The following is a 100,290-nucleotide window of genomic DNA, read 5'->3' as shown; positions in this document are numbered from 1 at the left end:
GAACGACGGGTCGGCCGAGGGCGATCCGCGCGTTCAGGCGCGCCCGTCCTTGGGCGAGCTCATCACGATATAGGTGGTGATGGCGCTGACGTGGCGGTGGGTGCCCAGATCCTCGGTATGAAAGTGCTTGTAACTCGCGAGGTCGCGGCTCTCGACGCGCAGGAGATACTCGAACGCGCCGGTGATGTTGTGGCACTCGACCACATCCGGTGCGGCGGCCATGGCGCGTTCGAACTCCTCCTGTGCGGACTTGGTATGCGATGAAAGCCCGACGGTGACATAGGCCACGAATCCACGTCCCATGCGCGCCGGATCGGTCACGGCCCGATAGCCTCGGATCACGCCGGTGCGTTCGAGTTCCTGCACGCGGCGCAGGCAGGTGGACGGCGACAGGTTCACGCGCTCGGCCAGCTGGACGTTGCTGATTCGCCCGTCGATTTCGAGATCCTGCAATATACGCCGATCGGTTGCATCCATGATGATTTATAATTGCATTAAATGGGCCATTAAGGCATTAATTAGACCATAAATTGCGTTGAATTCGACCTATAATTGTTTTGCGACAAGGAGGTCATTCAATGGGACTTTCAGTACTGGCGGCGCTGCTCGGATTCGCTTTCGTGGCCACCGTCACGCCGGGCCCGAACAACCTGATGCTGATGGCCTCGGGAGCCAATTTCGGCTTCGGCCGGACGCTGCCGCACATGGCGGGCATCGTCGCCGGTCTGGCCGTGCTGATCCTGCTCGCAGGCGCCGGCCTGATGGCACTCTTCGAGGCCGTGCCGGTCGTGCGCACGCTGCTGCAGATCATCTGCGTCGTCTACCTGCTCTGGCTCGCCTGGAAGGTGGCCACCGCCGCGCCGCTGGCCTCGGCGTCATCGGGCAGCCGCCCGATGACCTTCATGCAGGCGGCGGCGTTTCAGTGGGTCAACCCCAAGGCCTGGGCCATCGGCCTGTCGGCGATCACGATCTATGCGCCCGATCGCTCGTTCGTGTCGGTGATCCTCGTGGCCGCCGCCTTCACGCTGGTGTCCTTTCCGGCGATCTCCGTCTGGGCCTGGCTCGGTACGGTGATCCGGCGATGGCTGTCGGATGCGAAACGCCGCCGGACGTTCAACGTGGCCATGGCCTGCCTGCTCGTCGCCTCGCTCTATCCCATTCTCGGCGCGGGCGGCTGAGACACGATCGAGTGGTCGCAGGGCGGATTCGGCCCGGTGGGTTGTCGCCCGCTTCGAGGCTGAGCGCGGGGCGTGCATGGCCGGGGTGCATCGAGCAGCGCCGGCCGGCGTCCCCTCGGGTCGGTGACCCGATGAAGCCGCACCGGCGCACTGGAGGGGCGGTGGCGTGATCGGGCGGGGCGCCGTGCAGCCGTGCCGCGGCTCGAAGGAGTGGAGGTATTTCGCGTCTCCCGCTGTGCGGCTCCATAGCGTCTCAACGCAGTGTGCGATCGCCGCGGTCGGTGCCATTCGGTCGATCGGCCGGGGCACGGCTCGGCAAGCCGTCGATCCGACACGGAAGGACGGTTGCCGGCCGGCACAACGGGACCAACCGGCCAAGGCCGGACCGGGCGAAGCCGCCGCGGTCTCTGCGTGAACGATGTTTCGGCCCGGCGCCGGTCATGGCTTCGGCCGACTCGGCCGGACGGCGCTCGTCTTGGGGGTTGATCGCCTGATGCGATGTGAGCCCCCCGATCAGCGCCCGGCGCTGCGTTGTCGGCTCGTCGCGGCAGTGGTCAGCAGCGCTGCGCCGGACGCGGCCCGCCTTGGGCTGAATCCCGGCCAAGACAGCCACCAATGGGCTCGTCGAGGCGCGGATCGAGCCGGCTCGGCGCGGGCGCGCTACGGCGGGCAGGAACGGTCACGCTCGGCCGGGGACCGAGCGGCGGGCCGCCGGTCGGCTCGAAAGACTCCCGTCACCGTCAAGTCGCGACGAGTGGCCGTCTATCGGAGGAGACAGCCTTCAGCGGCGCCGGCTAACTCTCCGTCGATATTCCCCGCCGGAGCCTCCGTCCGCCGCTACCGGAGTCGACGGTGCGCACGCCGCCGCGCGGTGCGGTCGCCATTCGGTCCGCGCCGCGCGTGCCCGTGCACGCTTCAGGCCAGCTTGCGGTGCTTGGCCTTGGCCGATCCTTCGGAAGCGTTGCCGAGCCGGCGTTTGCGGTCGGCTTCGTAGTCCTGGTAGTTGCCTTCCAGGAACACCACGCCGTCGTCCTCGAACGCCAGGATATGAGTGGCGATGCGGTCCAGGAACCAGCGGTCATGCGAGATGACCAGCACCGCGCCCGGGAACTCCAGCAACGCCTCTTCGAGGGCGCGCAGGGTTTCGACGTCCAAGTCGTTGGTCGGCTCGTCGAGCAGCAGGGTGTTGCCGCCTTTCTGCAGCAGCTTGGCCAACTGCAGCCGGTTGCGCTCGCCGCCGGACAGTTCCGACACGCGTTTCTGCTGGTCCGAGCCCTTGAAGTTGAAACGGCCCAGATAGGCGCGCGAGGGCACTTCGTAGTTGCCGATCTGGAGAATGTCCTGACCGTTGGAGACTTCCTCCCAGACCGTCTTGTCGGAATTCAGCTCGTCGCGCGACTGGGTGACATAGGCCAGATCGACCGTATCGCCGACGCGAATCTCGCCGGAATCGGGTTCCTCCTCGCCGTTGAGCATGCGGAACAGCGTGGTCTTGCCGGCGCCGTTCGGGCCGATGATGCCGACGATCGCGCCCTGCGGCACCTTGAGCGAGACGTTTTCATACAGCGTGTGGTCGCCGTAGGACTTGGTCACGTCGTTCATCTCGAACACGAGATCGCCCAGCCGCGGGCCCGGCGGGATATAGATCTCGTTGGTCTCGCTGCGCTTCTGATATTCCTTCGACTGCAGTTCCTCGAACTGCTTCAGGCGCGCCTTGGATTTGGACTGGCGGCCCTTGGCGTTGGAGCGCACCCATTCCAGCTCGGACTGGATCGCCTTCTTGTGCGCGTCCTCGGCCTTGGCCTCCTGTTCGAGGCGTTTTTCCTTCTGTTCCAGCCAGGAGGAATAGTTGCCCTGCCAGGGAATGCCGTGGCCGCGGTCGAGCTCGAGGATCCAGCCGGCGACGTTGTCCAGGAAGTAGCGATCATGGGTGACCGCGACCACAGTGCCGTCGAAGTCCTTGAGGAAACGTTCCAGCCAGGACACCGATTCGGCGTCCAGATGGTTGGTCGGCTCGTCCAGCAACAGCATGTCGGGCTTGGACAGCAGCAGACGACACAGCGCCACGCGGCGCCGCTCGCCGCCGGAGAGGTTGTCGACGTGCGCGTCCCAGGCCGGCAGGTTCAACGCCTCGCCGGCGCGGTCCAGCGTGTTGTTGATCTCCCAGCCGTCGACCGCGTCGATGGCTTCCTGCAGTTCGGCCTGTTCGGCCAGCAGGGCCTCGAAGTCGGCATCGGGATCGGCGAAGGCTTCGCTGATCTCGTTGAAGCGCGCCAGCTTGGCGGCGATATCGCCCAGGCCGTCCATGACGTTGCCGCGCACATCCTTGGACGAATCCAGTTCCGGCTCCTGCGGCAGATAGCCGATATGGATGCCGGGCATCGGCCGGGCCTCGCCCTCGTACTCCTTGTCGACCCCGGCCATGATGCGCAGCAGCGTCGATTTGCCCGCACCGTTGTAGCCGAGCACGCCGATCTTGGCGCCCGGAAAGAAGGACAGCGAGATGTCGCGCAGGATGTGCTTCTTGGGCGGCACGACCTTGCCGACGCCGTTCATCGTGTAGATGTACTGGGCCATGGGTTTCACGAGGGGTTCATGACAGCCCGCTAGTGTAGCCAACTTTGACAACCCCGGCAGCGGCGAGCCGCGCCGTCGCTCCATAAGCATATGCGTCAACGGTATAAGTCAGGCCCTTTAAAATAACGGCGCAATACTTAAAATCAGCGGTCCACAGTCAATGAACGCCCGTGTGGCCCAGCAGCGGCACGGGTACGGACGAGGACGAGTCATGCAAGTCGATATCGCGAAAGCCAACGCCGAACTCGCCGGCCAGCATCCCAAGCAGATCGTGGAATGGGCGGCCGGCCTCGACGGCAGGACCATCGTCACGACCAACTTCGGCCCGAACGAGGCCGTGATCCTGCATCTGGCCAGCCAGGTCCAGCCGGACATGCCGGTCGTGTGGATCGACTCCGGCTATGCCACACGCAAGACCTATCTCTTCGCCGAGAAGCTGATCAACGATCTGAACCTGAACATCCACGTGTTCAATCCGCTGATGTCGGCCGCGCGCCGCGACGCGCTGATGGGCATCCCGGATGTGGACGATCCCCAGCACGAGGAATTCACCCGTCAGGTCAAGCTCGAGCCCTTCGGTCGCGCGATGCAGGAGATGGCGCCGGACGTCTGGCTGACGGCCGTGCGCCGGGACCAGACCGAGTTCCGCAAGAACATGGAGATCGTGTCGCAGGACAAGCCCGGCGGTGTGGTCAAGGTCGCGCCGGTTCTGGAGTGGACCGAGGCCGACATGCAGGCCTATCTCGACAAGCACGACCTGCCGAACGAGACCAGCTACTACGATCCCACGAAGGTGCTCGGCAACCGCGAATGCGGTCTGCACAACCGTTTCACGGCCTAAACGCAGGGCGTACGTCGGTTGCTGGAAAGCCGCGTGTTCCGCACGCGGCTTTTTTAATGCCCGGAGTGTGGGGGCGTATCCGTCGGGCGGGGCGCGAAGCGGATCGAAAAGCCGGACCCGCGGGATCGAGCGGCCCGCGTCGCGGCGCCGCTCCGGGGATGATCGACGGCTGCACGCTGCGCCCGAGGCGATGCCGTCATCGCTGCTGCGCCCGGTGTCCCGCTAATCGCCCCCGGGCGGTGCCGGCCCTAGAAGGCCGGTGACTCGATTGATATCTCGGGCGATTCGTCGGCATCCGCGCCCGCGGCGCTCTCGTCCTCGCTCAGGGCCGCCGGTTTCTCGGTCCGGCGGTCGTCCGTCATCCAGACCAGGATGTCGTAGTAGGCACGGACGTTGCCGACATAGGCCCGGGCTTCCAGCCCGCGGGCGTAGCCGTAGCGGGTTTCGTCGAGATAGCGGTCCTGTGTCAGCCAGGGCAGGGCGTCGCGCAGGTTGATCCACAGGTCGGGATCGCGGTCGCGGGCCTCGAGCAGACGGCGCGCGTCCATGACGTGGCCGTAGCCGATGTTGTAGGCGGCCAGGGCAAACCAGATGCGATCGGGCCGGGTGACCGACTCCGGCATGCGCTCGATCATGCGCTTGATGTACTCGGCCCCGCCGTCGATGCTCTGCTGCGGGTCGCGGCGGTCCTCGACGTCGACCTCCTCGGCCGTGGCCTCGGTCAGCATCATGATCCCGCGCACCGTGGTCGGGCTGACCGCGTCCTCGTCCCAGTGGGATTCCTGATAGCCGATGGCCGCGAGCAGACGCCAATCCAGATCGTGTCGCCGGCCCGCGCGCTTGAAGTAGGGCCGCCAGCGGTCGAGGCGCGCCTCCACCTGGCGCGCGAACTCGCGGCCGCCGACGAATCCGAGCCGCTCGACGTGGCCGAAGTAGCGATCGCGCAGAATGCGCATCCGCCCATTCTCGCGGGTCCGCTCGAGGTAGGCGATCGCCTTGTTGAACAGGCCGTCGTCGCCGGAGATGGCGCCGCGGCGTGCGAACGCCCAGGCCGTGCGCTGACTGGCCCCGGGCACGTTGAAGGCCACGCGCAGGTCGGGATAGTAGCGCTGGTTCATCGCCACCACGTGGGCGTTGGCGATGGTCGCGGTCAGCGCGCCGTTCGCGACCCGGTCCATGAGCTCCTCGGCGTTGGCCCGGGTCGCAACATTGAACTCGAGGTCCGGATGGTCCTGCCGCAGCCGATCGGCCAGCGCGCTGTCGGCCGGCAGGGTCAGCTCGCCCGAGAGTGCGGCCAGGTCGTCGGGTTGATCGTCGTTGACGTTGTAGACCACCTCCAGCGGGGTTTCGGCGTAGGTCGGCGTGAAGCGCACGCGCTGCCGGCGCGCGTCGCTGACCGCCAGGCCGACGCCGATGTGCGCGCGGCCGCTCGTGACTGCCGTGAGCACCGCCTCGCGATCCGGCACCACCATCACGTCCAGCGCCAGACCGAGTTCGTCGGCGAAGGCGTGCGCGAGGTCGTACTCGAAACCGGCCGGGCCGTCCGCGTCCAGGTAATAGGTGGTCGCGGAATTGACCGTCGCCACGCGCAGCGTGCCGAGCGTGTCGACCTGCTCGAGCAGGCCGGGGCGCTGAACGCAGGTGCCCAGCGCGAGCGCGAGCGCGGCGATCGCGCCCACGCCCAGGAACCGGAATAACAGACGCATGCAGGCGGTTGACGCCGACTCAACCGCGCCGGCCGGCGCGGGATACGGAAACGTCTTCGCTCATCGCATCAGACCTTTTGCACGCGAGTGTTGGGAAAGTGCACCGAATCCTTTAAGATACGCGACTTCGCCAGCCGCTGACAGACAGACTGGCGCAGCCACGATGGCTCGCGGCTGAACGCGCAAGTTACAGGAGAGGTACCGAAGCGGTCATAACGGCACCGACTCGAAATCGGTTGGGGGCTGACGCCCCACGTGGGTTCGAATCCCACCCTCTCCGCCATTCTCCCGCCACCGCCCGCGATCTGCAGCCATGGCCACTGACCGTTCGTCGCAACGCCTCTATCGCGTGGCCTTCTTCAACCAGGGTCAGGTCTACGAGGTCTACGCCCGCTCGGTCGCGCAGGGCGCGCTGTTCGGCTTCGTCGAGATCGAGGAACTGGTCTTCGGCGAACGCGCCTCGGTGGTGATCGATCCGGCCGAGGAGAAGCTCGCCAGCGAGTTCGCGGACGTGCAGCGCTCCTACGTGCCCATGCACTCGATCATCCGCATCGACGAGGTCACCCGTCGGGGCACCGCGAAGGTCACGCCGGCCGACGGTGACAGCAAGGTGCGTCCGTTTCCGCTCTACACGCGCCAGGGGCCGTCCGGCGGCCACGGGGGCGGCAGCGGTTCTTCGTGAACGACGGCGCAGGGGCCATGCGGTTCGCGCTGCTGGGCAGCGGCAGCAAGGGCAACGCGCTGGTGGTCGAATACGCCGGCACCCGCGTGCTCATCGACTGCGGCTTCTCGGCCCGCGAGATCGTGCGGCGGCTCGCCCGACTCGATCTGGTGCCCGCGGACATCGATGCGGTGGTCATCACCCACGAGCACGACGACCACTGGCGCGGCGTATCGCGTTTCTCCCGCGCCCACGGCGTGCCCGTGTGGCTCACGCCCGGCACGCTCGCCGCCCGCCGCGCGAGCGAGCTCGCCGCGATCGAGCTGTACTCGCCGCACGAGCCGTTCGCCATCGGCGACATCGAGCTGTTTCCCTATCCGGTGCCGCACGACGCGCGCGAGCCGGCCCAGCTGGTGGTGGGCAACGGCGACAAGCGGCTGGGCGTGCTCGCCGACATCGGCCACGCGACCCCGCATGTGCGCGAGATGATCGACGGCTGCGACGGGCTCGTGCTCGAATGCAACCATGAACCGCAGCTGCTGGCCGCGGGGCCGTATCCGGCGTATCTCAAGGCGCGGGTCGCCGGCCGGCTGGGGCATCTGAGCAACGCCCAGGCCGCCGAGCTGCTCGCCGGCATCGACGCCAGCGCGCTGCAGCAGCTGGTCGTCGCCCATATCAGTGAATCCAACAACCGCCCGGAACTGGCCCAGGCGGCGCTCGCCGGAGCGCTGTCGTGCACGGCCGACTGGGTGCATGTCGCCAACCAAAGCGAGGGTCTGTCGTGGCGAACTCTGGTCAACCGCTGAACGATTCGTCCATGGCCGCGGTCGAGGTGATCGCCGGCGGTCCCGCACTGGCCGAGTTCGAGCTCGAGCGCCTGCGCGGCGGGCTCGGCCGGGCCGGCATCGATGTCGCCAGCCTGGTCGCGCGCGAAGTCTTCGTGGCGGCCTTCGAGCGGGCGCCGTCGGCCGAACAGCGACAGCGCCTGCACGCGCTGCTGGGCGCCGACGCCGACGAGCCGGTGCCTGCCGGCGTGATCGCCGTACCGCGGCTGGGCACGGTCTCGCCGTGGTCGACCAAGGCCGAGGACATCGCCCACAACAGCGGCCTGACGTCGCTGCGTCGACTCGAGCGCGGCGTGGTCTTCGCCTTCGGCAGCGCGCCGGATTTCGAGGCGCTGGTCGCCAGCGGCGTACTCCACGACCCCATGACCCAGTCGCTGCTGCCCGACGCCGAGCGTCTGCCGCGGCTGTTCGAGACGCTGGCCCGCCGCGGCCTGCGCCGCGTGCCGCTGGCCGCCGAGGGCGAGGCCGCGCTGGCCGCCGCCAACCGCGACTGGGGTCTGGCGCTGGCGGACGACGAGATCGCCTATCTGGCCGCGCAGTATCAGGCGCTGGGGCGCGATCCGACCGACGTCGAACTGATGATGTTCGGCCAGATCAACTCCGAGCACTGCCGGCACAAGATCTTCAACGCCGCGTTCGTCATCGACGGCGAGGCACGGGCGAAATCGCTGTTCGACATGATCCGCGACTCGCACCGCGCGGCCCCGGACGGCGTGCTCTCGGCCTATCGCGACAACGCGGCGGTGATCGCCGGGCCGACGGCCACGCGCCAGCTGGTCGACGGCGAGCGCGTGTACCGCCGGGTCGAGGAGCCGGTGCACCTGCTGATGAAGGTCGAGACCCACAACCATCCGACCGCGATCGCGCCGAATCCGGGCGCGGCCACCGGCGCCGGCGGCGAGATCCGCGACGAGGCCGCCACCGGCCGCGGCGGCCGGCCCAAGGCCGGACTCTGCGGCTTCTCCGTCTCCGATCTGCGGCTGCCCGACGATCTCCAGCCCTGGGAGGTCGACGACGGCCGCCCGGCCCGCATCGCCACGCCGCTCGAGATCATGCTCGAAGGGCCGATCGGCGCGGCGCGCTACAACAACGAGTTCGGACGGCCGAATCTGGCGGGTTATTTCCGCAGCTATCAGTATCGCGCCGAGACGACCGGCCTGCGCGGCTATCACAAGCCGATCATGATCGCCGGCGGCATGGGCAACGTGCGCGCGACGGACGTCGAGAAGCAGTCGGTGCCGGTGGACGCGGCCCTGGTGGTGCTCGGCGGCCCGGCCATGCTCATCGGTCTCGGCGGCGGGGCGGCCTCCTCGATGGCCAGCGGCGCGGCCTCGACCGAACTCGATTTCGCCTCGGTCCAGCGCGCCAACCCGGAAATGCAGCGGCGCTGCCAGGAGGTCGTCGAGGGCTGCATCGCCCGGGGCGAGGACAATCCCATCGCCTCGATCCACGACGTCGGCGCGGGCGGGCTGTCGAATGCCCTGCCGGAGATCATCGATGCCGACGACCGCGGGGGCCGCATCCGCCTGCGCGACATCGACGCCGCCGACGTCAGCCTGTCGCCGATGGAGATCTGGTGCAACGAGTCGCAGGAGCGCTACGTGCTGGCGATCGCTGCCGACCGGCTCGCCGGTTTCGAGGCGCTGGCCGCCCGCGAGCGCTGCCCCTTCGCCGTGGTCGGCACGGCCACCGCCGAGCCGCAGCTGATCGTCGAGGACGCCGAGGCCGAGACCGCCGACGCCGAGCGCCCGGTGGACATGCCCATGGCCGTACTGCTCGGGCGGACACCGAAGATGCAGCGCGACGTGGCCCGTGCGCGCACGGCGGCGCCGGCCTGGAACCACGCGGGCGTCGACATCGCCGAGGCCGTCTCGCGGGTGCTGCGCGTGCCGAGCGTGGCCAGCAAGTCGTTCCTGATCACCATCGGCGATCGCAGCGTTGGGGGCATGACCGCCCGTGACCAGATGGTCGGGCCGTGGCAGGTCCCGGTAGCCGATGTCGCCGTGACCACCACGGACTTCATTCACACCACCGGCGAGGCCATGGCGATGGGCGAGCGCGCGCCCCTGGCGCTGCTGGATGCGCCGGCCTCCGGGCGCATGGCGGTGGCCGAGGCGGTGACCAACATCGCCGCCGCCCGCATCGCGGGGCTCGGCGACATTCGCCTGTCCGCCAACTGGATGGCCGCCTGCGGCGAGCCGGGCGAGGACGCGCGCCTCTACGACACCGTGCAGGCGGTGGGCGAGCAGCTCTGCAGCGAGCTCGGTCTGGCGATCCCGGTCGGCAAGGATTCGCTGTCGATGCGCAGCGTCTGGCAGGACGACGACGGCGGCGAGCAGCGCATGAGCGCGCCGCTGTCGCTGATTGTCTCCGCCTTCGCGCCGGTCACCGACGCGCGGGCCACGCTCACGCCGCAGCTCCTGGCGCCGGGCGAGGGCGCCACCGCGCTCGTGCTGGTCGATCTCGGCAACGGCCGCAACCGCCTCGGCGGCTCCGCCTTCGCCCAGGCTTTCGGCGCGCTCGGCGACACGCCGCCGGATCTCGATTCGCCGAAGCAGCTGCGCCAGTTCTTCGAGGTCGTGCAGCGTCTCGCCGGCGAGAACCGCATCAAGGCCTATCACGATCGCAGCGACGGCGGACTGCTGGCCTGTGTCGCCGAAATGATGTTTGCCGGCCGGGTCGGGGCCGACATCGCGCTGGACGATCTGGATGCCGATCCGCACGCCGCGCTGTTCGCCGAGGAGGCGGGGGCCCTGATCCAGGTGGGCGCCGACGACGCCACCGTGGTGGTCGGTGAATTCCGCGCCGCGGGCGTGGCCGCCCATGCGATCGGTACCGCGACCGCCCGCGCCGAGCTCGTGGTCCGCCACGCCGGCGCTGAGATCTACCGGAACACGCGTACAGAAATGGAATGCCTCTGGGCGGCGACCAGCCACGCCATGGCGGCGCTGCGCGACGATCCCGACTGCGCCGACGCCGAATACGCCCGTCTGCGCGACGAGGACGACCCCGGCCTGCCGTCCGAGGTCTCGTTCGATCCCGACAACGACGTGGCCGCCCCGTTCGTGAACACCACCCGCCCGCGGGTCGCGATCCTGCGCGAACAGGGGGTCAACGGCCACAACGAGATGGCGTTCGCCTTCTCCCGCGCGGGCTTCGATGCGGTCGACGTGCACATGAGCGAGATCGCGGCCGGGCGCGATCTGGCCGATGTGCAGGGTCTGGCCGCCTGTGGCGGCTTTTCCTACGGCGACGTGCTCGGCGCCGGCCAGGGCTGGGCCCGGTCGATCCTGTTCAACGCCGACGCCCGCGCGGCGTTCGCGGCGTTCTTCGAACGCGAGACGACCTTCGCGCTCGGCGTGTGCAACGGCTGCCAGATGCTGGCTGCGCTGGCCGAGATCATTCCCGGCACCGACCACTGGCCGGCGTTCGTGGCCAATGCCTCGCGCCAGTTCGAGGCCCGCACGAGCGCGGTGGAGATCACGGATTCGCGTGCCGTGCTGCTGGACGGCATGGCGGGCACGCGGGTGCCGATCGCGGTCGCCCACGGCGAGGGCCGGGCCCGGTTCCGGGCCGACGACGATCTCGACCGGCTGAGCGCGAATGCCCAGATCGGCATGCGCTACGTCGACAACCGGGGCACAGCGACCACGGCCTATCCGGCCAACCCCAACGGCTCGCCGGCGGGCGTGACCGGACTGTGCAACGCGGACGGCCGCGTGCTCATCACCATGCCGCATCCCGAGCGCGTCACCCGCAGCGTGAATCTGTCCTGGGCGCCGGCGGGCTGGGGCGAGGCCAGCCCCTGGGCGCGGCTTTTCGCCAACGCGCGGCGCTTCGTGGGCTAGCGCCCGTAGCGCTTTCCCGTAGCGATTTTCAGGGGACGCCGCGCGGGCGGCCTTCGGGGCAAGACGCGGCGCCGGGGTGCCGCGTCGCCCGGCGACAGGAACGCGCGGCCGTGCCGGCTCGATGAAGCCCGTCGCTGCGGCTCGTCGGGCGGGTCCGATATGCGCCTGAGCGGCGGGCCCCGGCTCGCCTCTTGAATCCGAGGCTGCGCGTTGCCTCGTTGCGCATCGCGACTCCGGCGCTTCAACGCGACTGCGCCGGCGATGTCGACAGGCCTCGCCAATGGCGCGCCGCGCGTTTCCAGCGGGCCGGTATGGAGATAGCGGTTGTGCCGGCGGGGCCACGACAACCGCAGCCGCCCGTGAAATGACCCCCGTGTCGGGCCATTGATCGCAAGCGGCGGTTCGATGCCGGTTCCTCCCGTGTAGCGGTGCTGCCCGAAACGGGCGACGGCCGCATCATGAGCGGCCATGCAAGCCATGGTGCTTGGAGCACGGCGCCCCCGGCCGGCGGTGGTAGCAGGTTGGCGGGGAGCGCGCCCGATTCGCTGCCCGGAGGTGCGGGCTCAACGAGCGCTGCTCGGGCGGCTGCCCGAACGTCGGTCGCCCGGTCTGGCGCGATGGGGCCGAGGCGGCGGTCCAGTGGCGCCTCGGCTGCCATCCGGAAGCCCGCGATTCCGCTCGGAGAGCGCGTTGGAGCCGGAGGCGTGGCCGCCGTGGCGGGGGCGGCCGGCGCCGTCGGCGACGCGCGTTTCAGCCGTCGATCGCGCCGCAGTCCGCCGCGGGGGCGCCGTGTTCGCGGGCCACGTCGGGCATGTCGCGGGCGTAGGTCACGCGCACGGGATAGACCTCGCCGTTGGCGTCGTGCATGTTGCCGATGCCGCGATACTCCAGCAGCCGTTTCGTCTCGGGATCGTAGGTCAGCTTGAGCGAGTCGACGAAGAAGTTGATGAACATCATGTCGAGCTCGGCCTCGAACTGCACCGCCGGCCGGCCCTCGAAGGTGGTCTCGCCGATCTTTTGCGCGCGCAGCTCGATGACGCCCTGGCGTCCGGCCGCGGCGAACCGGAAATCGACGGTGTTGCCGTCCTGCAACGCCTCGAATTGGTTGCGCAGCAGCGGATCGAAGCCGGAGTCGGCGGCCATCGGTTCCTCGATGGTGAACGCCTTGGTCTGTTCGTCCGCCTCGCGTGATTCGCGCCGGAACATGGTCCAGCCGTCGTCCCGACGGATGCCCTCGACGTAGCCGTCGGCCGGGATCTCCATGCGATAGGTCGGCACCGTGGGGTGGGCCGAGAAATCCATCGTCTTGGTCGCGATGGTCTCGCCGTCGCGGCCGACGTAGGTCACGTCCCAGCTTGTGATGTGGCCGTCCGCGCGCTGCTGTTCGTGATGCTCGGTGTAGCGGTATTCGCCGCCGTCCAGCGTGTAGGCATAGCCGTTGAAGCAGCGCCGTTCGCCGCCGTCCGTCGACTGGGCCGCGGCGAGCGGCGGCAGCAGTAGCAGCGCGGCGGCGAGCGTCGAGATGCGCAGGGCGTGTTTCATGAGGCCTCCTCCGATACCGGTGGTGTCTGCGGGCGCGGCGTGAACAGGTAATGGCCGATGCCCCACTGGTTGCCGCGGTCGCTGCCGAACAGTTCCGCGACCGCCATGAAGAACATGCGCCAGCGCTGGAACCAGCGCTCGGCGTCGGCCCCGTAGGTGTCGCGGAACAGGTCCATGATCGGCGTGCGGGCGGCGTCCATGTTCGCCAGCCAGGCGTTGGCGGTGTCGCGGTAGTGGCTGCCCGACAGCCACCACTGGTCGGCCAGCACCAGATCCCGCTGAAAGCGGGCGAAGAGATTCTCGCTGGGCATGATGCCGCCGGTGAAGAAGTGGCGGGCCATCCAGTCGGAGGCGCCGGCGTCCTGGAACGGGTAGGCCAGCAGCTTGTGCGCGAACACGTGCACGAACAGGCGTCCGTCGGCGGCCAGCCAGCGCCGGATGCGGCCGAACAGCTCGCGATAGTTGCGCATGTGCTCGAACATCTCGATCGACACGATGCGGTCGAAGACCGCCTCGCCGGGATCGAAGTGGTTGATGTCGCAGCTCTCGACGCGGAGATTGTCCAGGCCGCGCTCGGCCGCGGTGGCCGCGATGTATTCGCGCTGGGCGTTGGAGTTCGAGACCGCGAGGACGCTCGCGCGCGGATAGCGTCCGGCCGCCCACAGCGCCAGTGAACCCCAGCCGCAGCCCAGATCGAGTATCCGCAGGCCGTCGCGCAGCCGGGCACGCTCGGCGGTCAGCGCCAGCATGGCGTGCTCGGCCTGGTCCAGGTTGTCGATGCCGGCCTCGAACAGACAGCCGCTGTACTTGCGATGCCCGCCGAGCACATGCGCGAAGAACGCCGGCGGCAGCTCGTAGTGCTGGGCGTTGGCGTCGTCGGTGTGCTGGGCGATGGGCCCGGTCGCGGCGCGCTCGACGAAGGTGCGCATGTGTTCGCTGCGGCGTTCCGGATCGCGGGCCTCGGCGCTGGTCAGGCGGGCGTTGATCAGCCGCCGCATGCCGGCCCGGGCCAGCGTGTCGGGCACCCAGCCCAGTTCGCAGAGTTCGATCGGCAGATTCTCCAAGGCGGCGTTCTCCCGGGTCATGACTTCGGCGGCCAGGGGATGAAGGCGCTGGTCCGGCGCACGTACTCGTCGTGGCCCTCGCGCTTGTCGGCCGCGGCCTTGTTCTCGATGGTGGGAATGCCGGAGACCTTCAGCAACAGCCCGGCCATGATCAGCGGGCTGGCGAGCGTGGCCCACCAGTAGGGCGCGCCGATGGCCAGCACGACGTAGGTCACCCAGTGCAGGGATTCGAAGAAATAGTTGGGATGACGCGAATAGCGCCACAGCCCTTCGGCGCAGACGCGGCCGCGGTTTTCCGGGCGCTGCTTGAACCGATGCAGCTGGGTGTCCGCCGTGCCTTCGCCGACGACCGACACGAACCAGACCGCGATCGCCGCCAGCGCGACCCCGAGCGAGGGGGCCTCGGGCATGTAGGCCACCACCAGGAACGGAATCGACAGGACGGCGGCGATCAGCGCCTGGAACAGAAAGAAGCCGAGCATGTACAGGTCGGCGCGCGCGCCCCAGGCCCGTCGTGCGGCCGCATAGCGTGAATCCTCCGGCGCCCCGCGCATGCGTTTCGCCAGGTGACCGGCCAGACGCAGCGCCCAGGTCAGCGCGAGCGCGGCCAGCAGGATGCGTGCCGCGGCGGGGGCGTCGCCCAGCAGCGCGTACGCCGCGGCGATCAACCCCACCGCGGCCGACCACACCACGTCCACGAGCCCGGCGTTGCGGGTGAACAGCTGGATGATCCAGACGACGGTCAGCAGGGCCGCCGCGATGGCGAGCCCGATGCCGAATGCGGCCAGCGGCGTCATAGTCTTCCTCGTGGACACGGGCGGCGTTGCCGCCCGTGCGGGACGTTGGGGCAGGCCCTAGTCTACGTCGACGATCGGCAGGTCGATGCGACCGGAGACATCGACATGACCGCCGATGGGCGAGAAGCTCGACAGATACTGCGGATGATAGCCGTAGACCAGCAGGCCGACGGTATCGCCGGGCTGCAGCCGGAAGGCGACGCCGTTGAGCTCGACCTCGTGCAGGCCGCTGCCGCGGATCGGGCGCACCTGCTTGTTGAGCAGCAGCGTCGCCGACACGCCGGGCCGCTGCACGCCGATGCCCAGAAAGGCGATCGGCGCGCGCACGTTGCCGCCGATGTCGATGACGGCGTGCGGCAGCCCGGCGATCGCACAGCCCTCGTCGATGTCGGTCAGCGGGATGAAGGTGCCGCCGCTGGCCAGCTCATCGAGATGATCCGAGGGCAGGGCGTTGACCAGACGGGCGAGCAGTCCGGTGTCGCGGCCGTCGGCCTGCCCGCGGCCGCGGATCAGCTGAACGATGGCACGGGTCGTGTTTGCTGCCGCCCCACGGCCCAGCGACCATAGATGCGCCAGACTCTGGCGCCGAAGCAGGCCCAGCAGCAGGTCGATGCCCCCGGTCGCGGCCGCACCCTCGAAGTCGAAGGCCGTCGTATGGCCGGAAGCCAGCGTTGGCAGCGTGTCGAAAGTCAGCGCCGTGGCGTCGTCGAGCACGACCATGCAGCGCGGAAAGGCGGGGTCGGGCGCGATGCCCTTGAGCTTCCAGTCGAGATAGGCCAGTTCCAGAGCCGCGGTCTCGACCGTCTCGCCGTGCCAGGCGAGCGTCGCGTCGGTCTGATAAGCGATGCGCTCGATGTCCTGCAGGAACGGCAGGCTGTGGCCGTACTGCATGGCGATCATGTGGACGTCGTTGCCGGCGTCGGTCAGCGCCTGGGCGTTTGCGGCCGCCTCGTTGAGATTGAACAGCGTGTCGCCGACGCCCTGCACCAGCAGTGCGTCGACCGTGGGCGTGGTGCGTTCGGCGGAGCTCACGCGCTCGCCGTCGCGGGCGACGGTGCCGTCGTAGAGCGACGCCGGGCTGCTGTTGTACAGCCAGTCGCTGATCGGTGCCGACAGGCCGCGGCCGGTCAGCGGCGACATGAGCGCCTCGATCAGGGCGCGGTAGAGCCGCGGGTCCACGCGCACGCCGGATGTGGGCACGCCGAGGGCCACGAGCGCGGCGCCCCAGGCCGTCTTGACCACATTGTCCGGGGCCAGGCTGTAGGTGAGATCGTGCCAGGCCGCGGTCGGCACGATCGCGGTGAAGCGCGGATCCACGCAGGCGCCGATGAGCTGGAAGCCGCCGCCGTAGGACAGCCCGAGCCCGCCGACCATGATCTGTCCGTCGCGCCGCGCCAGGCGCTCGCGGTGGGCCATATCGTGCTCGGCCCAGTCGAGAATGGCGCGGATGTCCTCGCCCTCGATCGTCGGGTCCATGACCTCGACTCGGCCGCCGGACTCGCCGAAGCCGCGCTGGTCGAAGCTGATCACGAAGTAGCCCGCGTCGGCCGCGCGCCGGGCGGCCTCGGTCGAGGGCAGAATGCCGCCCGAGAGCTGCTCGTAGATCGACAGTTCGTTGCGGCTCTGCAGGCGCGCGCCGCCGAAACCGTGACCCTGCAGGATCAGCGGCGCGTCCTCGCCGGGCTCGAGCGCCGGCTGCATGATGGTGATCGCGATCACCACGCCGTCGTCCGGGTTGCATACGCGAGCGTGGTAGTCGCGGGCGGGCAATTTGTTCTGGTTCATCCTCGGGATCCGCTGTTCCAGTCGTCTTCGGGGCGATGGAGGGCGGCGAGCGCATCGCGGATGCCCGGTGGTATCGGGGCGGCGCGTTGCGTGGCGCGGTCGACGAAGACGTGCACGAAATCGCCGTGCGCACAGGCCGAGTCCTCGCCGGGCCGGAAGATGCCGATGACGTAGGTCGCCGAGCGATTGCCCAGATGCCGGACCGCCAGCCCGGCCTCGAGTGCTTCGGGGAACGCCACCGGGGCGTGATACCGGCAGTGCGACTCCACCACGAAACCGATCACGGGCGCGGCGTGGATGTCGAGGCCGCCGACCTCGATCAGATAGCGGTTCACCGCGGTGTCGAAATACGAGTAATAAGTGACGTTGTTGACGTGGCCGTAGACGTCGTTGTCCATCCAGCGGGTGGGCATGTCACAGAACCAGGCATAGTCGCGGCGGAGGGGGCGTTCCCGGGGCATGAGGTGGGCTCGACGGTGGGTTGAAGCAAAAAAAAGCCGGGCCCATCGGCCCGGCTTGTCCGTGCGGCGGTGTTACGACTGCACTTTCCAGGTGCCGTCCGACTGGCGGCAGGCGGTCCCGGTGACGGTGTCCGGCTGGCCGTCGACGGTCGCGTCCATGGTGAACTCGCGACAGGGCTGATTGCCGCTTTCGTAGGTGTTGGTCGGGGTGACCGAGTAGCTGGCGTCGTTGTCGGGGTTCTGCCAGCTGCTGGTGTTGCCGGTCTGGTTGCTCTCGAGCGCGCTGCCGAACTCGCGGCGGTCGGACTGCTCGAAGTTCGAGCCGATGCGGTTGCCGAGCGCGGCGCCCGCGAGGGTGCCGACGACGGTGGCGATGGTCTTGCCGCTGCCGCTACCGACCTGGGAGCCGGCGGCGCCGCCGAGCACGCCGCCAAGGACCGTGCCGGTGTCCGAGTTCTGCCAGCCGGCGCAGCCGGTCACCAGGGTCAGACTGACGAGCAGGGCGGTGAACAGGCCGGGAATTCGGGTCATGTCGTTCTCCGTGTGCGTGGATGGGTGCTGTATGAAGCAGATGCCGTAGTTTGGCAATTATCGCGCGTCATGGCGAACCGTGGCTGAACCGCCCACGCTGGCGGCGGGGCGGGCGCGGCGTTAGGCTGCGCACATCGTCATCCGGAGCCCTCGATGCACAGCTGGCTGCTGCTTGCGCTCGCGATTCTGCTCGAAGTGGTGGGCACGACCTGCATGAAACTGTCCGACGGTCTCACGCGGTTCTGGCCCGCCATGGGCATGGGGGTGTGCTACATCGCCTCCTTCGGCTGTCTCGCCCTGGTGCTGCAGCGCATCGACATGGCCGTGGCCTACGCCGTCTGGGCGGGGCTCGGCATCGTGCTCATCACGCTGGTCGGCGTGGGCTTCTTTCACGAACCGATGACGGCCTGGCGCGCGACCTGCATCACGCTAGTGCTGCTGGGCGTGGTCGGGCTCAATCTGTCGCACCGATAGTTTCTTTCACACGACACCGACACACGACACAGAAGGAGAGAGTCATGCGGGCATGGCTGATCGAGGAACCCGGCGCCCCGGAGGCGCTGCAGCTGAGCGAACTGGACACCCCGAAACCGGGGCCGCAGGAGGTCCGGGTCGACATCCGCGCCATCGGCATCAATCGGGCGGATCTGATCCAGCGCAAGGGCGGCTACCCGCCGCCGAAGGGCTTCGACCCGCGCTGCCCGGGGCTGGAATACGCCGGTGAGGTCGTCGAGGTGGGCGACCGCGTGATCGGCCGCCGGGTCGGCGACCGCGTGATGGGCCTGATCGGGGGCGCGGCCTACGCCGAGCAGCTGGTCACCCACGAGCGCGACACGCTCGACATCCCCGCGCACTACGACTACGCCCAGGCCGCGGCCATCCCGGAGGCGTTTCTGACCGCCTATCGGGCGCTGTTCCTCGTCGGCGAGCTGGCGCCGGGGCAGTGGGCGCTGGTCCGCGGTGCGACCTCGGGCGTCGGCCAGGCCGGGCTGCAGCTCATCCGCACGCTCGGCGCGCGCAGCATCGCCACCAGCCGCAGCCAGGCCCGGCTGGACGATCTGGACGCGCGCCTGCGCGCGCTCGGCCACGACCGCGGCTTCGACCTCGGTCTGGTCGACGGCGACGACGGCGTCGCCGAGCAGGTCCACGCCGAAGCCGGCGGCGCCCACGTCATCATGGACTTCGTCGGCGGCCCCGCGCTCAAGGACAACCTCGACGCCCTGCGCGACGAGGGCCGCCAGGTCCAGGTCGGCGTCATCGGCGGCCCCCGCACCGACATCAACATGGGCAAGCTGCTCATGCGCCGGCTCAGCGTGATGGCGATGACCATGCGCAGCCTGCCGATCGAGCGCAAGATCATGCTGGCGCAGCTGTTCAACGACCGCCTGCGGCCGCTGTTCGAAGCCGGGCGCCTGCGCCCCGTGCTGGATCGCACCTTCGACTTCACCGAGGCGGTCGAGGCGCACCGGACGATGGAGGAGGGCGAGCACGCCGGCAAGCTGGTGCTGCTGCGCGAATAGCCCGCCGTCGGCCGCCGGCGGCACGGATCGTGCATTGTCTGCAGCGGAATGTTCGGGCGGCGGACGCCGCCCGATCGCGGCGCAGACGACACCGGTGGACTGACATGACGAACCCGATACAGCGGACACGCCTTACGGCGACCGGAGCGGCCTGATGGCCGAGTTCGTACCGGTCGCGCCGTTCGATCTGGTGATCTTCGGCGGTACCGGCGATCTGGCCCAGCGCAAGCTCCTGCCGGCCCTGTTTCATCGCGACAGCGACGGCCAGTTCAGCGACGACAGCCGTATCGTCGCGGTCTCGCGCGGCGAAATGGAACACGCGGCCTACGTCGACTGGGTGCGCGAGGCGCTGATCGGCCGGATCGACGGCGAGTTCGACGAGAAGGTCTGGTCGCGTTTCGCTCAGCGCCTGCACCACGTTCAGCTCGACCTGGCCGACGGCGACGACTGGTCGGCGCTGGCCGCACCGCTGGACGCCGAGGGCCGGCGCACCCGGGTGTTCTATCTCGCCACCGCGCCGTCGCTGTTCGGCACCGTCGCCGGCCGGCTCGACGCGGCGGGGCTGGTCGACGCCAACGCGCGCATCGTGCTGGAAAAGCCGGTGGGCCACGACTTCGATTCCGCGCGCGCGATCAACGACGCCGTGGGCGCGGTGTTCGACGAATCCCAGATCTACCGGATCGATCACTATCTGGGCAAGGAGACGGTGCAGAACGTGCTCGCGCTGCGCTTCGGCAACTCCCTGTTCGAGCCGCTGTGGGCGCGGGGTGCGGTCGACCACGTGCAGATCACCGTGGCCGAGGACATCGGCGTGGGCCAGCGCTTCGACTTCTACCAGCGCACCGGCGCCCTGCGCGACATGGTCCAGAACCACATGCTGCAGCTGTTGTGCATGGTCGCCATGGAGGCACCGGCCAGTATGCACCACGACGACATCCGCAACGAGAAGATCAAGGTCATGCGGGCGCTCAAGCCGATCACGGCCGAGGGCGTCGACCGGGTCAGCGTGCGCGGGCGCTACACCGCCGGCATCGTCGACCGCGAACCGGTTGCCGGCTACGCCGAGGAGGGCGGGACGCGCGACGCGCCGGCCGAGGCCGACACGGAGACGTTCGTGGCCCTCAAGGCCGAGATCGACAACTGGCGCTGGAACGGCACGCCCTTCTATCTGCGCACGGGCAAGCGCATGGCCCGAAAGCTCTCCGAGATCGTGTTTCAGTTCAAGCCGGTGCCGCACTCGATCTTCGGCGAGCAGCCGCTGGAACCCAACCGGCTGGTGCTCAGCCTGCAGCCCGAGGAAGGCGTCCAGCTCACGCTGATGACCAAGGAACCCGGGCCGGGCGGTTTCCGCATGCGCTCGCTGCCGCTGAACCTGAATTTCCCCGATGCCTTCTCGGTGACCTATCCGGACGCCTACGAGCGCTTGCTCATGGAGGTGCTGCGCGGCAACCCGGCGCTGTTCATGCGCCGCGACGAGATCGAGGCCGCCTGGCAGTGGATCGACCGCATCATCGACAGCTGGGCGAGCCGCGGGGTGCGTACCCACGAATACATGGCCGGCAGCTGGGGCCCGACGGACTCGTTCGTGCTGCTGGATCGCGACGGCCGCCGCTGGGCGCAGCCGGTATGAGCGGGTTCGCGATGCGCGTCGTACCGACGGACGTCCCGACCGCCGCGGCCCGGCGCCCGCGGGCGCGAGGCTCGACGGCGACACGCGCGGCCGTGTCGGCGGCGCCTCAGGAGGGCCGCTGCTGATGGCCGATCTCCACGCCTTCGGCCGCCGCGAGGACGCCGCGGCGGCACTGGCCGAAGCGGTGCTCCACCGGCTGGCGACGGGGCTGTCGGCACGCGGCGCGGCGACGCTGGTGGTGCCGGGCGGCACGTCGCCGGCGGCGTTGTTCGCCTGTCTTCGGTGCGCCGACCTCGACTGGTCGCGGGTGACCGTGGTGCCCAGCGACGAACGCTGGGTACCGGTGACCGATCCCGAGAGCAACGAGCGACTGCTGCGCGAGACCCTGTGCATCGATGCCGCCGCCGATGCGCGCCTGCTGGGCCTCTACCGGGATACGCCGACGCCCCGGGCGGCGCTGGACGAGGTCGCCGCCGCGCTCGACGCGCTGCCGACCGTGGTCGACGCCGTGGTGCTCGGCATGGGCGCGGACGGGCACACGGCGTCGCTGTTTCCCGACGCCCGCAACATCGCGGCCTGCCTGGAGACCAGCGCGCCCTGCGTTGCGCCCCAGCGGCCGCCGGGCGAAACCCCGCGGCTGAGCCTGTCGCTGGCGCGGCTGCGGGCGACGAAGTCGCTGAGCCTGCTGTGCTTCGGCGAGGACAAGCGCGCGGCCTACACGCGCGCCGCCGAGCCGGGCCCGAGCACGCAGTACCCCGTGCGGGGCGTGATCCACCAATCGCGCGTGCCGCTGTCCGTCTACTGGGCCGATTGACGCGGGCGACGCGCCCGCCGGAGTGACGAGTGATGAGCCTGAACCCCGTGATCGCCGCCGTGACCGAACGCATCGTCCGCCGCAGCCGCGACAGCCGGCGCGAGTATCTGGCGAAGATCGAGCACGCCAAACGCGTCGGCCCGCACCGCGGTCGCCTGTCCTGCGGCAATCTCGCCCACGGCTTCGCGGTCAAGGACCGGCCCGGCAAGGAGGCGCTGGCCGGCGACCGGCGCGCGAACATCGGCATCGTGTCGGCCTACAACGAGATGCTGTCGGCGCACGAACCGCTGGGCGCGTTCCCGCCCTTGATCAAGGAGGCCGCCTGGAACGCCGGCGGCGTCGCCCAGTTCGCCGGCGGCGTGCCGGCGATGTGCGACGGCGTGACCCAGGGCCAGCCGGGCATGGAGCTGGCGCTGTTCTCCCGCGACACCATCGCCATGGCCACCGCGATCGCGCTCACGCACAACATGTTCGACGCGGCGCTGTGTCTGGGCGTCTGCGACAAGATCGTGCCGGGGCTGATGATCGGTTCGCTGTCCTTCGGCCATCTGCCGGTGATCTTCGTGCCGGGCGGGCCGATGACCTCGGGGCTGTCGAACAAGGTCAAGTCGCAGATCCGCCAGCAATTCGCCGCCGGTGAGATCGGCCGCGACGAGCTGCTCGAGGCCGAATCGCAGTCCTATCACTCGCCGGGCACCTGCACCTTCTACGGCACCGCCAACTCCAACCAGCTGCTCATGGAGTTCATGGGCCTGCACCTGCCCGGGTCGTCGTTCGTCAATCCGGGCACGCCGCTGCGCGACGCGCTCACGCGGGCGGCGGCCGAGCGCGCGCTGCGGATCACCGAAATGGCCGACGACTACCGCCCCATCGGCCGCATCGTCGACGAGAAGACGCTGGTCAACGGCATCGTCGGCCTGCTGGCCTCCGGCGGCTCCACCAACCACACGATGCACATCGTGGCCATGGCGCGGGCGGCCGGCGTCGTCATCGACTGGAGCGACTTCGCCGAAATCTCGGCCGCGGTGCCGTTAATGGCGCGGGTCTATCCCAACGGCACGGCCGACGTGAACCACTTCGCCGCGGCCGGTGGCATCCAGTTCATGATCCGCGAACTGCTGGCGGCCGGGCTGCTGCACGACGACGTCTCCACCGTGGTCGGCGACGGGCTGCATCGCTATACCCAGGAGCCGTTTCTGGAGGACGGCGCGCTCGTCTGGCGCGAGGGCGTGGCGACGAGCCACGACACGGACGTGCTGCGCGGCGTGGCCGAGCCGTTCGCGAGCACGGGCGGTCTGCGCGTGCTCCAGGGCAACCTTGGCCGCGGCATCGTCAAGATATCGGCGGTCGAAAAGGAACACCGCACGCTGCGGGCGCCGGCGCGGGTCTTTGCCAGCCAGGAACACGTGCTCGCCGCCTATCAGGCCGGCGAGCTCGAGCGCGACACCGCCATCGTGGTCATCAATCAGGGCCCGCGGGGCAACGGCATGCCCGAACTGCACAAGCTCACGCCCTCGCTCGGCGTGCTGCAGGACAAGGGCTATCGGGTCGCGCTCATCACCGACGGGCGCATGTCCGGCGCCTCCGGCAAGATTCCGGCGGCGATCCAGATCACGCCCGAGGCGCGGCTCGGCGGGCCGATCGGGCGCATCCGCGACGGCGACATGATCGCGTTGGACGCCGAAGCCGGCGCGCTGAGCGTCGAGGTCGACGACGCCGAGCTGGCAGCCCGCGAGCCGACCGTCTTCGACGACGAACCCGAAACCGAATTTGGCTTCGGCCGTGAGTTGTTCGCGGTGTTCCGCCGCAACGTCGGCTCGGCGGAGGAGGGCGCCTGTGCGCTGCTCGACGCCCAGCCGGCCGCGGCCGACACGCGCACCACGGCACGCGAATCGGAGCCGGCCGAATGAGATACGACGCCACGCGTGAGGTGATGACGATCGCGCCGGTGATTCCGGTCGTGGTCGTGCCCGACGCGGCGTCCGGCGTGGCGATCGCGCGGGCGCTGGTGACCGGCGGCATCCGCGTCATCGAGGTCACGCTGCGTACCGCGGCCGGCCTGGCCGCGATCGAAGCGATCGCGGAACGGGTCGACGGCATCTGCGTGGGCGCGGGTACGGTCTGGACGCCGGCCCAGGCGCAGCAGGCCATCGATGCGGGCGCCGAGTTCATGGTCTCGCCCGGCATCGCCGACGCAGTCAACGCGGTGGCGCAGTCACGCGATATCGCCTATCTGCCCGGCGCGCAGACGGTGAGCGAGATCGCGCATCTGACGCGCCAGGGCGCGACCGCGACCAAGCTGTTCCCGGCCTCGGTCGTCGGCGGACCGGCGGCGATCAAGGCGTTCGCCAGCGTGTTGCCCGACGTCGTGTTCTGTCCGACCGGCGGGATCACCGAAGATACGGCGGCCGATTATCTGGCCTTGGATTGCGTGCCTTGTGTGGGCGGGAGCTGGCTGGTTTCGGCCGACGCCGTCGAGGCGGCTGACTGGGGCGCTATTCGGGCGGCCGCCGAGCGGGCTTGCCTTTTGGGTGATCGCTGATTGGGTGTGAGGGGCGGGGCTCGTGGTCGTGGATCGAGCATACGGTGGCGGAAGACGGGGGAGTTCGAACCGGTGAGCGCCCAAAGGCTCGCTGATTGCGCCTGCGAGTTCTGAATACACGATAATGGTTTGATCGGATTAGGGTTTCGCGCTGCTGCGCGAGTCACTTTCATTTGCTTGTCCAAATGAAAGTAACCAAAGCAAACGACACCCTCTCTCGCGTCGGCGCTACGCGCCGATACCCTGCGCTGCTCGCCCGGCCGGGGCGCAGCCGGAACTCGCCGCGCTGCGCGCGACTTAGACACCCGGCTGCTTCATCCCCGTCCGTGCTGCGCTGTTCGGCGCTTCGCCAAGGGATTCAATACAGACAAGCTCGCTATCGCTCGCTCAAGGTCACGTACTTTTGTTCCTGTAGGTCGGCTCAGCCGAAGGCGTAAGCCGACAGGAACGCAAGTGCAGTCAGTAGCCGAAGCGCAGTAGCGCATTAAGACTCAACGCCTGCGCCTGGCCCGCCGCCTGTATTCCGCCCCGTCAGTGCAGCGACGGAGAGGCGTAGTGGCGACGGGTGTCCGGCGCACAGCGCCGGTGCGGCAAGCTGTTTGAGCATCGCCAAAGCGATGCGAGTTTTTGCCGCATCCCGTCGCCGCTGCGCATCGGAGTGAACCGGCGTAGCCGGCGCTGTGCCGGGTGTCTTTTCCTTTGCTTCCTTTCGTTTGGACAAGCAAACGAAAGGGAGTCGCACGGCAGTGCGAAACAAAAGGTACGACAAACTCGTGAGCGCAGACACAGTGGTGGCCTGGAAGTCGCGAGCTCTGAATCGATCCGGCGGTGTCGTGCACGGGCGCAAGCGGTCCCAAACTAAAGCTACAACTCCGTAGCCCGCCACATATACCAACTCCCCACCGACCGATACGGCCGCCAGATCTCGCACTCGCGTTCGAGCTGCTTGGGCTTGGGCAGCTCCTCTCGCCCGTAGGTGATCGCGTAACCCTTGCGTACGCCCAGGTCGTGGATGGGCATGACGTCCGGCCGGCCGAGGTGGAACAGCAGCAGCATCTCCACTGTCCAGCGGCCGATGCCACGGATCGCGGCATAGCCCTCGATGAGTTCGGCGTCGTCGTAGTCGTCGATGCGGGACTCGTCGGGCAGTTCGCCGGCCAGCTTCGCCGCGGCCAGGGCCTGCAGGCTGAGCATCTTGTTCCGCGACAGGCCGGCACCGCGCAGGGTCTCGTCGGATGCCGCCGCGATGCGTTCGGCGCCCGGCGTGTCGCCGCCGCCGAGTGCATCGAGCAGTCGCCGATGGATCGTGCCCGCAGCCTTGCCGGACAGCTGCTGATAGACGATTGCGCGCATTAGCGAGTGGAAGACGTCCGGTGCTGCGGTAGTGCTCGGCGCATAGGGCCCGACGCGCGCGATGAGCGCGCCGAGCACCGGATCGGCGGCCGCGAGGTGCGCCATGGCCGCGTCGGGGTCGAAGGCCAGCTTCGTCGGCCGGGGGTCGTGCGCGCGCTCGGCCATCAGACGCCGCGAACGGCTTTCTCGACAGGCGTGTCGCCGGCCAGCAACTCGAAGCTGCGGCCGACGGTGTTGGGCGAACTGAGCACGGTGTAGAGTACGTCGGCCACGTCATCGCGCGGTACTTCACCGTAGCGGTTCAGCGTCTTGGCGATGGCCACGCGCCCCGTGCCTGCGTCGTCCGTCAGCCGGCCCGGGCGCACGATTGTGTATTCCAAATCGGTCGAGCGCAGATGGTCGTCGGCCGCCTTCTTTGCCGCGAAATAGTGCTGCATGTGTTCCGGCCCGTTCTCGGGCGTGTCGGCGTTCATGGACGAGACGATCACGAAGCGGCGTACGCCGGCTGCCACGGCCTGGTCCATGATCGAGATCGCGCCGTTGCGGTCCACGTCCTCGGTCTTTTCCGGCGGCGTTTCTGCGCCCGAGCCGGCTGTGAACACCACGGCGTCGCAGCCATCGAGTGCCTCGCTTACGTCGCCCTCGATGTCACCGATTACCACCTCGGTCGCGCCGAGCGACTGCATTTCGGCGCGCTGGGTGGCGTGACGGATCATCGCGCGGGTCGTGTGTTCGGTGCCGTTCATCACGCGCACGAGCCGCTGTCCGATCTGGCCGTGGGAACCGACAATCAATACATGCATGGCGCACTCCTTCGCCGGGGTGGCGGGTTGGCCGGGTTGAAAAGCGTCGTCATCTAGACAACGTTAGGCCGTGTTCGGATCCACACAAGCCGCAAGGCAAGGACACACCATGATCGATCTCTACACCTGGACCACGCCCAACGGCCACAAGGTCCACATCATGCTTGAGGAAATCGGGCTGGAATACACGGCCCACCCGATCAACATCGGCAAGGGCGACCAGTTCGGCGAGGACTTCCTTAAGATCAGCCCCAACAACAAGATCCCGGCGATGGTCGACCAGGACGGCCCGAACGGCAAGCCGTACGCGATGTTCGAATCCGGCGCCATGCTCATCTACCTGGCCGAAAAGACCGGCCGCCTGCTGCCGGAGGACACGGTCAAGCGCCACGACGTCATGCAGTGGCTCATGTTCCAGATGGCCAGCGTCGGCCCCATGCTCGGCCAGGCGCACCACTTCAACCGTTATGCGCCGGAAAAGATCGAGTACGCCGTCAAGCGCTACGAAAACGAAGCCAACCGCATCTACGGCGTCATGGACCGCCGGCTGGCGGAGCACAAGTTCCTGGCCGGCAACGACTACTCCATCGCCGACATCGCCACCTGGCCGTGGCTGCGCAGCGCCGAGACCCAGGGCGTGAACATCGATGACTACCCGAACGTCCGCCGCTGGTTCGAGATGATCGGCGACCGCGACAACGTCAAGGCCGGCTTGCGCGTGCTGCAGGACCACAAGACCGACCTGACTGACAACGAGGCCTTCGAGAACATGTTCGGTAACAAGCAGTACGAAAAGCGTTGATGCGCCGAGCCCGTCCGCGGGCAACGTGACGAAACCGAGCGTTTAATCAGGAAAGCCCGCTTCGCGCGGGCTTTCTTGTGTCGGTCACGTGTGCGTGCGATATTCGGCACCGGGAGTCGAGTCATGCTCAGCGATCAATAAGGGGTGGGGCGACAATTTGGTCATGCCGGAAGGTTGACCTAACACACCTTTTGCCTCTAATACGCGCAAATCAAAGAGGCGTTATGGCGCTATGTAGAGAAGGCCGATGCGTGTTAGATAGACAGTTGTCGTCGAATCGGCGTTAAACAACACTCGGATTTAGAGGCGCATTCGACGAATTTAGGGTAGGAAAAGCCGCAAAAGCATGATAATTACGAAGTGACAGCGAGCTGGCGCATAACGAAGTTGATGCGACATCACGCAGCCACTTCGGTCTTCGGACTTTCGAGTCTTTATCTGCTTAATCGACGCTAGCGATCTGGGAGTCGTCCAGTGTCGTCTAACAGCCCGTTGAAGCGGACGCTATTTACTTCATAGGATGTTTTATGAAACGTGGCACTCAGGTAGGGCGTGCTATGGGCCAGTTTGTGCCTGACGCCGCTTAACTGGGTGGCGTTAGCTCTTAAGAAATAAATATGGCCAAAAGCGAATCGAAAAAATGCTTCGTAGTCACGCCAATTGGAACGGACGGTTCCGCGGTGCGTCGTTCCGCGGACGGACTGATCGACACTGTTATCGAGCCCGCGTGTAAAGCGCTCGACCTCACGGTGTACGTCGCTCACCGAATCGATACGCCAGGATCGATTACTAGCCAAGTTATTGAGCATCTACTAGAGGACGAGCTCGTGATCGCCAATTTGACGACGCTAAATCCTAACGTGATGTACGAATTGGCCGTCAGGCATTCCGCCAGACTTCCTGTCATTTCGTTAGCTGAGGAAGGCACTCACCTTCCTTTTGATATTTCCGACGAGCGAACCATTTTTTATGTAAATGATATGGCCGGTGTTAGAAAGCTCGCTCCTGCGTTGGAAGGTATGGCGAAGGCGGCGCTTGGCGACTCTGAACCGGACAACCCCGTATACAGAGCTGCTAAAAGCAAAGTCATGAAAGACTTGCAGCCGCAGGGGGATTTCCAAACTTACATGCTGGAAAGATTAGATCGGTTCGAAAGTCTTCTGCAACACCAAGCCGTCGAATCTGCCGCAGTAACCTCGCTAGATGAAACGCTAAAGACGGTTCGCCGAATTGAACGAGAATTTTCGTTAGATGAAAAGCACGACTTAGTCGTATACGAAACAGCACAGGCCATGTGGGGAGCGATCGAATCCGTAATGGAAAGGATAGTGATGGAGCTCCAGCATTCAGAGGATGAGTGTTCAGCACGCTGTCTAACCTTGATCAGAGAAATCGAATCAGCGGCTTTGAATTTTAAGGAACGCCCGTATCGAACTGGCGGGGGCTAGTTGGTATGGTAATCCCCCATTTTTAACGCGAGCCAAAAGTGGAGCTAAGCGGCTATGCCCAATTTCTGCTTGGGCGTGATGCCGCCGAGTGCCATGTTCGGGCGCTCGTTATTGTAAGTCCAGAGCCATTCGGTCGCCGCGTTCTGAACGTCAGCGATCGATTCGAACAGGCATTGGCTTAGCCAATCGGTTCGAACCGTGCGGTTGTAACGCTCGACGTAGGCATTCTGCTGGGGTTTGCCGGGCTGGATGTATTGCAGCGTGATGCCGTGCTTTTCGGCCCAGGCGGTCAATGGTCCGCTGATGTATTCCGGACCGTTGTCACAGCGGATCGACTTGGGTTTGCCGCGCCATTCGATGATCTGCTCCAGACTGCGGATGACACGTGCCGACGGCAGCGACAGGTCGACTTCGATCCCCAGGCCTTCCCGGTTGTAGTCGTCGATGACGTTGAACAACCGGAAGCCACGGCCATCGCTCAGCTGGTCGTGCATGAAATCCATGGACCAGATCTGGTTGATGGCCTCGGGGGGCTTCGCCAGTTTATCCGGGATCTTGCGTCGCAAGCGCTTGCGCGGTTTGATCCGCAGATTCAGTTCAAGCTCGCGATAGATCCGATACACCCGCTTGTGGTTCCAGCCGAAGCCTTTGACGTTGCGCAGGTACAAAAAGCACAAGCCAAAACCCCAGCGGCGATGCGTCTCGGTCAGACGCATCAGCCAGTCCGCGATCTCGGCGTTTTCATCCGATAATCGGGGCTGGTAGCGATAGCATGTGGCACTGATCGAAAAGGCGGCACAGGCCAGACGGATACTCAAGCTACGCTCGGCCACACTGCGTTGGGCCATCTCGCGGCGGCGAGATGGCCTTACCACTTTTTTGTGAGCGCATCCTGGACGATCTCGGCCTTGAGCCGTTCTTCGGCATACATCTTCTTGGGCCGCCGGTTTTCGTCCTCGATCTCTTTCATGCGGGCCATGAGCGAGGCGTCCATGCCGCCGTACTTGCTGCGCCACTTGTAGAACGTGGCTGAGCTCATGCCGTGTTCACGACAAAGCTCTGGCACCGGCGTGCCGGCCTCGGCTTGTTTCAGGATGGCCAGGATCTGGCTGTCGGTGTAGCGAGATTTCTTCACGGGAACCTCCTCGGTTCAGGGTACGAGAACATTCCACTTCTGACCCGCGTTAATTCTTGGGAGGATTACCGTCCGACCTCGTCTGCCATAAGAGGAAGAAAAGGGGTCAGACACGATTAGGAGCGCCACGAATTTCTGAGCTAACGCCGAGAGTCTCGGTACCTGTGTACGGCGTCCAGCTAAAGCACTCGGTATCATTAGGGTTTCGAGCGCCTTCAAAACTCCAATGACCATCGAGAATCAACACGACCTTGACGCCATTCTCGCCATCGGTCGCATCGTCGCTGAAATCTGCGACGCCATGCTGGCCTCGGTCGAACCCGGTATGACGACCGCCGAACTGGATGAACTCGGCGGGCAGATGCTGTCGCGCCTCGGGGCGACGTCGGCGCCGATGAGCTGCTACGACTTCCCGGGTTTTACCTGCATCAGCGTGAACGAAGAGGCCGCACATGGCGTGCCCGGCGCCCGGGTGATCGGCGCGGGCGATATCGTGAATGTCGATGTGTCGGCCGAGCGCGACGGCTATTTTGCCGATACGGGCGGTACCACGGTGGTTGCCCCCGTGGCCGAGGCGAACGCGTCGCTATGTGGGGCCGCCGAGCTGGCGTTAGAGCGTGCGCTGGCCGAGGTGCGGGCGGGCGCGCGGATCAACAGGATCGGTAAGACCATCGAGCGCGTGGCGAAATCGCATCGCTTGAAGGTGATCGAGAATCTCGCCGGCCACGGCCTCGGCCGGTCGCTGCACGAAGCGCCGGAGAGCATTGTCGGTTTCTACGATCGTAAGGATCGCCGCCGGCTGGGGTACGGGCAGGTGATCGCGGTGGAGCCGTTTCTGTCGACGCGCAGCACGTTCGTATCGGAAACGGATGACGGCTGGACGCTGGACGGCGATCCGGACAGCCGCTCGGCCCAGTTCGAACACACCGTGATCGTGACCGACGGCGCGCCGATCGTTGCCACGCAGGGGCGGACAGCCGCTTAGCTCCTTCGCTCGAAGGAACCAGGGTCCGGCCCGACCTATGTGCCGAAGACGCCTGTAAACGTATCCGTGTCCGGCCGGGCGGGGGTCGTTGCGCGGCACCCCCAGTGGCGGTCGGATATTGGCCGTGTCATCCAAACTTCCACCAGCGGCATTAGGTACGCGGCACTTCAGGCGCTCTTCCCTCGGGCACACGCGCTTGAGGGTTGCCGGTTGCCGCGCTCGCCCGCGACCCGGTGCCGCTCGATACGCGATGGCATGGCGTCCGAAGCGGCAGCACGGCGGCTCGTACCGGCTGGCGTTTCGGCGAGTGGCGTGCCACCGTTCGCGTGGCGCTGGCCGGTGCGTGCGAGGATGCGCCGATAACGCACTGCAACCCCAGGCGCGCCCGCTCGTATACGTGCCGAAGGACAGCGGCGCGGACCACGTGGCCGCGCGATGCCCCGGAGACTTCGATGGCCCAGTTCACGCTTCGCGTCAATGACGAGACCCGCGAGGTCGATGTGGCGCCCGAAACGCCGTTGCTGTACGTGCTGCGCAACGAGCTCGGCCTCACCGCGACCCGCTACGGCTGTGGCAAGGCGCAGTGCGGCGCCTGCATGGTGGTGATGGACGGCGAGGCCACGCCGTCGTGCGTGGTGCCGGTCGTGGCCGCGGCCGAGCAGCCGATTCTGACGCTCGAGGGGCTGGCCGACGGCGATCGGCTCGATCCGTTGCAGCAGGCCTTCATTGACGAACAGGCGGTGCAGTGCGGTTTCTGCATCACCGGCATGATCATGTCGGCCCACGCGCTGCTCGAGCGTACCCCGCGGCCCTCGCGAGCCGCGATCAAGCAGGCGCTTGCCTCCAATCTCTGCGGCTGCGGTACGCACCGGCGCATCGTGAACGCGGTGGAGCGGGCCGCCGAGCGGAGGTCCGCATGAACACGCCGACGCTTTCACGCCGCCATTTTCTCCAGGGCGCGGGTGCGCTACTGGTGGGCTTCAATTTTGCGGGCGGGCCGCTCGCGCTGGCGGCGCGCACCGTCGAACCGCGCGCCGCAATCGACAAGCCGCTGGGCACGGATCGGGTGCATGCATGGCTGGCGGTGACCGATGACGGCCGTGTCATCGTCTACAGCGGCAAGGTCGAGCTCGGCACCGGGGTGGAAACCGCGCTGCGTCAGATCGTGGCCGATGCGCTGGCCGTGCACTTCGATACCACCGAGATCGTGCAGGGCGATACGGCGCTGACGCCGGATCAGGGATACACCGCCGGCAGCAAGACGATCCAGCAGGGCGGGGCGCGTCTGCGCGCGGCGGCGGCCACGGCGCGCGGACTGCTGCTGGCCAAGGCCGCGGACCGGCTCGACGTGGCGTCGTCCCGGCTGGTCGCCGCCGACGGAGAGATCCGTGTCGACGGCGACAAGTCGCGCGTGCTGCGTTACGCCGACCTCATCGACGAGGCCGGCTTCGACGCGCCGGTCGATTCCGACGCCGAGGCGCCCGAGGCGCGGCGTTTCGTCGGCCGATCCGTGCCGCGCGTGGATATTCCCGACAAGGTCGCCGGCCGTTTCAATTATCTGCAGGACCTGCGGCTTGCGGATATGTGGCACGCCCGGGTGGTGCGTCCGCCGACGACCGGTACGGTCCGCACGCCCGCCGTGGCGTCCATCGACCGCGATAGCGTCGGCAAGAACGTCGAGATCGTCCAGCGCGGCGCGTTCGTGGCGGTGGCCGCGGCCACGGAATGGGCGGCGATGCAGGCGGCCGACGATCTGTCGGTGCAGTGGGCGGATCTCGAGCCGATGCCCGACGCCGATACGCCCTTCGCCGCCTTCGATGCGGCGGCGGGTACGGGGCGCGTGAGCGCCGAAGCCGGTGACGTGGAGGCCGCGCTCGGCGACGGCGACGACGTCCTCTCGGCGGAGTACGACTGGCCGTTCCAGATTCACGATTCGATCGGGCCGTCCTGTGCGCTCGCGGATGTGCGCGAGGACAGCGCCACCATCTGGTCCGCCACCCAGGGCGTCTACCCGTTGCGCTCGGCGCTGGCGGACCTGCTGGATCGCGACGAGCGCGCCGTGCGGGTGATCTATGTCGAGGGCTCCGGCTGCTACGGCCACAACGGTGCGGACGACGTGGCCGCGGATGCGGCGCTGGTGTCGCAGGCCATCGGGCGCCCCGTGCGGCTGCAGTGGAGCCGGGCCGACGAACACGGCTGGGCGCCCAAGGGGCCGGCGATGCGCATGCAACTGCGCGGGCGGGTGAAGGACGGCCGCGTCGCGGCCTGGGCGTTCGAGAATCTCACGCCGTCGCATCTCACGCGGCCCGGCGGCGGGGCGGGCGCGCGCAATGTGCTGGCCGGCAATCTTGTGCACGGCACGCACGCGAGCGACCGCTATGTCGGCGGCGACCGCAACGCGCCGGCCGACTATCGGTTCGACGCCTATCGGGTGAGCACGCGCTGGGTGGATGTGGCCGACGCCCTGCTGCGCTGCTCCGCGCTGCGCACGCTCGGGGCGATCCAGAACAGCTTCGCCAACGAATCGTTCATCGACGAGCTGGCCGCGGCGGCCGAGCGTGATCCGGTGGCGTTTCGGCTGGACCATCTCGACGATCCGCGCGCCCGTGCCGTCATCGAGACCGTCGCCGATCGCGCCGGCTGGCAGGCGCGCGTGTCGCCGCAGCGCCGTGAAGACAGCGCGCCGACGCCGCGGACCGGCCGCGGCATGGCCTTTGCGCGCTACGAGAACGAATTCGCCTACGTGGCTGTGGTTGCCGAAGTGGAGGTGAGCGACGGCGACGGCATCCGGGTGCGCCGGGTCGTGGTGGCCCACGACTGCGGCCTGATCGTGAACCCCGACGGGCTGGAGAACCAGATCGAGGGCAACGTGATGCAGGCGGTCGGTCGCACGCTGAAGGAGGCGGTGACGTGGGATCGGACCGGCGTGACCAGTCTCGACTGGGCCGGCTATCCGATCCTGACCTTTCCGGAGATGCCCGAGGTCGAGATCGCGCTCATCGACCGGCCGGACCAGCCCTCCACCGGTGCCGGCGAACCGGCGTCCGTGCCGATCCCGGCGGCGATCGCGAACGCGGTGTTCGACGCCACCGGTCAGCGTCTGCGCGCCGTGCCGCTGCGCTGGAACGGTTCGGCCTGACGCGAAAATCCGGCCGCGGGTAGTCTCGAACCCGGTCGAGCCGAGCTGCGTCCACGTCCAGATGTCACACCGTCGTGTCGATACGCACCGTTGCGATGGCGGCAAGCCGCGCTCGACCGGCCCGGCGGCGGTCGTCTCGCGTCATCCGCCGTCGCAATGAACCCGCCCGATGACCGATTCCGCGGTCCTCGGTGCCCAGGCTGCAGCGCGGCCGCGCCTCCCGGCGTTGGATAATGGACTGCGAACGGGGCCGCGGGAGTCGGGTCGGCGGCGCGCCGGCTTCGCCGTTGGCCGACGGCCCGCTCGCTGGGACGGCCAGAGGCCAATGCGTGAGCGGATGTGTTCCACGTCCCGTATGGTGTGGCGCGTGTTCATGCCCCGGGCCGATCCGGGGAACGCCGGTCGGGCCATCACTGACGAAGGGAGACGCTGTCGCACGCCATGAGCAATCTATCCAGAATCGCCGCCGTCGTGGGCGGGCTCGTGCTGCTCGGGATACTCGGGCTGGTCGGTTTCGTGGTGGCGCCGTATGTGTTCGGCGACACGCCGGAGAAGGACGGTGTGCTCGACAAGGTGTCCGCGCAGCTCAATGCGGGCCTGCCGACGCGCGTGGACGAAGGCACGCGGCTGGACGATACGTCGGTCGCCGACGATACGCTGCAGTACAACTACACGATCCTGCCGGCGTTCGCCGACCGTATCGATCGCGAGACGTTTCCCGCCGATCAGGAAGCCGCGATCCGGCGGACGATATGCGAGAAGGCGCGTCTCCGGGGGCTGATGAAGCGGGACTTCCGCGTGGCGTACCGGTATCGGCTCGACGACGGTACGACGCTGGGCGAGATCACGGTGGCGCGGGCCGACTGCGGGGGCTGAAGCCGGCGCCTGCATCGGCGCGAGTACGGCCGGTGTCGTTCATCCGAGGTCGAGTCCACCTGCGCTGCGGGCCGGCCGCGTCCGTTTGACCATGGGCGCGAACACGCCAGCGAGAACGGGATTGCCACCGTAGGCGCCCCTAAACGAAGCAGGCGGCGCCGTATGACGCCGCCTGCCCGAGCCGCCGGCTTCGAGAATAAGCCCTAGAACATCTCCGAGGCGTCGATCTCGCGTTCGTCGCCGGAAGCACCGTGGCGATTGTTGATGTGATCGCCGGTGATCATTTCCTTGTAGCTCTTGCCGGGGCCGACCATCGGGTAGACGCCGGCGTCCGGGTCGACCATGACTTCGAGGAAGGCCGGGCCCTGGAAGTTCAGGAACGCCTCGATCACCTGGGCCATGTCCGCCGGATTGCTCAGGCGTTCGGCGAACTCGAAGCCGTCGGCCTGGGCGGCCTTGACGAAGTCCTTCTTGTGCAGCGACTTGTCCGAGGCCGACAGGCGGCCCTTGAAGAACAGCTTCTGCCACTGCTTGACCATGCCGTCGCCGTTGTTATTCAGCACGACGACCTTCACCGGCAGGTTGTAGGTGGTCACGGTCTCCAGCTCGCCGATGTTCATGCGGATGGAGGCGTCGCCGTCGATGTCGATGACGAGCTTGTCGCGCCGCGCGAACGCCGCGCCGATGGCCGCCGGCAGGCCGAAGCCCATGGTCCCCATCGAGCCGGAGGTCAGCCACAGCCGCGGTTCGCGGAAGTCGAAGTACTGGGCCGCCCACATCTGGTGCTGGCCGACGCCCGTGGCGATGACCGCGCGCCCCTCGGTGTGCCGGTTGATCTCCTCGATGACGGCGTAGGGCTGGATGAGCGCCGTGTCGCGGGCGTAGTTCATCGCGTAGTCGCGCTTGAGCTTCGTGACGTGCTCGTGCCACGTCGAGAAATCGCTCGAGAAGCCGTTCTCGCGACCGTAGGCCAGCAGCCGCGAGAGGCTCGGCGAGAACAGGCCCACGTGATGCCAGTCCACGCTCTTGACCTTGTTGATCTCCGAAGCGTCGGCGTCGAAGTGGGCGATGGCCTTGGCGCTCGGCGCGAAGCGCTCGGGCACGCCGGCCACGCGGTCGTCGAAGCGCGCGCCCACCGCGATCAGGAAGTCGCAGTCCTCGACCGCATAGTTGGCGAAGGCGGTGCCGTGCATGCCGAGCATGTGCATCGACAGGGCGTCGGTGGTGTCGAAGGCGCCGATGCCCATCAGCGTGGTCGTCACCGGGATGCCGAAGGCCTGGGCCAGCGCCCGCAGCTCGTCGGCGGAGTCGGAGTTGATCACGCCGCCGCCGGCGTAGATGAGCGGGCGCTCGGACTCGGCCAGCAGGCGGAAGAACACCGCGCACTTGTCGTCGCTGAGCGGGCTGGCGCGCAGATCGCGCATGCGCTGGCGATAGCCGGGCACGGGTAGCAGGCCCTGGCCGGAGAAGCGCTGCTCGATGTTCTGGACGTCCTTGGGCACGTCGATGACCACCGGGCCGGGCCGGCCGGAGCGGGCGATCTCGAACGCCGTGCGCACGGTGGCCTCCAGCTTCTCCGGGTCCGTGACCATGAACACGTGCTTGGCCGCGCTGCTCATGATGTTGGACACCGGCGCCTCCTGGAAGGCGTCCGTGCCCACGGCGGCGCGCGCGACCTGGCCGCAGATCAGCACGATCGGCACCGAGTCGGCCATGCAGTCGCGAATGGGCGTGACGCAGTTGGTCGCGCCCGGGCCGGAGGTGACCATGGCCACGCCCACCTTGCCGGAGGCGCGCGCGTAGCCGGCGGCCATGAAGCCCGCGCCCTGCTCGTTGGCGGGCACGATCAGCGGCATCTGGCCGGGGTTGTCCTCGTTGTAGCGGAAGATGGCGTCGTAGGTCGGCAGGATGGCGCCGCCCGAATAGCCGAAGATGGTGTCCACGCCCTCGTCGGCCAGCACCTGTACGATCGTGTCCGCACCCGAGAGGACGGTCCCGCTGAGCGGATGGGGATCGGTGGCGTGGACAGCGTGCTGGGCGTGGCTCATGGGTTCACCCTGAAACAGCGTGGAAAACCGCGAATTGTAGCGCAGTTCGCGGGCGTGTCGGTCATCCGGTTCGCAGTGTGGTTGATTCACCCCGATATTGGGCGTATTTTGCGCGCTTTGCACGCGCACGCGGCGACCGCGGGACCAGCCATGCGACACGTCATTTCCGTTCTGATGGCCAACGAGGCCGGGGCACTCGTTCGCGTGGCGGGCATGTTCTCGCAGCGTGGCTTCAACATCGAGACCCTCAACGTGGGGCCGACCGAGGACGCCACCGTGTCGCGCCTGACGCTGGTCACCCACGGCACCGAGGACGTCGTCGAGCAGATCAATCGCCAGCTGCTCAAGCTGGTGGATGTGATCGACGTGCTCGACATGACCGGCGACGCCCATCTGGAACGCGAGCTGGCGCTGATCAAGGTGCGCCCGCGCGAGGACGATGCCGCGATCGACGCGCTCGCCGAGCCCTACGACGTGGTCGAGCTCGTCGGCGACGCCGGCCAGCGCACGCTGCAGTTCGTGGGCTCGGGCGAATCGCTCAACACCTTCGTCGCCGCGCTCGAGGACGCCGGCGCGCTGGTGGAGCTGGCGCGCAGCGGTGCGGTCACCATGACCCCGGGCGACGCCGGCCTGCATTATGAACATGGCGCTTCGGGCAGCGACGACGCCACCTTTTAATCGACCAATCGCCGCGGCGTCCGAGGCCGTGGATGCCATACGCAAAGCAGGAGTACGACCTTGAGCATGAACGTTTATTACGACAAGGACGGTGACCTGTCCCTGATTCAGGGCAAGCAGGTGGCCATCATCGGTTATGGCTCGCAGGGCCATGCCCATGCCAACAACCTCAAGGATTCGGGCGTCGATGTCGTGGTCGGCCTGCGCGAGGGTTCTTCGTCGGCCAAGAAGGCCGAGAACGCCGGCCTGAAGGTCGCCAGCATCGCCGATGCGACGGCCAGCGCCGACGTGGTCATGATCCTGACCCCGGACGAGCATCAGGTCACGCTCTACAACGAGGTGATCGAGCCCAACATCAAGCAGGGCGCGACCATCGGTTTCGCGCACGGCTTCAACGTGCACTTCGAGCTGATCGAGCCGCGCGCCGATCTGGACGTGATCATGGTCGCGCCCAAGGGCCCCGGCCATCTCGTGCGCACCACCTACGAGAAGGGCGGCGGCGTGCCGAGCCTGATCGCCGTCTACAAGGACGTCTCCGGTCAGGCCAAGGACGTGGCCCTGGCCTACGCCGTGGCCAACGGCGGCGGCCGGGCTGGCGTGATCGAGACCACCTTCCAGGCCGAGACCGAGACCGACCTGTTCGGCGAGCAGTCCGTGCTCTGCGGCGGCACCATCGCGCTCATCCAGGCCGGCTTCGAGACGCTGGTCGAGGCCGGCTACGAGCCGGAGATGGCGTATTTCGAGTGCCTGCACGAGGTCAAGCTCATCGTGGACCTGATCTACGAGGGCGGCATCGCCAACATGCGTTACTCGATCTCGAACACCGCCGAGTACGGCGACATCTCCCGCGGTCCGCGTCTGATCACGGATGAAACCAAGGCCGAGATGCGTCGTATTCTGGAAGAGATCCAGTCGGGATCGTTCGCGCGCGAGTTCATCGCCGAGCACCAGGCCGGCAGCCCCATGCTCAAGGCCGGGCGACGCCGGGCCGCGGATTCGGAGATCGAGCGCGTGGGCGAGAAGCTGCGCGGCATGATGCCGTGGATCGCCAGCGACAAGATCGTCGATAAATCGCGCAACTGATCCGATCGGCCGGATCGCCATTTCGAGACTCGATCGCCCTCGGGCGGGACGGGGTTATGCGGCGCAAGACGCTGTTTCATATTGTGCCGGAAGGGTGGGCCGTGCTCACCGGACTGGCCGTGGCCTGCGCGCTCGTCAACGCGCTGTTCGGCGTTTGGGCGGCGCTGCCGCTGGCAGCGGCGGTTCTGTTCAGCATCCTGTACTTCCGGGATGCCCCGCGTAACGTGCCGGCCGAACCGCTGGCCGTGATCGCGCCGGTGGACGGAACCGTCGTCCACCGGCGCGAGGGCTACGACCCGTTTCTGGACCGCGAGGCGGTCAAGCTGTCGCTTCGGGTCGACGTCTTTGGGGCCTACTTCATGCGCTCGCCCGTGGAGGGCACCGTGCTGGAGGTCACCGGCGAGGCGGTCGACACGCTCGACGGCGTGGTCTCGCGCATCCGCACCGACGAGGGCGACGAGCTGGTGATCGTGATCCAGCACGGCTCGTTGTTCGGCACCCGCCCCTGCCGCAGCAACTACGGCGAGCGCGTGGGTCAGGGGCGCTGCTGCGGCATGCGCCGGCTGGCCCGCCGCGTGGACCTCTACCTGCCCGTGAATTCGCGTGTCGAGGTCGAACTGGGTGATCATGTGCGCGCAGGTGCCTGTGTGCTCGCCAAGCTGGTGCACAAGAAGGCGGCTCGCCCCACGGGCGCGGACGCGCCGCCGCCGGCCGCCCACCCGGCCTGATCATCCAGACCGGGCCCATCCCACGCCCGAGCAGGAGCCACGCGATGGCCGACGCCCCCGAAGAGACCGAGTCCGGCAGCCGACGCAAACGCGGCATCTATCTGCTGCCGAACCTGTTCACCACCGGCACGCTGTTCGCCGGCTTCTACGCCATCATCGCCGCGACCCAGGGGCGCTTCACGGTGGCGTCCATCGCCATCTTCGTGGCGATGCTCACCGACATGCTCGACGGCCGGGTGGCCCGGCTGACGCACACCGAAAGCGATTTCGGCATCCAGTACGACAGCCTCGGCGATCTGGTGGCCTTCGGGCTCGCCTCCGGACTGACCGCCTATCTCTACAGCCTGGACAGCCTGGCCTACTACAGCGACACCGCCGGCAAGCTCGGCTGGCTGGCCGCTTTCTTCTATATGGCAGCGGCCGCGCTGCGGCTGGCCCGGTTCAACATCACCCGCGGTGCGCCGGTCGAGAAGAAGACCTTCCTCGGCCTGCCGAGTCCGGCCGCCGCAGGGCTGCTCGTCGGCTTCGTGTGGGTGGGCGCGGACTTTGGCATCGACGGCAGCGCGCTGGTGCCGATCGTGTTCCTGCTGACCGTCGCCGCGGGCGTGCTGATGGTCTCGAACGTGCGCTATCAGAGCTTCAAGGATCTGAATTTCGGCGAACGTGTGCCGTTTCGCTACATCCTGATCATGCTCATCGTCTTCGTGCTGATCATCCTCGACCCGCCGCGGGTGCTGTTCCTCGCGTTCTTCGCCTACGCGGCTTCCGGTCCGTTCATGGCCGTGCGCCGCTGGAAGCTCAAGCGCCGCCAGGGCTAGGGTGGACAGGCCGTGCGGCGCGCGGCCGGCGCTGCGGGCCCGTCTTTGCAAGGCACGCCGGTTACGCCGCGTGGCCAAAGCGCCGGCTGTCGAGTCGCCGGTGCAGCCGTGATCGTGCGCTCGCGCAGGCACGCCGCCCGCCTCGATGGCCCGGACAAGCCCGCCGCGACACCGCGTGCGAACACCATACGGGTTGTCCACTCAGCGCCGGCACGCGGTGATGACGGCCGGTCGTGTGGCGGGCCCATGGCTGTCTTTTCCACTGCGAGCCGTTAGGCTATGACGTGATGGACTCAGATCATCGCAGCGCCTGTCTACGCGAACTCGGCCTGGTCGACTGGCGTGCGCGTGCCGACGGCCCGCTCGGCGGCGGAGCGCGCCAGCAGGCGCCGGCCGTGGACACGGCCGGCGAGAGCGAGCTGGCCCCGGACCAGGTCACCGCCGAAGCCGCGGAAGTGGCCGTCGACGTACAGACCGCACCCGCGCCACCGGCATCCGCCGCGCCGACGTCGCCCGCGTCGCCGTCCGGCATGGGCTGGGACGAGCTGGAGGCCTGGCTGACGACCCGCGATCATCGCGGCGCCCAGCGGCCCGTGTTCGGGGTCGGCGCGCGCGACGCGGACGTGCTCATCGTGGGCGAAGCGCCGGGCGCGCAGGAGGATGCCCAGGGCGTGCCGTTCGTCGGCCGCGCCGGCAAGCTGCTGGACCGCATGCTGTTCGCGATCGGCTGCTCACGCGAGACCAACGTCTACATCACCAACATCTGCAAGTTCCGCCCGCCCAACAACCGCGATCCGAACGCCGAGGAGGTCGCGGCGGACTGGCCGGTGCTGGAACGCCAGATCGAGCTGATGGACCCGACGCTGGTGGTCGCGGTCGGGCGCGTGGCCGCGCAGACGCTGCTGAATAGCGGCGACAGCCTCGGCAAGCTGCGTGGGCGCACCCACAAATACCCGCAGCGGGATCTGGACGTGCTCATCACCTATCATCCGGCCTTTCTGCTGCGCAGCCCGCAGATGAAGGCGCGCGCCTGGGCGGATCTCAAGCGGATCGCGGCCCGCATCGGCGCCGGTGGACGGACGGCGTGAGCGTCGAGCCGCAGCTGCTGATCGGCATCCGCGGCATGCGGGCGGGTGATGTGCCCGCGGTGCTCGCGATCGAGGAGGTGTCCTACGGCTACCCCTGGAACGAGCGCATCTTTCGCGACTGCCTGCGGGTGGGCTATCGCGGCTGGGTCGCGACCGACCTCGACGAGGCGGTGGTCGGCTACGCGCTGCTTTCCGTGGCGGTGGGCGAAGCCCACATCCTCAATCTCTGTGTGGCGCCGGATCTGCGCGGACAGCGCGTGGCCGAGCGTCTCGTCGAAGCCATGACGCGCCAGGCGCGCGCTGACAATGCCGAGGTGCTGATGCTCGAGGTCCGTCCCTCCAACAAGTCCGCCCGGCGTCTGTACAAGCGTCTCGGCTTCAAGCGCATCGCCACGCGGCCCGGCTACTACCCGGGCCCGGAGGGGCGCGAGGATGCGCTGCTGCTGTCGCGGCGACTCGTGGACCTGGCGTGAGCCGGGCGGCGACGGGTCGCGCCCAGCTCGGCTGGGCGCTCTACGACTGGGCGAACTCCGCCTTCGCGACCACGGTGGTGGCGGGCTTCTTCCCGATCTTCTTCAAGACCTACTGGAGCGCCGACCACGCGGCCGAGACGAGCACGCTGCAGCTCGGCGTGGGCAGCGCGCTGGCGAGCCTGATCGTGCTGTTCCTCGCCCCGCTGCTGGGCGCGATCGCCGATCGCAGCCGCCGCAAGAAACCCTGGCTTGCAGGCGTCACCGGGATCGCGGTGGCCGCCACCGCCGGCCTGTTCTTCGTCGGCGCGGGGCAATGGCTGGCCGCGCTCACGCTGTTCGTGATCGCCTCGACGGCTTTCTTTCTGGCCATGGTGTTCTACGACAGCCTGATCGTGGATGTGTGCGCGCCGGCCGATTACGACCGCGTGTCCGCGCTCGGCTACGGGCTCGGTTATCTTGGCGGCGGCCTGCTGCTGGCCGTGAACGTGGCGATGACGCTGTGGCCGGAGGTCTTTGCTTTGGCCGATCGCGCGGCGGCGGTGCGCTGGTCGTTTCTGAGCGTGGCGGTCTGGTGGGCGCTGTTCTCGTTGCCGGTCTTCCTGTTCGTCGACGAGAGCCGCGACGCGGATACTCCGAGCGCCACCCGCGCCATGCGCGAGGGACTCGCCGAACTGCGCCTGACCGCGCGCCGTATCTTCAGCGAAAAGCCGGTATTCACGTTTCTGATCGCCTACTGGCTGTATATCGACGGCGTGCACACGATCATCCGCATGGCGGTCGATTTCGGCCTCAACCTCGGCTTCGGCCAGACCAGCCTGATCACCGCCCTGCTGCTGGTGCAGTTCATCGGTTTTCCGGCCGCGATCGCCTTCGGCTGGCTGGCCTCGAAATGGGAGACCAAGAAGGCGATCTATCTCGGGCTGGCGGTCTATGCCGGCGTTACCGCCTGGGGCTATTTCCTGGCCTACGAGTGGCAGTTCTATGTCATGGCCGCGGTGATCGGGCTGGTGCAGGGCGGCGTGCAGTCGCTGTCGCGCTCCTACTTCGCGCGCCTGATCCCCGACGGGCGCGCCGGCGAGTATTTCGGCATCTACAACATGATGGGCAAGTTCGCCGCGGTGATCGGGCCGCTGCTGGTCGGCGCGACCGCGGCGCTGTCCGGCAGCGCGCGGCTGTCGATCCTGTCGGTGCTGGTGCTGTTCGTCGCCGGCGGCTGGCTGCTCACGCGGGTCGACGCGCGCGAGGCGCCGGGCGCGGCCGACTGAACGGCGCGTTCGTACCGCGTGGCCGCACCGTTGGGCGACGGCGTGCTCCACCTCGATACAGGCGATCGCGCCGCCCGATCCGGTCGCGCCTAGGTGTCGAACCGCGTGGCCGTTGTTGCCGTGACCCTGCCATCACATCGGTGAGGTGAGTGGCGACGGAGAAACTCCGCCTCGTCGGTCGGCCCACCGTGTCGTCGTGACGCGATGGTCGCGACCGAAGCCGCACTGGCGGGGAGCGCTCGGACCAGTCAACACGTCATGCAACCCGCGCCGGGCGCTGTTTCGCGGCACGGCGGCGCGTAGTGCGCGCCGTGCAGTCGCGTTGCGCCCGCGTGCGACAACGCTGGATTGCCGCACCTTGCTGATCTCATGGGGCGCCTGGGCCGACGGCTGGGTCGCCCAAGAAGAATCGACCCCGCGCGCCCTGCGGCGCGGCCAGGTTGAACGTGCTCGCCCCGATCGGCCACTCGCGTCGCGCCGACGCGATGCGCGGTCTCCAATGCGGCTGGCGAATAACGTGCCGACCGGTATTAGTTACCGCTGGCGTCGGTCGTCGGCGGTTGCTGCATCCAGGCCTGGACCGCGTCCGGCAGTTCGCGCGGCTGCGGGTCGTAGCCCTGGCCGCGCAGCCAGTCGCGCACCGCAAGCCCGGTGCCGCCGGGCCAGTATTCGGCCTCCGCGCGGGCGACGTGGCGGTATTCCGCCAGCTCCTCGTTGAGTTGGATCTCGCCTTCGCCGACGAGGTGATAGGCCAGCAGCAGCTGATTCTTGCGCGCGAAGCCGTAGACGCCGACGAAGGATTCGATGCGCGCGTCCAGGCTCAGCTCCTCGGCGACCTCACGCACCACGGCGTCCTCGGGCGCCTCGCGCGGTTCGAGAAAACCGGTGACCAGGCCGTACATGCCGGCCGGCCAGAGTGCGTTGCGGGCGAAGACCAGGGCGCCCTCGTGCTCGACGATGCCGGCGACCACCGGAATGGGGTTGTCCCAGAAGACATAGCCGCAGTCCGGGTCGGGGCACAGCGCGCGCTCGTGGTCGGCCAGAACGCGGCGTTCGAGCGGGCTGGCGCAGACGGGGCAGTAGCGGCGATTGTCCATGATCAGTCTCGGGGCTTGCGTGGGCGACGCGGATCGAAGGCGGCAGCGCGGGCGACGAACGCCTGCGTATCGGCGGATCCGGGATTGGCTGCATAACACAGCCGTATATAGCCTGCCACGATCGCACCCAGTTCGTCCGCGAGATCGGGGCGGGCACGCGCCACGCGCGCACCGTAGGCCTGCGGGCCCTCGTGGCGCGCCCGCGGGTAGCCCATGGCCGCCAGACGATCGCAGACGCGCTGCCACTGCCGGGTCACCGGATCGGCGGTGCGCCGTTGACGCATCCGCCAGCCGAGCCAGAGCGAGAGCAGGCCGAGCAGCACCGCCACACCGAAGGTCAGCGCGACGAGCGCGCCGCGCAGCCCGCCCAGACCGATACGCTCGAGCAGTCGCTGCTGCTGCTGCGGACCGTAGGCCAGAAACCAGCGGTTCCAGGCGGCGTTGACCCCGTCCCAGAGCATCTGCATCCGGTACCAGGCGCCGTCGTCGGCGCGCGCCATATAGGGCAGAGCCTGGCTGTCGGACAGCGAGCCCGCCACGCCGGCCTCGATGCGGCCGGGTGCGACCGCGGCCGTGGGGTCCACCCGCACCCAGCCCCGGCCGTCCAGCCACACCTCGCTCCAGGCGTGGGCATCGGAGTTGCGCACGACCCAGTAGTCGCCGACCAGCGCGCGCTCTCCGCCCTGATAGCCGGTCACCACGCGCGCCGGCACGCCGGCCGCGCGCATCAGGAAGGTGAACGCCCCGGCGTAGTGCTCGCAGAACCCTTCGCGGGTCTCGAACAGAAAATCGTCGATGCTGCTGTCGCGGCCGGTGCGCGCCGGGCTGAGGGTGTAATGGAAGGGGTGTTCGCGAAAATGCGTCAGCGCGCGGTCGACGATCCCCTGCGGCGTGTCGGCCTGTGCGCGCCAGCGGCGGGCGGTGGCACGGGCCCGCGGGTTGCCGCCGGCGGGCAGCCGTGTGGCCCGTTCGCGCGCGGCCGAGCCCAGCTGCGGATCGAGGCGGTAGGCCAGCGCCGAGCGGGCGTGATACCGAATGCGCTCGTCGATATCGTCCTCGGCGTGCAGCGTCGCCCCGGGCGACATGCGGCTGCGGTGATCCGTACCCAGCGGCACGTCGAGCGCGATCAGCCAGGGGTGGCGGGTGGCCTCCAGCGTGATGTCGGCGCGTACGATCGCGTCCGCCACGGGCCGAATGTCCGCGGCGGGCAGGGCATCGGCTGCGGGGCTGCCGCGCCAGGTGCCGTCGTCGAAATCCCAGAACACCGGCCCGCGCCAGTAGCGCGCCGGCGCCGGGGGCATGTCGCCGTCGGGAAAGCGCACGCGCAGGGCCACGGCGTCCGATGTCGCCAGCGACGAGATGCTGCCGGGCGACATGCGCTCCGACAGCCCGGTCGTCGCGCGGGCGCCGGCATCCGACGGCAGCCCCCAGAGCGGGCCCGGCACCCGCGGGAAGAGGACGAACAGCAATGCTGCCACCGGCAGCGCCTGCAGCAGCAGCCGTGCACTATGGGTGAACGCGCCGGTCGGCGCGATCTCGCTGCTGACATCGATGAACGCCGCGGTGATCAGCCAGGTGCCGATCACCAGATAGACCGCCATCGCCAGACTCTGGGAGAACAGGAACTGCGTGATCAGCAGAAAGGCGGTCAGCGACAGGAACACCATGGCATCCCGGTGGCTGCGTATCTCGCAGAGCTTGAGCGCGAGCAGCATCACCAGCAGCGAGACGCCGGCTTCCTGGCCGCTGATGCGTCCGAAGCCGGCGAGCACGCTGCCGAGCGCCGCCGCGGCCAGGGCGAACCGGATCAGGCGGCCGGGCAGCGGCCGCGACCGCCAGGCCGCCTGGGCCTGCCAGACGAGCAGGGTCGCCGCGATCGCGCTCACCCAGGGCGGCAGGTGAAACAGATGCGGCAGCGCCACCAGCGCCAGACAGCCCGTCAGCCGCAGACGCTGGCCCCGTGCGGGCGCCGGTGGCCAGCTCGCGGTCGTCGCCGCCCGGCTCACAGCAGGGCCAGCGCGCGCAGACAGGCCTCGCGGTGGCCGCGGCCGGCATCGGGCGTCAGCGTAGTCCCGGGCAGACGCAGGCCGTAGGTCAGGCCGTCGCGCTCCGCGTCGAGCACCCAGCGCGCGAGCTGCGACAGCCGTGCCTCCGGGTCGCGGGCGCCGGCGTGCGCGTAGTCGAGCCAGAGGGTGTTCGCGCTGCGCCGTGTGTGCTCGTGGACGAGCAAGCCGTCGGTGCGGGCGCTGGCCTTCCAGTCGATCTCCCGGAGCGAATCGCCGCGGATATACGGCCGATGACCCAGAAACTCGTCGTTGCCGCGGGCCGGGGCCGGCGTGGCGGCGTCACCGTCGTCGGCCGGTGCGGGTCTGGGCCGAGGGCCCACGGGCTGCGGATAGACCAGGGTCTGCGCGCTCGGCGCGAGCCAGCTCCAGGCCCGGAACAGTCCGAGCGGCACGATCGTCTCCACCCGCAGCCGTGGACACGCCAGGTGACCGCGGCGGGCGGCCGGCACGCTCAGCTGGAGATCGACCCGGCCGCCCGGCGCGATCACCGCGGCCAGATCCTCGCCCTCGATGCCGGGCGCGCTGATCCGGACGCCGCGACGGGCGCGCCGGGCCGTGTTGTCCAGGGTGATCGTGAAGCGTGCGTGGCCGCCGGCGAAGACCGGTGCGGCGCTGACCCGCGTCAGCACCAGCCCGAGCAGATTGCGATGGGCGTGATGCATGGAGACGAGCGCGATCGCGGCCAGCCAGAACGTCAGCGCGAAGCCGAGACTGTTGCTGTAGTTGGTGGCGCCCAGCAGCATCACCACCAGCAGGACGGCGAATATCGCGCCGCTGCGGGTCGGCAGGATGTAGAGTCGTCGTCGGCCGATCGTCATGGGTGTCGACCGGATCGGGGTGCGGCGGCGGATGAAGCCGGTGATCGCGGCCTCGATGCGGCGGCTGAACACGCCCGTCATCCGGCGATCGCGTCCACCTGCTCCAGCAGGATCGCCGAGGGCGTGCGGTCGCCGCCCTCGGTGGCGGTGAGTCGGTGATCGACGACCGCCGGCAGCACCGCCTGCACGTCCTCGGGCAGCACGAAGTCGCGCGCCGACAGCAGCGCCCACGCCTGGGCGGCGCGCCGCAGCGCCAGCCCGGCGCGCGGCGACAGCCCCTGGACGAACACGCCCTCCCGGCGGCTGAAGCGTAGCAGTCGCAGCAGGTAATCGAGCACCGCGTCCCGCGTGGTGACCGCGGCGACCGCGCGCTGCCACTGCGCCAGCACGGCGGCATCGATGACCGGCGCCAACGGTTCGGCTCGCTCGGTTCGCCCGGCCAGCAGGCGCTTTTCCTCGCCCAGCGGCGGATAGCCGAGCGTGATCCGCATGAGGAAACGATCCAGCTGCGAATCCGGCAGGTTGAACGTGCCGCTCTGGTCGACGGGATTCTGGGTCGCGATCACGGTGAAGGGGCGGCCGAGGTCGCGGGTGCGGCCCTCGATCGTGACCTGGCCTTCGGCCATGGCCTCGAGCAGGGCGCTCTGGGTGCGCGGACTGGCGCGGTTGATCTCGTCGGCGAGGACCATCTGGGCGAAGATCGGCCCCGGCGTGAAGCGGAAATCCGCGGCGTTGCGGTCGAATACGGAGACCCCGAGGATATCGCTGGGCAGCAGATCGCTGGTGAACTGCACGCGCGAGAACGACAGGCCCAGCGCCTGAGCGAGGCCGTGCGCCAGGGTCGTCTTGCCCACGCCCGGCACGTCCTCGATGAGCAGATGGCCCTCGGCGAGTACGCAGGCCAGCGCCTGATCGATCTGGCGCGGCTTGCCCAGCACCCGTGTCGCCAGCGCTTCGCGCACGCGCTGGAGGCCGTCGGCGATGGCGTCGTCGCGTCGAGCCGCACGCGCGGCCGTGTCTTGTGCGCTCATCGGCCGGTGCGCGCCGGACCGGCGAGGCCGAACGTGTCGCAGGGTGCGTGGGCAGTGGGCGCGCTTTCGTGGGCGAGGCCGGTTCCGAAGATGATTGCTGGCATGGCGGGCAAGCACACGTCATCGCGTGCGGGCGGCGGATGTCATCACAGGTTATCGGCGAGTCGCGGCCTTCGCGCCATGCCTGTGCGCATGTTTTTTTACCGGGCTCGGGTCGAGGACGCGGTCCGGGGGCGGGCGCCCGCGCTCGGGTGCAACGAACCCGCCGGCACGCGCCTCGGGGATCGACCTGGCGGCCCGGTATGTGAATGCTGTGCAAGACCGATCGACGGGGCGCGGCGTGTGACCCGGCGATCCTGATCTCGAGGTCGTGGGCCCGGCCCACTCCGGCATTGGCGTTGGCGTTGGCGATGACGTGCCGCGTCGTGGCGAGCACTCCGACACACGGGCTCGCGAGCGCTGGAGCGTGTTCGGGGTTTTCTGCACGAGCGGCGCGGCGTTTCAATCGGCGCTGGTCGTCGTTACCCGGCGGCTGGGCCGTTGTCGATTATTGGCGTACCGTCCGGTAAACGCGGTCCGGACGCCCGGCGCGCGCTCAGGACGGTGCGCGGGCGCGCTCGAGCGAAAGGCTTGGGGTGTCTCGGGAGGCGGCCTCGTTCATCGTTATGCCAGCTTCGGGAGCGAGCCGGGGCCGTCCGGCTTGAGGCCGCCGGTGTGAGCGTTCCGGCATCGGGCTCGGACAGGCCTCGCGACGCCGGGCGCGAATAGCTGCCGGCGAGCCGGCAGCTGCGATATCGGGCGCAGGGCACGGTTCGGCGGCAGCGGCCGCAGCGAAGATCGCATCGTGGACGAATCCGGGCGTCGCCACGCTAGCGCGGTGGGCGGTCGCCCGCGGTGGCGGCCGGGCCGCGCCTGTCCGCTGCGATGGGTATTGCCGGCCGGCGTGCCGGTCGCGCAGCGCGTGGCGTCGTACGCGCTCACGGGAAGCACGGCATATGGCGTCTCCGGTCGCCGTGCAGGGCGCGAGCGGCTCAGTCGTCGCGGTCGCGCGGGCCGGATCCGTCGCCGGATGCGGTGTCGTCGCCGCCGCGCCGGTAATCGCCCTCGAGCACCGACGGTCGATCGCGCCGGGCCTCGCCGTGGCCGGCGTAGCGTTCGTTGGTTGCGGTGCCGGCGCCGGGCTGGACGATCACGACCCGCGCCAGCAGCCGCCGCGCGATGCGCTCGCGCAGGCCCGGCACGAGCAGCAGAAAACCGAAGATGTCGGACACGAACCCCGGCGTGAGCAGCATGAAGCCCGCGAGCAGCAGGGCCGCGCCCTCCAGCAGCGGCAGGGCCGGTGCTTCGCCGCGCGCCTGGCTCGCACGCACGCGTTCGAGCGCGGCCAGGCCCTGACGGCGTACGAGCTGGCTGCCGACGAGCGCGGTCAGCACGACCAGCGCGATCGTGGGCAGCACGCCGATCGCGCCGCCGATCTTGATGAGCAGCCACAGCTCCAGAATCGGCAGGGCGATGAACAGAATGAGTAGTTTGACCGCCATGGCGGGGCCTCGTGGTGTCGGTGTCTGTCTATAGGGCCGCGATGCGCCGGCGTTGTTCCGCCAGTTCGGCGGCCTCGCGCTCGGCGGTGGCCTGCTGATCCCGCGCCTTGGCGACGACGTCGGCCGGCGCCTTGGCCACGAACGATTCGCTGGCCAGCCGGCCGCGGATGCCGGCCAGGTCCTTCTCCAGCTTGGCGATGCGCTTGTCCAGCCGTGCCAGCTCCGCGGCCTGGTCGATCAGGCCGGCCAGCGGCACCCGCAGCTGCATGTCGCCGACCAGCGCGGTCGCGGACTCCGGCGTGTCCGCGGCTGCGATCTCCTCGATCGAGGCCACCCCGGCGAGAAAGTCGATCGCCGCGCGATGGCGGGCGAGGCGCGCCCGGTCGGTCTCCGAGGCGCCCACCGCCATCACAGGGATGGTCTGCTTGGGCGCGATGTCCATTTCGCCGCGAATCTGGCGCAGACCGCTGATGGCGCTCTGCAGCCACTGGATCTCGGCTTCGGCATCGGCGTCCATGCGGTTCGGGTCGGCCTGCGGGAAGGGTTGCGTCGAGATGCTCTCGCCGGCGGGGTCCAGCGCGGCGCCGCGGGCCAGCGGGGCGACCCGCTGCCAGATCTCTTCGGTGATGAAGGGCATCAGCGGGTGGAGCAGCCGCAGCGTGGCCTCCAGCACGCGCACCAGCGTGCGCCGGGTGCCGGCCTTGGCCGCGGCGCTCGCGTCGCCGGCGAGCACCGGCTTGACCAGTTCGAGATACCAGTCGCAGAAGCCGTGCCAGACGAAGTCGTGTATCGCCTTGCTGGCCAGGTCGAAGCGGTACTGGTCGAACTGGGCCGTGACCTCCGCCTCGGTGGCCTGCAGCCGCGAGACGATCCAGCGGTCGGCCATGGACAGCTCCACGGCATCGTCGGCGGCCGGCACGAAGTCGTCGTCGACCTGCATGAGCGCGAAGCGCGCCGCGTTCCACAGCTTGTTGCAGAAGTTGCGATAGCCCTCGACGCGGCCGAGATCGAAGCGGATGTCGCGCCCCGGCGAGGCGAGGGCGGCGAAGGTGAAGCGCAGGGCGTCGGCGCCGTAAGCGGCGATGCCCTCGGGGAAGGCCGCGCGCGTGACCTTCTCGATCGCCTTGGCCTTCTGGGGCTGCATCATGTTCGCGGTGCGCTTGGCGACCAGCGATTCCAGGTCGATGCCGTCGATCAGGTCGATCGGATCGAGCACGTTGCCCTTGGACTTGGACATCTTGGCGCCGTCGGAATCGCGCACGAGCCCGTGCACGTAGACCTCGCGAAACGGCACGTCGTCCATGAACTCCAGGCCCATCATGATCATCCGGGCGACCCAGAAGAAGATGATGTCGAAGCCGGTGACCAGCACGGACGTGGGGTAGAAGGTCTCCAGCGCCCGGGTCTTCTCCGGCCAGCCGAGGGTGGAGAACGGCCACAGCCCGGAGGAGTACCAGGTGTCGAGCACGTCGGCGTCCTGGGTCAGCGGCACATCGTCGGCCAGGCCGTTGCGCGCGCGCGCGTCGGCCTCGTTCTTGCCCACATAGATGCGGCCGGCCTCGTCGTACCAGGCGGGGATGCGATGGCCCCACCAGAGCTGGCGCGAGATGCACCAGTCCTGGATGTTGCGCATCCATTCGTAGTAGGTCTTGTCCCAGTTGCCGGGCACGAAGCGGATGCGGCCGGATTCGACCGCCTCGATGGCGGGCCGGGCGAGCGTCCTGGCGTCGACGAACCACTGGTTGGTCAGCATCGGTTCGATGACGTCGCCGGAGCGATCGCCGTAGGGCTGCATGAGGGTCTTGTCCTCGACCGTGATCATCAGCCCTTCGGCGTCGATGGCCTCCACGATGCGCCGGCGCGCCTCGAAGCGGTCCAGGCCGCGGTAGGCGTCGGGCACCAGGTTGATGGCGTCGACCGTCATCGCCGCCGGCGTCTCGCCGGCGGCCACAATCCGCGCCGCCTCGGCGGCGGCCTCCGCGTAGGGGGCGCCGTCGTCGCGCAGATTCGCGCGCGAATCCATCAGCCGGTACATGGGGATGTCGTTGCGCTCGGCGACCGCGTAGTCGTTGAAGTCGTGCGCGCCGGTGATCTTGACCGCGCCGGAGCCGAAATCCGGGTCCGGATAATCGTCGGTGATGATCGGGATCAGCCGGCGCTGGGCCTTCGGCCCGACCGGGATCTCGCATTTCAGGCCGACGATCGGGGCGTAGCGGGCGTCGTCCGGGTGCACGGCGATGGCGCCGTCGCCGAGCATGGTTTCGGGCCGCGTGGTGGCGATGGAGATGTAGTCGCGGGTCTCGCGGAAGGTTTCGTTGCCGTCGTCGTCGGTCTCGATGTACTCGTAGGTCGCCCCGTTTTCCAGCGGGTACTTGAAGTGCCACATGTGGCCGGCGACCTCGAGATTCTCGACTTCGAGATCGGAGATCGCGGTGTCGAGCACCGGGTCCCAGTTGACCAGCCGCTGGCCGCGGTAGATCAGGCCCTTGTCATAGAGGGCGATGAAGGTGTCGCGCACGGCCTCGGACAGGCCGTCGTCCATGGTGAAGCGTTCGCGCGACCAGTCCACGGATGTGCCGAGCCGGCGCATCTGGCGGGTGATGTGGCCGCCGGATTCGGCCTTCCAGTCCCAGACGCGATCGACGAAGGTCTCGCGGCCCAGCGCGGCGCGGGACTCGCCTTCGGCCTCGATCTTGCGCTCGACCAGCATCTGGGTGGCGATGCCGGCGTGATCGGTGCCCGGCTGCCAGAGCGTCGGGTCGCCGCGCATGCGGTGATAGCGGGTCAGCGCATCCATGAGCGTGTGCTGGAACGCGTGGCCCATATGCAGGCTGCCGGTGACGTTGGGCGGCGGCAGCATGATGCAGTAGGGCCCCCCCGGGGCATCGAAATCGGGTTTGAAGCAGCCGCGCTCCTCCCAGACGGGATACCAGCGCGCCTCGATGGTATGGGGGTCGAAGGTCTTGTCCATTTCCGCCATCGAAAAAAGCCTTTTACGGCCCGCCGAACGGGCCCGCGATTGGTTGAAGGGGGCGAGGCGCTAGCGCGCCGCGATCCGGTGCGTGGTCAGCGCGTAGCCGCGATCCTTGTAGAAACGATACAGCGAACGCGCCGCCGCGACATCGGCCGGCGCGACGATCTCGTTGTGACGCGCGAAGCGCGAGAAGAACGTCCCCACGTCGCCGCCCAGATTGACCAGCACATCGTCGAAGCCGGCCGGCGGCTCGCCGGTGCCGATCACGACCGGGGTGAGATCGTCGTCGGCCTCCAGCGCCGCCAACGTTGCGTGCGGCACGAAGCTGCCCTGACGGAACTGCCAGAGCAGATCGTCGAGGTCCTCGGCCTGACGCGCGTCGGCCACGTGCAGATAGACACGATGGCCCGCTGCATGCGCCTTCTCGGTCAGGCGGCAGGCGAAACGGGCGCTCGCATCCGCGGCTTCGTCCGCCAGTATGTAGAAGAAGACCTCGGTCATCGGCCGGGCGTCAGGCCTGCTGCGCGCGCTCGATCAGATACTGCACGAGCAGGCCCACCGGACGGCCGGTCGCACCCTTGTCCTTGCCGGTCTTCCAGGCCACGCCGGCGATGTCCAGATGCGCCCAGCGCAGCTTGCGCGCGAAGCGGTGCAGGAAGCTCGCTGCGGTCACCGAGCCGGCGGCCTTGCCGCCCACGTTGGCCATGTCCGCGAAGTTGGAGTCCAGCTGGGACTGGTATTCCTCCCACAGCGGCATCGGCCAGGCGCGGTCGCCGACGTATTCGCCCGCGTCGCGCAGGGAGCGCCGCAGCGGGCTGTTGTTGGCGTAAAGCCCCGCCGCGTGAGCGCCGAGCGCGATCACGGCCGCACCGGTGAGCGTGGCCATGTCGACGACAGCGTCGCTGTCGTAGTTCCGCTCGACGTAGGTCAGCGCGTCGGCCAGGGCCAGGCGGCCCTCGGCGTCGGTGTTCAGGATCTCGATCGTCTGGCCGGACATGCTGGTCAGGATATCGCCGGGCTTGTAGGCATCGCCGTCGGGCAGGTTCTCGGTCGCGGCCACCACGCCGACGACGTTGATCGGCAGTTCCAGCTCGGCGGCGGCCTGCACCGCACCGAACACGCTGGCGGCACCGCCCATGTCGTATTTCATCTCGTCCATGGCCGCGCCCGGCTTGATGCTGATGCCGCCCGAGTCGAAGGTCACGCCCTTGCCGACCAGGACCGTCGGCTTGGCGTTCTTCGGGCCGTTCATGTATTCCATGACGATCAGCTTGGCCGGCTGCCGCGAGCCCCGGGAGACCGCCAGCAGGGCGCCCATGCCGAGGGCCTCCATGTCGGCCTCCTCGAGCACGTTCGTCTTGACCTTGGCCTGGCGCTCGGCCAGCGCGCCCGCCTGCTCGGCGAGGTAGGTCGGCGTGCAGATGTTGCCCGGCATGTTGCCGAGATCCTTGGCCAGCTTGACGCCGTTGGCGGTCGCCACGCCTTCGGAGACGCCTTTTTCGGCGGCCGGCAGGTCGGAGCGGCGCGGCACCTGGAAAACCAGGCGGGCGAGCTTGCGGCTGTGCTTCTCGTAGCCCACGCCGCGGCAGGCCTCGAAGCGATAGAAGGTCTCCTCGACCGTCATCAGCGCCTGCTTGACCGACCAGCGGAAATCGTCCCGGCCCTTGACGTTGAGCTCGGTGAGATAGAACGCGGCGTCGACGCCGCCCATGCCGTCGAGCTCGGCGGCCGCGGCCCGGCAGGCGCGCTGATAGGCGCGCTGGTTGAAATCCCGCTCCTTGCCGCAGCCGACGAGCAGGATGCGATCGCAGAACAGATTATCGAGCCCGTGCAGTACGGTGGTCTGTCCGAGCTTGCCGTCCATGTCACCGCGCCGCATGACCGAGGCGATCAGGCCGCCGCTGGCGGTGTCCAGGGCCTCGGCTTGCGTCGAGGGCTTGCGGCGATCGAAGATACCGACCACCACGCAGCCCACCCGCTGCTTCTCCGGACTGCCGCTCTTGACGAGATATTCCATGAACTGCTCCTGCAATACGTGTTGTGGCGCTCGTCTCGCGATGCGGGGCGAACCGCCGCGAGCCGTCACGCCGTGATCGATTGTTCAATAGACCGCTCGGGGACGCGGCAGTTTACCGAAAATTGCAGAAAAATCATCCCCGGTCTTCCTCGGCGCATCATAAATGAACTATTCGCCTGTTACAGATGTCCCGGTAACCGATGACTAGGGTCATATTCCGATATCTGTTCGCGGAGGCGCTGCGCACCTGGCTCGTGGTCACCGGCGTGCTGTTGTTTCTGACGCTTGGCCTGGGGCTGTCGCGATTCATCGGCGATGCCGCGGCCGGCGAACTGCCGGTGGACACGGTGCTCTCGCTGGCGGCCTTCAGCACCGTCGAAAACTTGGAAATCGTGCTCCCGGTCTCGGTGTTGCTGGGCGTGCTGCTGACGCTTGGCCGCCTGTGCCGCGATAACGAGATGTCCGCGCTGTTCGCCGGCGGTGCGGGCCTGGGGACGGTCTATCGTCCGTTCATGACGCTGGCGCTGATCGTCGCCCTGATCGCGGGCGCGCTCTCGCTGTTCGCCGCGCCCCGGGCCGAACGGGCGATGGAGACCCTGGGCGCGGCCACCGCGACCAGCGCGATCGAGTCGCTGTCGCCCGGGCGTTTCCGCACCTTTCTGGACGGCGACGCGGCGTTCTACGCCGAGCGCCGCGACGACGAAGGCAACCTGCGCAACGTGTTCATCCGCGTGGAACGCGACGGCGAGGACGGCGAGCCGACCGAGACCGTCATCACCGCCGACCGCGCCCGCCAGCAGCGCGACGAGGACACCCGGCGGGTGACGCTGGTGCTGGACGACGGCTGGCGCTACGAGGGCCGGCCGGGGCGCGCGGACTATCGTGCCGTGCAGTTCGCCGAGCACGGGGTCGAGGTGGCGCCACCGGCACCGGAAGTCTCGGGCGATGTCGAGACCATGTCGGTGCCCATGCTGCTCGCCCGGGACGGCCCCGAGGCGGCGGCCGAATGGCAGACCCGGGTCTCGGTGCCGATATCGATCCTGATCCTCGCGCTGCTGGCCCTGCCGATCGGTCGCGTGCCGCCGCGCGCTGGGCGCTATGCGCGGGTGATCGCCGGCATCCTGTTCTATGTCATCTACGTCAACGCGGTCCATCTGGTAGCGGTCAGCGTCGGGGAGGGGCGGCTGCCGGCGCTGCTCGGCGTGTGGTGGGTGCACGCCGCCGTGTTCGCGGTGGCCGTGGCGCTGGTGATGCGCGAGCAGGGTGTCTTCGCGCGGCGGCACCGGAGGGCGCGGGCATGAACATCATCGACCGCTACATCGGGCGCTCGATCCTGGTCGCGACCGCCACCGTGGCCCTGGTGGTGGCCGCGCTGGTCATGCTCTCGACGTTCATCGGCGAAGCCGACAACATCGGCGACGGCGGCTACGGCCTGGCCCAGGTGCTGGCCTACATGGCGCTGCGGCTGCCGGGCCATCTGAATCTGGTGATGCCCGTGGTCGCACTGCTCGGCGCGCTGCTCGCGCTCGGCGCACTGGCGGCCGGCAGCGAACTGGTGGTGATCCGCGCTGCCGGCGTGTCGATGAAGCGCCTGGCGCTCTCGGTCAGCGTGGCCGGGGTCGTGCTGGCGCTGCTTTCCGTGGCCATGAACGAGTATCTGGGCCCCGCCGGCACGCGCAGCGGCGATGCCCTGCGTGACACCGCGCGCCACGGCGAGTCGGTTGAGTCCATCGACGACGGTCTGTGGCTGCGCCAGGGCGATACGCTCGTGCGCATCGACGGCACGCTGCCGGACGGGCGCATCGCCGATCTGACCGTCTACGAGCTGACTGACGGCGGCCGGCTCTCGCGCGCGCTGCACGCCGACTACGCCCGCCTCGAGGAGGGGCGGCTGGTCGCGGAGCAGCCGCGGCTGACCCGGATCCTCGAGGATCGCACCGAGACGCAGGCGCCGGCGTCGCTGACGCTGGACATCGAGATCGAGCCCGATGTGCTGGCGCTCGCCGTCACCCAGCCCGACGAACTCTCCACACCGGGTCTCTGGCGCTACATTGACTATCTGCAGCGCAACGACATCAACGCCGACGACTACCGGCTGGCGCTGTGGCGCAACATCGTCGGCCCGATCACGGTGTGGGTGCTGGTGGTCTTCGCGCTGCCGTTCGCCTTCGGCGCGCTGCGCAGCGCGGGTGCGGGGCAGCGCCTGTTCATGGGCGGACTGCTGGGACTGGTCTTCTTTCTGGTCAACGAGATCGTGGCCTCGACGGCGCCGGTCTATGGCCTGGCGCCCTGGCTGGCGGCGAGCCTGCCGACCGCGCTGCTGGCGTTCGCGACCCTCGTGTGGCTGCGACGTCTTGACTGAGTCGGTTCAGTCCTCGCGCGGATAGACGATGACCTCGGTGCCGCTGACGATGTCCTGCAGGCAGCGGCGCTGGGCGTCGACCAGACACCACAGCATGCCCACGATCGACAGCCACGAGACCCAGGCGCCGGCGTAGCGGCGTACGGCGTGATGCCATTCGACCGGCCCGCCGTCGGCCGCCCGCACCTGCATGCGCCAGGCCCGCATGCCGAGCGTCTGCCCGCCGCGTGTCCAGAACCACGAGAAGAACAGATACGGCACGAACAGGAAATACAGCCGCACCAGCGGATTGTGGCCGTCGACCGCCTCACCGCCGTGAAAGGGCAGCAGGGCCAGCCCCGCGATCAGCCAGAGGGCGACCAGCAGAAACAGGTCGTAGACCGCGGCGGCCAGGCGACGAAGCAGGCCGGCGGGGTAGGGCGAAAGACTCATGGGCGTTCGATATCGTCGGTCGGCGGGGCCTCGAACCAGGGCGCGGCCGCCTCCAGCTGGGCCGCCAGCCGCAGCAGCAGCGTCTCGCCGCCGGGCGGGGCCACGAACTGGCTGCCGAGCGGCAGGCCCGCGGCCGTGGTGTGCAACGGCACCGACATGGCCGGCGTGCCGGTGAGATTGGCCAGCTGGGTGAAGGGCACGTGGCGGAGATTGTCGCGCGCCATCTGCTCGACGATGCCCGAGCGGATGAGTGCCCGTGCGCTGGGCAGGCGCAGCAGCGGTCGCAGGGCGAGCTGCTGCCAGCGCGGCGTCGCGAGGGCGCCGATCCGCGGCGGCGGCCCGGCCAGGGTGGGCGTGAGCAGCAGATCGTAGTCGGTATGGAAGTCGGCCAGCGCGTGCCGATAGCCCTGCCAGCGGTTGTAGGCGGTCACGTATTCGCTGGCCGCGAGCGCGCGGCCGACGTGCGCCATCGCCCGGGTGTCGAGTTCGAAGGCCTCGACGCCGGCGCCGGTGCGACGACGGACGTCGTCCACGGCCACCGCCATCTGCGTGAACCACATCGTCAGGAAGTCCTGGCCCAGCTGAAGCCCGTCGATGGCGGGCGCGGCGCGTTCGACGTGATGGCCGAGCGATTCCAGCAGCGTGCCGGTCGTCGCAAGCGCGGCCTCGGCCTCGGCGTGCAGCGGCAGGCCGAGGGGCGATTCGTCCAGCATGCCGATGCGCAGCCCCGCGGGCGGCCGCGAGAGGGCGTCGAGATAGCTGTGGGTGGGTGCTTCGATCCGCGCGAGCGCGCCGGGCTCGTACCCGGCGGTCGCATCGAGCATGGCCGCGCTGTCGCGCACCGATCGGGTCAGCACGTGATCGGCGTTGGCGCCGTGCATCGTGTCGCTGCGTTCCGGGCCGCCGGGCACGCGGGCGCGGCCGGGCTTTAGGCCGAACAGGCCGCAACAGGCCGCCGGGATGCGGATCGAGCCGCCGCCGTCGTTGGCCCCGGCCATGGGCACGACGCCGGCCGCCACCGCCGCGGCCGAGCCGCCCGAGGAACCGCCCGGCGTATGTTCGTGGTGCCACGGATTGCGGGTGGGGCCGAAGGCCGCGGGTTCGGTCACGCCCTTGGCGCCGAACTCGGGCGTGTTGGTCTTGCCGAAGACGTTGACGCCGCTGGCGAGAAAACGCCGGGTGATCTCGGCGTGCGCCGACGGCGCCCAGCCGGCATCGCGCAGAGCGCGGTTGCCGCTGGCGCCGGGCACACCGGCGTAGTCCTGGAACAGATCCTTGAGCAGGAAAGGCACGCCGGCGAACGGGCCGGTCACGTCGTCGCCCGCGCGGGCCTCGGCGATCGCGTCCATGCGGTGGATGACGGCGCCGAGCCGGCCGTTGACCGCATCGCAGCGGGCGCGGGCGGCGGCCAGGGCCTCGGCCGCGGTGATCTCGCCGGCGGCGATCAGCCCGGCGAGACCGAGCGCGTCGCGGGCGGCGTATTCAGCGTGCTTCATGCCGGGACCGGTTGCCCAAAAATCCCGAGTCTAGAGGCTGCACGGGGCCGGTGCACGCGCCGCGACGGCCTTACGTTGTAAACTAGCGCGCTCATACAGGCTTTCAGTGCAATCGGTACGTCATCATCAACGAGTTACGTGTCATCGAGCCGGGCGAGCACGGTATCGCCCCGAACCGGATCAGCGACGCCGCCCGCCAGGTGCTGGAGGGACTGCAGGCGGAAGGTTTCCGGGCCTGCGTCGTGGGTGGCGCCGTGCGCGACCTGCTGCTCGGCGTCGATCCCAAGGATTTCGACGTCGCCACCGACGCCGAGCCCGAGGACGTGGTCGACGTGTTCGGGCGCAAGGCGCGGCTGATCGGGCGCCGTTTCCGTATCGCCCACGTGCGCTTCGGCCGCGAGATCATCGAGGTCTCGACCTTCCGCGCGGACCCGGGCGAGGACAGCGACAGCGCCGATACGCGCGAACTCGACGATTCCGGCCGGGTGCTGCGCGACAACGTGTTCGGCTCCATCGCCGAGGATGCGCGCCGGCGCGATTTCGCCATCAACGGGCTCTATTACGACGGCGCCGACGACTGCGTCTACGACTACGTCGGCGGCATGGCGGACGTCGACGCGCGCCGCCTGCGGCTGATCGGCGACCCGCAGGTGCGCTACCGAGAGGACCCGGTGCGCATGCTTCGCGCCGTGCGCATCGCCGCCAAGCTGGATCTGACCATCGATCCGGCGGCGCGGCCGCCGGCCGCGCTGGTGCCGCTGCTGGCCGACGTGCCGGCGGCGCGCATGTTCGAGGAGGTGCTCAAGCTGCTCATGACCTCGGCGGCGCCCAAGGTCTACGCGGCACTGCGCGACTACGGGCTGCTCGATCCGCTGTTCGACCAGACCGCCGCCGTGCTGGATTCGCCGGCCGGGGCGGCCAGCGAGGCCCTGATCGGCAAGGCGATCGCCAACACCGCGGCGCGCATCGATGCCGGCAAGCCGGTCACGCCCGCCTTCATCTTCGCCGCGCTGCTCTGGCCGGCGGTGCGCGAGCGCGCTGCGGTGCTGGAGGGCGAGGGCATGCCGCCGATGCCGGCGCTGGCCAGTGCCCAGGCCCAGGTGGTTTCCCACCAGGTCCAGCGGGTCGCGATCCCGAAGCGCTTCGGCGTGCCGATGCGCGAGATCTGGCAGCTGCAGCCGCGCTTTCACAAACGGCGCGGCAAGCAGCCCAACCGGCTGCTCACGCATCCGCGCTTTCGCGCCGCCTACGACTTCCTCCTGTTGCGGGCCGAGGTCGGTGAGGTCGACGACGAACTCGCCGAGTGGTGGACCGCGATCCAGGACGATCCGTCCACGCCGGCGCCGGCATCGGCGGGGCCGCGAAAGGCGCGCAGCAAGCGTGGCGGCCGCCGGCGGCGGCGCAGCAGCGAAACCGCCTAGGCGGGTGGCGCGGGTGCACGACCCGGCCGCCGTCCAGCCCCGGGTTGCGTGGATCGGCCTGGGCAGCAATCTCGAACGGCCCGAACGCCAGGTGCGTGGCGCCGTCGAGGCGATCGCCGCGATCCCCGCGGTGCGTCTGCTGGCGGTGTCGCGGCGCTATCGCACCGCGCCGGTCGGCGGGCCTCCCGGGCAGCCGGATTTCTGCAACGCCTGCGCGGCAGTCGCCACCACGCGGACGCCGCTGTCGCTGCTCGATGCCCTGCAGGCGATCGAAGCCGACCACGGCCGCGTACGCGATGTGCGCTGGGGCCCGCGCACGCTGGATCTCGACATGCTGGCCTTCGACGATCGCCGCCGCGCCGGCCCGCGTCTCGAGCTGCCCCATCCGCGCGCCCGCGAGCGCGCCTTCGTGCTGGTGCCGCTGGCCGACATCGCGCCGACGTTGACGCTGGGTTCGGCCGGCCGTGTGGTCGACCTGCTGGCCGGGCTCGACACCGCCGACGTGCGGCCCTGGGGCGCGGCGTGAAACCCGGCGGCTATATCGCCGTCGAGGGGCCGATCGGCGTTGGCAAGAGCACGCTCGCCGCGCGTCTGGCCACGGATCTCGACGCCCGTCTGCTGCCCGAGGCGCCGGAGGAGAACCCGTTTCTCGGCGATTTCTACGACAACCCGCGCGGGCACGCGCTATCGGCCCAGCTGTTCTTTCTGCTGCAGCGCGCACGCCAGATCGACGACCTGCGCCAGACCGACCTGTTCGGGCGCGGCTGCGTGGCCGATTTCATGTTCGACAAGGATCCGCTGTTCGCGCGGCTGACGCTCGACGGCGCCGAGCTCGCACTCTACGAGGACATCTACGCCCGCCTGGCGTGGCAGGCGCCGGTGCCCGACTGCGTGATCTATCTGCACGCCCCGGTGGACGTGCTCATGGCACGCATCGCCCACCGCGCCCGGGCCGCAGAGCGCGGCCTGACCGCCGACTATCTGCAGCGGGTGGTCGCGGCCTACCGCGACTTCTTCGCCGCCTTCACCGGCGCGCGCCTGATCCGCGTGGATGCCGCCGCGCTGGATCTGGTGGCGAGCGACAACGACTACGCCGCGCTGCTCGAGGCCGTGCACGCGCGAACGCCCGTGGTGCGGCTGGAGGCCGGCACTGGCCAGGCTCGACTATGATGCTATAGTCGCGCGCCATGAGCACCGACCCCTATCCGCATCTGCAGCAGCGCGACGCCCGTCCGGTGACCCTGTCGGACCTGGCGCGCATGAAGTCCGAGGGCGAGAAGATCGCCTGCCTGACCGCCTACGACGCCAGCTTCGCCGCGCTCGAGGATCGTGCCGGCGTGGACGTGGTGCTGGTCGGCGACTCGCTCGGCATGGTCGTCCAGGGCCATTCGAGCACGGTGCCGGTCACGGTCGACGACATGGTCTATCACAGCCGTATCACCGCGGCCGGCCTCGGCCGGGCCTTTCTGATGACGGATCTGCCCTTCCTGTCCTACGCGACCAAGCACGATGCCCTGGCCACGGCCCACCGGCTGATGGGCGAGGGCGCGGCTCAGATGGTCAAGTTCGAGGGCGGCGAGATCCAGGCCGACACGGTCGAGCATCTGTCGATGCGCGGGGTGCCGGTCTGTGCCCACATCGGCCTGCAGCCGCAGCTCGTGCACAAGCTGGGCGGGTTTCGGGTTCAGGGCCGCGGCGACGCCGCCGAGACCATGATCCGCGACGCCAAGCTCCTGGAGGAGGCCGGCGCGGACATGATCCTGCTGGAGTGCGTGCCGGCCGCGCTGGGCGCCGAGATCACCGCCAACGCGGGCGTGCCGGTGATCGGCATCGGCGCCGGGCCGGACACCGACGGCCAGATTCTGGTGGTCTACGACATTCTCGGCCTGTCGCCCGGCCGCAAGCCGCGATTCGTGAAGAACTTCATGGATGATGCGGGCACATTGGACGCGGCTGCGGCCGACTACGTCGCCGCGGTCAAGGACGGCCGCTACCCGGCGCCCGAACACGCCTTCTCCTGACAGCGGCCGCATGGAGCGACTGACCACCGCGGACGCGCTGGCGGCCTGGCGCGACGACGCCGGCGGCCGCATCGGGCTGGTGCCGACCATGGGCAACCTGCACGCCGGCCACATGGCGCTCGTGGCTGCGGCCCGCGCGCGCTGCGATCGGGTGGTGACCAGTATCTTCGTCAACCCGCTCCAGTTCGGTCCCGGCGAGGATCTGGACAGCTATCCGCGCACGCTGGCGGCCGATCTCGCCGCGCTCGAGACCGCGGGCGTGGATGTGGTGTTCACCCCCAGCGTCGAGACCATGTACCCGGACGGCGGGCGCTCGGCGACACGGGTGCAGGTGGCCGGTGTCACCGACATTCTCTGCGGGGCGCGTCGGCCCGGCCACTTCGACGGCGTCGCCACGGTGGTGGCCAAGCTGTTCAATCTGGTGCGCCCGGACACGGCCTTCTTCGGTGAGAAGGACTACCAGCAGCTGGCCGTGATCCGGCAGATGGTCGCCGACTTGTGCATGAACATCGACATCGCCGGCGTGCCCATCGAGCGCGAGGCCGACGGGCTGGCGCTGTCCTCGCGCAACGGCTATCTGAGCGCGGCCGAACGCCGGCGCGCGCCGGCGCTGGCCGCGGCGCTGCGCGAATGCGTCGATCGGCTCGCGGCCGGCGAGCGCGATTTCGCCGCCCTCGAACGTCAGGGGACGGCGCGTCTGGCCGAGGCCGGTTTCGATCCGGACTATTTCGAGATCCGCAGCGCGGCTTTGACCCCGCCGGATGCCGGCACCCGTGTCTTCCGGGTACTCGCGGCCGGCCACCTCGGCCGAGCCCGATTGATCGACAACATGGGGGTTTCGGCGCCCCCGCGCTGACTTGCCCGCGGGAGAGCGTATCCCGGAGCGAAGGGCGGCATGGGTGCGCCGCCGGTTCGGCCCGACCCGGGCCCGTCAGCGCGCCATGCGATTCCGCGCCGGGCGTTGTTCTGCGGCAAGACGCGCCGCCACTCCGCGCCCGCGTGTGCCAACGCTGGATTACTGTATCTCGTGACCATCATGGATGCCCGGTCCATCGGCCCGGGCCACCCATGAACCATTCATCATGGACGCCGTACGACATGGCACGTCTTGATCGGGGCGCGCCACGAACGGCGGCTCGCGTCTTGCAGTCCACGACGTGCGGCCTCCAACGCGATTTCCGCTTGACGTGTTGAGGGCTCCTCGGGCGAGCCGGCCGACCGGCGTGCGTCCGCGTCGCATGCCGACACCCATGCATCGGCGGGCATCGGTCGCGTGGCCTCCCGCTCACTGGACGCGGGTGGATGGCCGCCGCTGGTCCGATCGCCGGATTTTGGTTACGATTTCGCCGAACCACCGTTTCGGTAACAACGGAATCACGCCATGCAAGTCACGCTTTTGAAAGCCAAACTCCACCGCGCCTGCACGACCCATGCGGAGCTCGACTACGAGGGTTCCTGCGCGATCGATTCCGATCTGCTCGATGCCGCCGGCATCTTTCCCTACGAGCAGATCGAGATCTACAACGTGACCAACGGCGAGCGTTTCTCGACCTACGCCATCAGCGCCGAGGCCGGCTCGCGGGTCATTTCGGTCAACGGCGCGGCCGCGCACAAGGCCGGTGTGGGCGATCGGCTGATCATCTGCGCGTACGGCCGCATGCCCGAGGGCGAAGCCAGTGCGCACAAGCCCCGGCTGATCTATCTCGACGAGGCCAACCAGGTCACGCACACCCGCAACGCCATCCCCGTACAGGCCGCGTGACCGATCTCGACATCCGTCAGCAGCCGGCCTGGCGCGATCTGGGCCGGCTCGCGGCGCAGATGAGCCGGGCGCGCGTGGATTCCATGTTCGCGCACGATCCGGCACGCGCGGAGCGCTTCACGCTCTCGGCGGCGGGCATCACGCTCGACTATTCCAAGCAACGCGTCGACCAGGCGGTGATGCGCGCACTCGGCCGGCTGGCCGAGACCCAGGGATTCCACGCCGCGCGCACGGCCCTGTTCTCCGGCGCGCCGGTCAACAACAGCGAGGGGCGGGCGGCCTGGCACATGGCCCTGCGCCGGCCCGACGACGCGCCGCTGCACGACGAGGTCCACGCGGTGCGCGCGGCGATGGCCGAGTTCGTCGACGATGTCCGTCGCGGGCGCTGGCTCGGCTACACTGGCGCGCCGATCAGCGACGTCGTCAACATCGGCATCGGCGGCTCGGATCTCGGCCCGCGCCTGATCTGCGATGCGCTCGCCCAGCTGCGCCAGCGCATCCACTGTCACTTCGTGGCCAACGTGGACCCTGCGGATCTCGACGACACGCTGATCCGCATGGATCCCGAGCGCACGCTGTTCATCGTCACCTCCAAGTCGTTCGGCACCGCCGAGACGCTGGCCAATGCCCAGGTCGCGCGTCAGTGGCTGCTCGACAACGGCGCGTCGGAAGACGATATCGCGCGCCATTTCGTCGCCGTGTCCACCAATGAAGAGGCCGTGCGCGCGTTCGGCATCGAGCGCATGTTCGGCTTCTGGGACTGGGTGGGCGGTCGTTTCTCGCTATGGTCGGCGGTCGGCATTTCGATCGCCCTCGGCCTGGGCATGGAGACGTTCGACGCGCTGCTGGCCGGCGCCCATGCCATGGACAACCATTTCGAGACCGCGCCGCTGGAGACCAACCTGCCGGCGACGCTGGCGCTCGTCGGCGTGTGGAACAACAACTTTCTCGGGCTGCCGAGCCATGTCGTGGTGCCCTATGCGCAGCGCCTGGCCGCGATGCCGGCATTCCTGCAGCAGCTGGAAATGGAGTCCAATGGCAAGTCCGTGACCCGCGACGGCGAGGCCGTGCGGGTGGAGACCGTGCCCACGGTCTGGGGCAGCGTTGGTACCAACGCCCAGCACGCCTTCTTCCAGATGCTCCATCAGGGCGTGCTCGCCGCCGATGTGGATTTCGTGCTGCCGCTGTCGGACGCCGAGGCCGCCGCCGACGATCGCGAGCGCCAGCGCGTGGCCAACTGCCTCGCCCAGGCCGAGGCGCTCATGCGCGGGCGCGACACCGACGCCCTGGTCGACGAACTCACCCGCGAGGGCCTGTCCGGCTGGGCCCTGGAGCAGCGGCTGGCTGCACGCCGGTTCGACGGCAACCGCCCGAACTCGATGATCCTGATGGACCGCCTCGATGCCTGGCATCTAGGCGCACTGGTGGCCGCCTACGAACACAAGGTCTTCGTTCAGGGCGTGATCTGGAACATCAACAGCTTCGACCAGTGGGGCGTCGAGCTCGGCAAGACCATGGCCGGGCAGCTGCTGGGCGAGCTCGAGGGCAGCCGCGAACCGGCCGATCACGACGCTTCCACCGACGCCCTGATGGCCCGAGTGCGCCGCGCCTGGGGGCGCGCCGGCGGCTGAGGGATACGGCCTCGCGCCCGACGCGCTGGTCGCGGTCCGGGCCGCGATGCCGCATGCCGGACTAAGACGGGTGTGTGCACGCCTGCTCGGCCGACCCCGGGCCGCGACGCGCGCTCGCCGGTGCCCGCCACCGCCAGGAGACCTTGCCGTGTCGCCCCGTCCGGCGCGGGGCGCGGCCCGGCTGCGCGCTGTCCGCGTCGAAACGCCGCCGGCCCGATGCCACACGGGCCGCAACAGGTTCTAGAATGCAGTCATGAGAGATTCCAGCGATTATCTGCCGGAGGTCGTCTACGAGGCGTCGCAGGTGAGCGCGCTTGATGCGCGCTTCATCGACGACTTCGGCGTCGACGGTTACGAACTGATGCAGCGCGCCGCGCGCGCCGCCTTCGACGAGCTGGCCCATTACTGGGCGATGCCCGGACGTATGACCGTGCTCTGCGGGCCGGGTAACAACGGCGGCGACGGCTTCCTGGTTGCGTCCCTGGCGATGGCCGCGGGCTGGACGGTGACGCTGGAGAGCCTGGTCGATGCCGACGAGATCGGCGGCGACGCCGCCCGCGCGGTCAAGCGTTTCCGCGAAACCGGCGGCTTGGTCTCGCCGTTTGCCGATACGGCCATCGAGGCCGATGTCGTCGTCGACGCGCTGCTGGGTACCGGCGTGAACCGCGACGTCGAGGGCGACATAGCCCGCGCCATCGAGCGCATCAACGACGCTGGCGATCGCGGCGCCGGGGTGTTCGCGGTGGATATCCCTTCGGGCATCGATGCGACCACGGGGCATGTCTGGCGCCACGCGGTGCGTGCCGATGCCACCACGACCTTCATCGGCCTCAAGCTCGGCATGCTGACCGGCGAGGGCCCGGCGCACTGCGGCGAACTCGCCTTCTCGGCGCTCGACGCACCGGATGCCCTCTATCGAGACGCGCCCTATGTGGCACGACGGCTCACCCATCGCGCGCTGCGGCGGGCGCTGGTGCCGCGTTCGCGCAACGTGCACAAGGGCGACAACGGCCATGTGCTGTGCATCGGCGGCAATCGTGGCTTCGGTGGCGCCATCCGCATGACCGCGGAGGCCGCACTGCGCAGCGGCGCCGGGCTGGTGAGCGTGGCCTGCCACCCGGATCACGCCGGCGCCATGAGCCAGGCCCGGCCGGAGCTCATGTGCCGTGGCATCGCCCCGGACGAGCGGCCCGAGGCGCTGATCGCGGCCGCGGACGTGCTCGCGATCGGCCCCGGGCTCGGCGCCGACGACTGGGGCCGTGCGCTCTGGCAGGCGGCGATGGACAGCGACAAGCCGCTGGTGGTGGACGCCGATGCGCTCAATCAGCTCGCGCAGGCGCCGCGTGCCCGCGGCCGCTGGATTCTCACGCCGCATCCGGGCGAGGCGGGGCGGCTGCTCGGCTGTTCGACCGCCGAGGTCATGGACGATCGCGTGGGCACGGCCCAGGCGATCGCCCGGCGTTATGACGCCGTCACCGTGCTCAAGGGGGCCGGCAGCCTGATTGCCACGCCGGAGGAGCTCTGGCTGTGCACGGACGGCAATCCGGGCATGGCGGTCGGCGGCATGGGCGACCTGCTCACCGGCGTGATCGCGGCGTTGCATGGGCAGGGGCTGGACATCGGCACCGCCGCCGGCATGGGCGTCTATGTCCACGCCCGCGCGGGCGATGCCGCCGCCGATGCCGCCGGTCAGCGCGGTCTGCTGCCGATGGATCTGCTCGACTGGCTGCGGCACTACGTCAACCCCGCACGCACGTGATCGATCTGCCGGACCCGGACGCCACGGCGACGCTGGGCGCGCGCATCGGCGCTGTCCTGGCGCGAAGTGAGGGCGGCATGGCGATCGCGCTGTCCGGCGAGCTGGGCGCGGGCAAGACAGCACTCGCGCGGGCGGTGCTGCGGGCGCTGGGCCACACCGGTGCCGTGGCCTCGCCGAGCTACACGCTCGTCGAGCCGTATGCGGTGGCGGGACGCATGTTTCACCATCTGGATCTCTATCGGCTCGGCGATCCCGAGGAGCTGGAATTCCTCGGTATTCGGGAGATCGATCCGGCGCGCGATTGGCTCTGCGTGGAATGGGCCGACCGTGGCGCCGGCTTTCTGCCGTCGATGGATGCCACCATCGAACTGCAGTATCACGAGCCTGGCCGGCGAGCGCGTGTCAGCGCCCACTCCGCGGCCGGCGAGCGCCTGCTGGCGGCGCTCGAAAATGCCACATAGGTCAATTCTTTCAAGTGGATAGAAAAGAGGACGCGCCTGAGCGCTGTTTTGATTGAGAAAAAATGGTTGTCAGCCTTGAGAGGTGGCGATAGGCTCTAGTCGGGCGATTATTCTTCGGGGCCATCCGCACAGGGCGACCAATGATGCGCGCGAGCTTGCAATGGCTGGTTTTCGGACTGCTGCTGTGCCTGGCTACGGCGGCCACGGCCGATCGGGCGACGCTTAAGGATGTCCGCCTCTGGGCATCCGCAGACAAGACACGCGTGGTCTTCGACCTCGCCGGCGCGACCGAACCCGATCTGTTCATGCTCGACGACCCGTTGCGGCTGGTGGTGGATCTGCCGGACGCCCGTGCGGTATCCGCCGTGGGCGGTGATACGCGCGGCAGCGGCCTGATCAAACGGCTGCGCACCGGGGTTCGGAACGGTGACGATCTGCGGGTGGTCATCGACCTCGCCGAAGCCGTGTCGCCGAAGAGCTTTATGCTCGATCCGGATGAGTCGCATCCCTATCGTCTGGTCGTGGACCTCTACCGCGAAAACGGGGCACCGACGACACGCACCGCGGCGCGTGATGAATCGTCCGAAAAAGCTGCGGCCGGCGGCGAGCGGCCGGATTCGGACGTCGCTTCCGCCACCGGTGACCAGACCGCCGACGACACCGCCGCCGCGCTGGCGCAGGTGTCCGACGCCGAGGCGGACAAGCGCGGCTCGGGCCGCCAGCGCGCGGCGCGTACGCCGGAGCCGCCCTCCCGGGATATCGTGATCGTCATCGATGCCGGCCACGGCGGCAAGGATCCGGGGGCGCTCGGGCCGAGCGGCACGCACGAAAAGGATGTGGTACTGGAGATTGCGCGTCGGCTCAAGTCCATGGTCGACGCTCAGCCGAACATGCGTGGCGTGCTCACGCGCGACGGCGATTACTACATCGGCCTGCGCGAACGCATGGTCAAGGCGCGCGAAGCCAGGGCGGATCTGTTCGTCTCGATCCACGCCGACGCCGCACCCGGCGGCGCGCTGGCCAGCGGCGCCTCGGTCTATGCGCTGTCGCATCACGGCGCGACGAGCGAACATGCGCGGTGGCTGGCCCAGCGCGAAAACGCGTCCGATCTCGTCGGCGGTGTCAGTCTCAAGGGCAAGGACGACAGTCTGGCGTCGTTCATGCTCGACCTGTCGCAGAGCGCGAGCATCGAAGCGAGTCTGGATGCCGGCGGCCGCGTGCTCCGGGAACTCGACGACTTGGGCCAACTGCACAAGTCGAAGGTGCAGCAGGCGGGTTTCATGGTCCTGAAGTCGCCCGATATTCCGTCGTTTTTGGTCGAATCGGCCTTCATCTCGAACCCGCGCGAGGAACGCAAGCTGTTGAGCAGTGCTTACCAGAAGGATCTGGCGCGGGCGATGCTGCGCGGCATCAAGGGCTATTTCGCCAGCTATCGGCCATCGACGCTCATCGCCGAGAATCAGGTCCACAAGGTGCGCAGCGGCGAAACCCTGTCGGGCATCGCCCAGCAGTACGGTGTGAGCGTGGGTGACCTGCGCAGCGCGAACGGGTTGAGCGGCAGTACCATCCGCGTCGGCATGGAGCTCGAGATTCCCGCCGCCGGCGGACAGCAGGTCGCCGGCCTCAACTGAGCGGCGATACGGGCGCGCGATGTCGTATCGGCCGATGAACGAGCGCCGCGTTGGAGACCGCACATCGTGTGCGGCAAGGCGCGCGCAGCCGTTCGTGGCGAGCCGCGACTAGGGCTTGGAACACCGCAGCGCGCCCATAGTCGATCTGGCATGGCCGGCCGAACCGTCACAAGCGCCCATGGAATTAACAAGATGCGGCAATAAAGCGTATAGCACGCTTGTGCGGAATGACTGCATGGCGCGCACTACGGGGCGTCTTGCCGTGGAACAGCGCTAGGCTCGGACTCGTACGAAACGTTGACAGGCCCTAGACTGGGCGATCGTTTTCCCGTCATTCGTCGCTGCGGGCGCCGACGGACGGGCACCGTCGGGAGCGCTGATTGAGTCTTGTCTACGGCCTGCTCGCGGGGCTGGCTTTCGGTCTAACGACGCATACGGGGGCGTTCATCGGCCTGCCTCTGCTCGTGCTCTGCGCCGGGATGCAGCCCCAGGCGGCGCTGCCGGTGCTGCTCTTGGCGCTGGCGCTGTGCAGCGCGGTGGCCGCGGGCGATGCGGTGCGCGCACGCCAGTGCGATGCGCGCCGTGCGCTGCACCTGGCCGCGGCCGGCGTGCCGGTGACCCTCGCTGTAAGCGCCCTGGTGCAATGGCTGCCCGCTGCGATCCTCGTTACGATCGTCGCGACAGCGGCCTGCGCGTCGGCGATGGCGCTGTGGCGTCTGGCCGGAACATCCCGCGGTCACACCCCGGCCGCGCTCTGGCGCGGCGAGACGCGGTCCTTCGCGGCCGCCGCCGCCGAAGCCGATTATCCGGGCGCCGCGCTTCTGGCGGCCGGCGCGGTGATCGGAGCCGCGCTCGCGGCGGCGGCCGCGCCGGGGGCGGCCGGTGTACGCGCATTGCAGCGTCGCTTCGCGCCCGCCGACGAACCCGTCGAGCTCGGTTCGATGCTGTTGGCCGTGGCGCTGGTCGCTCTGGTGGCCGCGGGGTTTCAGTTCGTGCTCGCGCCCGCAGCGCCGGGCTATGTCTCCGGTCTGTATGTGCTGGGCGCGGTTGCGGGTGCGGGTTTCGCCCGCCGTGTCGAGCGCGAGCGGTGGCGGCCGTGGCTTGCCCGCGCGATCGCCTGCGGTGTGCTCGTCGGCATGCTGGCGCTTCTCGGCGCCGCGGTGGCGGGGTGGCTGTGAAGCGTGTCGTGCTCGTCGGCGGCGGGCATCGCCACATGGCGCTGCTGGCCGAGCACCGGCGCTTCGCCGATGCCGGCATCGCGGTCGCGCTCATCGATCCCGGCCGCTTCTGGCGGGGCAATCACGTCAGCGCGCTCATGGCGGGGCGGGTGACGCCCGAGGCGCTGCGGGCATCGCTGGGCAGGCGCTGTCGGGACGTGCGTTTCGACTATGCCGGGACACGGGCGATCGGCCTGGATGCGCGCCATCAGCGGGTCTGGGTCGCCGGCGGCGCGATGCACCGCTACGACGCGGTATCGATCGATGTCGGCCTCGAGCCCGATCTGGACGGCCTGGATGATCGCGGCGTGCGTGTGCAGGTCTGGCCGGCCCATTCGGTGGCGGCGCTGGCCCAATGCCGCGACGCGCTCGACCATGCGCCCACGGGGCGCCCGCCGCGCGTCGCGGTCTGCGGCGCCGATGCGCGCGCGGTCGAAGTGGCCGCCGGGCTGTCGCGGGCGCCGCGCCGTCTCTCGGTCGCGCTCTATGTGCCGGGGCCACGGCTGCTGCCGGAAGCGCCGCGGCGGGCGGTGCGTGCGCTCGTGCGCGAACTCGCCCGGCGTGGCGTGGATGTGGTGATGGATACCGCGATCAGCACGCTGGCGGAGGCGGCGGTGCTCAGTTCGGACGGCCGGGCCTTCGGTGCGGATCATCTGGTGACCAGTCATCGCGAACGCGGCAGCCGCTTCATCCATGCCGGCGGTCTGCCGACGCAGGCGGGGCGTCTATGTGTCAACGCGCGCCTGCATTCGACGGTCGACGATCGGGTGTTCGCGGCCGGCGGCTGCGCTCGTCTGCCCGGCGGGCAGGTGCCGGCGCCGATGGACGTCGCGTGTCAGGCCCGGGTGCTGGCGCGCAATCTGCAGGCGCGTCTCACGCGTCGACCGCTGGGCCACTATCGCGCCGGTCCGGAGCGCGGCCTGATCGATCTCGCCGACGGCACGGCGCTGGGCTGGTGGGGCCGGTTCTGGTGGCGGGGTCGCTGGCTGGCGGACTACAAGCACGCACTCGACGGGCGCCTGGACGCGCGTCTGGCCGAGACTGCGCAGGCGCAGGGCGGCGCGGGGATCGCGGATCGGTGATTGATGATCGGCGGCGTCGGCCGCTGCGATCGGGGCGGCCGGTCGGCTGGTCGCTGTGACCGTGGTGGCCCGGGGCGCGGTAGATGTGGACTACCGGGTGGCGGCCGAAGGCGGAGCGGCGTTCGCGATACCAATGGTCCGGGCCATCGTCGAGTCGTTGATCCGCCGGACATGAAAAAGGGCGACGCGTCGATCGACGCGCCGCCCTTGTCGCACTCGGCGATGGGGTGGAGCGATCAGGTGTTCGCCCGCACGCCTTTTTCGATGCGCTCGCCGATGGTCTGATCGACGTTCTTCCAATACTCGAACGCGCGTTCGAGGATCGGCTCGCTGACGCCGCCGCTCAGATGGCCGACAACGTTGTTCACCAGGCGATCACGCTCCTCATCGTTCATGACCTTGTTGACGAGGTCGTTGGCCTGATTGAAGTCGCCGTCGTCCTTGCGCAGCGTGTAGGCGGCACGCACCATCTGGCCGTCGGCTTCCCAGACGTTGTTCGCCGGGTAGGCGGACGGGTTGGCGTGGGGGCCACCCTTGGTGTTGGGCGCGTACACCGGATCGCTCACGTTGCGCATGCGCATGGCGCCGCCCTTGGTGTAGCTGTTGACCGGCGATTTCGGCACATTGACCGGAATCTGCCTGTAGTTCACACCCAGACGGGCGCGATGGGCGTCCGCATAGGAGATTGTACGGGCCAGCAGCATCTTGTCGGGCGACACGCCGGTGCCAGGCACCATGTTGTTGGGCTCGAACGCCGCCTGCTCGATCTCCGTATGGAAATCGGTCGGGTTGCGGTCCAGCTTCATCGTGCCGACCTTGTGCAGCGGATAGTCCTCGTGCGGCCAGATCTTGGTCAGGTCGAACGGGTTGATCCGGTAGGTCTTGGCATCTTCGTACGGCATGATCTGCACGTACAGCGTCCACGTCGGGAACTCGCCGCGCTTGATCGCGTTGAACAGGTCGCGACGATGATAGTCGCCATCGGAACCGGCCATCTGATCGGCCTGTTCCTGGGTCAGGCACTTGATGCCCTGATCGGTCTTGAAGTGATACTTCACCCAGAAGCGCTCGCCTTCGGCGTTGACCCACATGTAGGTGTGGCTGGAGTAGCCGTTCATGTGGCGCCAGGTGGCGGGCACGCCGCGGTCGCCCATCAGCCAGGTGACCTGATGCGCGGATTCCGGCGACTGCGTCCAGAAGTCCCACTGCATGTCGTGGTCGCGCAGGCCATTGTCGGCGCGGCGCTTCTGCGAATGGATGAAGTGCTGGAACTTCATCGGATCGCGCACGAAGAACACGGGGGTATTGTTACCCACCATGTCGAAGTTGCCTTCGTCGGTGTAGAACTTCAGCGCGAAGCCGCGCGGGTCACGCCAGGTGTCCGGGCTGCCGGATTCGCCGGCGACCGTGGAGAAGCGCGCGACCATGTGGGTCGTCGCACCCTTCTGCAGGAACGTCGCCTTGGTGTATTTGGACACGTCCTCGGTGACTTCGAACTGGCCGAAGGCGCCGCCGCCCTTGGCGTGCGGCTGGCGATCCGGAATCATCTCCCGGTTGAAGGCCGCCATCTGCTCCATGAGGAAGTGATCGTGCATCACGATCGGGCCGTCGTTGCCGACGGTGAGCGAATGCTCGTCGCTCGGATACGGCTCGCCGCCGGTCGTCGTTTCGGTGTTGCGGATATTGTCTGTCAAGGTTCTGTCCTCCCGGTGGTTCGGCGCGTGACGCAGCGGGTCACGCCTTTCAAAGAATCGATCACACAGCCTGTTCGGTCGGGGTTGCATGCGAGCGACAGTCCGCGCAGACGCCCCAGAACATCACCTCCGCTTCGTCGACGTCGAAATCGTGGTCGTGGCCCGGCGAGAGGCAGGGCGCATCGCCGACCACGCAGTCGACGTCGTCGATCTTGCCGCAGCCGCGGCAGATCAGGTGATGATGGTTGTCGCCGGTGCGGCGCTCGAAGCGGGCGGGATGCCCGGCAGGCTTGATCTGGCGGACCAGATCGGCTTCCATGCAGGCCGACAGCACGTCGTACACGGCCTGCTTCGAGATGGCCCCGATCCGCGCGCCAACGCCGTCGTGCACCTGCTCGACGGTCGCATGCGGATGGTCGACCAGCCATTCGAGTACCGCGAAACGATGCGCGGTGACCCGCAGCCCGTTGTCGCGCAGTTCCTGAACCGTGGTTGCTGTGTCTCGACTCATTGCAGAAGCATAATCATTTATTTTCTTGGATGAGTCAAGAAAAGAGCTGCCTGCTCCGAGCGGCGGCGCGTCGCAAATCGCCGGTTCGCACGCCCGCCGCACGCCCGCAAGGAAATACGGCCCACTCGCGCGCACCGAAATGGTGGCCTGACGCCGGGCTCGCTATGGCCCGTGGGCCCGGCTCGGGCGGGATCTTCCGGCACCGCCGGGGCGTGCCCGGCCACCGCGCAGAAGCGCCGCGGTTCGTCGGCGCGGCACGGGCGTTACCGGTGCCGGTCGGCGTGGCGGCTGGTACCGGATTAGAATGGGCGCCCGAGTCGACCCGGAGGCCGTTGCCGCCCATGCCGATCCTGCCGCTAGACGACCAACTGATCAGCCAGATCGCCGCCGGCGAAGTCGTCGAACGGCCGGCTTCCATCGTCAAGGAACTGATCGAGAACAGTCTTGACGCGGGCGCGGCGCATATCGAGGTCGAGGTGGAACAGGGTGGTCTGCGTCGCATCGTGGTCGACGATGACGGCGACGGCATCGCGCCGAGCGAGCTGCCGATGGCGGTGGCCCGGCACGCGACCAGCAAGATCAGCAGCCTGTCCCAGCTCGAGGCGGTCGCGAGTCTGGGCTTTCGCGGCGAGGCCCTGGCGAGCATCGCTTCGGTGGCCGAGCTGACCGTGGCCTCCTGCGGACCGGGCGCCGAGCACGGCTGGGCCGTATCCCCGGGCCGCCACGACGACGCGCGGCCGGCGCCGCAGAATCGCGGCACGCGTGTCGAAGTGCGGGAACTGTTCGCCCGGATCCCCGCGCGCCGCAAATTCCTGCGCGCGCCGGCGACCGAGCTTCGGCATCTGCGGCGCGCCTTCAACCAGCTGGCGTTGTCGCGCTTCGACATCGGGTTCGTACTGCGTCACGACGGCGTCGAACTTGCGCGGCTCGCCCCGGCGGCGGACACCGCGGCGCGCCTCGCCCGGGTGGTCCGGGTGCTGGGCAAGAGCTTCGACGAACACGCCGTGGCGGTGGACGAGGCCGCGGCGGGGCTGCGTCTGACCGGTTGGGTGGCGACGCCCGGATTCTCGCGCGGCCAGGCCGATCTGCAGTACAGCTATGTCAACGCGCGGCCGATCCGCGATCGGGTCTTCAACCACGCGGTGCGCCTGGCCTATCGCGATCTGCTGCACAATCAGCGCCATCCGGCCTACGTGCTCTATCTGGAGGTCGATCCGCGGCAGGTCGACGTCAATGCGCATCCGGCCAAGGCCGAGGTGCGATTCCGCCAGTCGCGTCTGGTGCACGAGTTCGTATTCCGCAGCGTCGGCCGCGCGCTCGCGGCGGTCGAGGCCACCCCGCATCCCGCGCGGCACGTCGAGCTGCCGGTACGCGAGCCCGCAGCCGATACCGGGCCGACCGCCGCGCCCGAGCCGCCCGCGGCCGCCGGACCGCAGCCGACCCGGGGGTTCGGGTTCGACACCCGGCCGGGGGTGGGCGACGTCGCGGCGGCCTATCGGTTCCAGGCGCCGCCCGAGCCCACGCCGGCGGCGGCCGCGGCGCCCGCGCCGGAACCCGACGACACCCCCGCGCTCGGCTATGCGATCGGCCAGCTGCACGATATCTACATCCTGGCCCAGAATCGCGACGGCCTGATCCTGGTCGACATGCACGCCGCGCACGAGCGCGTGCTTTACGAGCAGCTCAAGGCGGAGTATTCCTCGGGCGAAATCGCCTGCCGGCGCCTGCTGGTGCCGGAAACACTTGCGCTCGCCGAGACCGAAGCCGCGGCCGTGGAACAGCACGGCGAGGCGTTGGCCGCGGTCGGGCTGGACATCAGCCGGAGCGGGCCGACGACGGCGCTGCTGCGCGGGGTGCCGGCGCTGCTCGCCGACGGCGATTACATCGCTCTGGCGCGGGACGTCATCGGCGAGCTCGACGACGGGCTGCGCGGCGCCGACGGCGTGCGCGACGCCATCGACGATGTGCTGGCGGACATGGGCTGCAAGGCGGCGGTCAAGGCGGGGCGGCGGCTGACGCTCACCGAGATGAACGCGCTGCTGCGCGACATGGAGCACACCGATCGCGCCGGGCACTGCAATCATGGTCGTCCCAGCTGGATCCAGGTCGATATGGCCGGGCTCGACCGACTGTTCATGCGCGGCCAGTGAAGCCGCCCGTTCTTTTTCTTCTGGGGCCGACCGCCTCCGGCAAGACCGGACTCGCGGTGGAGCTGGTCGAGCGCCTGGACGCCGAGATCGTTTCGGTCGACTCGGCGATGGTCTATCGCGGCATGGACATCGGCACGGCCAAGCCGGATGCGGCCACGCTGGCGCGCGCGCCGCATGCGCTCATCGACATCCGCGACCCGGCCGAGCCGTACTCCGCGGCCGAGTTCCGCGCCGATGCCGCCGCCGAGATCGCGCGCATCCACGCGGCCGGCCGCCTGCCGGTGCTCACCGGCGGCACCTCGCTGTATTTCCGCGCGCTCGAGCACGGCCTGGCGGACATGCCGCCCCGCGACGATGCGGTGCGCGCGCGGTTGACCGCCGAGGCGCAGGCCGACGGCTGGCACAGCCTGCACGCCCGGCTGGCCGCGGTCGATCCGCCGTCGGCGGCGCGTATCCATCCGAATGATGCGCAGCGCATCCAGCGGGCGCTGGAGATCCATGCCCTGACCGGGACCGCGCCCAGCGAACTGCATGCGCGGCAGAACGAATCCGCGCTGCCGTGGTCCATCTGCAAGCTCGTCGTGGCACCGGCGACCCGGGCCGCGCTGCACGAACGGATCGCGCGACGATTCGAGATCATGCTGGAACAGGGGTTCGCCGCAGAGGTTGAAAAGCTTTATTCGCGTCCCGATCTCAATGCGACACTTCCGTCGATACGGGCGGTGGGCTATCGTCAACTCTGGCAGGTAATGGCCGGCGAGATGCGGATGGACGAGGGGGCGCGCCGCGCCGTGTTCGCCTCCCGCCAGCTGGCCAAGCGGCAGCTGACCTGGCTGCGCTCGCTGCAATCGGCCCGGTGGCTGGAAAGCGACGCCCCGGATCTGCATGAGCAGGCGCAAAGTCATGTCAGTCAATGGTTTGGCCTCTAGTGCACGTGCTACGATAGCGTCATCTAAGATTTCTATTTGCTGCTTTTTCGGAGTCTGTCCCCATGGCAAAAGGCCAAACACTACAAGAACCATTCCTCAACGCCTTGCGCAAGGAGCGCGTGCCGGTGTCGATCTATCTGGTCAACGGCATCAAGCTGCAGGGTCAGATCGAGTCGTTCGACCAGTTCGTCGTGCTGCTGCGCAACGCCGTCAATCAGATGGTCTACAAGCACGCGATCTCCACCATCGTCCCGTCGCGCAACGTGCGCTCCGAGATGCGCGAAGAGATGGGCGAGAACGCCGGCGAGGTGGACGACGATTAATTTCGATCCGGTCACCGTGTTGACGCATGTTTGAACGGCCGCCCAGCGGTCAGGCGGCCGTCATCGTGCACATCGCCTTCGGCCTCGACGAATACGCCGAGGCCGATCGCGAATTCCATGAGCTGGTGGAGTCCGCTGGCGCCGAGGTACTCGACCACATCGGCGGCAGTCGCCGTTCGCCCGATCCGCGATATTTCGTCGGCGGCGGCAAGGTGGACGAGATCGCCGCGGCCGTGGTGGACTACAAGGCCGAGCTCGTGGTGTTCAACCACGACCTGTCGCCGAGCCAGGAGCGCAACCTCGAGAAGCGTCTGAACGCCCGCGTGCTTGATCGGGCCGGGCTGATTCTGGATATATTCGCCCGGCGGGCCCGTTCGCACGAGGGCAAGCTGCAGGTCGAACTCGCCCAGCTCCGGCATCTGGCCACCCGTCTCGTGCGGGGCTGGTCGCATCTCGAGCGCCAGAAGGGCGGCATCGGCCTGCGCGGGCCGGGCGAGACCCAGCTCGAGACCGACCGGCGCCTGCTCAACGTGCGCATCAAGACACTGCGCGAGCGTCTGGAAAAGGTGCTCGCCCGGCGCGAGCAGGGGCGGGCGTCGCGGCGGCGCGCGGAGACGCCGATCGTGTCGCTGGTCGGCTACACCAACGCCGGCAAGTCGACGCTGTTCAATCGGCTCACCGGCGAATCGATCTACGCCGCCGACCAGTTGTTCGCCACGCTCGATCCGACGCTACGCCAGCTCGAGGTGCCGGTCGGCGACCCGCTGATCGTGGCCGATACCGTGGGTTTCATCCGCGATCTGCCGCATGAGCTGGTCGCGGCCTTCCGGGCGACGCTCGAGGAAACGCGCGACGCCGATCTGCTGGTGCACGTCATCGACGCCGCCGACCCCGAGCGTCGCGCGCACGCCGCGCAGGTCAATCAGGTGCTGGCCGAGATCGGGGCCGGCGAAGTGCCCCAGATCGAGGTCTTCAACAAGGTCGACCTGCTCGACGACGAGACCGTGCGCATCGAGCGCGACGCCCACGGCGCGCCGGTGCGCGTCTGGGTGTCGGCGATGACCGGTGACGGGGTCGACGCGTTGCGCGCCGTTCTGGCCGACATCTGCAACCCGGACATGGTCACGGGCGTATTGCGGGTGCCGGCCACGGCCGGACGGCTGCGTTCGCGGCTGTTCGAGCTCGGGGTCGTCGACGATGAACGCTACGAGAGCAACGGCGATGCGCTGCTTTCCGTGACCGCCTCCGAGAGTGATCTCGCACGGCTGATCGAGCGGGCGGGGCTGACGGTTGAGGACGTGCTCGTGCAGCGGCGTGCGGCGCGCATGTCCGTTCGCGAGACCTCGGGAACGCACATACACTGACATACCGGAACGCGTGAATAGCGGCCGGCCCCGTTGTGCCCGCGCCGAACGCCGTGTGCGCGTTCGACAGGGGTCGGGCCGGTCGATAGAATCGCGGTTTCGCCAAAGGGATGATCATCAGCATGGCTTGGAACGAGCCTGGCAAGGGCCAGGATCCGTGGGGCGGCGGCAACAAGAACGGCGGCGGCCCCCCGGATCTGGAGCAAATATGGCGTCGCCTGCGTGCCCGCTTCTCCGGCCGCAAGAGCGGCGGCGGTGGCGACAACGGTAGTGGCGGCGGCATCGGCGGGCCGCCCCCGGCCGTCTTTCTGCTGATCATCCCGCTGGCGCTGGTGATCTGGCTCGCCACCGGGCTGTATGTGGTCCAGCCCGGCGAGAAGGGCGTGGTGCTGCGCTTCGGCGACTACACCTCGACCGCCGGTCCGGGCTGGCACTGGCACATGCCGTATCCGGTGGATCGCGTCTACAAGGTCGACGTGCAACAGGTCCGCCGGGCCGGCAACCGAGCGGTCATGCTCACCAAGGACGAGAACATCGTCGAGGTCGAGGTGGCGGTGCAGTACCGTATCTCGGACGCGATGAACTATCTCTTCCAGCTGCGCGAGCCGGATCAGACCGTCGAGCAGGTGCTGCGTTCGGCCGTGCGCGAGATCGTCGGCACGAGCCGCATGAATCAGGTCATTCAGGAGGGCGTTCGGGTCGAGGAACTCGAGGATCGGGCGCTGGAGAACGTGGACCTGAAGGAAGGCTCCGGCCAGCCGGCCGAACGTGATGCACTGCGGGACGTTGACGAGAAGCTGGTCGACGAGATCAAGCAGCAGCAGGAGAGCTATCCGCAGATCGACGATCGCTCGCGGGCGATGCTGCCGGAGAACGTGCGCAAGATCGTGCAGACGACGCTGACGAGCTATGAGGCGGGCGTCGACGTGGTTGCGGTGAACGTGCAGTACTCGCAGCCGCCGGAGCAGGTGCAGAGCGCCTTCGAGGAGGCCATCAAGGCCCGAGAGGAGGAAGAGCGCAAGAAGAACATCGCACGCGCCTACGCGCGTGACATCGTGGCCCGGGCCCAGGGCGAGAAGGCCCAGATTCTGCTCGAGGCGCGCGGTTACAGAGAGGAGAAGATCGCACGGTCAGAGGGTGAGGCCTCGCGCTTCTCCGAACTGCTGGCGCAGTACGAGAATGCGCCGGAAGTCACTCGCGAGCGGCTCTATCTCGAGACCATGGGCGACGTGCTGTCGTCGGCCAACCTGATTCTGGCCGAGCAGGGCGGCGAGAACGGGCCGATGATGTATCTGCCACTGGAGAAGATGCTCAACGAGTCGCGGCGCAACAAGGCCGCCGAGCGGGCCGCCAACCAGGGTATGGACGGGGCCAGCGACGGGGGTGATGGCCCGCAGACGGTGCCCTCGGATGGCGGCGCTTCCTCGTCGCCCAGCCGCACCGATAGTCTTCGCAGTCGGGATCGCAACTCATGAGTCCCAAGCACATTCTTCTCATCGTCATCGTGCTGGCGATCGTCTACACCGCATATGATTCGGCGTTCATCGTCGGCGAACGCGAGCGTGTGGTCGTCGTCCAGCTCGGCGAAATCATCGGTCAGGACTACGATCCCGGGCTTCACTTCAAGGTGCCTTACGTCCAGAAGGTGCGCTCGTTCGAGCGCCGCGTGATGACGTTCACCGAGGAGATCGAGCGCGTGCTCACCTCGGAGAACAAGAACCTCGCGGTCGATTTCTACGTCAAGTGGCGCATCCGCGACACCGTCGACTACTATCTGTCGACGCAGGGCGACGAGCAGCGCACCCGCAGTCTGCTGACGGAGATCGTGGAGAACGATCTGCTGGCCGAGTTCTCCAAGCGAACCATCCGCCAGGCGGTCGGCGACGAGCGCAACGAGATCGTCGCCGCCGTGCAGGTGCAGGCCAACCAGGACGCCCGCGAAGTCGGCGTCGAGATCACCGACGTGCGGATCATGCGCCTGGACCTGCCCGAGGAGGTCAGCGAGTCGGTCTACGAGCGCATGCGCTCCGAGCGCCAAGAGGTCATCCGCACCCTGCGCGCCCAGGGCGATGCCGCGGCCCAGGAGATCCGTTCCGACGCCGAGCGCGAACGCACCATCATCCGCGCCACGGCCTATAGCCAGGCGCAGACGATCCGGGGTGAGGGCGATGCGCGTGCCGCCGAGATCTATGCCGAGGCCTATCAGGAGAATCCGACGTTCTACAGCTTCTACCGAAGCCTGGAGCTCTATCGGAATTCGCTGGGCAGTGACGATCTGCTGCTGCTGCGCCCGCAGGGCGAGCTGTTCCGGTACTTCAACCCGAAGGCGTCGGATAGTGCGCCGCAGCCCTGATCGGCCCGATGTGGGCCGATCTGCTGCGGGCGATCGCGCTGGTGCTGGTCATCGAGGGGCTGCTGCCCTTCCTGGCCCCCGAGCGCTGGCGTGAGATGATGCTGCGGCTGTCCGACGTGGACGGCCGCAGTCTGCGGATCTTCGGCGGCGTGCTGATCGGCGTGGGTGCCGTACTGCTTCAGTTCGTCCACTAGCAACGTTCTACTTTCGGACCGTCATGCAATCCAAACGCTGGCTGCTGCCCGAGGGCGTACAGGAAATGGTGCCGCCGGAGTCGTGGCGGCTGGAAGCCGCGCGTCGCGAGCTGCTCGATCTCTACTGGCGCTGGGGCTTCGATCTCATTCGACCGCCGCTGATCGAGTATCTCGACTCGTTGCTCACCGGCGCGGGGCATGAACTCGACCTGCAAACGTTCAAGCTCACCGATCAGCTCAACGGCCGGATGATGGGCGTCAGATCCGATATGACCACCCAGGCCACCCGTATCGATGCCCATCGGCTGCAGGCCGTGGGGCCGGCACGCTACTGCTACATCGGCAGCATTCTGCGCACGCGCCCCGAGGAGCCGGGTGGCTCGCGCTCGCCGCTGCAGGTGGGCGTGGAGAAATTCGGCGATGCGCATATCGACAGCGACCTCGAAATCGTGTCGCTGATGCTGGAAACGCTGGATCTGATGGGCGTGGACAACGCCTGTCTCGATCTGGGCCATGTCGCGATCTACCGACGGCTGGTCGAACTCGCGCGCATTCCTGACGATCTCGAGCCGCAGTTGTTCGATATTGTGCAGCGCAAGTCGCGGCCTGACCTCGATCGGCTGCGCACGAGCGATCGCCTGGACGCCACCAGCCACGCGCGTCTGGCGCGCCTGATCGAACTCAATGGCGAGCCGAGCGTGCTCGAACACGCGCGCGCCGAACTGGGCGGCATCGACGATACGATCGACGCGGCCATCGGCCGGCTCGATGACATGGTGTCGCTGCTCGCCAGCCATTACCCCCAGATTCCGTTGTTTCTGGACTTGGCCGAACTGCGCGGCTATCGCTACAAGACCGGCCTGCTCTATGCCGCGTTCGCGCCCGGGCTGGGGCGCGAGCTGGCGCGCGGCGGGCGCTATGACGAGGTCGGCGCCAGCTTCGGCCGGGCGCGCCCGGCCACCGGCTTCTCGGCCGATCTCAATCTGCTCGCGGCGCTGGGGCGGTTCGAAGGCGAGGAGCGGCGCCGCGGCATTCACGCGCCCGCCGGCAGCGATCCCGAGCTGCTCGCCCGCGTGCGCCAGCTGCGCGCCGCCGGCGAGCGTGTGATCGTCGCCACGCCCGGCGAAGACACGGGCATCGCCCCGCACTGCGATCGTGTTCTCGACTACAGCGAGGGCCGCTGGCACGTGCGGCCGTTCGAACCTAGGGGATAGACATGGGCAAACGGGTCATCGTCATCGGCAGCCAATGGGGCGACGAGGGCAAGGGCAAGATCGTCGACCTGCTCACCGATCGCACCCGCCACGTGGTGCGCTTCCAGGGCGGCCACAACGCCGGGCACACGCTCGTGATAAACGGCGAGAAGACGATCCTGCACTTGATTCCCTCGGGCATTCTGCACGACGGCGTCACCTGCCATATCGGCAACGGCGTGGTGCTCGCGCCGGATGCGTTGATCGAGGAAATGGCCACGCTCGAAGCGCGCGGCGTGCCGGTGCGCAGCCGTCTGCGCATCAGCCCGGCCTGTCCGTTGATCCTGCCCAGCCACGTGGCGCTCGACAAGGCGCGCGAGGCCGCGCGCGGCAAGACCGCGATCGGCACCACCGGCCGTGGCATCGGCCCGGCCTATGAGGACAAGGTCGCGCGGCGCGCGATCCGCGTCGGCGACCTGTACCGTCGCGAGATGCTGGCGGCCAAGCTCGGCGAGGCCCTGGATTTCCACAACTTCGTGCTCAAGAACTACTTCGGCACCACGCCTGTGGACTTCCAGGAGACCCTGGACGGCTGTCTGGCGCACGCCGAGGAGATGGCGCCCATGGTGTCGGACGTGGCCGAGCTCATGCGCCGGGCCTACGTCGCCGACGAGTCGATCCTGTTCGAGGGCGCGCAGGGCGCGCTGCTGGATGTCGACCACGGCACCTATCCCTACGTCACTTCGTCGAACACCACCGCCGGCGGCGCAGCCACCGGTACCGGCGTGGGGCCGACCTATTTCGACTACGTGCTGGGCGTGGTCAAGGCGTACACCACCCGCGTCGGTTCGGGGCCGTTCCCCACGGAACTGGACGACCACTTCGGCCGCCATCTGGCCTCCAAGGGTGCGGAGTTCGGCGCAACCACGGGCCGGGCGCGTCGCTGCGGCTGGTTCGACGCGGTGGGTCTGCGCCGGGCCGCGTTCAACAACAGCCTCTCGGGGCTGTGCATCACCAAGCTGGATGTTCTGGATGGCCTGGAAGGCATCCGGCTCTGCACCGGCTACCGCTGCGACAACGAGACCATCACCGTGCCGCCGCTGGGCGCCGATGCGCTGGCCCGCTGCGAGCCGGTCTACGAAGAGATGGACGGCTGGAGCGAGTCGACCTCCGGGGTGCGCGACTACGACAAGCTGCCGCGTGCTGCGCGCGACTATCTCGATCGGCTGGCGGAGATCACCGGCACGCCGATCGACGTCGTCTCGACCGGTCCCGACCGTGCGGACACGATCGTGCTGCGGGATCCGTTCGCGGTCTGACAACCGCGACGGCGCATCGCGCGCGTCATAACGTCTGGCATATCGGGAACAAGAGGCCCGGCATCGCGCCGGGCCATCTCTTCGGAGAGAAGAGATGGTGCCGAGGAGAGGACTTGAACCTCCACGAGCGTTAGCTCACTAGCACCTGAAGCTAGCGCGTCTACCAATTCCGCCACCTCGGCGTGGAGGCGCGCAATGTAGACATTGCGGGCGCGCTTGTCAACGTTGTTTCTGGACGATTCGTTATCCGGTATCTTGAGCGCCATGGAGCGACATCTTGACTAAATCCGATACGCCCGCGGGCGACTGGCAATCCCGCGATCCCGAGTACGCACGCGAGAAAAACGCGTACGCCGAACCGGTGCCGAGCCGCCAGCTCGTGCTCAACGACCTGATGGAGCAGTCGCGGCCGATGACGCGCGGCGAACTCATCGAGTTCTACGCGCTGGCTGACGACAAGGCGCTCGAGGCCTTCGATCACCGTCTGCGCGCGATGCTGCGCGACGGCCAGCTGCTCGAGAACCGGCGCGGCGCGCTGGGGCCCATCGACAAGATGGACCTCGTACGCGGCCGTGTGCAGGGTCACCGCGACGGCTTCGGCTTCCTCATCCCCGACAACGGCGACGAGGACGACGTCTTTCTCAATCCGCGCCAGATGCGCCTGCTCATGCACGGCGATCGTGCGGTCGTGCGCATCGTCGGCCGGGACAACCGCGGCCGCCGCGAGGGTCGCGTGGCCGAGGTGCTGGAGCGCGCCAACGAGGCGGTGGTGGGCCGCTTCGTCGAGGAGCGCGGCACCTATCACGTGGTCCCCGACAACTCGCGGATCGCCCACGACATCCGCGTTCCGGATAACGCACGCGGCGGGGCGACGCACGATCAGGTCGTGACCGTGCGCATCGTCCAGCCGCCGTCCAAGCGCGCGCAGCCGATCGGCGAAGTCGTCGAGGTCATGGGCGACCGCATGGCGCCGGGCATGGAGATCGACGTGGCGCTGCGCGCGCATGGCATCCCGTTCGCGTGGCCGGACGACGTGCTCGCCGAGGCCAGGTCCTTCGGCGATGCGGTCGCCGAGGCCGACAAGGCCGACCGCGTGGATCTGCGCGATCTGCCGCTGGTGACCATCGACGGCGCGGACGCGCGCGATTTCGACGACGCCGTCTATGCCCGCGCGACGGTGCGTGGCTGGAAGCTGTGGGTGGCCATCGCCGACGTGTCGGCCTACGTCAAGCCGGGCTCCGCGCTCGACGCCGAGGCCCAGAAGCGGGCGACGTCGGTGTATTTCCCGGAAAACGTCGTGCCGATGCTGCCCGAAGCGCTGTCCAACGGCCTGTGCTCGCTCAACCCCGAGGTGGACCGGCTGGCCGTCGTCTGCGAGATGCGTATCGACCGCCAGGGCCGCACCCGCGCCAGCAAGTTCTATTCGGCGGTCATTCGTTCGCATGCACGCCTGCTCTACGAACAGGTCGCGGACTGGCTGGAGAATCCGCAGAACATGCCCGAGCGCCACCAGGCGCTGAAAAAGCCGCTCGAGGATCTCAAGGGCGTCTACGACGCGCTCATGACCGAGCGGCGCGAACGCGGCGCGATCGAGTTCGAGACCACCGACACGCAGATCGTGTTCAACGACGATCGCAAGATCGAACGCATCGTGCCCTACGAGCGCAACGTCGCGCACAAGATCATCGAGGAATGCATGATCGCGGCGAACGTGGCCACGGCCACGCATCTGTCGAAGAAGCGCATGCCGCTGCTCTATCGCGTGCACAGCGGTCCGGCCGCGGATGCGCTCGACGACCTGCGTTCCTTTCTGGCCGAGCGCGGGCTGTCGCTGCCCGGCGGCAGCGATCCGCAGGCCGCGGACTACGCCAGTGTCCTGGCGACCGTCGCCGACCGCAGCGATGCGCATCTCATCCAGACGGTGATGCTGCGCAGTCTGTCGCGGGCGGTCTATACCCCGCACAACGACGGCCACTTCGGCCTGGCGCTGGAGTACTACGCCCACTACACGTCGCCGATCCGCCGCTATCCCGACCTGCTGGTCCACCGCGCGATCAAGCATCTGGAAGCGCGCCGCAAGCCGGTGAACTTCGACTACGACGTGCCGGCCATGGAGGCGCTGGGAACCCAGTGCTCGGAAGCCGAGAAGCGCGCCGACGAGGCCACGCGCGACGTCGACGACTGGCTCAAGTGCGAGTTCATGAGCGACTCGCTGGGCGAGACCTTCGAGGGCACGGTCACCGGCGTGACCTCGTTCGGCCTGTTCGTCGAGCTCGACGGCATCCATGCTACCGGGCTCGTGCATGTCTCGAGCCTGTCCAACGACTACTATCACTTCGACGCCCAGTCGCGGTGTCTGCGCGGCGAGCGCTCCGGCGCGGTGCATCGTCTGGCCGACAAGCTCAAGGTGCGTGTGGCGCGCGTGGATCTGGACGAGCGCAAGATCGACTTCGAACTCGTCGAGCCCGACCAGGCCGCGGCCAAACGCAGCAAGCCGAAACGCTCATCCCGCAAAGGACGAGGTAAACGCCAATGACCGTCAAGCATTCCACGAAAGTCCTGCTCGCCGTGCTGTGCACGGCGCTGTTCGTCACCGCCTGTGCCGGCGACCCGAACCGCAAGACCAAGATCGGCGCTGGCGTGGGCGCCGTACTCGGCGGCCTGACCGGCTCGCAGCTCGGCGATGAGTCCGGCACCAATGTCGCCATCGGCGCGGCGCTGGGCGCGCTGGCCGGCGGCGCGACCGGCCGCTACATGGACAACCAGCAGCAGGAACTCAACGAGAAGCTGGCGGCGGAGCAGGCCCGGGATGTGCTCGACATCACCCGCCTCGATAGCGACGCCCTCAAGATCGGCGTGGCCAGCGACGCCTCTTTCGCGGTCGACAGCTCGACGCTCAGCCAGAACGCGCAGAGCACCTTCAACAAGATCGCCAACGTCCTCAAGGACTACGAGAAGACCGCGATTCACGTCGTCGGCCATACCGACAGCACCGGCAGCGAGCAGCACAACCTCGAGCTCTCGCAGAAGCGGGCGCAGTCGGTGGCCGGCTTTCTGACCGGCCGTGGCGTGGACTCGCAGCGCGTGCTGACCTGGGGACGCGGCGAATCGGAACCGATCGCCAGCAACGACACCGAGGCCGGCCGGGCGGAAAACCGTCGCGTCGACATCGTCATAAAGCCCATCGTCGAGGGGCAGGAAAAGCAGGCGTTCTCCGAGCCGCCGAATCTCGGCTCCTGAGCTAGGCGCGCGTTGAACCTGCTTGCCCGGCGGCCGGCCGCCGACGCATGACGGAAGCCGCGCAGGCCTGCATCGGCGGCTTCCACGCCGTGGAAGCCGCCCTCGGCAACGTCCCGACGCTGCGGCGCATCTGGTTGGCCGAGGGCCGCGACGATGCCCGGGCCCGCGGCGTCGCCGACGAGGCGGCGCGGCAGGGCGTGCCGGTCGAGCGGGCGCCGATGGCCCGGCTCGACGAGCTCCTGCCGGAGGTGCGCCACCAGGGTTGCGTGGCCGAGTGCGAGATCGCCCAGCCGCGCCGGGAGTCCGAACTGCCGGCGATTCTCGAGGCGGTCGAGCAGCCCTGGGTCCTCGCGCTCGATCAGGTCCAGGACCCGCACAACCTCGGCGCCTGTCTGCGCACCGCCGCGGCGGCAGGCGTCTCCGCGGTGATCGCACCGCGCAAGCGCGCGGCCGGCCTGTCGCCGGCGGTGCGCAAGGTCGCGGCCGGGGCCGCCGAGCGGGTGCCGTTCGTGCCCGTGACCAATCTCGCACGAGCGCTGGGCCGGCTCCAGACCGACGGCTATTGGGTGGTCGGTCTGGACGCGCAGGCGCCGGCATCGCTTTACGATACGGCGCTGCCGGAACGCCTCGTGCTCGTGGCGGGGGGTGAGGCCGGCGGACTGCGCGCGCTGACGCAGCGCCAGTGCGACGACTGCGTCGCCATTCCGATGGCCGCCGATGTCGAGAGTCTGAACGTGTCGGTGGCGACCGGCATCACCCTGTTCGAGGCGGTTCGCCAGCGCGCCATGGCCGGGACGACGTCAACGGACTAGAACCTGTTGATCCTCGTCGTTCCTCGCGCCACGCGTTGTCCGGCGGCATGCCAAGGCTTCGAGCGCGCCGCGCAGCCGCTGTCGCATCGGCATGCGGCAATGCCGGTGCGCATTAGCTCGTGAAATTTCCGGTGCGTCCGGCTCGTCCGGGCCGCCCCGTGTCTCATCCAACCCGGGTCTTGCGCCGTGGCGCGCCCGGCTTGTGGCGCACTACGAGCCGCGCTTGGAAGCTTGCGGGATATAATGTGCGGTCGCCCAAGCCGCGTTCGTGAGACATGTTGACAGGAGGAAGCCCTGGGGCCCTGCCATCAAGCGACGCCCTCGCGATTCGCGGAATGAATATCAGTGGTGCGGCGGGCCTACCGGTGCCCGCGATCGCGGGTCGCAGCGGTTGCGTCGTCCCGGGGAACTGCCTAGAATGTCGCGCCTTGCGGCGCTCGCCGCAGTGCCTTGCTCCACGGCGTGTCTTGCCGGGGGCTTCAAACCGAAAGGACAACCGATGCGACATTACGAAATCGTGTTCCTGGTCCACCCGGACCAGAGCGAACAGGTGCCGGCGATGGTCGAGAAGTATCGCGGCATCGTCGAGGCCGACAACGGCCAGGTGCACCGCCACGAGGACTGGGGCCGGCGCCAGCTGGCGTACCCGATCAACAAGATCCACAAGGCGCACTACGTGCTGCTGAACGTGGAGTGCTCGCAGGCCGCCCGCGAGGAGATCGAGGACGCCTTCCGCTTCAACGACGCCGTGCTGCGTCACATGGTGGTGGCCCGTCACAAGGCCGACACCGACCCGTCCCCGCTCGCCAAGAACGCCGAGAAGTCCGAGGACCGCAAGTCCGAAGACCGCAGCCCGGCTTAACGCTCGAGGAGCACTCCCATGGCCCGTTTTTTCCGCCGCCGCCGTTTCTGCAAGTTCACCGCCGAAGGCGTTGAAGAGATCGATTACAAGGATATCGAGACGCTCAAGCAGTACGTGACCGAAACCGGCAAGATCGTTCCGTCCCGCATCACCGGCACCGCCGCGCGCTATCAGCGCCAGCTGTCGACCGCGGTCAAGCGCGCCCGTTTCCTGGCGCTGCTGCCCTACACCGACCGTCACTCGTCCTAGGAGGCCGCCGTGGAAGTCATTCTGCTACAGAAAGTCCGCAATCTCGGCGACCTCGGCGACACCGTCAAGGTGCGCCCCGGCTACGGTCGCAATTTCCTGATGCCGCGCGGGATCGCGCTCCCGGCGACGAAGGCGAACCTCAGCGTGTTCGAGGAGCGTCGCGCCGAGCTGCAGGCCGCCTCGCAGGAGCGCGAGGATCGCGCCAAGGCGCGGGCCGAGAAGCTGCGCGGCCAGGAATACGTCATCGCCATGCGTGCCAGCGACGAGGGCAAGCTCTTCGGCTCGGTCGGCCCGCAGGAGATCTCGGACAAGATCACCGAGGAGACCGTCGAGGTCACCCCGCGTGAGGTCGGCCTGACCGAGGGCACGATTCGCCTGGTGGGCTACTACACCGCGCTGCTGCAGCTGCACGCCGAGGTCGAGGTCGAGGTCTCGATCGTGGTCGCCCAGCAGACCGACATGGGCGTGAACATGCCCAGTCGGGTCGAGGCGAACGCCGCCGAGCAGGACGACGTCGCCGCCACCGACGTCGAGGGCGAGCGCGTCGAGGAAGCCGGCGAGCCCGCCGACGAGACCGGTACGGAAGCCGATCCGCCGATCGACGAGCGCGAGAACGGCTAGCACGGGGGTCTGCGACGACCTGCCGACAACGCCGCCTCCGGGCGGCGTTTTTTTTGGTCCGTGCCTTGCGTAAACTTCGCGGACTCCCAGCCGCCGAGACGCGCCCCCGATGGCCGAAGCCAAGCTGCCGCCCCATTCGATCGAAGCCGAACAGTCCGTCATCGGCGGGCTGCTGCTGGCCGAAGAGGCCTGGGAACAGGTCGCCGACCGCATCAACGAGGACGACTTCTACCGCGAGGACCACCGGCTGCTGTTCCGCGGCCTCGCGGATCTGGCCAATACCGGACAGCCGCGCGATCTGGTCACGCTCACCGAGTGGCTGCGCAACAACGGCATTCTCGACAAGGCGGGCGGGGCGACCTATCTCGGCAATCTCGCGGCCGACATCCCCGGCGCGGCCAACATCAAGGCCTATGCGGACATCGTGCGCGAGCGCTCGATCATGCGTCAGCTCATTCGGGTCGGCGACTCGATCACGACCATGGGCTTCGATACCCAGGGCCAGAGCGCGGCGGATCTGCTCGAGGCCGCGGAGAAGGAGATCTTCGCGATCGCCGAGCGCGGTCGGCGCGGCGGCGAAGGGCCCAAGGGCCTCAACGCGTTGCTCAGCGACGTGGTCGACCGCATCGAGTCGCTCGTGGCCAGCGAAGGCTCGTTCTCCGGAACGCCGACCGGGCTCTACAATTTCGACAAGATGACCAACGGCCTGCAGCCGTCGGACCTGCTGATCCTCGCCGCCCGCCCGTCGATGGGCAAGACCAGTTTCGCGATGAATGTCGTGGAGAACGTCGCCATCAAGGAGAAGGTGCCGGTGGCGGTGTTCTCGCTGGAGATGTCCTCGGAGCAGATCGTCATGCGCATGATCTCCTCCTGGGGGCGGGTCGACCAGACGCGGCTGCGCACGGGCCAGCTCACCGAGGACGACTGGCCCAAGATCACCTCCGCGATCGGCATCATGAACGAGAACGCGCGGCTGTTCATCGACGACACGCCGGCGCTGTCGCCCAGCGAGCTGCGGGCCCGCGCCCGCCGGCTCAAGCGCGAGCACGACATCGGCCTGATCGTCGTCGACTATCTGCAGCTGATGCAGGTGCCGGGGACCAGCGAGAACCGCACCAACGAGATCTCCGAGATCTCGCGCTCGCTCAAGGCGCTGGCCAAGGAACTGGACCTGCCGGTGATCGCGCTGTCGCAGCTCAACCGCCAGGTCGAGCAGCGCGACAACAAGCGCCCGCGGATGTCGGACCTGCGCGAATCGGGCGGCATCGAGCAGGACGCGGACGTGATCATCTTCATCTACCGCGACGAGGTCTACAACGAGGACACCGAGGACAAGGGCGTGGCCGAGATCATCATCGGCAAGCAGCGCAACGGCCCGCTCGGCACGGCACGTGTGGCCTTTCTGCCGCATCTGACCCGTTTCGAGAACCTCGCCGAGAACTACGACGACGATTTCGAATGAGGCGGGCGCTCGCCACCATCGACCGTGCGGCGCTGGCCCACAATCTCGCTCGGGCGCGGGCATTGGCGCCCGGGCGCCGCGTCTACGCCGCGGTCAAGGCCGACGGCTACGGCCACGGCGCCGCGACGGTGGCCCACGCCCTGGCCGACGCCGACGGATTCGCGGTCTCCAGTCTGGATGAAGCGCTGCAGCTGCGCTGGGCAGGCATCGACCGGCCGGTGCTCATGCTCTCGCAGATGCTCGACGCCACCGTCTGCGCCCAGGCCGCCGAGCAGGGCTTCGAGATCGTGCTCTTTCACGACGCCCAGCTGGACGCCCTGGCGGCGTACCGCGGCCCGCCGGTCACGGTCTGGATAAAGCTCGACTCCGGCATGCACCGATTGGGTTTCGCCTGCGAGCGGGCCGGCGAGATCGCCGCACGTGTCGATACGTGCCCGCAGGCAAGCCACGGCGGCTGGCTGACGCATCTGGCCTGTGCCGACGACGCCCGCAGCCCGCTGACCCGCCGCCAGCTCGCCGCGTTCGAGGCGGCCATCGTCGGCCGCGCGGGCCAGCGTTCGATCGCGAATTCGGCCGGCGTGCTCGACTGGCCGGAGAGCCACGCCGACACGGTGCGCCCGGGCATCATGCTCTACGGCAGTTCGCCCCTGCTGGCGCGCAGCGCGGCCGACTGCGATCTGCGGCCGGCGATGACGCTGAGCGCGCCGCTGATCGCCCGTCAGACGGTCGCCGCCGGTGAGCCGATCGGCTACGGGGCGATCTCGCGCACGCCCGAATCCATGCCCGTGGGCGTGATCGGCATCGGCTACGGCGACGGCTATCCGCGTCATGCACCGCCGGGTACGCCGGTGCTTCTCGACGGCGTGCGCGTGCCGCTGATCGGACGCGTCTCCATGGACATGATTACCGTGGACCTGCGCGCTGCGCCTGCCGCCCGTGTCGGCGACCGCGCCACGCTCTGGGGCGAAGACCTGCCCGCGGACGAGATTGCAGCGGCCGCGGGCACCATCGCCTATGAACTGTTCTGCCGCCTGACGCCGCGGGTGGCTTTCGAGATCGTATAGGACGGGCGCTGGGCTCGCGCGGCGGCTCGAATCGGCCCCGATCGAGCGGCGGCGCCGGTCTTCGTCGTGTCCGCGCGATCGCGCCCGCTCCCGATGCGTTGTCGTGCAATGCGCCAGGCGACCGAAGCCGGGCGCGCCCGTTGGACGTGTTCGCTCGCCGGCTTGATCGCGCTAGAGGCCACTTCCGCGTCCACGAAGGCTGCCGCCGGCGACTGCCGATCTGCATCGGGCCGGGCGTCTGCGATCAGCGATATCCGGCGCGGCGGTTCGACAAAGGCGGTGCGGTGTCGCCAGGTCATGTCGAGATGATCGCGAGGCCGTCGGTGCCGATCGCCTACCGATAACTCGGGACGGCGCGCGGGGCCGTGCCGAAGGCCCGATTGCCGAGAGCCGGCGCAGACGTCGGGCTGTACCGGCTGTGTATCAGCCGAGCCGGATGGGGCTGCGCCCGCGTTCCTCGCGTTCGCTGTGTTGGCGTTCGCGGCGACGCTGGTCGATCGCCTGCGGCGACAGATGTTCCGTGAAGAAGGCGAGCTGGTCGGCGCTCGATGCCCGGAAGCCGGCGTCGCGATAGATATCGAAGTGGCCGATGCGATAGTGCTTTTCCACCGCCCGGCCGCGCGAATGGGCCGCGGTCGCCTCCGCCGCCCAGGGCGGGGCGACGCTGTCCTCGTCGCAGATCTGGATCAGGGTCGGGCAGGGCAGCCGGTTCGCGCGCTTGCCGGGCCGGTAGAAGGCCAGAGAGAGCGCGAACCGCGCCGCGACTTCGTTACGCCAGTCCGGCGGCGCGATGGCGTGATAGCCGTCGTAGGCGTCCGCGGTGGCCATGGTGGCCACGCCGCCCGGCCGCGCGACGATCGGTATGTAGACTGGATCAGCCCCGGCGAGGTCGCCGATGACGTCGCGGATGCCGGCCCAGCTCAGCCGCAGCAGCAGCGACAGGCCGCCGTAGGACACGGCGTTGGTCACGGCGGCCAGGCCGTCCATCATCGGGCCTTGGGCGGTCACGGCCGCGACCCGCCCGTCGTCGGCGGCGGCGGCGATCACGTGGCCGCCGGAAAAGGAGCTGCCCCATAGCGCGATCCGCTCGGCGTCGATCTCGGGCAGGCTGCGGGCCACGCGGACGGCGGTGGCCCAGTCGCGGAGCTGGCGCCGTACGGACAGCAGCTGGCGCGGCTCGCCGTCGCTGGCGCCGAAATGGCGATAGTCGAACAGCAGGACCGCGAGGCCGGCGTCGGCGAAGCGCTCGGCGTAGGGCTCGAGGCCGGCGTCGCGGGTGCCGCCGAGGCCGTGCGCCATGACCACGCAGGGGGTGCCGTCCGGGCCGCGAAACCCTTCGCTACGCGCGGGGTAGTACCAGCCGCGGCAGGTGGTGCCCCGACTGTTGAATTCGATGTCCTGGCGTTCGTGCATGGTGCTCCGGGGCCGTCTGGGCCGCGCGCCGCACGCGTTTGGCGGCCGATGGACTGCGATTGTGCGGCGGGCCGCTTCGTTGTTGCGATGGCCGCGTCGACGGGTCGCGCGGACGCCGTGGACCCGGTGCCGCCGCCCGCGGCGCCCGGATGGACGCTGGTATCGCACGAAGGACCTACACGCTCTAGTATGCCGGTTTGTCCGTTTCAGGCGTAGTCCGCATGGCGCGCAACAAGACCGTATTCGTGTGTGAATCCTGTGGCGCGAGCCACGCCAAATGGGCCGGTCAATGCGCCGACTGCGGCGCCTGGAACACGCTCACCGAAAGCGTGGCCGCGGCCCCGGCCAAGCCGGGCGCGGCGGCGCCGGCGAGCTTCGCGGACACGGCGCCGCGAGTGGAGCGGCTGGACGCCATCCGGCCGACCGAGACCGCGCGTACCGCCACGGGCATGTCCGAGCTCGATCGCGTGCTCGGCGGCGGCCTGGTGCCCGGGTCGGTGATCCTGATCGGCGGCGATCCTGGCATCGGCAAGTCAACGCTGCTGCTCCAGGTGCTCACGCAGCTTTCGTCGGCGATTCCGGCGCTCTATGTTACCGGCGAGGAATCGCTCGAACAGGTGCATCTGCGCGCCCAGCGCCTGGGGGTGGATCGGGCCGAGCTCGCGGTGCTGGCCGAGACCTGCGTGGAGCGGGTGCTGGCACTGGCCAAGCCGCAGGCGCCCCGGCTGGTGGTCATCGACTCGGTCCAGACCGTGTTCTCGCAGGCGCTCAGCTCGGCGCCCGGCACCGTCTCGCAGGTGCGCGAGTCGGCCGGCATGCTGGTGCGCTTCGCCAAGGCCACCGGCACGGCGCTGATTCTCGTGGGGCACGTCACCAAGGAGGGCACCATCGCCGGGCCGCGCGTGCTCGAGCATATGGTCGACACGGTGCTCTACTTCGAGGCCGAGGCCTCCAGCCGTTTCCGCGTGATCCGTGCGGTGAAGAACCGCTTCGGCGCGGTCAACGAGCTCGGGGTTTTCGCGATGTCGAACAGCGGCCTCAAGCAGGTGACCAATCCCTCGGCCATCTTCCTGTCGCGCCATGACCAGGCCGTGCCCGGCAGCGCGGTGATGGTGACCCGTGAAGGTTCGCGGCCGATGCTCGTGGAGGTGCAGGCGCTGGTGGACGGCTCGCAGTTGCACAATCCGCGCCGAGTCGCGCTCGGGCCGGATTCGCAGCGCCTGGCGATGCTGCTGGCGGTGCTGCACCGACACGGCGGGATCGGGCTCGGCGATCAGGACGTGTTCGTGAACGTGGTCGGCGGCATGCGGGTCAGCGAGACCGCCGCCGATCTGCCGGTGGTGCTGGCTGCGCTGTCGAGCTTTCGCGACCGGCCGCTGGGCGAACGGCTGGTCGTGTTCGGCGAGCTCGGCCTGGCCGGCGAGATCCGGCCCGTGCCGGGCGGCGAGGATCGCCTGGCCGAGGCCGCCAAGCATGGCTTCACCCGCGCGATCGTGCCCAGAGCGAACGCGCCGAAATCGGGGCGCGTCGGCGAGCTCGAGGTCGTCGGCGTTTCGCGTCTGGCCGATGCGATCGATGCCATGGGCTAGCGCGCGCCTCGATGCGGTCGGCCGAGGCGCGCGGTCGTGTAGGCTCTTAGGAGCGACAGCGCCGGTCATCGCCGCGCATTAGGCCCGGCGCCCGGCAGTGACGCCGGCCGTGGTTGGCCCGCCATCAGCGCGGCACACTCGCCGCGGCCGATCGCCGGCCCTAGTCGCGCGGGTCGGCGGGCTCGTTGTCGCTGTGCCCGGCACCGGCGCGTCGGAGTCGGCCTCGTGGCGGGCGCACGCGCACGGTCTCGACCAGATTCGCACGGGTGCGCGCGATCTCCAGCACGTAGGAACCCACGTCGAGCTTCGTGCCCGGCTGCGGGATCGTCTCCAGGTGTTCGGTGATGAGCCCGTTCATCGTGCGCGGGCCGTCCACGGGCAGCTGCCAGCCCATCGCCCGGTTGAGCGAGCGCAGCGAGGCGGTGCCGTCGACGAGGTAGCTGTCGTCGGCGTCCATATAGACGTTCTTCACCCGGGTGGCCGGGTCGGTGGTGAACTCGCCGACGATCTCCTCGAGGATGTCCTCGAGCGTGACCAGGCCCTGGATGTCGCCGTACTCGTCGACCACGAAGCCGATCCGCCGCTTCTGGTTCTGGAAGTTGAGCAGCTGCTGATTCAGCGGCGTGTTCTCGGGCACGAAATAGGGCTCGCGCGCGAGGTGGAGCAGGGCGTCCCGATCGAGCTCGTCGTTGGAGATCAGTGCGAGCACACGGCGCATGTGGACGATGCCGTGCAGCTCGTCGATGGAGCCGTCGAACAGCGGCAGCCGCGTGTGCTGGTTGTCGACCAGCTGCTGCAGGACCTCGGGCCAGGGCTTGTCGATATCGATGCCCACGATCTCGTTGCGCGGGACCATGATGTCCTCGACCGTGGCTTTCTCCATGTCGAGGATCGACAGCAGCATCTGCTGGTGTCGGCGCGGGATCATGGCGCCGGCCTCGGCGACCACCGTTCGCAGTTCCTCGCTGGACAGCGAATGCGCCGCGGCGTCCTCCGGCGAGACTCCGAACAGCCGCAGGATGCCGTTGCCGGCCATGTTCACGATCATCACCACCGGCCAGAGCACGCGCAGCAGCGGCGTGTAGACATAGGCCGCGGGATAGGCGATGCGCTCGGGGTGCAGCGCGGCCAGCGTCTTGGGCGTGACCTCGGAAAAGATGAGCACCAAGATCGTGAGCGCGACGGTGGCCACCAGCACGCCGACATCGCCGAACAGGCGGATGCCGATCATGGTGGCGACCGCCGAGGCGGCGATGTTGACCAGGTTGTTGCCGAGCAGGATCAGCCCGATCAGCCGGTCCGGACGATCGAGCAGCTTCGCCGCGCGGCTCGCGCCGCCGTGCCCGGCCTGGGACAGATGCTTCATGCGATAACGATTGAGCGTCATCAGCCCGGTCTCGGACCCCGAGAAGGCCGCGGACAGCACGAGCATGAGCAGCAGGATGCCGAACAGCACCGGCAGGGATATGGCGTCCAAGAGCTAGTCCGTGATCAAGTGGGCGCGCGCCGGGCAGGGTGATGGTGCGCCTCGCGGCGCGCGTTCACCAATGTTCTCCCAGAATGAGTTCCAGCACCAATTTGCTGCCGAAGTACGCCAGCACGAGCAGTCCGTAGCCGGCCAGCGCGCCGCGGACCGCCAGCCGGCCGCGCCAGCCGTAGCGCCAGCGTCCGAACAGCAGCACCGCGAAGCACAGCCAGGCGACGAGCGACAGGATGGTCTTGTGCGCCAGGTGCTGGGCGAACAGGTTGTCGATGAACAGCGCGCCCGTGGCGATCGCCATGCTCAGGAGGAAAAAGCCCGCGCCGATCAGCCGGAACAACAGTGTTTCCATCGTCTCCAGCGGCGGCAGCGACGTGAACATGCCCGCCGGGGGTCTACGGCGCAGCTGGCGGTGCTGGAGGGCGAGCACCACGGCCTGGACCGCGCCGAGCGTGAGCAGGCCGTAGGCCAGCACTGACAGGAGAATGTGGAGCTGCAGCGGCCAGGCCAGGGACTCGGTGGCGCTGTGGGCGTCGGGCACCAGCAGGCCGGCGATCGCGCACAGGCCGGCCACCGGGTAGATCACCAGCCCGAGCGCGCCGACGGATTCGCGCAGCGAGAACAGCCACAGCAGCAGCGCGGCCTGCCAGGCGAACATCGACAGGGCCGTCCCCAGGCCGATCACCACCATGCCGGAGTGCAGGCTCAGGTGGATCAGTGCGACGATCTGCGCGAGCAGGCCGACCGCCGCAAAGGCGGTCACCCGCCAGTAGTCGCGTCCGTCGGCCAGATGCCGCCACACCGCATGCGTGGCGCCCGCGTAGGCGAGCGCCGCGATCAGCACTTCCAGCACGACTAGCGCCATGGACTCGACATAGGGGCGTCAGGCATAGGGCTCCATTGTGCCGCATTTGTCATCCGTGGCGGGACGGGCGTGGGTGCGCGTGCCCGCACCGGCGGGCGCAGCCGTTATACTGGGCATCGGCACTCAGCGAACGCCTCCACACGATGTTCGACAGTCTCAGCGATCGGCTCAACCGCAGTTTCCAGACCATCCGCGGTCGCGGGCGGCTGACCGAGGACAACATCAAGGCCACCCTGCGCGAAGTGCGCATGGCGCTGCTCGAGGCGGACGTCGCGCTGCCGGTGGTCAAGCAGTTCGTCGACGACATCCGCGAGCGTGCGGTCGGTTCGGAGGTGATGACGAGCCTCACGCCGGGCCAGGCGCTGATCAAGATCGTGCGCGATGAGCTCACCGCGCTCCTCGGCGAATCCAACGAAAGCCTGGATCTGCGCGCCAAGCCGCCGGCCGTGGTGCTCATGGCTGGCCTGCAGGGCTCGGGCAAGACCACCTCGACCGGCAAGCTCGCGCGCTATCTCAAGCAGCGCGAGAAGAAGAACGTGCTGGTGGTGTCCACCGACGTCTATCGGCCCGCGGCCATCGATCAGCTCGAGCGCGTGGCCAGCGACGTGGGCGCGGATTTCCATCCGAGCGCGTCCACCGACAAGCCGCAGGCGATCGCCAAGTCCGCGCTCGAGGCCGCCCGGCGCGGCTTCTACGACGTGCTCATCGTCGACACCGCCGGCCGGCTCGGCATCGACGAGGCCATGATGGCCGAGATCAGCGGCCTCAACGAGACGCTCAAGCCGGCCGAGACGCTGTTCGTGGTCGACGCCATGACCGGCCAGGACGCGGCCAATACCGCCAAGGCCTTCGGCGACGCGCTGCCGCTGACCGGCGTCGTGCTGACCAAGGTCGACGGCGACGCCCGCGGCGGCGCGGCGCTGTCCGTGCGCCAGATCACCGGCCGGCCGATCAAGTTCCTGGGTACCGGCGAGAAACTGGAGGCCCTGGAGCCGTTCCATCCCGATCGCGTGGCCTCGCGCATTCTCGGCATGGGCGACGTGCTGTCGCTGGTCGAGGAGGCCGAACAGAAGGTCGATCAGGACAAGGCCGAGAAGCTCGCCAAGAAGCTCAAGAAGGGCAAGGGCTTCGACCTCAACGATCTGGCCGATCAGTTGCGGCAGATGCAGGAGATGGGCGGCCTCGGCGCGCTGATGGAGAAGATGCCCGGCGGCGGCCAGATGCCCAAGGGCATGGCCGGGGCCGCGGACGAGACCCAGGTCAAGCGCATGCTGGCGATCGTGGATTCCATGACGCCGCAGGAGCGGGCCTTTCCGGACGTCATCAAGTCTTCGCGCAAGCGGCGCATCGCGGGTGGCTCCGGCACTCAGGTCCAGGACGTCAACCGCCTGCTCAAGCAGCATGTCCAGATGCGCAAGATGATGAAAAAGCTCAAGGGCGGCGGCATGAAGAAGATGATGCGCGCCATGCAGGGCATGGGCGGTCAGGGCGGCCAGGGTGGCCTGCCGCCCGGCATGGGCGGTGGCGGCGGCAGTCTGCCGCCGGGCATGGGCCGCTGATCGGACGCAGTGCCGGTAGAAAAGATCGGCGCGACCGCGGTGCTTCCAATTTGCGTGCATCCGCGTACAATGTGCGATCTTCCACGGCGGCGTGCACGGCGCGCGGCCTGTCGCGAACCCAATTCCAAACGGCACACAACGGCTATGGTCAAAATCCGGCTGCAGCGCGGCGGCGCGAAGAAGCGTCCCTTCTATCACATCGTCGTAACCGACATGCGCAACGGGCGTGACGGGCGCTATATCGAGCGTCTCGGATTCTTCAATCCGGTGGCGATCGGCGGCGAGGTGCCGCTGCGTCTGGACGTCGAGCGCATCGAATACTGGAAGGGCCACGGTGCGCAGCTCTCCGAGCGCGTCAACAACCTGGTCAAGCACTTCAACCGTCACGGCGAAGGCGAGGCTCCGGCCCGCGCGGCGCCGCCGGTCTCGAAGGCCAAGGAAGCCGGCGGCCAGACCGTGCCGGCCGGTGCCACGGGCGACGCCGCGGCGGAGTCGGGCAAGCCCGACGACACCGTCGAGACGAGCGCACCGGAGGCCCAGGACGCGGCCGGTGAGGACGCGCCTCAGGCGTAGGCGCCGGTCTGGCGGGAGTCGACGCCGTGGCTGAGCGCGCACCGGTGGTGCTTGGCCGGATCAACGGACTGTTCGGCGTCAGTGGCTGGGTCAAGGTCTATTCCTACACCCGGCCGGCTCGCAACCTGATCGAGCACGACCAGTGGCTGATAGGCCGCCAGGGCGACTGGCGGCCTTTTCGCGTTCTGGCGGCCCGCAATCAGGCCAAGACGCTGATCGCACAGCTGGCGGATCCATCGGATCGGCCGGTGGCCGACCGCGACGGCGCCGCCGCGTTGCTGGAGTGCGATATCGCCGTGCCGCGGGCGGCGTTGCCCGAACCCGAGCCGGGGCGCTACTACTGGTTCGATCTCATGGGCCTCGACGTGGTCACCCGCGAAGGCACGCCGCTCGGCCGCGTGGCCTCGATGATGGAGACCGGAGCCAACGACGTCCTGGTCGTGGACGGCGAGCGCGAGCGTCTGATTCCCTTCGTCATGGACGAGTTCGTCGATGCGGTCGACCTCGACGCCGGTCGGATCGTGGTCGACTGGGATCCGGACTTCTAGCGCGTGCCCTGTGTCACGTCGTTAGTGAAGCGCGAAGCGC

At 68.6% G+C, this 100,290-nt stretch carries 85 protein-coding genes, 2 tRNA genes and 2 pseudogenes; 60 read left to right on the top strand and 29 right to left on the bottom strand.

From position 1 onward, the window contains the following. Nucleotides 1-33: 33 nt before the first annotated feature. A complete protein-coding gene (locus SAHL_RS01635) occupies nt 34-477 on the bottom strand; it encodes an Lrp/AsnC family transcriptional regulator (protein ID WP_123589679.1) in 444 nt (147 codons plus the stop codon). Nucleotides 478-578: 101 nt separating this feature from the next. Here SAHL_RS01635 and SAHL_RS01630 point away from each other — a divergent pair, with 101 nt between their 5' ends. Further along, nucleotides 579-1,178, top strand: a complete 600-nt coding sequence (locus SAHL_RS01630; protein WP_123589678.1) for a LysE family translocator — start codon at nt 579-581, stop codon at nt 1,176-1,178. Between the two features lie 915 nt (nt 1,179-2,093). Here SAHL_RS01630 and ettA read toward each other — a convergent pair. Then, on the bottom strand, nt 2,094-3,755 hold the full coding sequence (gene ettA, locus SAHL_RS01625; RefSeq protein ID WP_123589677.1) for an energy-dependent translational throttle protein EttA: 1,662 nt from the start codon (nt 3,753-3,755) through the stop codon (nt 2,094-2,096). A gap of 211 nt (nt 3,756-3,966) precedes the next feature. Between ettA and SAHL_RS01620 the strand changes: the two genes are divergently transcribed. Continuing rightward, the gene (locus SAHL_RS01620) at nt 3,967-4,596 is read left to right on the top strand and encodes a phosphoadenosine phosphosulfate reductase domain-containing protein (protein ID WP_123589676.1); all 630 of its coding nucleotides are present in this window, start codon (nt 3,967-3,969) and stop codon (nt 4,594-4,596) included. A 248-nt stretch (nt 4,597-4,844) separates the two neighbouring features. Here the strand turns inward: SAHL_RS01620 and mltF are convergent, their stop codons facing one another. Continuing rightward, nucleotides 4,845-6,302 (bottom strand): membrane-bound lytic murein transglycosylase MltF, encoded by a 1,458-nt coding sequence (gene mltF / locus SAHL_RS01615; protein WP_123589675.1) that lies wholly within the window; start codon nt 6,300-6,302, stop codon nt 4,845-4,847. Between the two features lie 192 nt (nt 6,303-6,494). Here mltF and SAHL_RS01610 point away from each other — a divergent pair. From SAHL_RS01610 to purL, 4 genes are all read left to right on the top strand, one after another. Next, a tRNA-Ser gene (locus SAHL_RS01610) sits at nt 6,495-6,585 on the top strand. Nucleotides 6,586-6,615: 30 nt separating this feature from the next. Then, on the top strand, nt 6,616-6,984 hold the full coding sequence (locus SAHL_RS01605; RefSeq protein ID WP_123589674.1) for a DUF1820 family protein: 369 nt from the start codon (nt 6,616-6,618) through the stop codon (nt 6,982-6,984). Continuing rightward, entirely contained in the window at nt 6,981-7,769 is a 789-nt protein-coding gene (locus SAHL_RS01600; protein WP_245968348.1) for an MBL fold metallo-hydrolase, read from the top strand. The genes SAHL_RS01605 and SAHL_RS01600 overlap by 4 nt, the downstream gene beginning before the upstream one ends. Nucleotides 7,770-7,780: 11 nt before the next feature. Further along, nucleotides 7,781-11,656 (top strand): phosphoribosylformylglycinamidine synthase, encoded by a 3,876-nt coding sequence (purL, locus tag SAHL_RS01595; protein ID WP_184947167.1) that lies wholly within the window; start codon nt 7,781-7,783, stop codon nt 11,654-11,656. Nucleotides 11,657-12,406: 750 nt separating this feature from the next. On the opposite strand, the gene SAHL_RS01590 is transcribed toward purL, so the two are convergent. The 6 genes from SAHL_RS01590 to SAHL_RS01565 all read right to left on the bottom strand — a co-directional run bounded on the left by SAHL_RS01590 (nt 12,407) and on the right by SAHL_RS01565 (nt 17,836). Continuing rightward, entirely contained in the window at nt 12,407-13,198 is a 792-nt protein-coding gene (locus tag SAHL_RS01590) for a hypothetical protein (protein ID WP_184947158.1), read from the bottom strand. After that, entirely contained in the window at nt 13,195-14,283 is a 1,089-nt protein-coding gene (locus SAHL_RS01585; RefSeq protein WP_184947155.1) for an SAM-dependent methyltransferase, read from the bottom strand. The genes SAHL_RS01590 and SAHL_RS01585 overlap by 4 nt, the downstream gene beginning before the upstream one ends. After that, nucleotides 14,280-15,059, bottom strand: a complete 780-nt coding sequence (locus SAHL_RS01580; RefSeq protein ID WP_123589671.1) for a DUF1295 domain-containing protein — start codon at nt 15,057-15,059, stop codon at nt 14,280-14,282. Before SAHL_RS01580 ends, SAHL_RS01585 begins: the two co-directional genes overlap by 4 nt. Nucleotides 15,060-15,116: 57 nt before the next feature. Then, nucleotides 15,117-16,844 carry an alpha/beta hydrolase family protein gene (locus SAHL_RS01575; protein WP_123589670.1) on the bottom strand — a complete coding sequence of 576 codons (1,728 nt, stop codon included), beginning with the start codon at nt 16,842-16,844 and terminating at the stop codon, nt 15,117-15,119. Then, nucleotides 16,841-17,305, bottom strand: a complete 465-nt coding sequence (locus SAHL_RS01570; protein ID WP_123589669.1) for an acyl-CoA thioesterase — start codon at nt 17,303-17,305, stop codon at nt 16,841-16,843. The genes SAHL_RS01575 and SAHL_RS01570 overlap by 4 nt, the downstream gene beginning before the upstream one ends. Nucleotides 17,306-17,377: 72 nt before the next feature. Next, nucleotides 17,378-17,836: an RT0821/Lpp0805 family surface protein gene (locus SAHL_RS01565; RefSeq protein WP_123589668.1), complete on the bottom strand. Its 459-nt coding sequence runs from the start codon at nt 17,834-17,836 to the stop codon at nt 17,378-17,380. A gap of 153 nt (nt 17,837-17,989) precedes the next feature. Here SAHL_RS01565 and SAHL_RS01560 point away from each other — a divergent pair, with 153 nt between their 5' ends. The 6 genes from SAHL_RS01560 to SAHL_RS01535 all read left to right on the top strand — a co-directional run bounded on the left by SAHL_RS01560 (nt 17,990) and on the right by SAHL_RS01535 (nt 24,342). After that, entirely contained in the window at nt 17,990-18,310 is a 321-nt protein-coding gene (locus SAHL_RS01560) for a DMT family transporter (RefSeq protein WP_123589667.1), read from the top strand. A gap of 44 nt (nt 18,311-18,354) precedes the next feature. After that, on the top strand, nt 18,355-19,356 hold the full coding sequence (locus tag SAHL_RS01555; RefSeq protein ID WP_123589666.1) for an NAD(P)H-quinone oxidoreductase: 1,002 nt from the start codon (nt 18,355-18,357) through the stop codon (nt 19,354-19,356). Nucleotides 19,357-19,510: 154 nt separating this feature from the next. Then, entirely contained in the window at nt 19,511-20,986 is a 1,476-nt protein-coding gene (gene zwf / locus SAHL_RS01550; protein WP_123589665.1) for a glucose-6-phosphate dehydrogenase, read from the top strand. 124 nt (nt 20,987-21,110) lie between these two features. Further along, nucleotides 21,111-21,800 carry a 6-phosphogluconolactonase gene (gene pgl, locus SAHL_RS01545; protein ID WP_123589664.1) on the top strand — a complete coding sequence of 230 codons (690 nt, stop codon included), beginning with the start codon at nt 21,111-21,113 and terminating at the stop codon, nt 21,798-21,800. A gap of 29 nt (nt 21,801-21,829) precedes the next feature. Beyond that, nucleotides 21,830-23,710 carry a phosphogluconate dehydratase gene (gene edd, locus SAHL_RS01540; RefSeq protein WP_123589663.1) on the top strand — a complete coding sequence of 627 codons (1,881 nt, stop codon included), beginning with the start codon at nt 21,830-21,832 and terminating at the stop codon, nt 23,708-23,710. Beyond that, nucleotides 23,707-24,342 carry a bifunctional 4-hydroxy-2-oxoglutarate aldolase/2-dehydro-3-deoxy-phosphogluconate aldolase gene (locus tag SAHL_RS01535; protein WP_123589662.1) on the top strand — a complete coding sequence of 212 codons (636 nt, stop codon included), beginning with the start codon at nt 23,707-23,709 and terminating at the stop codon, nt 24,340-24,342. Before edd ends, SAHL_RS01535 begins: the two co-directional genes overlap by 4 nt. Nucleotides 24,343-25,206: 864 nt before the next feature. Here SAHL_RS01535 and SAHL_RS01525 read toward each other — a convergent pair. Together SAHL_RS01525 and SAHL_RS01520 are read right to left on the bottom strand one after the other, a co-directional pair. After that, nucleotides 25,207-25,860, bottom strand: coding sequence for a DNA-3-methyladenine glycosylase family protein (locus SAHL_RS01525; RefSeq protein WP_123589660.1), 654 nt, complete (start codon nt 25,858-25,860; stop codon nt 25,207-25,209). Further along, the gene (locus SAHL_RS01520; protein ID WP_123589659.1) at nt 25,860-26,498 is read right to left on the bottom strand and encodes an SDR family oxidoreductase; all 639 of its coding nucleotides are present in this window, start codon (nt 26,496-26,498) and stop codon (nt 25,860-25,862) included. The genes SAHL_RS01525 and SAHL_RS01520 overlap by 1 nt, the downstream gene beginning before the upstream one ends. A 109-nt stretch (nt 26,499-26,607) precedes the next feature. On the opposite strand from SAHL_RS01520, the gene SAHL_RS01515 reads away from it, so the two are divergent. Beyond that, the gene (locus tag SAHL_RS01515; RefSeq protein ID WP_123589658.1) at nt 26,608-27,300 is read left to right on the top strand and encodes a glutathione binding-like protein; all 693 of its coding nucleotides are present in this window, start codon (nt 26,608-26,610) and stop codon (nt 27,298-27,300) included. Between the two features lie 617 nt (nt 27,301-27,917). Further along, a complete protein-coding gene (locus tag SAHL_RS01510) occupies nt 27,918-28,748 on the top strand; it encodes a hypothetical protein (RefSeq protein ID WP_184947153.1) in 831 nt (276 codons plus the stop codon). A 44-nt stretch (nt 28,749-28,792) separates the two neighbouring features. On the opposite strand, the gene SAHL_RS01505 is transcribed toward SAHL_RS01510, so the two are convergent. After that, nucleotides 28,793-29,883 (bottom strand): IS3 family transposase gene (locus SAHL_RS01505; RefSeq protein WP_123589657.1). Its coding sequence is split into 2 segments (ribosomal slippage): nt 28,793-29,631 and nt 29,631-29,883, totalling 1,092 coding nucleotides; the frame shifts between segments, so codons are not numbered across the junction. 226 nt (nt 29,884-30,109) lie between these two features. Here SAHL_RS01505 and map point away from each other — a divergent pair. The 4 genes from map (at nt 30,110) to SAHL_RS01485 (ending at nt 34,883) form a co-directional block, all read left to right on the top strand. Continuing rightward, complete coding sequence (gene map / locus SAHL_RS01500; protein WP_123589656.1) at nt 30,110-30,868, top strand: type I methionyl aminopeptidase; 759 nt, start codon at nt 30,110-30,112, stop codon at nt 30,866-30,868. A 452-nt stretch (nt 30,869-31,320) separates the two neighbouring features. Beyond that, nucleotides 31,321-31,788, top strand: coding sequence for a (2Fe-2S)-binding protein (locus tag SAHL_RS01495; RefSeq protein WP_123589655.1), 468 nt, complete (start codon nt 31,321-31,323; stop codon nt 31,786-31,788). Further along, on the top strand, nt 31,785-34,007 hold the full coding sequence (locus SAHL_RS01490; protein WP_123589654.1) for a xanthine dehydrogenase family protein molybdopterin-binding subunit: 2,223 nt from the start codon (nt 31,785-31,787) through the stop codon (nt 34,005-34,007). The genes SAHL_RS01495 and SAHL_RS01490 overlap by 4 nt, the downstream gene beginning before the upstream one ends. Before the next feature lie 441 nt (nt 34,008-34,448). Beyond that, nucleotides 34,449-34,883, top strand: coding sequence for a hypothetical protein (locus SAHL_RS01485; protein WP_123589653.1), 435 nt, complete (start codon nt 34,449-34,451; stop codon nt 34,881-34,883). Between the two features lie 203 nt (nt 34,884-35,086). Here SAHL_RS01485 and ilvB read toward each other — a convergent pair whose 3' ends face one another. Beyond that, nucleotides 35,087-36,931, bottom strand: coding sequence for a biosynthetic-type acetolactate synthase large subunit (gene ilvB / locus SAHL_RS01480; protein ID WP_123589652.1), 1,845 nt, complete (start codon nt 36,929-36,931; stop codon nt 35,087-35,089). Nucleotides 36,932-37,081: 150 nt separating this feature from the next. Between ilvB and ilvN the strand changes: the two genes are divergently transcribed. The 7 genes from ilvN (at nt 37,082) to SAHL_RS01445 (ending at nt 43,064) form a co-directional block, all read left to right on the top strand. Beyond that, nucleotides 37,082-37,609, top strand: coding sequence for an acetolactate synthase small subunit (ilvN, locus tag SAHL_RS01475; protein WP_123589651.1), 528 nt, complete (start codon nt 37,082-37,084; stop codon nt 37,607-37,609). 66 nt (nt 37,610-37,675) lie between these two features. Next, the gene (ilvC, locus tag SAHL_RS01470) at nt 37,676-38,692 is read left to right on the top strand and encodes a ketol-acid reductoisomerase (protein ID WP_123589650.1); all 1,017 of its coding nucleotides are present in this window, start codon (nt 37,676-37,678) and stop codon (nt 38,690-38,692) included. Nucleotides 38,693-38,748: 56 nt separating this feature from the next. Then, entirely contained in the window at nt 38,749-39,420 is a 672-nt protein-coding gene (locus SAHL_RS01465; RefSeq protein WP_123589649.1) for a phosphatidylserine decarboxylase, read from the top strand. Between the two features lie 44 nt (nt 39,421-39,464). Continuing rightward, on the top strand, nt 39,465-40,238 hold the full coding sequence (locus SAHL_RS01460) for a CDP-alcohol phosphatidyltransferase family protein (RefSeq protein ID WP_123589648.1): 774 nt from the start codon (nt 39,465-39,467) through the stop codon (nt 40,236-40,238). Nucleotides 40,239-40,525: 287 nt separating this feature from the next. Next, entirely contained in the window at nt 40,526-41,326 is an 801-nt protein-coding gene (locus tag SAHL_RS01455) for a uracil-DNA glycosylase (protein WP_123589647.1), read from the top strand. Further along, entirely contained in the window at nt 41,323-41,799 is a 477-nt protein-coding gene (gene rimI / locus SAHL_RS01450) for a ribosomal protein S18-alanine N-acetyltransferase (RefSeq protein ID WP_123589646.1), read from the top strand. Before SAHL_RS01455 ends, rimI begins: the two co-directional genes overlap by 4 nt. Next, nucleotides 41,796-43,064: an MFS transporter gene (locus tag SAHL_RS01445; protein ID WP_123589645.1), complete on the top strand. Its 1,269-nt coding sequence runs from the start codon at nt 41,796-41,798 to the stop codon at nt 43,062-43,064. The genes rimI and SAHL_RS01445 overlap by 4 nt, the downstream gene beginning before the upstream one ends. A 530-nt stretch (nt 43,065-43,594) precedes the next feature. Here SAHL_RS01445 and SAHL_RS01440 read toward each other — a convergent pair. The 8 genes from SAHL_RS01440 to SAHL_RS01405 all read right to left on the bottom strand — a co-directional run bounded on the left by SAHL_RS01440 (nt 43,595) and on the right by SAHL_RS01405 (nt 54,608). Continuing rightward, nucleotides 43,595-44,161: an NUDIX domain-containing protein gene (locus SAHL_RS01440; RefSeq protein ID WP_184947150.1), complete on the bottom strand. Its 567-nt coding sequence runs from the start codon at nt 44,159-44,161 to the stop codon at nt 43,595-43,597. Nucleotides 44,162-44,163: 2 nt separating this feature from the next. Continuing rightward, nucleotides 44,164-46,167 (bottom strand): transglutaminase TgpA family protein, encoded by a 2,004-nt coding sequence (locus tag SAHL_RS01435; protein WP_123589644.1) that lies wholly within the window; start codon nt 46,165-46,167, stop codon nt 44,164-44,166. Continuing rightward, a complete protein-coding gene (locus SAHL_RS01430; protein WP_123589643.1) occupies nt 46,164-47,126 on the bottom strand; it encodes a DUF58 domain-containing protein in 963 nt (320 codons plus the stop codon). Before SAHL_RS01430 ends, SAHL_RS01435 begins: the two co-directional genes overlap by 4 nt. After that, nucleotides 47,123-48,076, bottom strand: a complete 954-nt coding sequence (locus SAHL_RS01425; protein ID WP_123589642.1) for an AAA family ATPase — start codon at nt 48,074-48,076, stop codon at nt 47,123-47,125. Before SAHL_RS01425 ends, SAHL_RS01430 begins: the two co-directional genes overlap by 4 nt. 1,031 nt (nt 48,077-49,107) lie before the next feature. Further along, complete coding sequence (locus SAHL_RS01420; RefSeq protein WP_123589641.1) at nt 49,108-49,617, bottom strand: FxsA family protein; 510 nt, start codon at nt 49,615-49,617, stop codon at nt 49,108-49,110. A 28-nt stretch (nt 49,618-49,645) separates the two neighbouring features. Further along, nucleotides 49,646-52,588, bottom strand: coding sequence for a valine--tRNA ligase (locus tag SAHL_RS01415; RefSeq protein WP_184947164.1), 2,943 nt, complete (start codon nt 52,586-52,588; stop codon nt 49,646-49,648). A 69-nt stretch (nt 52,589-52,657) separates the two neighbouring features. Then, nucleotides 52,658-53,092, bottom strand: coding sequence for a DNA polymerase III subunit chi (locus SAHL_RS01410; protein ID WP_123589639.1), 435 nt, complete (start codon nt 53,090-53,092; stop codon nt 52,658-52,660). 10 nt (nt 53,093-53,102) lie between these two features. Then, a complete protein-coding gene (locus SAHL_RS01405; protein WP_123589681.1) occupies nt 53,103-54,608 on the bottom strand; it encodes a leucyl aminopeptidase in 1,506 nt (501 codons plus the stop codon). Nucleotides 54,609-54,808: 200 nt separating this feature from the next. Here SAHL_RS01405 and lptF point away from each other — a divergent pair, with 200 nt between their 5' ends. Then, the gene (gene lptF / locus SAHL_RS01400; RefSeq protein WP_123589638.1) at nt 54,809-55,909 is read left to right on the top strand and encodes an LPS export ABC transporter permease LptF; all 1,101 of its coding nucleotides are present in this window, start codon (nt 54,809-54,811) and stop codon (nt 55,907-55,909) included. Then, nucleotides 55,906-56,970 (top strand): LPS export ABC transporter permease LptG, encoded by a 1,065-nt coding sequence (lptG, locus tag SAHL_RS01395; RefSeq protein ID WP_123589637.1) that lies wholly within the window; start codon nt 55,906-55,908, stop codon nt 56,968-56,970. The genes lptF and lptG overlap by 4 nt, the downstream gene beginning before the upstream one ends. Nucleotides 56,971-56,976: 6 nt before the next feature. Here the strand turns inward: lptG and SAHL_RS01390 are convergent, their stop codons facing one another. Further along, nucleotides 56,977-57,402, bottom strand: coding sequence for an RDD family protein (locus SAHL_RS01390; RefSeq protein ID WP_123589636.1), 426 nt, complete (start codon nt 57,400-57,402; stop codon nt 56,977-56,979). Beyond that, nucleotides 57,399-58,898, bottom strand: a complete 1,500-nt coding sequence (locus SAHL_RS01385) for an amidase (protein WP_123589635.1) — start codon at nt 58,896-58,898, stop codon at nt 57,399-57,401. The genes SAHL_RS01390 and SAHL_RS01385 overlap by 4 nt, the downstream gene beginning before the upstream one ends. 122 nt (nt 58,899-59,020) lie before the next feature. On the opposite strand from SAHL_RS01385, the gene pcnB reads away from it, so the two are divergent. The 12 genes from pcnB to SAHL_RS01325 all read left to right on the top strand — a co-directional run bounded on the left by pcnB (nt 59,021) and on the right by SAHL_RS01325 (nt 71,883). Next, nucleotides 59,021-60,319 (top strand): polynucleotide adenylyltransferase PcnB, encoded by a 1,299-nt coding sequence (gene pcnB, locus SAHL_RS01380; RefSeq protein WP_342782223.1) that lies wholly within the window; start codon nt 59,021-59,023, stop codon nt 60,317-60,319. Between the two features lie 13 nt (nt 60,320-60,332). Continuing rightward, complete coding sequence (gene folK, locus SAHL_RS01375) at nt 60,333-60,845, top strand: 2-amino-4-hydroxy-6-hydroxymethyldihydropteridine diphosphokinase (protein ID WP_123589680.1); 513 nt, start codon at nt 60,333-60,335, stop codon at nt 60,843-60,845. Continuing rightward, nucleotides 60,842-61,489: a deoxynucleoside kinase gene (locus SAHL_RS01370; RefSeq protein WP_123589633.1), complete on the top strand. Its 648-nt coding sequence runs from the start codon at nt 60,842-60,844 to the stop codon at nt 61,487-61,489. Before folK ends, SAHL_RS01370 begins: the two co-directional genes overlap by 4 nt. Nucleotides 61,490-61,506: 17 nt before the next feature. Beyond that, nucleotides 61,507-62,340: a 3-methyl-2-oxobutanoate hydroxymethyltransferase gene (panB, locus tag SAHL_RS01365; RefSeq protein ID WP_123589632.1), complete on the top strand. Its 834-nt coding sequence runs from the start codon at nt 61,507-61,509 to the stop codon at nt 62,338-62,340. 10 nt (nt 62,341-62,350) lie between these two features. Continuing rightward, entirely contained in the window at nt 62,351-63,196 is an 846-nt protein-coding gene (panC, locus tag SAHL_RS01360) for a pantoate--beta-alanine ligase (protein WP_123589631.1), read from the top strand. A gap of 525 nt (nt 63,197-63,721) precedes the next feature. Next, nucleotides 63,722-64,102: an aspartate 1-decarboxylase gene (panD, locus tag SAHL_RS01355; protein ID WP_123589630.1), complete on the top strand. Its 381-nt coding sequence runs from the start codon at nt 63,722-63,724 to the stop codon at nt 64,100-64,102. After that, nucleotides 64,099-65,733, top strand: coding sequence for a glucose-6-phosphate isomerase (gene pgi, locus SAHL_RS01350; RefSeq protein WP_123589629.1), 1,635 nt, complete (start codon nt 64,099-64,101; stop codon nt 65,731-65,733). Before panD ends, pgi begins: the two co-directional genes overlap by 4 nt. Nucleotides 65,734-65,986: 253 nt before the next feature. Further along, nucleotides 65,987-67,492 (top strand): NAD(P)H-hydrate dehydratase, encoded by a 1,506-nt coding sequence (locus SAHL_RS01345; RefSeq protein ID WP_123589628.1) that lies wholly within the window; start codon nt 65,987-65,989, stop codon nt 67,490-67,492. Further along, nucleotides 67,489-67,953: a tRNA (adenosine(37)-N6)-threonylcarbamoyltransferase complex ATPase subunit type 1 TsaE gene (tsaE, locus tag SAHL_RS01340; RefSeq protein ID WP_123589627.1), complete on the top strand. Its 465-nt coding sequence runs from the start codon at nt 67,489-67,491 to the stop codon at nt 67,951-67,953. Before SAHL_RS01345 ends, tsaE begins: the two co-directional genes overlap by 4 nt. 143 nt (nt 67,954-68,096) lie before the next feature. After that, nucleotides 68,097-69,584: an N-acetylmuramoyl-L-alanine amidase gene (locus SAHL_RS01335; RefSeq protein WP_221177774.1), complete on the top strand. Its 1,488-nt coding sequence runs from the start codon at nt 68,097-68,099 to the stop codon at nt 69,582-69,584. A gap of 380 nt (nt 69,585-69,964) precedes the next feature. After that, the gene (locus SAHL_RS01330; protein WP_123589625.1) at nt 69,965-70,762 is read left to right on the top strand and encodes a TSUP family transporter; all 798 of its coding nucleotides are present in this window, start codon (nt 69,965-69,967) and stop codon (nt 70,760-70,762) included. Continuing rightward, entirely contained in the window at nt 70,759-71,883 is a 1,125-nt protein-coding gene (locus SAHL_RS01325) for an NAD(P)/FAD-dependent oxidoreductase (RefSeq protein WP_148045442.1), read from the top strand. Before SAHL_RS01330 ends, SAHL_RS01325 begins: the two co-directional genes overlap by 4 nt. Before the next feature lie 236 nt (nt 71,884-72,119). Here SAHL_RS01325 and SAHL_RS01320 read toward each other — a convergent pair whose 3' ends face one another. Together SAHL_RS01320 and SAHL_RS01315 are read right to left on the bottom strand one after the other, a co-directional pair. Continuing rightward, nucleotides 72,120-73,577, bottom strand: coding sequence for a catalase (locus SAHL_RS01320; protein ID WP_123589623.1), 1,458 nt, complete (start codon nt 73,575-73,577; stop codon nt 72,120-72,122). Nucleotides 73,578-73,638: 61 nt separating this feature from the next. Continuing rightward, a complete protein-coding gene (locus SAHL_RS01315) occupies nt 73,639-74,088 on the bottom strand; it encodes a Fur family transcriptional regulator (RefSeq protein ID WP_123589622.1) in 450 nt (149 codons plus the stop codon). Between the two features lie 341 nt (nt 74,089-74,429). Here SAHL_RS01315 and mutL point away from each other — a divergent pair, with 341 nt between their 5' ends. From mutL to SAHL_RS01270, 9 genes are all read left to right on the top strand, one after another. Continuing rightward, a complete protein-coding gene (gene mutL, locus SAHL_RS01310; RefSeq protein ID WP_123589621.1) occupies nt 74,430-76,238 on the top strand; it encodes a DNA mismatch repair endonuclease MutL in 1,809 nt (602 codons plus the stop codon). Further along, nucleotides 76,235-77,167 (top strand): tRNA (adenosine(37)-N6)-dimethylallyltransferase MiaA, encoded by a 933-nt coding sequence (miaA, locus tag SAHL_RS01305; RefSeq protein ID WP_123589620.1) that lies wholly within the window; start codon nt 76,235-76,237, stop codon nt 77,165-77,167. The genes mutL and miaA overlap by 4 nt, the downstream gene beginning before the upstream one ends. A 62-nt stretch (nt 77,168-77,229) precedes the next feature. Then, nucleotides 77,230-77,490 carry an RNA chaperone Hfq gene (gene hfq, locus SAHL_RS01300; protein ID WP_123589619.1) on the top strand — a complete coding sequence of 87 codons (261 nt, stop codon included), beginning with the start codon at nt 77,230-77,232 and terminating at the stop codon, nt 77,488-77,490. 26 nt (nt 77,491-77,516) lie between these two features. Continuing rightward, nucleotides 77,517-78,854 (top strand): ribosome rescue GTPase HflX, encoded by a 1,338-nt coding sequence (gene hflX, locus SAHL_RS01295; RefSeq protein WP_123589618.1) that lies wholly within the window; start codon nt 77,517-77,519, stop codon nt 78,852-78,854. Between the two features lie 122 nt (nt 78,855-78,976). Further along, the gene (gene hflK / locus SAHL_RS01290) at nt 78,977-80,329 is read left to right on the top strand and encodes a protease modulator HflK (RefSeq protein WP_184947147.1); all 1,353 of its coding nucleotides are present in this window, start codon (nt 78,977-78,979) and stop codon (nt 80,327-80,329) included. Continuing rightward, complete coding sequence (gene hflC, locus SAHL_RS01285; RefSeq protein WP_123589616.1) at nt 80,326-81,207, top strand: protease modulator HflC; 882 nt, start codon at nt 80,326-80,328, stop codon at nt 81,205-81,207. The genes hflK and hflC overlap by 4 nt, the downstream gene beginning before the upstream one ends. Nucleotides 81,208-81,215: 8 nt before the next feature. After that, a complete protein-coding gene (locus tag SAHL_RS01280) occupies nt 81,216-81,401 on the top strand; it encodes a DUF2065 domain-containing protein (RefSeq protein ID WP_123589615.1) in 186 nt (61 codons plus the stop codon). 23 nt (nt 81,402-81,424) lie between these two features. Further along, on the top strand, nt 81,425-82,615 hold the full coding sequence (locus SAHL_RS01275) for an ATP phosphoribosyltransferase regulatory subunit (RefSeq protein WP_123589614.1): 1,191 nt from the start codon (nt 81,425-81,427) through the stop codon (nt 82,613-82,615). 2 nt (nt 82,616-82,617) lie between these two features. After that, complete coding sequence (locus SAHL_RS01270) at nt 82,618-83,913, top strand: adenylosuccinate synthase (RefSeq protein WP_123589613.1); 1,296 nt, start codon at nt 82,618-82,620, stop codon at nt 83,911-83,913. Between the two features lie 95 nt (nt 83,914-84,008). Here the strand turns inward: SAHL_RS01270 and SAHL_RS01265 are convergent. Then, nucleotides 84,009-84,095: transfer RNA gene (locus tag SAHL_RS01265), tRNA-Leu, on the bottom strand. A gap of 95 nt (nt 84,096-84,190) precedes the next feature. Here SAHL_RS01265 and rnr point away from each other — a divergent pair. The 8 genes from rnr to alr all read left to right on the top strand — a co-directional run bounded on the left by rnr (nt 84,191) and on the right by alr (nt 92,223). Continuing rightward, nucleotides 84,191-86,449: a ribonuclease R gene (gene rnr, locus SAHL_RS01260; protein ID WP_123589612.1), complete on the top strand. Its 2,259-nt coding sequence runs from the start codon at nt 84,191-84,193 to the stop codon at nt 86,447-86,449. Then, entirely contained in the window at nt 86,446-87,153 is a 708-nt protein-coding gene (locus tag SAHL_RS01255) for a YiaD family glycine zipper/OmpA-like lipoprotein (RefSeq protein ID WP_123589611.1), read from the top strand. Before rnr ends, SAHL_RS01255 begins: the two co-directional genes overlap by 4 nt. A gap of 47 nt (nt 87,154-87,200) precedes the next feature. Next, nucleotides 87,201-87,965 (top strand): 23S rRNA (guanosine(2251)-2'-O)-methyltransferase RlmB, encoded by a 765-nt coding sequence (gene rlmB, locus SAHL_RS01250; RefSeq protein WP_123589610.1) that lies wholly within the window; start codon nt 87,201-87,203, stop codon nt 87,963-87,965. Between the two features lie 499 nt (nt 87,966-88,464). Continuing rightward, nucleotides 88,465-88,827, top strand: a complete 363-nt coding sequence (gene rpsF / locus SAHL_RS01245; protein WP_123589609.1) for a 30S ribosomal protein S6 — start codon at nt 88,465-88,467, stop codon at nt 88,825-88,827. Nucleotides 88,828-88,845: 18 nt separating this feature from the next. Continuing rightward, entirely contained in the window at nt 88,846-89,076 is a 231-nt protein-coding gene (rpsR, locus tag SAHL_RS01240) for a 30S ribosomal protein S18 (protein ID WP_006914321.1), read from the top strand. Nucleotides 89,077-89,085: 9 nt separating this feature from the next. After that, nucleotides 89,086-89,697, top strand: a complete 612-nt coding sequence (gene rplI / locus SAHL_RS01235) for a 50S ribosomal protein L9 (RefSeq protein WP_123589608.1) — start codon at nt 89,086-89,088, stop codon at nt 89,695-89,697. Nucleotides 89,698-89,806: 109 nt separating this feature from the next. Beyond that, nucleotides 89,807-91,159: a replicative DNA helicase gene (gene dnaB, locus SAHL_RS01230; protein WP_123589607.1), complete on the top strand. Its 1,353-nt coding sequence runs from the start codon at nt 89,807-89,809 to the stop codon at nt 91,157-91,159. Further along, entirely contained in the window at nt 91,156-92,223 is a 1,068-nt protein-coding gene (alr, locus tag SAHL_RS01225; RefSeq protein WP_123589606.1) for an alanine racemase, read from the top strand. The genes dnaB and alr overlap by 4 nt, the downstream gene beginning before the upstream one ends. Nucleotides 92,224-92,844: 621 nt before the next feature. Here the strand turns inward: alr and SAHL_RS01220 are convergent. After that, nucleotides 92,845-93,636: pseudogene (locus tag SAHL_RS01220) on the bottom strand (alpha/beta hydrolase); the annotation flags it as partial. Between the two features lie 221 nt (nt 93,637-93,857). Between SAHL_RS01220 and radA the strand changes: the two are divergent. Then, nucleotides 93,858-95,225 (top strand): DNA repair protein RadA, encoded by a 1,368-nt coding sequence (gene radA / locus SAHL_RS01215; RefSeq protein WP_123589604.1) that lies wholly within the window; start codon nt 93,858-93,860, stop codon nt 95,223-95,225. A 160-nt stretch (nt 95,226-95,385) separates the two neighbouring features. Here the strand turns inward: radA and SAHL_RS01210 are convergent, their stop codons facing one another. Together SAHL_RS01210 and SAHL_RS01205 are read right to left on the bottom strand one after the other, a co-directional pair. After that, complete coding sequence (locus SAHL_RS01210; RefSeq protein ID WP_123589603.1) at nt 95,386-96,702, bottom strand: HlyC/CorC family transporter; 1,317 nt, start codon at nt 96,700-96,702, stop codon at nt 95,386-95,388. A 64-nt stretch (nt 96,703-96,766) separates the two neighbouring features. Next, complete coding sequence (locus tag SAHL_RS01205; RefSeq protein WP_123589602.1) at nt 96,767-97,570, bottom strand: cytochrome C assembly family protein; 804 nt, start codon at nt 97,568-97,570, stop codon at nt 96,767-96,769. Between the two features lie 143 nt (nt 97,571-97,713). Here SAHL_RS01205 and ffh point away from each other — a divergent pair, with 143 nt between their 5' ends. The 3 genes and pseudogenes from ffh (at nt 97,714) to rimM (ending at nt 100,250) form a co-directional block, all read left to right on the top strand. Then, nucleotides 97,714-99,129: a signal recognition particle protein gene (ffh, locus tag SAHL_RS01200; RefSeq protein ID WP_123589601.1), complete on the top strand. Its 1,416-nt coding sequence runs from the start codon at nt 97,714-97,716 to the stop codon at nt 99,127-99,129. A gap of 144 nt (nt 99,130-99,273) precedes the next feature. Next, nucleotides 99,274-99,501: pseudogene (gene rpsP, locus SAHL_RS18095) on the top strand (30S ribosomal protein S16); the annotation flags it as partial. Nucleotides 99,502-99,728: 227 nt separating this feature from the next. Further along, complete coding sequence (rimM, locus tag SAHL_RS01190; RefSeq protein ID WP_123589599.1) at nt 99,729-100,250, top strand: ribosome maturation factor RimM; 522 nt, start codon at nt 99,729-99,731, stop codon at nt 100,248-100,250. Nucleotides 100,251-100,290 lie beyond the last annotated feature (40 nt).

Origin of the sequence: Salinisphaera orenii subsp. halophila YIM 95161, from assembly GCF_003732545.1 — a bacterium.
Lineage (GTDB): Bacteria > Pseudomonadota > Gammaproteobacteria > Nevskiales > Salinisphaeraceae > Salinisphaera > Salinisphaera orenii_A.
This window is presented reverse-complemented; position numbering and strand designations above follow the sequence as displayed.

Excerpts from the sequence above, each read along its gene's own strand:
- SAHL_RS01495 (WP_123589655.1), top strand. The coding sequence starts at position 31,321 with ATGGCCCAGTTCACGCTTCGCGTCAATGACGAGACCCGCGAGGTCGAT.
- pgl (WP_123589664.1), top strand. The coding sequence starts at position 21,111 with ATGGCCGATCTCCACGCCTTCGGCCGCCGCGAGGACGCCGCGGCGGCA.
- SAHL_RS01415 (WP_184947164.1), bottom strand. The coding sequence starts at position 52,588 with ATGGACAAGACCTTCGACCCCCATACCATCGAGGCGCGCTGGTATCCC.
- hflX (WP_123589618.1), top strand. The coding sequence starts at position 77,517 with ATGTTTGAACGGCCGCCCAGCGGTCAGGCGGCCGTCATCGTGCACATC.
- SAHL_RS01585 (WP_184947155.1), bottom strand. The coding sequence starts at position 14,283 with ATGACCCGGGAGAACGCCGCCTTGGAGAATCTGCCGATCGAACTCTGC.
- SAHL_RS01205 (WP_123589602.1), bottom strand. The coding sequence starts at position 97,570 with ATGGCGCTAGTCGTGCTGGAAGTGCTGATCGCGGCGCTCGCCTACGCG.
- SAHL_RS01580 (WP_123589671.1), bottom strand. The coding sequence starts at position 15,059 with ATGACGCCGCTGGCCGCATTCGGCATCGGGCTCGCCATCGCGGCGGCC.
- SAHL_RS01515 (WP_123589658.1), top strand. The coding sequence starts at position 26,608 with ATGATCGATCTCTACACCTGGACCACGCCCAACGGCCACAAGGTCCAC.
- hflC (WP_123589616.1), top strand. The coding sequence starts at position 80,326 with ATGAGTCCCAAGCACATTCTTCTCATCGTCATCGTGCTGGCGATCGTC.
- SAHL_RS01440 (WP_184947150.1), bottom strand. The coding sequence starts at position 44,161 with ATGGACAATCGCCGCTACTGCCCCGTCTGCGCCAGCCCGCTCGAACGC.
- radA (WP_123589604.1), top strand. The coding sequence starts at position 93,858 with ATGGCGCGCAACAAGACCGTATTCGTGTGTGAATCCTGTGGCGCGAGC.
- purL (WP_184947167.1), top strand. The coding sequence starts at position 7,781 with ATGGCCGCGGTCGAGGTGATCGCCGGCGGTCCCGCACTGGCCGAGTTC.
- SAHL_RS01520 (WP_123589659.1), bottom strand. The coding sequence starts at position 26,498 with ATGCATGTATTGATTGTCGGTTCCCACGGCCAGATCGGACAGCGGCTC.
- SAHL_RS01465 (WP_123589649.1), top strand. The coding sequence starts at position 38,749 with ATGCGGCGCAAGACGCTGTTTCATATTGTGCCGGAAGGGTGGGCCGTG.
- rpsR (WP_006914321.1), top strand. The coding sequence starts at position 88,846 with ATGGCCCGTTTTTTCCGCCGCCGCCGTTTCTGCAAGTTCACCGCCGAA.
- SAHL_RS01485 (WP_123589653.1), top strand. The coding sequence starts at position 34,449 with ATGAGCAATCTATCCAGAATCGCCGCCGTCGTGGGCGGGCTCGTGCTG.
- rpsF (WP_123589609.1), top strand. The coding sequence starts at position 88,465 with ATGCGACATTACGAAATCGTGTTCCTGGTCCACCCGGACCAGAGCGAA.
- SAHL_RS01455 (WP_123589647.1), top strand. The coding sequence starts at position 40,526 with ATGGACTCAGATCATCGCAGCGCCTGTCTACGCGAACTCGGCCTGGTC.
- SAHL_RS01620 (WP_123589676.1), top strand. The coding sequence starts at position 3,967 with ATGCAAGTCGATATCGCGAAAGCCAACGCCGAACTCGCCGGCCAGCAT.
- SAHL_RS01565 (WP_123589668.1), bottom strand. The coding sequence starts at position 17,836 with ATGACCCGAATTCCCGGCCTGTTCACCGCCCTGCTCGTCAGTCTGACC.
- SAHL_RS01385 (WP_123589635.1), bottom strand. The coding sequence starts at position 58,898 with ATGAAGCACGCTGAATACGCCGCCCGCGACGCGCTCGGTCTCGCCGGG.
- SAHL_RS01575 (WP_123589670.1), bottom strand. The coding sequence starts at position 16,844 with ATGAACCAGAACAAATTGCCCGCCCGCGACTACCACGCTCGCGTATGC.
- SAHL_RS01410 (WP_123589639.1), bottom strand. The coding sequence starts at position 53,092 with ATGACCGAGGTCTTCTTCTACATACTGGCGGACGAAGCCGCGGATGCG.
- SAHL_RS01255 (WP_123589611.1), top strand. The coding sequence starts at position 86,446 with ATGACCGTCAAGCATTCCACGAAAGTCCTGCTCGCCGTGCTGTGCACG.
- ettA (WP_123589677.1), bottom strand. The coding sequence starts at position 3,755 with ATGGCCCAGTACATCTACACGATGAACGGCGTCGGCAAGGTCGTGCCG.
- SAHL_RS01275 (WP_123589614.1), top strand. The coding sequence starts at position 81,425 with ATGCAATCCAAACGCTGGCTGCTGCCCGAGGGCGTACAGGAAATGGTG.
- SAHL_RS01335 (WP_221177774.1), top strand. The coding sequence starts at position 68,097 with ATGCGCGCGAGCTTGCAATGGCTGGTTTTCGGACTGCTGCTGTGCCTG.
- mltF (WP_123589675.1), bottom strand. The coding sequence starts at position 6,302 with ATGCGTCTGTTATTCCGGTTCCTGGGCGTGGGCGCGATCGCCGCGCTC.
- SAHL_RS01590 (WP_184947158.1), bottom strand. The coding sequence starts at position 13,198 with ATGAAACACGCCCTGCGCATCTCGACGCTCGCCGCCGCGCTGCTACTG.
- mutL (WP_123589621.1), top strand. The coding sequence starts at position 74,430 with ATGCCGATCCTGCCGCTAGACGACCAACTGATCAGCCAGATCGCCGCC.
- SAHL_RS01605 (WP_123589674.1), top strand. The coding sequence starts at position 6,616 with ATGGCCACTGACCGTTCGTCGCAACGCCTCTATCGCGTGGCCTTCTTC.
- SAHL_RS01560 (WP_123589667.1), top strand. The coding sequence starts at position 17,990 with ATGCACAGCTGGCTGCTGCTTGCGCTCGCGATTCTGCTCGAAGTGGTG.
- map (WP_123589656.1), top strand. The coding sequence starts at position 30,110 with ATGACCATCGAGAATCAACACGACCTTGACGCCATTCTCGCCATCGGT.
- dnaB (WP_123589607.1), top strand. The coding sequence starts at position 89,807 with ATGGCCGAAGCCAAGCTGCCGCCCCATTCGATCGAAGCCGAACAGTCC.
- SAHL_RS01270 (WP_123589613.1), top strand. The coding sequence starts at position 82,618 with ATGGGCAAACGGGTCATCGTCATCGGCAGCCAATGGGGCGACGAGGGC.
- alr (WP_123589606.1), top strand. The coding sequence starts at position 91,156 with ATGAGGCGGGCGCTCGCCACCATCGACCGTGCGGCGCTGGCCCACAAT.
- ilvN (WP_123589651.1), top strand. The coding sequence starts at position 37,082 with ATGCGACACGTCATTTCCGTTCTGATGGCCAACGAGGCCGGGGCACTC.
- SAHL_RS01280 (WP_123589615.1), top strand. The coding sequence starts at position 81,216 with ATGTGGGCCGATCTGCTGCGGGCGATCGCGCTGGTGCTGGTCATCGAG.
- hfq (WP_123589619.1), top strand. The coding sequence starts at position 77,230 with ATGGCAAAAGGCCAAACACTACAAGAACCATTCCTCAACGCCTTGCGC.
- hflK (WP_184947147.1), top strand. The coding sequence starts at position 78,977 with ATGGCTTGGAACGAGCCTGGCAAGGGCCAGGATCCGTGGGGCGGCGGC.
- SAHL_RS01345 (WP_123589628.1), top strand. The coding sequence starts at position 65,987 with ATGAGAGATTCCAGCGATTATCTGCCGGAGGTCGTCTACGAGGCGTCG.
- panC (WP_123589631.1), top strand. The coding sequence starts at position 62,351 with ATGGAGCGACTGACCACCGCGGACGCGCTGGCGGCCTGGCGCGACGAC.
- ffh (WP_123589601.1), top strand. The coding sequence starts at position 97,714 with ATGTTCGACAGTCTCAGCGATCGGCTCAACCGCAGTTTCCAGACCATC.
- SAHL_RS01460 (WP_123589648.1), top strand. The coding sequence starts at position 39,465 with ATGGCCGACGCCCCCGAAGAGACCGAGTCCGGCAGCCGACGCAAACGC.
- rlmB (WP_123589610.1), top strand. The coding sequence starts at position 87,201 with ATGACGGAAGCCGCGCAGGCCTGCATCGGCGGCTTCCACGCCGTGGAA.
- SAHL_RS01425 (WP_123589642.1), bottom strand. The coding sequence starts at position 48,076 with ATGAGCGCACAAGACACGGCCGCGCGTGCGGCTCGACGCGACGACGCC.
- SAHL_RS01555 (WP_123589666.1), top strand. The coding sequence starts at position 18,355 with ATGCGGGCATGGCTGATCGAGGAACCCGGCGCCCCGGAGGCGCTGCAG.
- lptF (WP_123589638.1), top strand. The coding sequence starts at position 54,809 with ATGACTAGGGTCATATTCCGATATCTGTTCGCGGAGGCGCTGCGCACC.
- SAHL_RS01405 (WP_123589681.1), bottom strand. The coding sequence starts at position 54,608 with ATGGAATATCTCGTCAAGAGCGGCAGTCCGGAGAAGCAGCGGGTGGGC.
- ilvC (WP_123589650.1), top strand. The coding sequence starts at position 37,676 with ATGAACGTTTATTACGACAAGGACGGTGACCTGTCCCTGATTCAGGGC.
- SAHL_RS01390 (WP_123589636.1), bottom strand. The coding sequence starts at position 57,402 with ATGAGTCTTTCGCCCTACCCCGCCGGCCTGCTTCGTCGCCTGGCCGCC.
- ilvB (WP_123589652.1), bottom strand. The coding sequence starts at position 36,931 with ATGAGCCACGCCCAGCACGCTGTCCACGCCACCGATCCCCATCCGCTC.
- panB (WP_123589632.1), top strand. The coding sequence starts at position 61,507 with ATGAGCACCGACCCCTATCCGCATCTGCAGCAGCGCGACGCCCGTCCG.
- SAHL_RS01430 (WP_123589643.1), bottom strand. The coding sequence starts at position 47,126 with ATGACGGGCGTGTTCAGCCGCCGCATCGAGGCCGCGATCACCGGCTTC.
- SAHL_RS01570 (WP_123589669.1), bottom strand. The coding sequence starts at position 17,305 with ATGCCCCGGGAACGCCCCCTCCGCCGCGACTATGCCTGGTTCTGTGAC.
- SAHL_RS01525 (WP_123589660.1), bottom strand. The coding sequence starts at position 25,860 with ATGGCCGAGCGCGCGCACGACCCCCGGCCGACGAAGCTGGCCTTCGAC.
- SAHL_RS01420 (WP_123589641.1), bottom strand. The coding sequence starts at position 49,617 with ATGGCGGTCAAACTACTCATTCTGTTCATCGCCCTGCCGATTCTGGAG.
- SAHL_RS01535 (WP_123589662.1), top strand. The coding sequence starts at position 23,707 with ATGAGATACGACGCCACGCGTGAGGTGATGACGATCGCGCCGGTGATT.
- SAHL_RS01490 (WP_123589654.1), top strand. The coding sequence starts at position 31,785 with ATGAACACGCCGACGCTTTCACGCCGCCATTTTCTCCAGGGCGCGGGT.
- panD (WP_123589630.1), top strand. The coding sequence starts at position 63,722 with ATGCAAGTCACGCTTTTGAAAGCCAAACTCCACCGCGCCTGCACGACC.
- SAHL_RS01635 (WP_123589679.1), bottom strand. The coding sequence starts at position 477 with ATGGATGCAACCGATCGGCGTATATTGCAGGATCTCGAAATCGACGGG.
- zwf (WP_123589665.1), top strand. The coding sequence starts at position 19,511 with ATGGCCGAGTTCGTACCGGTCGCGCCGTTCGATCTGGTGATCTTCGGC.
- SAHL_RS01630 (WP_123589678.1), top strand. The coding sequence starts at position 579 with ATGGGACTTTCAGTACTGGCGGCGCTGCTCGGATTCGCTTTCGTGGCC.
- lptG (WP_123589637.1), top strand. The coding sequence starts at position 55,906 with ATGAACATCATCGACCGCTACATCGGGCGCTCGATCCTGGTCGCGACC.
- SAHL_RS01510 (WP_184947153.1), top strand. The coding sequence starts at position 27,918 with ATGGCCAAAAGCGAATCGAAAAAATGCTTCGTAGTCACGCCAATTGGA.
- SAHL_RS01315 (WP_123589622.1), bottom strand. The coding sequence starts at position 74,088 with ATGAGTCGAGACACAGCAACCACGGTTCAGGAACTGCGCGACAACGGG.